This window comes from Kribbella sp. VKM Ac-2568, assembly GCF_004345365.1.
In the GTDB taxonomy this organism is placed as follows: Bacteria; Actinomycetota; Actinomycetes; order Propionibacteriales; family Kribbellaceae; genus Kribbella; species Kribbella orskensis.
The window spans coordinates 57672-171690 of the sequence record NZ_SLVF01000003.1 but is presented as its reverse complement, the minus strand read 5'-3'; the positions used below and the strand labels follow the sequence as shown (position 1 = coordinate 171690).

108 protein-coding genes and 4 pseudogenes (2 of these 112 only partly in view) are annotated in these 114019 nt (G+C 67.8%); 54 read left to right on the top strand and 58 right to left on the bottom strand.

The genetic code is table 11. The features are described 5' to 3' along the window. The 8 genes and pseudogenes from EV648_RS45115 to EV648_RS08180 form a co-directional block, all read left to right on the top strand. A pseudogene (locus EV648_RS45115) lies at positions 1-224 on the top strand (SWIM zinc finger family protein) (its annotated part extends 22 nt beyond the left edge of the window); the annotation flags it as partial. A 45-nt stretch (positions 225-269) separates the two neighbouring features. Further along, positions 270-1289 (top strand): SWIM zinc finger family protein, encoded by a 1020-nt coding sequence (locus EV648_RS08210; protein ID WP_241995045.1) that lies wholly within the window; start codon positions 270-272, stop codon positions 1287-1289. Next, positions 1286-2686: a DUF5691 domain-containing protein gene (locus EV648_RS08205; protein WP_132287168.1), complete on the top strand. Its 1401-nt coding sequence runs from the start codon at positions 1286-1288 to the stop codon at positions 2684-2686. The genes EV648_RS08210 and EV648_RS08205 overlap by 4 nt, the downstream gene beginning before the upstream one ends. Continuing rightward, positions 2683-3771 (top strand): AAA family ATPase, encoded by a 1089-nt coding sequence (locus tag EV648_RS08200; RefSeq protein WP_132287165.1) that lies wholly within the window; start codon positions 2683-2685, stop codon positions 3769-3771. The genes EV648_RS08205 and EV648_RS08200 overlap by 4 nt, the downstream gene beginning before the upstream one ends. Next, positions 3768-5945, top strand: a complete 2178-nt coding sequence (locus EV648_RS08195; RefSeq protein WP_132287162.1) for a DUF5682 family protein — start codon at positions 3768-3770, stop codon at positions 5943-5945. Before EV648_RS08200 ends, EV648_RS08195 begins: the two co-directional genes overlap by 4 nt. Continuing rightward, positions 5942-7102 carry a VWA domain-containing protein gene (locus EV648_RS08190; RefSeq protein WP_132287159.1) on the top strand — a complete coding sequence of 387 codons (1161 nt, stop codon included), beginning with the start codon at positions 5942-5944 and terminating at the stop codon, positions 7100-7102. The genes EV648_RS08195 and EV648_RS08190 overlap by 4 nt, the downstream gene beginning before the upstream one ends. 62 nt (positions 7103-7164) lie before the next feature. Continuing rightward, entirely contained in the window at positions 7165-7605 is a 441-nt protein-coding gene (locus EV648_RS08185; RefSeq protein WP_132287156.1) for a GNAT family N-acetyltransferase, read from the top strand. Between the two features lie 63 nt (positions 7606-7668). Further along, positions 7669-7959 carry an antibiotic biosynthesis monooxygenase gene (locus EV648_RS08180; RefSeq protein WP_132287153.1) on the top strand — a complete coding sequence of 97 codons (291 nt, stop codon included), beginning with the start codon at positions 7669-7671 and terminating at the stop codon, positions 7957-7959. Here EV648_RS08180 and EV648_RS08175 read toward each other — a convergent pair. Beyond that, entirely contained in the window at positions 7943-8350 is a 408-nt protein-coding gene (locus tag EV648_RS08175; RefSeq protein WP_132287150.1) for a helix-turn-helix transcriptional regulator, read from the bottom strand. The two genes, EV648_RS08180 and EV648_RS08175, sit on opposite strands and share 17 nt — an antisense overlap. Positions 8351-8404: 54 nt before the next feature. On the opposite strand from EV648_RS08175, the gene EV648_RS08170 reads away from it, so the two are divergent. Beyond that, on the top strand, positions 8405-9913 hold the full coding sequence (locus EV648_RS08170) for an FAD-dependent oxidoreductase (protein ID WP_241994965.1): 1509 nt from the start codon (positions 8405-8407) through the stop codon (positions 9911-9913). Next, positions 9913-11145 (top strand): MFS transporter, encoded by a 1233-nt coding sequence (locus EV648_RS08165; RefSeq protein ID WP_132287147.1) that lies wholly within the window; start codon positions 9913-9915, stop codon positions 11143-11145. Before EV648_RS08170 ends, EV648_RS08165 begins: the two co-directional genes overlap by 1 nt. Before the next feature lie 52 nt (positions 11146-11197). On the opposite strand, the gene EV648_RS08160 is transcribed toward EV648_RS08165, so the two are convergent. Both EV648_RS08160 and EV648_RS08155 read right to left on the bottom strand, forming a co-directional pair. Continuing rightward, on the bottom strand, positions 11198-11542 hold the full coding sequence (locus EV648_RS08160) for a YciI family protein (RefSeq protein ID WP_132287144.1): 345 nt from the start codon (positions 11540-11542) through the stop codon (positions 11198-11200). A 51-nt stretch (positions 11543-11593) separates the two neighbouring features. Continuing rightward, positions 11594-12130 (bottom strand): aldo/keto reductase, encoded by a 537-nt coding sequence (locus EV648_RS08155; RefSeq protein ID WP_132287141.1) that lies wholly within the window; start codon positions 12128-12130, stop codon positions 11594-11596. Positions 12131-12246: 116 nt separating this feature from the next. Between EV648_RS08155 and EV648_RS08150 the strand changes: the two genes are divergently transcribed. Then, on the top strand, positions 12247-12828 hold the full coding sequence (locus EV648_RS08150; RefSeq protein ID WP_132287138.1) for a TIGR03086 family metal-binding protein: 582 nt from the start codon (positions 12247-12249) through the stop codon (positions 12826-12828). A 61-nt stretch (positions 12829-12889) separates the two neighbouring features. On the opposite strand, the gene EV648_RS08145 is transcribed toward EV648_RS08150, so the two are convergent. Together EV648_RS08145 and EV648_RS08140 are read right to left on the bottom strand one after the other, a co-directional pair. Continuing rightward, positions 12890-14167, bottom strand: a complete 1278-nt coding sequence (locus tag EV648_RS08145; RefSeq protein WP_241994964.1) for a hypothetical protein — start codon at positions 14165-14167, stop codon at positions 12890-12892. Further along, the gene (locus tag EV648_RS08140) at positions 14055-15104 is read right to left on the bottom strand and encodes a glycosyltransferase family 2 protein (protein WP_132287135.1); all 1050 of its coding nucleotides are present in this window, start codon (positions 15102-15104) and stop codon (positions 14055-14057) included. The genes EV648_RS08145 and EV648_RS08140 overlap by 113 nt, the downstream gene beginning before the upstream one ends. A gap of 170 nt (positions 15105-15274) precedes the next feature. On the opposite strand from EV648_RS08140, the gene EV648_RS08135 reads away from it, so the two are divergent. Together EV648_RS08135 and EV648_RS08130 are read left to right on the top strand one after the other, a co-directional pair. Further along, entirely contained in the window at positions 15275-15838 is a 564-nt protein-coding gene (locus EV648_RS08135) for a TetR/AcrR family transcriptional regulator (protein WP_132287132.1), read from the top strand. Then, on the top strand, positions 15835-16701 hold the full coding sequence (locus EV648_RS08130; protein WP_132287129.1) for an LLM class F420-dependent oxidoreductase: 867 nt from the start codon (positions 15835-15837) through the stop codon (positions 16699-16701). The genes EV648_RS08135 and EV648_RS08130 overlap by 4 nt, the downstream gene beginning before the upstream one ends. Positions 16702-16831: 130 nt before the next feature. Here the strand turns inward: EV648_RS08130 and EV648_RS08125 are convergent, their stop codons facing one another. Continuing rightward, the gene (locus EV648_RS08125; RefSeq protein ID WP_132287126.1) at positions 16832-17347 is read right to left on the bottom strand and encodes a substrate-binding domain-containing protein; all 516 of its coding nucleotides are present in this window, start codon (positions 17345-17347) and stop codon (positions 16832-16834) included. A gap of 86 nt (positions 17348-17433) precedes the next feature. On the opposite strand from EV648_RS08125, the gene aceB reads away from it, so the two are divergent. Further along, positions 17434-19002: a malate synthase A gene (aceB, locus tag EV648_RS08120; RefSeq protein ID WP_132287123.1), complete on the top strand. Its 1569-nt coding sequence runs from the start codon at positions 17434-17436 to the stop codon at positions 19000-19002. On the opposite strand, the gene EV648_RS08115 is transcribed toward aceB, so the two are convergent. Beyond that, positions 19003-19383, bottom strand: coding sequence for a cupin domain-containing protein (locus tag EV648_RS08115; protein ID WP_132287120.1), 381 nt, complete (start codon positions 19381-19383; stop codon positions 19003-19005). A gap of 4 nt (positions 19384-19387) precedes the next feature. After that, positions 19388-20269: an LLM class flavin-dependent oxidoreductase gene (locus EV648_RS08110; protein ID WP_132287117.1), complete on the bottom strand. Its 882-nt coding sequence runs from the start codon at positions 20267-20269 to the stop codon at positions 19388-19390. Between the two features lie 399 nt (positions 20270-20668). On the opposite strand from EV648_RS08110, the gene EV648_RS08105 reads away from it, so the two are divergent. Together EV648_RS08105 and EV648_RS08100 are read left to right on the top strand one after the other, a co-directional pair. Next, positions 20669-21106, top strand: a complete 438-nt coding sequence (locus EV648_RS08105; RefSeq protein WP_132287114.1) for a hypothetical protein — start codon at positions 20669-20671, stop codon at positions 21104-21106. Between the two features lie 135 nt (positions 21107-21241). Continuing rightward, on the top strand, positions 21242-22558 hold the full coding sequence (locus EV648_RS08100) for an ADP-ribosylglycohydrolase family protein (RefSeq protein ID WP_199234494.1): 1317 nt from the start codon (positions 21242-21244) through the stop codon (positions 22556-22558). A gap of 245 nt (positions 22559-22803) precedes the next feature. On the opposite strand, the gene EV648_RS08095 is transcribed toward EV648_RS08100, so the two are convergent. From EV648_RS08095 to EV648_RS08085, 3 genes are all read right to left on the bottom strand, one after another. Beyond that, the gene (locus EV648_RS08095) at positions 22804-25200 is read right to left on the bottom strand and encodes a VIT domain-containing protein (protein WP_132287111.1); all 2397 of its coding nucleotides are present in this window, start codon (positions 25198-25200) and stop codon (positions 22804-22806) included. Continuing rightward, positions 25197-25763 carry a MerR family transcriptional regulator gene (locus tag EV648_RS08090; protein ID WP_199234493.1) on the bottom strand — a complete coding sequence of 189 codons (567 nt, stop codon included), beginning with the start codon at positions 25761-25763 and terminating at the stop codon, positions 25197-25199. Before EV648_RS08090 ends, EV648_RS08095 begins: the two co-directional genes overlap by 4 nt. Positions 25764-25851: 88 nt before the next feature. Further along, positions 25852-26247 carry a nuclear transport factor 2 family protein gene (locus EV648_RS08085; protein WP_132287108.1) on the bottom strand — a complete coding sequence of 132 codons (396 nt, stop codon included), beginning with the start codon at positions 26245-26247 and terminating at the stop codon, positions 25852-25854. Between the two features lie 194 nt (positions 26248-26441). Here EV648_RS08085 and EV648_RS08080 point away from each other — a divergent pair, with 194 nt between their 5' ends. Together EV648_RS08080 and EV648_RS08075 are read left to right on the top strand one after the other, a co-directional pair. Then, positions 26442-27332 (top strand): alpha/beta fold hydrolase, encoded by an 891-nt coding sequence (locus EV648_RS08080; protein WP_132287105.1) that lies wholly within the window; start codon positions 26442-26444, stop codon positions 27330-27332. A 46-nt stretch (positions 27333-27378) separates the two neighbouring features. Beyond that, the gene (locus EV648_RS08075) at positions 27379-27603 is read left to right on the top strand and encodes a hypothetical protein (RefSeq protein WP_132189305.1); all 225 of its coding nucleotides are present in this window, start codon (positions 27379-27381) and stop codon (positions 27601-27603) included. A gap of 33 nt (positions 27604-27636) precedes the next feature. Here EV648_RS08075 and EV648_RS08070 read toward each other — a convergent pair whose 3' ends face one another. The 5 genes from EV648_RS08070 to EV648_RS08050 form a co-directional block, all read right to left on the bottom strand. Continuing rightward, entirely contained in the window at positions 27637-28299 is a 663-nt protein-coding gene (locus EV648_RS08070; protein WP_132287102.1) for a Rid family hydrolase, read from the bottom strand. Then, entirely contained in the window at positions 28296-29876 is a 1581-nt protein-coding gene (locus EV648_RS08065) for a flavin monoamine oxidase family protein (protein WP_132287099.1), read from the bottom strand. The genes EV648_RS08070 and EV648_RS08065 overlap by 4 nt, the downstream gene beginning before the upstream one ends. 155 nt (positions 29877-30031) lie before the next feature. Continuing rightward, positions 30032-30496, bottom strand: coding sequence for a zinc metalloprotease (locus EV648_RS08060; protein ID WP_132287096.1), 465 nt, complete (start codon positions 30494-30496; stop codon positions 30032-30034). Further along, on the bottom strand, positions 30493-30954 hold the full coding sequence (locus EV648_RS08055; protein WP_132287093.1) for a hypothetical protein: 462 nt from the start codon (positions 30952-30954) through the stop codon (positions 30493-30495). Before EV648_RS08055 ends, EV648_RS08060 begins: the two co-directional genes overlap by 4 nt. A 177-nt stretch (positions 30955-31131) precedes the next feature. Further along, positions 31132-32106, bottom strand: a complete 975-nt coding sequence (locus tag EV648_RS08050) for an iron-containing redox enzyme family protein (protein WP_132287090.1) — start codon at positions 32104-32106, stop codon at positions 31132-31134. 80 nt (positions 32107-32186) lie between these two features. Here EV648_RS08050 and EV648_RS08045 point away from each other — a divergent pair, with 80 nt between their 5' ends. Together EV648_RS08045 and EV648_RS08040 are read left to right on the top strand one after the other, a co-directional pair. Continuing rightward, positions 32187-32408 (top strand): CDGSH iron-sulfur domain-containing protein, encoded by a 222-nt coding sequence (locus EV648_RS08045; protein WP_132287087.1) that lies wholly within the window; start codon positions 32187-32189, stop codon positions 32406-32408. 232 nt (positions 32409-32640) lie between these two features. Continuing rightward, positions 32641-33345, top strand: a complete 705-nt coding sequence (locus EV648_RS08040; RefSeq protein WP_132287084.1) for a GAF and ANTAR domain-containing protein — start codon at positions 32641-32643, stop codon at positions 33343-33345. 2 nt (positions 33346-33347) lie between these two features. Here the strand turns inward: EV648_RS08040 and EV648_RS08035 are convergent, their stop codons facing one another. Further along, positions 33348-34370 carry a hypothetical protein gene (locus EV648_RS08035; protein ID WP_132287082.1) on the bottom strand — a complete coding sequence of 341 codons (1023 nt, stop codon included), beginning with the start codon at positions 34368-34370 and terminating at the stop codon, positions 33348-33350. Between the two features lie 110 nt (positions 34371-34480). Here EV648_RS08035 and EV648_RS08030 point away from each other — a divergent pair, with 110 nt between their 5' ends. Both EV648_RS08030 and EV648_RS08025 read left to right on the top strand, forming a co-directional pair. Next, a complete protein-coding gene (locus EV648_RS08030) occupies positions 34481-35449 on the top strand; it encodes a TIGR03885 family FMN-dependent LLM class oxidoreductase (protein WP_132287079.1) in 969 nt (322 codons plus the stop codon). Beyond that, positions 35446-37119, top strand: coding sequence for an alpha-amylase family protein (locus EV648_RS08025; protein ID WP_132287076.1), 1674 nt, complete (start codon positions 35446-35448; stop codon positions 37117-37119). Before EV648_RS08030 ends, EV648_RS08025 begins: the two co-directional genes overlap by 4 nt. A gap of 54 nt (positions 37120-37173) precedes the next feature. On the opposite strand, the gene EV648_RS08020 is transcribed toward EV648_RS08025, so the two are convergent. The 3 genes from EV648_RS08020 to EV648_RS08010 all read right to left on the bottom strand — a co-directional run bounded on the left by EV648_RS08020 (position 37174) and on the right by EV648_RS08010 (position 40932). Beyond that, positions 37174-38118, bottom strand: a complete 945-nt coding sequence (locus EV648_RS08020; protein ID WP_132287073.1) for a zinc metalloprotease — start codon at positions 38116-38118, stop codon at positions 37174-37176. 166 nt (positions 38119-38284) lie between these two features. Next, complete coding sequence (locus EV648_RS08015; protein WP_132287070.1) at positions 38285-40363, bottom strand: bifunctional polysaccharide deacetylase/glycosyltransferase family 2 protein; 2079 nt, start codon at positions 40361-40363, stop codon at positions 38285-38287. Positions 40364-40410: 47 nt separating this feature from the next. Next, positions 40411-40932 (bottom strand): hypothetical protein, encoded by a 522-nt coding sequence (locus EV648_RS08010; protein ID WP_132287067.1) that lies wholly within the window; start codon positions 40930-40932, stop codon positions 40411-40413. Between the two features lie 354 nt (positions 40933-41286). Between EV648_RS08010 and EV648_RS08005 the strand changes: the two genes are divergently transcribed. The 4 genes from EV648_RS08005 to EV648_RS07990 all read left to right on the top strand — a co-directional run bounded on the left by EV648_RS08005 (position 41287) and on the right by EV648_RS07990 (position 53324). Next, a complete protein-coding gene (locus EV648_RS08005) occupies positions 41287-49911 on the top strand; it encodes a DNRLRE domain-containing protein (RefSeq protein ID WP_241994963.1) in 8625 nt (2874 codons plus the stop codon). After that, a complete protein-coding gene (locus EV648_RS08000) occupies positions 49908-50132 on the top strand; it encodes a DUF4926 domain-containing protein (protein ID WP_132287064.1) in 225 nt (74 codons plus the stop codon). The genes EV648_RS08005 and EV648_RS08000 overlap by 4 nt, the downstream gene beginning before the upstream one ends. A gap of 287 nt (positions 50133-50419) precedes the next feature. Then, positions 50420-52963: an RHS repeat-associated core domain-containing protein gene (locus tag EV648_RS07995; protein ID WP_241994962.1), complete on the top strand. Its 2544-nt coding sequence runs from the start codon at positions 50420-50422 to the stop codon at positions 52961-52963. Between the two features lie 16 nt (positions 52964-52979). Beyond that, entirely contained in the window at positions 52980-53324 is a 345-nt protein-coding gene (locus EV648_RS07990) for a hypothetical protein (protein WP_132287061.1), read from the top strand. 442 nt (positions 53325-53766) lie between these two features. Here the strand turns inward: EV648_RS07990 and EV648_RS07985 are convergent. The 3 genes and pseudogenes from EV648_RS07985 to EV648_RS43080 form a co-directional block, all read right to left on the bottom strand. Next, positions 53767-54060, bottom strand: a pseudogene (locus EV648_RS07985) (IS1634 family transposase); the annotation flags it as partial. Between the two features lie 123 nt (positions 54061-54183). Then, positions 54184-54537, bottom strand: a complete 354-nt coding sequence (locus tag EV648_RS43085) for a group II intron maturase-specific domain-containing protein (protein ID WP_199234491.1) — start codon at positions 54535-54537, stop codon at positions 54184-54186. Then, positions 54513-54842 carry a reverse transcriptase domain-containing protein gene (locus EV648_RS43080; RefSeq protein ID WP_199234490.1) on the bottom strand — a complete coding sequence of 110 codons (330 nt, stop codon included), beginning with the start codon at positions 54840-54842 and terminating at the stop codon, positions 54513-54515. The genes EV648_RS43085 and EV648_RS43080 overlap by 25 nt, the downstream gene beginning before the upstream one ends. 93 nt (positions 54843-54935) lie before the next feature. On the opposite strand from EV648_RS43080, the gene EV648_RS07975 reads away from it, so the two are divergent. The 6 genes and pseudogenes from EV648_RS07975 (at position 54936) to EV648_RS07955 (ending at position 59118) form a co-directional block, all read left to right on the top strand. Continuing rightward, the gene (locus EV648_RS07975) at positions 54936-55370 is read left to right on the top strand and encodes a hypothetical protein (RefSeq protein WP_132287058.1); all 435 of its coding nucleotides are present in this window, start codon (positions 54936-54938) and stop codon (positions 55368-55370) included. A gap of 92 nt (positions 55371-55462) precedes the next feature. Further along, a pseudogene (locus EV648_RS45110) lies at positions 55463-55570 on the top strand (hypothetical protein); the annotation flags it as partial. A gap of 298 nt (positions 55571-55868) precedes the next feature. Then, on the top strand, positions 55869-56645 hold the full coding sequence (locus EV648_RS43880; RefSeq protein ID WP_241994960.1) for an RHS repeat-associated core domain-containing protein: 777 nt from the start codon (positions 55869-55871) through the stop codon (positions 56643-56645). Between the two features lie 592 nt (positions 56646-57237). After that, on the top strand, positions 57238-58095 hold the full coding sequence (locus EV648_RS07965; protein WP_132287055.1) for a hypothetical protein: 858 nt from the start codon (positions 57238-57240) through the stop codon (positions 58093-58095). A gap of 46 nt (positions 58096-58141) precedes the next feature. After that, the gene (locus tag EV648_RS07960) at positions 58142-58765 is read left to right on the top strand and encodes a hypothetical protein (protein ID WP_132287052.1); all 624 of its coding nucleotides are present in this window, start codon (positions 58142-58144) and stop codon (positions 58763-58765) included. Continuing rightward, positions 58762-59118: a hypothetical protein gene (locus EV648_RS07955; protein ID WP_132287049.1), complete on the top strand. Its 357-nt coding sequence runs from the start codon at positions 58762-58764 to the stop codon at positions 59116-59118. Before EV648_RS07960 ends, EV648_RS07955 begins: the two co-directional genes overlap by 4 nt. A 92-nt stretch (positions 59119-59210) precedes the next feature. Here EV648_RS07955 and EV648_RS07950 read toward each other — a convergent pair whose 3' ends face one another. Continuing rightward, complete coding sequence (locus EV648_RS07950; protein ID WP_132287046.1) at positions 59211-59390, bottom strand: hypothetical protein; 180 nt, start codon at positions 59388-59390, stop codon at positions 59211-59213. Between the two features lie 293 nt (positions 59391-59683). Between EV648_RS07950 and EV648_RS07945 the strand changes: the two genes are divergently transcribed. From EV648_RS07945 to EV648_RS07925, 5 genes are all read left to right on the top strand, one after another. Further along, complete coding sequence (locus EV648_RS07945; RefSeq protein ID WP_199234489.1) at positions 59684-60406, top strand: hypothetical protein; 723 nt, start codon at positions 59684-59686, stop codon at positions 60404-60406. A gap of 411 nt (positions 60407-60817) precedes the next feature. Beyond that, positions 60818-61186: a hypothetical protein gene (locus tag EV648_RS07940; protein ID WP_132287040.1), complete on the top strand. Its 369-nt coding sequence runs from the start codon at positions 60818-60820 to the stop codon at positions 61184-61186. Between the two features lie 169 nt (positions 61187-61355). After that, positions 61356-61709 carry a hypothetical protein gene (locus tag EV648_RS07935; protein WP_132287037.1) on the top strand — a complete coding sequence of 118 codons (354 nt, stop codon included), beginning with the start codon at positions 61356-61358 and terminating at the stop codon, positions 61707-61709. An 899-nt stretch (positions 61710-62608) separates the two neighbouring features. Then, positions 62609-62995 (top strand): hypothetical protein, encoded by a 387-nt coding sequence (locus tag EV648_RS07930; protein ID WP_132287034.1) that lies wholly within the window; start codon positions 62609-62611, stop codon positions 62993-62995. Positions 62996-63948: 953 nt separating this feature from the next. After that, positions 63949-64287, top strand: a complete 339-nt coding sequence (locus tag EV648_RS07925) for a hypothetical protein (protein WP_132287031.1) — start codon at positions 63949-63951, stop codon at positions 64285-64287. A gap of 21 nt (positions 64288-64308) precedes the next feature. On the opposite strand, the gene EV648_RS07920 is transcribed toward EV648_RS07925, so the two are convergent. Beyond that, positions 64309-64794, bottom strand: coding sequence for a hypothetical protein (locus EV648_RS07920; protein ID WP_132287028.1), 486 nt, complete (start codon positions 64792-64794; stop codon positions 64309-64311). Between the two features lie 136 nt (positions 64795-64930). Here EV648_RS07920 and glgX point away from each other — a divergent pair, with 136 nt between their 5' ends. From glgX to EV648_RS07900, 4 genes are all read left to right on the top strand, one after another. Next, the gene (gene glgX / locus EV648_RS07915; RefSeq protein WP_132287025.1) at positions 64931-67048 is read left to right on the top strand and encodes a glycogen debranching protein GlgX; all 2118 of its coding nucleotides are present in this window, start codon (positions 64931-64933) and stop codon (positions 67046-67048) included. Continuing rightward, positions 67045-69450 (top strand): malto-oligosyltrehalose synthase, encoded by a 2406-nt coding sequence (treY, locus tag EV648_RS07910; RefSeq protein ID WP_132287022.1) that lies wholly within the window; start codon positions 67045-67047, stop codon positions 69448-69450. The genes glgX and treY overlap by 4 nt, the downstream gene beginning before the upstream one ends. Before the next feature lie 3 nt (positions 69451-69453). Then, the gene (gene treZ / locus EV648_RS07905; protein ID WP_132287019.1) at positions 69454-71184 is read left to right on the top strand and encodes a malto-oligosyltrehalose trehalohydrolase; all 1731 of its coding nucleotides are present in this window, start codon (positions 69454-69456) and stop codon (positions 71182-71184) included. A gap of 205 nt (positions 71185-71389) precedes the next feature. Next, complete coding sequence (locus EV648_RS07900; RefSeq protein WP_132189278.1) at positions 71390-71581, top strand: hypothetical protein; 192 nt, start codon at positions 71390-71392, stop codon at positions 71579-71581. Positions 71582-71830: 249 nt separating this feature from the next. Here the strand turns inward: EV648_RS07900 and EV648_RS07895 are convergent, their stop codons facing one another. Further along, a complete protein-coding gene (locus tag EV648_RS07895; RefSeq protein WP_241994959.1) occupies positions 71831-74476 on the bottom strand; it encodes a GNAT family N-acetyltransferase in 2646 nt (881 codons plus the stop codon). 85 nt (positions 74477-74561) lie between these two features. Here EV648_RS07895 and EV648_RS07890 point away from each other — a divergent pair, with 85 nt between their 5' ends. Further along, on the top strand, positions 74562-74960 hold the full coding sequence (locus tag EV648_RS07890; protein WP_132287016.1) for an SIP domain-containing protein: 399 nt from the start codon (positions 74562-74564) through the stop codon (positions 74958-74960). A 105-nt stretch (positions 74961-75065) separates the two neighbouring features. Further along, complete coding sequence (locus tag EV648_RS07885) at positions 75066-75518, top strand: GNAT family N-acetyltransferase (RefSeq protein ID WP_132287013.1); 453 nt, start codon at positions 75066-75068, stop codon at positions 75516-75518. Here EV648_RS07885 and sthA read toward each other — a convergent pair. The 9 genes from sthA to EV648_RS07840 form a co-directional block, all read right to left on the bottom strand. Continuing rightward, positions 75515-76921: a Si-specific NAD(P)(+) transhydrogenase gene (sthA, locus tag EV648_RS07880; protein WP_132287010.1), complete on the bottom strand. Its 1407-nt coding sequence runs from the start codon at positions 76919-76921 to the stop codon at positions 75515-75517. The two genes, EV648_RS07885 and sthA, sit on opposite strands and share 4 nt — an antisense overlap. 148 nt (positions 76922-77069) lie before the next feature. Beyond that, positions 77070-77702, bottom strand: a complete 633-nt coding sequence (locus EV648_RS07875; protein WP_158293936.1) for a TMEM175 family protein — start codon at positions 77700-77702, stop codon at positions 77070-77072. Positions 77703-77791: 89 nt separating this feature from the next. After that, complete coding sequence (locus EV648_RS07870) at positions 77792-79291, bottom strand: alpha-N-arabinofuranosidase (RefSeq protein ID WP_132287004.1); 1500 nt, start codon at positions 79289-79291, stop codon at positions 77792-77794. A gap of 34 nt (positions 79292-79325) precedes the next feature. Next, positions 79326-80207 carry a carbohydrate ABC transporter permease gene (locus tag EV648_RS07865; protein WP_132287001.1) on the bottom strand — a complete coding sequence of 294 codons (882 nt, stop codon included), beginning with the start codon at positions 80205-80207 and terminating at the stop codon, positions 79326-79328. Then, complete coding sequence (locus EV648_RS07860) at positions 80204-81157, bottom strand: carbohydrate ABC transporter permease (RefSeq protein WP_132286998.1); 954 nt, start codon at positions 81155-81157, stop codon at positions 80204-80206. Before EV648_RS07860 ends, EV648_RS07865 begins: the two co-directional genes overlap by 4 nt. 13 nt (positions 81158-81170) lie before the next feature. Next, on the bottom strand, positions 81171-82457 hold the full coding sequence (locus EV648_RS07855; protein ID WP_132286995.1) for an extracellular solute-binding protein: 1287 nt from the start codon (positions 82455-82457) through the stop codon (positions 81171-81173). Between the two features lie 284 nt (positions 82458-82741). Continuing rightward, positions 82742-83746, bottom strand: coding sequence for a LacI family DNA-binding transcriptional regulator (locus EV648_RS07850; protein ID WP_199234488.1), 1005 nt, complete (start codon positions 83744-83746; stop codon positions 82742-82744). Between the two features lie 124 nt (positions 83747-83870). After that, positions 83871-84077 carry a hypothetical protein gene (locus tag EV648_RS07845; RefSeq protein WP_132286992.1) on the bottom strand — a complete coding sequence of 69 codons (207 nt, stop codon included), beginning with the start codon at positions 84075-84077 and terminating at the stop codon, positions 83871-83873. A gap of 112 nt (positions 84078-84189) precedes the next feature. After that, positions 84190-84393, bottom strand: a complete 204-nt coding sequence (locus tag EV648_RS07840) for a hypothetical protein (RefSeq protein ID WP_132286989.1) — start codon at positions 84391-84393, stop codon at positions 84190-84192. 186 nt (positions 84394-84579) lie between these two features. Here EV648_RS07840 and EV648_RS07835 point away from each other — a divergent pair, with 186 nt between their 5' ends. After that, positions 84580-85284 carry a GAF and ANTAR domain-containing protein gene (locus EV648_RS07835; RefSeq protein WP_132286986.1) on the top strand — a complete coding sequence of 235 codons (705 nt, stop codon included), beginning with the start codon at positions 84580-84582 and terminating at the stop codon, positions 85282-85284. Here EV648_RS07835 and EV648_RS07830 read toward each other — a convergent pair. Next, a complete protein-coding gene (locus EV648_RS07830; RefSeq protein ID WP_132286983.1) occupies positions 85278-85682 on the bottom strand; it encodes a VOC family protein in 405 nt (134 codons plus the stop codon). The two genes, EV648_RS07835 and EV648_RS07830, sit on opposite strands and share 7 nt — an antisense overlap. 60 nt (positions 85683-85742) lie before the next feature. Between EV648_RS07830 and EV648_RS07825 the strand changes: the two genes are divergently transcribed. Next, on the top strand, positions 85743-86174 hold the full coding sequence (locus tag EV648_RS07825; protein ID WP_132286980.1) for a MarR family winged helix-turn-helix transcriptional regulator: 432 nt from the start codon (positions 85743-85745) through the stop codon (positions 86172-86174). Positions 86175-86351: 177 nt separating this feature from the next. Here EV648_RS07825 and EV648_RS07820 read toward each other — a convergent pair whose 3' ends face one another. The 6 genes from EV648_RS07820 to EV648_RS07795 form a co-directional block, all read right to left on the bottom strand. Further along, on the bottom strand, positions 86352-87404 hold the full coding sequence (locus EV648_RS07820) for an aldo/keto reductase (protein WP_132286977.1): 1053 nt from the start codon (positions 87402-87404) through the stop codon (positions 86352-86354). A gap of 62 nt (positions 87405-87466) precedes the next feature. Next, the gene (locus EV648_RS07815) at positions 87467-88072 is read right to left on the bottom strand and encodes a hypothetical protein (RefSeq protein ID WP_132286974.1); all 606 of its coding nucleotides are present in this window, start codon (positions 88070-88072) and stop codon (positions 87467-87469) included. After that, complete coding sequence (locus EV648_RS07810; protein ID WP_132286971.1) at positions 88069-88956, bottom strand: hypothetical protein; 888 nt, start codon at positions 88954-88956, stop codon at positions 88069-88071. The genes EV648_RS07815 and EV648_RS07810 overlap by 4 nt, the downstream gene beginning before the upstream one ends. Beyond that, positions 88953-89867 carry an ATP-binding cassette domain-containing protein gene (locus EV648_RS07805; protein WP_132286968.1) on the bottom strand — a complete coding sequence of 305 codons (915 nt, stop codon included), beginning with the start codon at positions 89865-89867 and terminating at the stop codon, positions 88953-88955. Before EV648_RS07805 ends, EV648_RS07810 begins: the two co-directional genes overlap by 4 nt. Next, positions 89864-90685, bottom strand: a complete 822-nt coding sequence (locus EV648_RS07800; protein ID WP_132286965.1) for a zf-HC2 domain-containing protein — start codon at positions 90683-90685, stop codon at positions 89864-89866. Before EV648_RS07800 ends, EV648_RS07805 begins: the two co-directional genes overlap by 4 nt. Beyond that, positions 90685-91242 carry an RNA polymerase sigma factor gene (locus EV648_RS07795; RefSeq protein ID WP_132286962.1) on the bottom strand — a complete coding sequence of 186 codons (558 nt, stop codon included), beginning with the start codon at positions 91240-91242 and terminating at the stop codon, positions 90685-90687. The genes EV648_RS07800 and EV648_RS07795 overlap by 1 nt, the downstream gene beginning before the upstream one ends. 272 nt (positions 91243-91514) lie before the next feature. On the opposite strand from EV648_RS07795, the gene EV648_RS07790 reads away from it, so the two are divergent. From EV648_RS07790 to EV648_RS43075, 3 genes are read left to right on the top strand one after another with little or no spacing between them, the layout of a single operon-like run. Further along, a complete protein-coding gene (locus tag EV648_RS07790) occupies positions 91515-92159 on the top strand; it encodes a DUF6529 family protein (protein ID WP_132286959.1) in 645 nt (214 codons plus the stop codon). A gap of 33 nt (positions 92160-92192) precedes the next feature. Further along, the gene (locus EV648_RS07785; protein ID WP_132286956.1) at positions 92193-92696 is read left to right on the top strand and encodes a Rieske (2Fe-2S) protein; all 504 of its coding nucleotides are present in this window, start codon (positions 92193-92195) and stop codon (positions 92694-92696) included. A gap of 9 nt (positions 92697-92705) precedes the next feature. After that, on the top strand, positions 92706-93296 hold the full coding sequence (locus EV648_RS43075; protein WP_199234487.1) for a hypothetical protein: 591 nt from the start codon (positions 92706-92708) through the stop codon (positions 93294-93296). Positions 93297-93329: 33 nt separating this feature from the next. Here the strand turns inward: EV648_RS43075 and EV648_RS07775 are convergent, their stop codons facing one another. Further along, positions 93330-94451 (bottom strand): GNAT family N-acetyltransferase, encoded by a 1122-nt coding sequence (locus tag EV648_RS07775; protein ID WP_132286953.1) that lies wholly within the window; start codon positions 94449-94451, stop codon positions 93330-93332. Positions 94452-94509: 58 nt separating this feature from the next. Here EV648_RS07775 and EV648_RS07770 point away from each other — a divergent pair, with 58 nt between their 5' ends. Together EV648_RS07770 and EV648_RS07765 are read left to right on the top strand one after the other, a co-directional pair. After that, complete coding sequence (locus EV648_RS07770) at positions 94510-95556, top strand: aminotransferase class V-fold PLP-dependent enzyme (RefSeq protein ID WP_132286950.1); 1047 nt, start codon at positions 94510-94512, stop codon at positions 95554-95556. A 34-nt stretch (positions 95557-95590) separates the two neighbouring features. Then, positions 95591-96046, top strand: coding sequence for a MerR family transcriptional regulator (locus EV648_RS07765; protein ID WP_132286947.1), 456 nt, complete (start codon positions 95591-95593; stop codon positions 96044-96046). 37 nt (positions 96047-96083) lie between these two features. On the opposite strand, the gene EV648_RS07760 is transcribed toward EV648_RS07765, so the two are convergent. Further along, positions 96084-96788 carry a DUF4386 family protein gene (locus tag EV648_RS07760; RefSeq protein WP_158293935.1) on the bottom strand — a complete coding sequence of 235 codons (705 nt, stop codon included), beginning with the start codon at positions 96786-96788 and terminating at the stop codon, positions 96084-96086. Positions 96789-96946: 158 nt separating this feature from the next. Between EV648_RS07760 and EV648_RS07755 the strand changes: the two genes are divergently transcribed. Next, a complete protein-coding gene (locus EV648_RS07755) occupies positions 96947-99055 on the top strand; it encodes a sensor histidine kinase (RefSeq protein ID WP_132286941.1) in 2109 nt (702 codons plus the stop codon). Next, positions 99052-99693: a response regulator transcription factor gene (locus EV648_RS07750; protein WP_132286938.1), complete on the top strand. Its 642-nt coding sequence runs from the start codon at positions 99052-99054 to the stop codon at positions 99691-99693. Before EV648_RS07755 ends, EV648_RS07750 begins: the two co-directional genes overlap by 4 nt. A 12-nt stretch (positions 99694-99705) precedes the next feature. Here the strand turns inward: EV648_RS07750 and fdhD are convergent, their stop codons facing one another. The 10 genes and pseudogenes from fdhD to alr all read right to left on the bottom strand — a co-directional run bounded on the left by fdhD (position 99706) and on the right by alr (position 109828). Next, positions 99706-100542 (bottom strand): formate dehydrogenase accessory sulfurtransferase FdhD, encoded by an 837-nt coding sequence (fdhD, locus tag EV648_RS07745; RefSeq protein ID WP_132286935.1) that lies wholly within the window; start codon positions 100540-100542, stop codon positions 99706-99708. Beyond that, positions 100530-101726, bottom strand: a complete 1197-nt coding sequence (locus EV648_RS07740; RefSeq protein WP_132286932.1) for a molybdopterin molybdotransferase MoeA — start codon at positions 101724-101726, stop codon at positions 100530-100532. Before EV648_RS07740 ends, fdhD begins: the two co-directional genes overlap by 13 nt. Positions 101727-101740: 14 nt before the next feature. Further along, complete coding sequence (locus tag EV648_RS07735) at positions 101741-101980, bottom strand: formate dehydrogenase subunit delta (RefSeq protein WP_132286929.1); 240 nt, start codon at positions 101978-101980, stop codon at positions 101741-101743. After that, complete coding sequence (fdhF, locus tag EV648_RS07730; protein ID WP_132286926.1) at positions 101980-104802, bottom strand: formate dehydrogenase subunit alpha; 2823 nt, start codon at positions 104800-104802, stop codon at positions 101980-101982. The genes EV648_RS07735 and fdhF overlap by 1 nt, the downstream gene beginning before the upstream one ends. 76 nt (positions 104803-104878) lie before the next feature. Beyond that, complete coding sequence (locus EV648_RS07725) at positions 104879-106444, bottom strand: NADH-quinone oxidoreductase subunit NuoF (RefSeq protein ID WP_132286923.1); 1566 nt, start codon at positions 106442-106444, stop codon at positions 104879-104881. Next, positions 106441-106935, bottom strand: coding sequence for an NAD(P)H-dependent oxidoreductase subunit E (locus tag EV648_RS07720; protein ID WP_132286920.1), 495 nt, complete (start codon positions 106933-106935; stop codon positions 106441-106443). Before EV648_RS07720 ends, EV648_RS07725 begins: the two co-directional genes overlap by 4 nt. A gap of 170 nt (positions 106936-107105) precedes the next feature. Next, a complete protein-coding gene (locus EV648_RS07715; protein WP_132286917.1) occupies positions 107106-107741 on the bottom strand; it encodes a M15 family metallopeptidase in 636 nt (211 codons plus the stop codon). Next, positions 107738-108085, bottom strand: coding sequence for an ATP-grasp domain-containing protein (locus EV648_RS44680; protein ID WP_132286914.1), 348 nt, complete (start codon positions 108083-108085; stop codon positions 107738-107740). Before EV648_RS44680 ends, EV648_RS07715 begins: the two co-directional genes overlap by 4 nt. Positions 108086-108122: 37 nt before the next feature. Continuing rightward, positions 108123-108692: pseudogene (locus EV648_RS44675) on the bottom strand (hypothetical protein); the annotation flags it as partial. A gap of 8 nt (positions 108693-108700) precedes the next feature. Beyond that, positions 108701-109828, bottom strand: coding sequence for an alanine racemase (gene alr / locus EV648_RS07700; RefSeq protein WP_132286908.1), 1128 nt, complete (start codon positions 109826-109828; stop codon positions 108701-108703). Positions 109829-110041: 213 nt separating this feature from the next. Here alr and EV648_RS43875 point away from each other — a divergent pair, with 213 nt between their 5' ends. After that, complete coding sequence (locus tag EV648_RS43875) at positions 110042-110599, top strand: CGNR zinc finger domain-containing protein (protein ID WP_241994958.1); 558 nt, start codon at positions 110042-110044, stop codon at positions 110597-110599. Positions 110600-110604: 5 nt separating this feature from the next. On the opposite strand, the gene EV648_RS07690 is transcribed toward EV648_RS43875, so the two are convergent. From EV648_RS07690 to EV648_RS07675, 4 genes are all read right to left on the bottom strand, one after another. Further along, the gene (locus tag EV648_RS07690; protein WP_132286905.1) at positions 110605-111294 is read right to left on the bottom strand and encodes a GNAT family N-acetyltransferase; all 690 of its coding nucleotides are present in this window, start codon (positions 111292-111294) and stop codon (positions 110605-110607) included. 45 nt (positions 111295-111339) lie between these two features. After that, the gene (locus EV648_RS07685) at positions 111340-112479 is read right to left on the bottom strand and encodes an ROK family transcriptional regulator (RefSeq protein ID WP_132286902.1); all 1140 of its coding nucleotides are present in this window, start codon (positions 112477-112479) and stop codon (positions 111340-111342) included. An 82-nt stretch (positions 112480-112561) separates the two neighbouring features. Next, positions 112562-113266: a GAF and ANTAR domain-containing protein gene (locus EV648_RS07680; protein ID WP_132286899.1), complete on the bottom strand. Its 705-nt coding sequence runs from the start codon at positions 113264-113266 to the stop codon at positions 112562-112564. A 237-nt stretch (positions 113267-113503) separates the two neighbouring features. Next, entirely contained in the window at positions 113504-113830 is a 327-nt protein-coding gene (locus tag EV648_RS07675; RefSeq protein ID WP_132286896.1) for a hypothetical protein, read from the bottom strand. 63 nt (positions 113831-113893) lie between these two features. On the opposite strand from EV648_RS07675, the gene EV648_RS07670 reads away from it, so the two are divergent. Beyond that, on the top strand, positions 113894-114019 hold the 5' portion of the coding sequence (locus EV648_RS07670) for a TetR/AcrR family transcriptional regulator (protein WP_132286893.1). 687 nt of this gene lie beyond the right edge of the window; the window shows 126 of its 813 coding nt (coding positions 1-126); the start codon lies at positions 113894-113896; its stop codon lies off the right edge, out of view.

The window sequence follows — 114019 nt, the reverse complement described above, 5'->3', positions numbered from 1 at the left end:
TGTTGGGGCTGGCGCCCGATGCTGCTTCCGTCAAGGCTGGGGAGGGGCAGGCTCGGGGCGCCAAGTGGGCTGGGGCCGGGGCTTCGGCGCAGGCGGTCTGGGGGTTGTGCCAGGGGAGCGGGAAGCAGCCGTATCAGACGGTGGTGGAACTGGCCGGCCCTGCTTTCAAGTGCTCGTGTCCCAGTCGGAAGTTTCCCTGCAAGCACGCTCTTGGTTTGCTGTTGCTGTGGGCGACTGGCGAGGTACGGCCGGCTGAAGAGCCTGACTGGGTGTCCAGCTGGCTGGCCGAGCGAGCCGATCGGTCCGAGCGGTCCGCGGAGCGGGCTGAGAAGAAGCCGGGTGAGGTCGCCGATCCGTTGGCGGCCCAGCAGCGGGCATCCCGGCGAGCTGATCGGGTCTCCGCGGGCATGTCCGAGCTGCAGAGCTGGCTGGACGACCAAGTACACCGAGGGCTGAGCGGATTCGAGCAGCGTGGGTACTCCGAGCTGAGCCGGCTGGCTGCGCGCATGGTCGATGCGCAGGCGCCTGGCGTGGCAGGAGCCGTACGCCGAGCCGCCGGGGTGGTCGGGCGCGGCCACGGCTGGCCCGGCGAACTGCTGGAGGAGCTGTCCCTCATCCACCTGGTGGTGTCCGCCCACGGCAGGCTCGGCGAGCTGCCACCCACCTTGGCCGACACTGTGCAGTCGAGGATCGGCTGGACCGTCGAGACCGCCCGGGTACTCGCCGAAGGGGAGAAGGTCGAGGACGACTGGCTCGTCCTCGGCCGGGTGATCGAGCCGGACGACCGCCTGACCGTACGGCGCTTGTGGTTGCGCGGGGTCACCACCGGCAGGCTCGCGCTGATCCTCAACTTCGCGCCGGCCGGGCGGCAACTGGATCCCCTTCCGGCCCGACCGGGCGAGCTCGTCCCCGGCGTGCTGTCGTTCTACCCGGGCGCACTGCCGATGCGGGCACTTCTCACTCAGACGGCACCCCGCCTGCCGTCCCCGAGGCCGGGTGGCCTGAACGCGAAGCAGGCGCTGGCGTCGTACGTCGAGTCGCTGGCGGCGGATCCGTGGAACGAGCGCTGGCCACTCGTCCTGGCAGCTGTGCGTCCGGCGAAGAACGGCGAGAACTGGGCGCTCGTGGACCAGGCGGGTGACGCGCTGGAGGTTCTGCCGGGGGTGGATCTGTGGAAGCTGCTCGCGGTCTCGGCTGGTGATCCGGTGACGGTGGCCGGCGAGTGGAACCGCGCCGGGTTCAAGCCGATGACGTGCTGGGACGGCGATCGGCCGGTGATCCTGTCATGAGGGGCTGGGATGGCTTGGTCAGTTCGGCGTTGCTCGGGACCGAGCGGCGGCCGCCGCGGTTCGAGGAGTTGCCGGAGAAGATCCAGGAGCAGTTGGGCGAAGGTGGGCTACTCGATGCCGCCGCGCTGGCGACCCTCTACAAGAGAGCCGGCCGCACGCCGCTCGAAGGCCTCACGCCGCTCGAGCCTGCGGTGGGGGAAGACCGTCCCCTCCCCAGACCCGTGGCGATCCGCAGACTCGCCGCGATGCTCACCGGTTTCCAGACCGCCGCACTCGGTGAGTGGTTGCGTGCGGCAAACGAGCGAGGTTGGGGTGTCCCGCCCGAGCAGCTTCCCGCACTGGCCGACTACGCGCGCAACCGCGCGGAGTACCGGCCGTTGGTGATCGCGGCGGCCGGGCGGCGGGCGAGCTGGCTCGCGGATCTGAACCCAGATTGGCGATTCCTGCACGATGCGGTTGTCGAGGGCAACGCTATCGCGATCTGGACGCATGGCAACGCCCTGCAGCGGCGGAGCTGGTTGCGCTCGTTGCGTCGCCGCGATCCCGCTGCTGCGCTCGAGGCGCTCCAGGAGGTCTGGCCGACCGAACCCGCGGCTACCCGGCTGGACTTCCTCGGGCTGCTGGCAGAGCAGTTGTCGCCGGCCGACGAGGAGTTCTGCGAGGCCGCCCTCGACGACCGCTCGAAGGAGGTACGCCGGGCCGCGGCGACGCTACTTGCGCGGATCCCCGGTTCGCAGTACGGCGAGCGCATGGCGCAGCGGGTGTGGTCCCACTTGACGGTCAGCCAGGGGGTCATCGCGGTCAGCTTGCCGACCAAGGTGGACCCGTCGATGTTGCGTGACGGAATCGACCCGCAACCGCATGAAGGGCTTGGCAAACGGGCCTGGTGGTTCCGGCAGATCCTTGCCGCCGCGCCGTTGTCCGCCTCCAAGCTCGAGCAGCTCGGGATGCCGGTCGAGGGGTGTGCCCCGGAGGTCCTTCAGATCGCCTGGGCGGAGGCGGCCGTGCGCGAGCGATCAGCCGACTGGGCGCGCGCCTTGCTCACCACGAACGCCGCGACGGACAACCGGACCGCCGAGCTGCTGCGGATCCTGCCACCGCAGGAGTGGGTGTCCGCCATCGAGTTGCTGCGGGCAAGGATCGACCTCGCGGACCTGGTCGGCGGACTGCCTGTGCCGTGGCCGGCGCCGCTGGCGATCTTCGTCCTCGACCACCTGGCGAAGGTGGGGCCGGCCCGCAGTTGGGCCCGGCTGGCGAGCATCGCCGCGCGCGCGGTACCGGCCGACGTGCTGAACCATCCGATCACTCGTGAGCCGACCGGTGACGAAGACACCTGGCGGCGGCGCCTTGTCGAGACCCTGATCTTCCGTCGTGAGATGTACGAGGAGCTGTCATGACCGTGAGCCCTGCAGTCCTGCGCCCGCATGCCGAGGACGAGTACGCGGCGGAGCTGGCCGCGCTGATCGCCGCGGACGACCGGCCGCGGCCGCCTGCCTGGCGGATGTCCCCGGCCGCGGTGGTGACGTATCTCCTGGGTGGCAAGGCGGGAGACATGGAGATCACGCCGAAGTACGTGGGACCGCGGCGCCTCGTGGAGGTCGCCGTCGCGACGTTGGCGACGGATCGCGCACTGCTGCTGCTCGGTGTACCGGGTACTGCGAAGACGTGGGTCAGCGAGCACCTCGCGGCGGCCATCAGCGGGGATTCCACCTTGCTGGTGCAGGGGACCGCGGGCACCGCCGAGGAGGCGATTCGCTACGGCTGGAACTACGCGCAGTTGATAGCCCAGGGTCCCAGTGAGGCGGCGCTGGTGCCGAGTCCGGTGTTCCGGGCGATGGCGGACGCGAAGATCGCCCGGATCGAGGAGCTGACCCGGATGCCGTCCGACGTCCAGGACGCGCTGATCACGATCCTGTCCGAGAAGGCGCTGCCGATCTCCGAGCTGGGCACGGAGGTCCAGGCCCGCAAGGGATTCAATGTCATTGCCACCAGCAATGACCGCGACAAGGGTGTGAACGAACTGTCGAGCGCGCTCCGGCGTCGCTTCAACACCGTGGTGCTGCCGTTGCCGGACTCTGCCGAGGACGAGGTGGAGATCGTGTCGCGCCGGGTCGCGCAGCTCGGGTCGTCGCTCGAACTGCCGCGGCAGGACGACGCGCTGGACGAGATCCGCCGCGTGGTCACGGTGTTCCGCGAGCTCCGCGCCGGGCGGACCGAGGATGGCCGGACCGCGGTGAAGTCGCCGTCCGGCACGTTGTCCACCGCGGAGGCGATCAGCGTGGTGACCGGCGGTCTCGCCCTCGCCGCGCACTTCGGCGACGGCGTACTGCGCTCGAACGACGTGGCAGGCGGCATCCTCGGAGCCGTGGTCAAGGATCCCTCGGCGGATCGCGTGGTCTGGTCGGAGTACCTGGAGACGGTGGTCCGCGAGCGCGACGGCTGGGCCGACTTCTACCGGGCCTGCAGGGACATCACCGGATGACCGTTCACCTCTTCGGGATCAGGCACCACGGACCGGGTTCGGCCCGGGCGCTGGCGGCTGCCCTGACGGAGTTGCAGCCTGACGTCGTACTGATCGAGGGACCGCCCGAGGCCGACAAGGTGGTGGAGCTCGCAGCGTCGGAGGAGATGGTGCCGCCGGTGGCGCTGCTCGCTTATGCGGTGGACGATTCGACCCGCGCCGCCTTCTGGCCGTTCGCGGTGTTCAGCCCCGAATGGCAGGCGATCCGGCACGCGCTGGCGGCCGGAGTACCGGTGCGGTTCTGCGATCTGCCGGCGGCGTACCAGTTCGGCAGCCTGGATCGCTCGGAGCGGCGGGGGCTGTCGGCGGATCCGCTGGCGACGCTGGCCGCGGCCGGTGGGTACGACGATCCCGAGCGCTGGTGGGACGACGTGATCGAGCATCGGCGCGACGGGGCTGAGCCGTTCACGGTGATCGCGGAGGCGATGGGGGAGCTGCGCCGGGACGAGACGGCGACCGGTCGCGAGGCGCAGCGCGAGGCCTACATGCGCACGGTTCTGCGCAAGGCACTGCGGGAGGGGTTCGAGCGGATCGCCGTGGTGTGCGGCGCCTGGCATGTGCCCGCTCTGCAAGCACCGTTGCCCCCGGCAACTCATGACGCGCGCATTCTCAAGGGACTGCCCAAGCGCAAGGTCGCCTGCACCTGGGTGCCGTGGACGCACGGCCGGCTCGCGAGCGCCAGCGGGTACGGCGCCGGCGTCACCTCGCCCGGCTGGTACCACCATCTGTTCACGGCGCCCGACCAGATCACCGCGCGCTGGCTCGGCAAGGTCGCGCGCGTACTGCGGGCCGAGGACCTCCCGGTGTCGAGTGCTCACGTGATCGAGGCGGTCCGGTTGGCGGAAACCCTGGCTGCTCTGCGGGAGCGACCACTCGCCGGGTTGAGCGAGGTCACGGAGGCCACCCGGGCGGTGATGTGCGGCGGCAACGACGTCCTGCTCGACCTGGTCACTCGTGAGGCTGTGGTGGGCGAGTTGCTCGGCGCAGTACCGGGTGATACTCCGCAAGCGCCGGTGGCGGCGGACCTTGCCGCGCAGGCCAGGCGGTTGCGATTGAAGCGGGACGCCGCCGAACGCGTGGTGGAGCTCGACCTGCGGAAGCCGAACGACCTGGAGAAGTCGAGGTTGCTGCACCGGTTACGGATTCTCGGCATCGACTGGGGCGTGCCGACCGCGGACGAACGGCGCAACCAGGGCACGTTCCGGGAGACCTGGACGCTCAGCTGGGATCCCGGTCTGGAGGTCGATCTCGTGGCCGCCGGCGCCCATGGGACAACCGTGCTCGGTGCTGCGACGACGGTGATGCTGCGCGTCGCCGACGAGTCGTCGACGTTGGCCGAGGTGACGTCTGCGCTGGAGCGGTCGCTGCTCGCTGACCTGGCCGAGGCGTTGCCGGCTCTGCTGCAGGGCGTCGACACCAGGGCGGCGAAGGATGCCGATGTCGGTCACCTGATGGCGGCGCTGCCCGCGTTGGCGCGATCCGCTCGGTATGGCGACGTGCGTGGAAGCTCTACCGAAGGACTGGGGTTGGTCGCCGGCCGGATGGTCTCCCGGGTGTGCGCCGGGCTCGGGCGGACCGTGCACGGGTTGGATCCCGAGGCCGCGGCGTCGGTGCTCGAACTGATCGACGGGGTGCAGGATGCGACCGCCTTGCTCGATGAGGCCGTCCGCCTCGAGTGGTTGGCGACGCTGGAAGGACTGAGCGGGCGGTCGTCCGTTCCGCCGTTGATCGCCGGACGGCTGACCCGGTTGATGCTCGACACCTCGCGACTGGATGCTGCCGAGGTCGCGCTCCGGTTGGGCCGGGCGCTCTCTCCTGGTACTCCGACCGCCGATGCCGCCGGCTATGTCGAGGGATTCCTGGCCGGTGGTGGCCTGTTGCTGGTGCACGACGAACGCCTGCTGGCGTTGGTGGACTCCTGGCTGACCGCGATCCCCGACGACGCGTTCCTGGAGGCGTTGCCGCTGCTCCGGCGTACCTTCGGGACCTTCGCCTCGCCGGAGCGCCGGTCGATCGGAGACCGAGCCCGCGCCCTAGCTGATCCGGCCGCCATGGTGGTTGCTGATGACAACGAACTGGATTCGTTGCTGGCAGCATCCGTCTTACCCGTCGTGGCGCGATTGCTGGGGGTGTGACCGTGTCCGACGACGAACGCATGCGCCGCTGGCGGATGGTGCTCGGCAGCGAGGCCGACCCGGAGACCGGTACAACGTTGTCCGCCGCCGACAGATCCGTCGACGCCGCCCTGGCTGCTTTGTACGACGCGGAGCGGGGCGAGCCGGGGACCAAGCGATCGGCCGGACTGGGTTCGTCGGCGCCGCGGGTGGCTCGTTGGCTGGGCGACATCCGGACCTACTTCCCGAGCACGGTCGTTCAGGTGATGCAGCGTGACGCGGTCGAGCGGCTCGGCATCACCCGGATGCTGATGGAGCCCGAGCTCCTCAACGCTGTCGAGCCCGATGTCCATCTCGTCAGCACCTTGCTGGCCCTGAACGAGGTGATGCCGGAGGAGACCAAGCACACCGCCCGCGACGTCGTCCGCCGAGTGGTGGTCGAGCTCGAGGAACGCCTGGCCGAGCGGACCCGGGCAGCCGTGACCGGTGCGCTCGACCGAGCCGGCCGGACCGGGCGGCCGCGTCACTCCGACATCGACTGGGACCGGACGATCCGCGCCAACCTGAAGCACTTCTCGCCCTCGCTCGGCACGATCGTGCCGGACCGGCTGGTTGGCTATGCCCGCCGCAACCACAGCGTGCAACGCGATGTGGTGCTGGCGATCGACCAGTCGGGGTCGATGGCGGAGTCGGTCGTGTACGCGAGCCTGTTCGGCGCAGTACTGGGGTCGATGCGGGCACTGCGGACCAGCCTGGTCGTCTTCGACACCGCGGTGGTGGATCTGACCGAGGAACTGGACGACCCGGTCGACGTCCTCTTCGGCACCCAGCTCGGCGGCGGTACCGACATCAACCGCGCCCTGGCGTACTGCGAGGGTCTGGTCAGTCGCCCGGCGGAGACGGTGATGGTGCTGGTGAGCGACCTGTACGAAGGTGGCTCGCGGGAGGAGTTGCTCCGCCGGGCTCGTTCCCTGGTGGATTCCGGGGTCCAGCTGATCGCGTTGCTCGCCCTCGCCGACTCGGGCACCCCGTCCTACGATGCCGACAACGCGGCCGCCTTCGCCGACCTGGGCATCCCGACCTTCGCCTGCACCCCCGATCTCTTTCCCGACCTGATGGCCGCCGCGATCCGCCGCGACGACATCGCCGGCTGGGCCGCCACCAACCTGGAGAGCTAATCCGGTCGCGCGACCCGGGCTGCCGTTCTACCGTCGCGGGGAGGGCTGATCAGGGGGTTGTGGTGAGGGTTACGCAGATCCGGGACGACGAGCACGACCGGGCGACGCTGGTGTGGGAGGCGTCGGTCCGGGCGACGCACGATTTCGTCACCGATGCGGATATCGCGCTGTTCCGTCCGTTGGTGCACGCCTCCTTCGGCGAGATCCAGCACCTCGCCGTACTGCGGGACGACGACGATCTGCTGGTCGGCTTCGTCGGGGTGGAGGGGGACAAGGTCGAGATGCTGTTCCTCGATCCGGCCGTCCGCGGTCAGGGCGGCGGGAGGCTGCTGCTCCAGCACGCTGTCTCCGTCTTCGGCGCGACCACCGTCGACGTCAACGAGCAGAACCCGCAGGCGGTCGGCTTCTACCTGCACGAGGGCTTCCACCAGGTCGGGCGCTCAGCCCTGGACGGCCTCGGCAAGCCCTACCCACTGCTGCACCTCGCCCTTCCCAACTCCTGATCACTGGTGCAGGATATAGTCATCAATAGTGACTATCAGGATCGATGACTAGTGGAGATGGCGATGAGCACGATCGAACTGACCCGGTTCAAGGTGGCGGCCGAGAAGACCGACGAACTGCTCGCCTCGCGGCCGGGCATGCTGCAGGACTTCGAGGCCGACCGGACCGGGTTCATCCGCGCGCAGTTGGTGCGCCTGCCGGACGGCGAGTGGCTGGACATCGTCGAGTGGGCGACGCCCGAGGACTTCGCCGCCTCTCGTGCCAAGGGCGGCAACCTCCCCGGCATCGCTCGCTTCTTCGCCGCGATCGATGCTCTCGTCACCGCAGAAGAAGGTGTCAGCGAGACCTTCTGATCACTCTGGACTCTTCCGGGGTGTTCACGGGGGTGGCCAGAAGGCTGGAGAGCCACTGGAGGCGGTCGGGGATCGGCCAGTAGTAGACCCAGGTGCCACGGCGCTCGCAGTCGACCAGGCCGGCCTCGCGCAGTACGCGCAGGTGGTGGGAGATCGTCGGGCCGCTGACGTCGAATCGCGGGGTGATGTCGCAGACGCAGAGCTCGTCGCCGGCCGAGGCGATGATCGACATCAGCCGAAGCCGGATCGGGTCGGAGAGCGCCTTGAAGACGGTCGCGCCCTCGATCGCCTGGGCCGGGTCGAGCGCGGATTCGCTGATCGGCGTACAGCAACCGCCGGCATCGTCCACGAGGTCGGCCACGAGCCCGCTGGGCGCCGGTTGTTTAGACATGCGTCTATCTTGACAGCTGTCTATTCAAGAGGCAAGGTTGGTCTCGTTGTTTCGATGACCATCTATTTCAGGGCGCCGAATCTGCTGCCGCCGACGCCCCAGCTTGGAGACGAACTCATGAGTGTCACCCACCCGGAATCACACGGGACGCAGGTGCCGGCCGACCTCCACGGCCTGCCTGTTGTCGTCATCGGCGCGGGCCCGATCGGCCTGGCCGCGGCGTCTCACCTGGTCGAACGCGGCCTCGACTTCGTGGTGCTGGAGTCCGGTCCGGGCGTCGCCGCCGCGATCGACGAGTGGCGGCACGTCAAGCTCTTCAGTCCTTGGCGCTACGACATCGACTCGGCCGCTCGGCGGCTGCTCGAACAGGCGGGTGGCTGGAACGCGCCCGATCCCGACACCCTGCCAACGGGCGGCGACCTGATCGACTCCTACCTCGCGCCGTTGGCGAAGACCGCGCCGCTGACCGACAAGATCCGCTACAACGCGCCCGTGGTCGCCGTGACCCGCCTCGGCTTCGACCGCATCCGTACTGCGGGCCGCGAGGAGGCGCCGTTCCTAGTCCGGCTGGCGGATGGCGCCGAACTCCTCGCCTCGGCGGTGGTCGACGCAGCCGGCACCTGGCGCCGCCCGAACGTGCTCGGCGGCTCAGGCATTCCCGCGCGCGGCGAGGATGACGCTGCGGGGTCGATCTCCCGCGCGCTTCCCGACGTGCTGGGCCGTGACCGCGAGCGCTTCGCCGGCCGCCGTACTGCGGTCGTCGGCGCGGGGCACTCGGCCGCGACGACGCTGCTGGATCTCGGCGAACTGGCCGAACAGGTCCCCGGTACCGAAGTGGTCTGGGTGGTCCGCGGCGCCGACCAAGCGCGCACCTACGGCGGCGGCGACGCCGACGAACTCCCGGCTCGAGGCGCCCTCGGCTCCCGCCTCCACAAGCTCGTCCGCTCGGGCCGGGTCGAACTGGTCAGCAGCTTCCGGATCGAGGCCGTCGCGAAGACCGCCGACGGCCGGGTCGAACTTGCCGCGGGCGACCGGAGAGTCGTCGCTGACACAGTCGTGAACTCGACCGGGTTCCGTCCTGATCACGGGGTCGTCGGGGAGTTGCGGCTCGACCTGGATCCGATCCTCGGGTCTACGCGGGCGCTGGCGCCGCTGATCGACCCGAATCAGCACTCCTGCGGCACGGTCCCGCCGCACGGTGCCGACGAGCTCGCCCACCCGGAGCCGGGCTACTACGCGATCGGCGCGAAGTCGTACGGCCGCGCCCCGACGTTCCTCCTCGCCACCGGCTACGAGCAAGCCCGCTCAGTGGTAGCTGCCCTCGCCGGCGACTGGGCCGCCGCGCGCGACGTCCAACTAGCCCTCCCCGAAACCGGCGTCTGCTCCTCGAACCTCGCCTACGGCGACAGCGACTCCGCGTCCACCGGAGGCTGCTGCGGTCCCGCGCCGCAGGCAGTTGACCTGGCCGTCCCAGCCAACCGAGGCCTTGCCACCGGCATCGCTGGCGGCCTCCTCACAATCGTCGACTCCGAGCCCACCAACCAAAAGGGCTGCTGCAACTGATGCTCCGCACCGCCGCGACGGTCACCGACACCGGTTCTGCCGGGACAGGTGGTCGCCGCGGCGGTTCGCGGTCTGACGTGGTTGCCGCGCTGGCCGTCAGCACCACCATCGGCTACGGCGTCCTGTACTACGCGTTCAGCGTGCTGCTCGAGCCGATGAGCACTGACCTCGGGATCTCCGCGCCGACGGTCACGGGCGCGCTGACCCTCGCAGTACTGGTGAGCGCGGCACTGGCGATACCCGTCGGCCGCTGGCTGGATCGTCACGGTGGACATGCTCTGATGACCGCGGGTTCACTGCTCGGTGCCGCGGCGGTGCTGGGGTGGTCGCAGGTTCAGACGGCTGTCGCGCTCTATGGGGTGTTCGTCGCTGTCGGCGCCGCATCGGCCATGGTGTTGTACCAGCCGGCGTTCGCCGTGATCGTCGCGGTCACCGCTGCGGGGAAGCGGACCAACGCGTTGCTGGGCGTCACCCTGGTCGCCGGCTTCGCCAGTTCGATCTTCATCCCGCTGACCGGACTGCTCGTCCACGCCTACGGCTGGCGTGGCGCGTTGGTCGTGCTCGCGCTGATCGTTGCCGTGGTCACCGTTCCGCTGCACGCGGTCGCGTTGCGCGGTACGCGGCCGGTTGCCGGACGAGAGCGCCGGAGTGGTTCGCCGGGCCGGGTGCTCCGCGACGTCGGCTTCTGGCTGCTCGCGTTCGCCTTCGTCCTGCACGGTGCGGCGCTCGCGATCGTGGCGGTTCACCTGGTCGTGTTTCTCACCAGGCTCGGACATTCGGCCACGGTCGCCGCGAGCCTCACGGGCCTGCTCGGGCTGTTGTCGGTCACCGGCCGGGTGCTTACGACGGTGTTGCAGCGGTGGTTGCGCATAGCGTCGATCACGGCGGTCATCATCGCCTTGCAAGCTGCTGCGATCGGGCTGCTGCCGTTCATCGGCCGGACCGTCGCCGGTGCGGCCGGCTGTCTGGTGCTGTTCGGTCTGGGCTTCGGCGTTGCCTCGATCGCGATCCCTGCGATCCTGCTCGACCGGTACGGCGACCAGAACTACGCGACCATCGCGGGCATCCTCAGCACGCCCACCACCATCGCCCGAGCGACCGCCCCTCTCGGCGCCGCCGTCATCGCCACCACCGTCGGCTACCGCTCGCTGATCCTCGCCACCGCCGCCATCTGTCTGACCGCCGCGGCTGCTCTGGCCCTGACGCTCCGCCTGGGACGTCCGCCGGGGTGACCTCCACCGGCCGCAGACCCGGCTTCCCGGGCTGGTCGCATCGGCGGGCCGGTCAGTCGGCTATTTCGAAGATGTTTATTTCGGTGCCGGGGTCGGCGGCGGCGAAGCGGAGGGCCCAGCGGACGGCTTCGTCCTTGGAGTCGACGCGGATGATCGAGACGCCGGCGACGAGTTCCTTCGTCTCGGTGAAGGGGCCGTCGATGACTCGGGCCTCCTTGCCCTCCGGGAAGGCGACTCTGGCGCCGCGGGAGCTCGGGAGCAGGCCCTCGGCGGTGAGCAGGACGCCGGCCTGGCGCATCTCCTCGAGGACCGCGTCGGCGCGCGCCAGCATGTCGGGGTCAGGTGGCTGGCCCGCCTCGAGCCCCTCGTTGGACTTGTGCATCAACATGAACCGCATCGGTCCACCCTCCGGTCGCCAGACCCTGACCGTAACCAGTCCGGCCGGTCATCAGCCAGCCCACCCGCCGACCGACCGTACCGAGACCGGGCTCGGTACACCGGCCCACGCGCTCGCGGCGATCAAGCCTTCCCGCTCGAGCGCCGACCAGAAATCGGCCGGGATCTCCTCGTCGAGCAGGGACGCCACCTCGGAGATCTCGGCCGGGCTCCGGGCGCCGACGACCACGGCTGGGACGGATGGGTGTGCGAGCGGGAACTGCATCGCGGCGGCCAGCAGCGGTACGTCGTACTGGCGGCAGAGCGTGCGTAGTCCGCTGATGCGCGCAGCAAGTGCGCTGGGGACCGTGCTATAGCCGTGCGGGGCTCCGTCGGAGGAGTCGGCGAGCACGCCACCCTGGAAGACGCCGGCGGCCAGTACTGCGACGCCGAGGTCGTGGCAGAGCGGGAGGAGTTCGTCGGCGCCGGTCTGGTCGAGCAGGGTGTAGCGACCGGCGAGCAGGATGCAGTCCGGGCCGGACGGGCCCGTCTCGCGGAGGAAGCGGGCCGCGACGTCCGCGTGGTTCACGCCGAGGGAGATCGCCCGGATCGTGCCGCGGCCACTCCGGCCCTCGCGGTGCCTTCAGACTGTCCGAGCGGAGGTGCATACTCGTCGCCACGGCGGCCGACCGAGCGCCGGGTGCCGAGTGCAAGGGGGAGGGCGAGATGGAAGAGATCGCGGAGCGCTATCGCCGCCGGGCGGAGGCGTTCGAGCAGAAGGTCGCCGCGGTGCGGCCGGAGCAGTGGGGCGACCAGTCACCGTGCGAGAAGTGGACGGCGCGTGATGTGGTCGACCACATCGTCGGGATGCACGGCTACATGCTGATGCCGGCCGGCCGATCCCTCGACCGAGCCACCACCGTGCAGGAGGACCCGCTGGCGGCGTTCCAGGCGGCGCGGGCCGCGGTCGAGGCGGTGCTGGACGATCCGGCGCTCGCGAAGCAGGAGTCCGACACCCCGGCCGGCCGGATGACGACCGAGGCGCACATCGATCAGGTGATCAGCGACGACCTGGTCCTGCACGGCTGGGACCTGGCCCGGGCGACCGGCCAGGACGAGACCATGGACCCCGGCGACGTCGAGCGGTTGTGGTCGAGCAACTCCTCGATCCCATCCGAGGTGATCGAGATGTACCGCACCCCGGACGCCTTCGGCCCAGGCATCGAGGTCTTCGGCCCGGAGGTCGTGGTACCGGCCGACGCCCCGCTGCAGGACCGCCTCCTGGGCTTCATCGGCCGTACGCCCTAACCCGCCGCACCAGCCCGTACTGCGCAGCCCTGCCCGTACTGCGGGCCCCGAACGGCTGACGTCAGAGCGGCAGCGCGAAGGGCGCGTAGTACGCCGTGGGGTGCGCGGTACGGGGCAAGGTGGCCAGCCCGGTCACCAGGGCCTCGGGGCTCGGCACCAGCACGGCGTCACCGCGCCCGATCGCCGGGTCGAGGTATTCGTGCCCCGGCAGATCCGCCACGCCGGTCCGGCACCCGAGCACCATGCCCTCGAAGAGCGCGGTGGTCGCCACCCCGACCTGGTAGGTGGCCGACGCCAACAGGTCGAGGATGTCCTCCGACGAGACCCGCACCGACGAGGGCGCAGGGTAGTCGCCGGAGCGCTCGCTCGGATGGAGGTGGAAGATCACCTCGAGCTCGGGCCGGGCCTCCGCCACCGCGACGGCGTACTCGAGCAGCAGCGGCCCGATCGTCCCTTGCGACAGGAACACCACCCGCTGGGGATCCTTCGCCGCCAGTTGCTCCTCCGAGAGCGGCTGGATGAACGACGCCCCGACCACCTCGGTCCGCATCCCGGCCGGCAGTTCGGCCACCTCGGACCAGTACGAGCCGAAGGTCCACAGCTCGTCCGGCTGGTCCGCCACCACCGGCCGGCCCGGGTAGCTGTAGCCGAGGTGGAACGGGCTGATCGCGCCGTGCTGGAGTTCGACCACCCGAATCCCGAGATCACGCGCGGCACCGACGATGTGCTGGTGGAAGTAGGCGACCACGACGTACACGGTCTTGATCCGCCGGCGCCTGAGCAGCGACCGGTAGAGCGCGCGGAGCCGGGTGTGCTTCGGGAGCTCGCGGGCGACGAGCGCCCCGATCGGCACCTTGACCCCGGTCAGGCCCTCAAGGGCGTCGGCGATCTCGCGGCACCGCGCGTCGACCGAGCGGCTGGGGATCGCCCCCGACGCCGAGGTGAAGAAGTCGAGGTTGCGGCTGCCGGCCAGCGGGGTCCCGTTGATGCCGGAGTCGATCACCAGCGCCGAGTCCCCGAGGGCGGCGCGCAGCTGGTCGGTGTAGATCTCGACACCGCCCGGTTTCCGCGGGTGCGGGACCACCAGGGCGTCGAACGGCCCGCGGGCGAGGAACGGGTTGCGGGTGACCGTGCCCGCGACGTGCCGGCCGACGAGTCGTGCCTGGTCGGCCCGGGTACGGCGGACCGGGTGCGGGTTGCCGTGCAGCCCACTGCGCCTGGTCAGCTCATGGAAGACGCGCATCCGGATGATCGGCCACGGGTGCGCGCCGTTGATCTGCCAGGTCAGCAGGTCCAGTTCCCGCTCCAGCTTCCAGATCGCCTGGCACAGCGTCGTCACCGTCAGGATGGTGCCGCTCCCGGTACTCGTCGTGGTTGATCCCTACTATCCCCGCAAGGCTGCCGATCCCCGAGAAGAACCGGCGGAGAGCCTTCAGCAGGTACGCCTTGCGGAGCAGCACCAGACCGGCGAGGCCGAAACCGGCGGCCGACACGATCCGGGCCAAAGAATAGGCCAGCACCAGCGCGTAGCCACCGGCGCCCGGCCGGATCAGCAGCCGGCTGATGGTGTCGCCGCTACCGGAGCGGAAGGCGCGGCGAATCAGCCAGCGCAGGGTGGTGCGTGCGGGCGGCACGTTCTCCTCGATCCGGGCCTGCTCGCACCAGACGATCCGGAACCCGGCCCGGTGCACCCGGAGGAAGAAGTGCAGGTCGCTCGACCCGGTGTAGCGGAAGGCGGGGTGGAAGCTCGGCGTCACCGAGTGGTAGACGTGCCGCGCGACCAGGGTGTTGTTCGTGTACGCCTTGTTCAGCGCCTCGCCGGTCTGGTGCCGCCCGGTCGAGTCGTGCACGTCGCTGTACCGGTTCCAGGACGGCGCGCCCTCGGGCAGGATGCCCTTCACCGGGCCGGTGACCACATCGGCGCCGGTCGTCTCCCACGCGTCCAGCAGGGCGGCCAGCCAGCCGGGCGGGGCCTCCTCGTCGTCGTCCACGAAGATCAGCGCGTCGTCGTCCCAGGCGAGCTGGACCGACTTCTCCCGGGCGAACGGGATGCCGGGCTCGGGTTCGGCGGCCGCCTGGACCGGGAAACGGCCGTCCTTGGCGGCGAGTGCGATCACCTCGCCCGCCGAGCCCTCGTCGTCGTTGTCGACCACGATGATGCGCACCTGGTAGCCGGAGTCCTCCGGAAGTTCCTGGGCCAGCAGGCTGTCGAGCAGGCACTTGAGCAGGTCGGGTCGCCGAAAGGTGATGACGGCGATAGCGACCCTGGTGTTCATGGTGGCCGAGACTATCTGTTGGGACCAGCCGGGGTCAGGTCCGGCCGGGTCGCGAGCCCCGCCACCCCGGTGGCAGGTCACCCGATCGCCCCCTGCTGGACAACAGACCGAAATCAGCCGGTAACAAAAATCGCGAATTTGCTGTACCTACGAGTGGGTACAGTAGCGGCGTGGAGACAGCGGAAAGGTTGATCCGGAGCACCCAGGAACTGCTCTGGGAACGGGGTTACGTCGGCACCAGCCCGAAGGCGATCCAGCTCGCCGCGGAGGCCGGCCAGGGCAGCATGTACCACCACTTCAGCGGCAAGGCCGACCTCGCCAGGGCGGCGATCGAGCGGTCCGGCGCCGAGTTGCGCGCGGCCGCCGAGGAGCAGTTCAGCAGCGGCGGTACGGCGACCGACCGGATCACCCGGTACCTCGAGCGCGACCGGGCGGTGCTCAGGGGCTGCCGGATGGGCCGGCTGACCTCCGACCCCGACGTGATCGCCGATCCAGCCCTCCGCGCCCCGATCGACGAGACCTTCCAGTGGCTCCGCACCCGGCTCGCCGAGATCATTGCCGAGGGCAAGAAGACGGGCGAGTACCCGGCCGCGCTGGACGCCACCAGGACGGCGGCGACCATTGCCGCCGTACTCCAGGGAGGTTACGTGCTGGCGCGGGCCGCGGACTCCGAGCAACCGTTCGAGCAGGCAGTGGAAGGGTTGATCACGTTGCTGACAGGAGTGAGCGCATGAGGATCGGTGCCGTCTTCCCGCAGTTGGAGATCGGTCCGGATCCGGCGGTGGTCCGCGACTGGGCCCTGACCGTCGAGAGCGCCGGTTACACCCATGCCCTCGCCTACGACCACGTGCTCGGTGCCAGCCCGGCGAACCGCCCGGGCTGGAAGGGATACACCGACAAGTCCTTGTTCCATGAGGTTTTCGTCCTGTTCGGGTACTTCGCCGCCATCACCACCTCGCTCGAGCTCGTCACCGGTGTGCTCGTGCTGCCGCAACGGCAGACCGCGCTCGTCGCGAAGCAGGCCGCCGAGGTCGATGTGCTCAGCGGTGGCCGCCTCCGGCTCGGCGTCGGCATCGGCTGGAACGAGGTCGAGTACCAGTCGCTCGGCGTCCCCTTCGAGCAGCGCGGCGCTCGCCTCACCGAGCAGGTCGACGTACTGCGCAAGCTCTGGGCCGAGCCGGTGATCAGCTACGAGGGTCGCTTCCACCAGGTCGTCGAGGCCGGGCTCAACCCGCTGCCGCCGCGCCGGAACATCCCGGTCTGGTTCGGCGGAAGTGCCGAGGCCGTACTCCGGCGTACCGGGCGGATCGGTGACGGGTGGATGCCGCAGAGCCCGCCGGATGGGAAAGCCCGTGCCCAGGTCGAGTTGATCCGCGCATCCGCGGTCGAGGCCGGGCGGGACCCCGCTGAGGTCGGGATCGAGGCCCGCCTGAGTCTCGGCGCGGTGCCCGAGAAGGAGTGGCCGGCGTTCGTCGACGGCTGGCGCGAGCTCGGCGCCACCCACCTGTGCGTGAACACGATGAACATGGGCCTGGCCAAGCCCGAGGAGCACGCGGCCGTGCTACGCGAGGTCCTGCCACTGCTGCAGGATCGCTGAGCAGCCGATCACGGTGATGCCTTCCTCCTCGACGATCTCCCGGGCCTGCGCCGAAACAAGAAATTCATAATCCGTACCCCGGGACGCGGGTGCCGCCGTCCCTTGCCGGGCGCGTTACCGCCACGGAGTTTCAGCCGATGACGGTGTTGGCCGTCGAGCCACGGACCACCAGCGGGCACGGCAGATTGATGATGGTGGCCTCTGCCGCCGGATCGCCGATCCGGCGGCGGAGTAGGTCGATGCCCTGCTCGACGATCGCGTGGATCGGCTGGTTCACGGACGTGAGGTCGAACGCCTCCCAGGAGGCCAGGTCGGTGTTGTCGAACCCGATCACCCAGACGTCCTCGGGGACCTTGACGCCCAGGGCGCGGCCGCCGTCGAGCAGCCCGAACGCGAGCAGGTCGGTCACCGTGTAGATCGCAGTCGGCGGCTGCTCCGCCGAGAGCAATTGCACCGCCGCGGCATGACCGTGGTCGTGCGAGACCCCGGTGCTGATCACGTTTCGCTCCTTGATCGACACCCCGGCCTCCGCGAGCGCGGCGCGGAAGCCGAGGTCGCGGTCGCGGGAGGTGCCGTTCGAGCGCGAGTGTGCCGAACTCCTGGTCGCCGGCGGGGAGGCCGAGGTGAGCGTCGAGGACGGCTGGATTACGGTCGAAGTAGCGCGCGTGACCGATCACGAAGTCGTGGTTCTGAGCTGAGCAGGTGGGACACCACCCGAGACAGGAGCTGTCTGTGTCAGTCGACATCCTTGGACCGATGCACGAGCGGTACGACGAGATCCTGAGCGAGCGGGCTCTGGAACTGATCGGGTTGCTGCACCGGGAGCTGAACGGCCGGAGGCTGGAGCTGCTCGACAAGCGGCGGGAGCGGGTCGCCGAGATCGCCGCGGGTGGTTCGCTCGGCTTCCTGCCGGAGACCGCGAGCGTCCGGGACGACCCGTCCTGGCGGGTGGCCGACCCGGCGCCGGGGCTGGTGGACCGGCGGGTGGAGATCACCGGGCCGACCGACCGGAAGATGACGATCAACGCGCTGAACTCCGGCGCCAAGGTGTGGCTCGCGGACCAGGAGGACGCGAACACGCCGACCTGGGACAACGTGGTCGGCGGTCAGCTGAACCTGCTCGACGCGATCACCCGGAAGATCGACTTCACCAGCGAGGCGGGCAAGTCGTACCAGCTGAAGCCGGACGAGGAGCTCGCGACCATCGTGGTCCGGCCGCGCGGCTGGCACCTACCGGAGAAGCACCTGCTCGTGGACGGCGAGGTGACGTCGGGTTCGCTCGTCGACTTCGCGCTCTACCTGGCGGCGAGCGGGCAGTTGCAGCTCGGCCGCGGGCAGGGGCCGTACTTCTACCTGCCGAAGCTGGAGTCGCACCTCGAGGCGCGGCTCTGGAACGACGCGTTCGTGCTGGCGCAGGAGTTCCTCGGCATCCCGCGCGGCACGATCCGGGCGACCGTGCTGATCGAGACGTACCCGGCAGCCTTCGAGATGGAGGAGATCCTGTACGAGCTGCACGAGCACTCGGCCGGGCTGAACGCGGGGCGCTGGGACTTCATGTTCAGCGTGATCAAGACGTACCGGACCCGGGGTACGGACTTCCAGTTGCCGGACCGGAACTCGGTGACGATGACGGTGCCGTTCATGCGGGCCTACACCGAACTGCTGGTCCGTACGTGCCACAAGCGCGGGGCGCACGCGATCGGTGGGATGGCGGCGTTCATCCCGAGCAAGGACCCGGCGGTGAACGAGCAGGCGTTCACGAAGGTGGAGGCGGACAAGACGCGCGAGGCCGGTGACGGGTTCGACGGTTCCTGGGTCGCGCACCCGGGCATGGTCGACATCTGCAAGACGGTCTTCACCTCGGTGCTGGGCTCCGAGGCCAACCAGCTCGGCAAGCTCCGCGAAGACGTCGACGTCACCGCGGAGCAGTTGCTGGACGTGGCGTCGACGCCGGGCGAGGTGACCGAGGCGGGGCTGCGGAACAACGTCAGCGTCGCGATCCAGTACCTCGCCGCCTGGCTCGAGGGCACCGGCGCGGTCGGCATCTTCAACCTGATGGAGGACGCCGCGACCGCCGAGATCTCCCGCTCGCAGATCTGGCAGTGGCGCCACAACAAGGTCGTCCTCGACACCGGCACCACCGTCACCGGCGACCTCGTCACCCGGATCGCCGACGAGGAGATCGCCAAACTGGACGACCCGGGCAGCTACGCCGAGGCCCGCAAGACCTTCCTCGAGGTAGCCCTGGCCGACGACTACATCGACTTCCTCACCCTCCCGGCCTACGAGCAGATGCCCTGATCAGCTGAAGCGGGTCGGCGGCGGGTCCACGTTCACGGTGGGGATGCCGCCGCCGGCCCGGGCGATGATGGCGATGGAGGGCTCGTCGGTGGGGTTGCTCTCGCGGTGCACGGTGTAGGCGGGGACGTGGACGAAGTCGCCGGCGACCGCGTCGAGGTAGTCGTCGCTGCCTTCGAACTCGAGCCGGAGGACGCCCGACACGACGTACAGGCTCGATTCGTTGAGGTCGTGGTGGTGCCATCCGGAGATCGCGCCCGGAGCGGTCTCGACGCGGCCGGCCCACAGGATCGGAAGTTCGAACGCCCGGCTCCGCAGCATCCCCGAGGTCGGGTCTGCCGCCACCAGATCACCCGGCCTGAACACGCGAATCGGCTCACTCATACGGTCAGTCTGAACCTGCCGGTCCCACCCCGCCACCAGGCGGTCCGGCGAGAATGCGGGCCCTGGCATCGGCAACGGTCAGCGCCTGCACGAGGAGCCAGGTGACGCCTGATCGCTCGTACTGCGGGACCGTGGCGGGCGTCGGCTCGGTCGCGTCGGCGTTCCCGATCAGCACCAGGTCGTACTGCGACGTGGGTGCTCCGGCGGCTCGGAGATCTTCGGCGATCTCCGCATACGTCTCGGGTGGGATCACCTCGACAGGCCATTGCTCACTCGCAGGCGCGAACCCGTCCCAGCGAGCCGCCCGCCTCCTGGGTGCGCGGTACGAGCCGCCGGCGCCGATCCAGATCGGGATCCGTGGACGTTGCACCGATGCCGGTGCCATCGCGACGCCGTGACAGGCGTAGTACTTGCCGTTGAACTCCACCGCTTCACCACTCCACAGCCGGTTCACCAGATCGAGGAACTCGTCCACCATCGCCGCGCGGGTGCGGAGATCCCCTTCCATCCCGAACGCGGTGAACTGATCGTCCGGGTGGCCCAGGCCAACCCCGACCACCAGCCGACCGCCCGACAACCGGTCGAGCGTCACCGCCTGTCGCGCAAAAGCCTCCGGCCTCAGGCGAGCCACCGCAGTCACGAGAGCGCCAAGCCGAATCCGCTCGGTCGCGGCCGCCACCGCGGTCAGCGCCACCATCGCGTCAGCCGCATCATCGGATTCGCCGAGCACGGCCCGTACCGCGTCGTTGTGGGCATGCAACGGCAACAGTTCGTCCCAGATGAAGACCCCGTCCCACCCAGCCTCCTCAGCCGCCCGCGCCAACTCCACGAGCACGCCCACCTCGGCAAACGCCCCCTGGTTAGGCAGATAGACCCCGTACCGCATGCCGCCTCCCCTCAGCCTGACACCGCCTCCTGCAGCGTGCGACCCGTCGGGGATGCTGTCAATCGGTGCTGGGTAGGCCGCCCGTCCGAGCCGTAGCCACAACAACCCGACGGCCGCCCAGATTGGGCGGCCGTCGGTAGCAGAGAGCGCGCGTCGTTGGGTCCATCCCAGTCAGGGGAGGAGACGGTCTGGTAACGGTGGTCCGAGAATGGGTTCAGAGGGACGGCGTCGGCCATAGGTTGTGCGCCGTGATTCAGTCGATGTTGGCGCCGCGGGCGAGGCGAGCCGTGCCTCGCTTCCCACTGCGTCCCGTCCTGCTGTGCACGGTCGCGCCTTCACTGTTCGCCGCACAGGCCGGGTGTGCGTCGACGCCGGCAGACCCCAGGTGAAGGAGTTGCCATGGACCAAGCACCCGCACGTTTCACGATCGTTCCTGACGACTATCACGTGCCCTACGCCGGAACCGCCGAGGACGGACGTAAGTTCTTCCTGAGCGATGAACTGTTCGATCCAAGGTCGGCCTATGTCGGGCTGTTCCTGTGGAAGGCCGACGGCACGTTCGACGAGGTGAGAGTCGACAAGGTTGCTCGTCCTGCAGGGCTTCCCCCAGGTCAGGCAGGTCCGGCCAGTGCGGACGGGCTCGTCGCTTCTCGGCTGGCCGAGCTCGGCGAGTACGTCCTGGAGCCGATCGAGGTCGAGCCGTTCGCCGCGGAGGTCGAGGGTGTGACCTTTGGCTGGCTGGGCGATCAGTTTGACGGCGTGTACTCCATCAACATCGAGCCGGGGGACTTCATCGCGTACTACGAACCCTGGGACGGACTGGAGTACGACACGTAGCGCGTCGTTCCGCGTTCGCCTCAGCGACGCGAACTCGTCGACCGTGAAGCCAGCTACGGCGCGAACCTCGTCCTGGTCCCAGACGTTGTCCGCGTAGTGCTCGATCGTGAAGAGCTTGGTCCACGATGGTCTTTGGTGAGCAGGTGGGAGGGTGCGGTGCTGGTCGAACTGGCTGTCGGTGACGCCTATGGGGCTGGGTTCGAGTATGCGGATCCGGGATTCGTGGCAACCCACAACACCTTGGAGGGATACGTCCAGCATCCAGCCCACTCAAGTGTTCGTCCGGGCGCGTACACCGACGACACGCAGATGACCATCGCCATCACCGAACTGCTGATTTCGGGTGGCCCGTGGACCGCACAGCGGCTGGCCGACCAGTTCGTCCGCGTCTTCAAACGAGATCAGCGCGAGGGGTACGCCGACGGCTTCTACCGGCTGCTGCGCGAGGTGGGTGATGGCGAGGAGTTGTTGTTCCGGATCAATCCGGACAGCGACAAGAGCGGTGCGGCCATGCGGGCCGGCCCTATTGGCCTGCTGCCGACGGTGTCCGACGTGCTGCACCACGCCGCCGTACAGGCTCGCGTAACGCACGATACGCCGGCCGGCATCGAGGCCGCGCAGGCCGCCGCGCTGGCAGTGCACTATTGCCACTTCGAACTGGGGCCGGTGGCAGAGGTGGCACGTTGGGTCGACCACCAGTTGCTATCGAGTGGTGGTGCCGGCGGCTGGTCGCGACCCTGGCGCGGCAAGGTAGGCGCACGCGGCTGGATGAGCGTTCGAGCGGCCCTCACCGCGATCACAACGCCTACCAGCGGCAGTCTGAGCGAGATCCTGCGCACCTGCGTCGCCTTCACCGGCGATGTCGACACCGTCGCCACCATGGCGATGGCCGCGGCGTCACGCTCGCAAGAAATAGCCCACGATCTGCCTCGTGTGCTGGAACGCGACCTGGAGAACGGCCCCTACGGGCGGGGTTACCTCTGGCGCCTGGACGCCCGCCTGCTCTCCTGGGGGTCCGCCACCGTGACATCCGGCCCCACCGACGCAAACGATTCGTCCCTGCTCGGTCTGTGGGCCGACGATGTGCTCTACATGGGGGCGATGGAAGGACTTCGCGTCGCCTTCCTGGCCCGAGGGACCGGCTGGTTCGAACACGCCAACGCGCTGGCCACCGAAACGGAACGCTTCACCTGGGAACAACACCCTGCCGGCGCCATCCACATCCGCGTCACCCACTATCTGTTCCGGCAGAACCGCCAGCCCGCGAAGGTCGAGGAGTACGGGCAAGGCGAGCCGCTCGTCATGACCGCACGGGTGGGACGGGGCACCGACGCGCTCAGCCGCGAGGTGACGGTGCTGACCCTGGAAGACTCCACCGGACAGGCACGCCGATACGCGCTTGTCCGCCGCGACGTCCGGGACACCGAGGATCCCGCCAACAACCTCGGCTGAGTTCCTGCCAGCACCACTCGCACCCAAGGGCTTCCCGTCCGAGTTCCACTACAGCGGTGAAGTGATTCAGCGGCTGACAGGGCACGAGCTGGAACACTTCTACGCCGAGCACAAGGATTGGGTTGAATACAGCGGGCTTGTTGACGCATTGCAGGACGAACTCTCAGAAGAGCCGTAGCAAGACGTCGACATGCCGGGTGTCACGGGGGTCGTTGCTGCTGGCAACCACTGACCGTTGGGGTGGTTCAACGGCGCTTCCAGAAGGTGCGCGAGGTCGACCGTGTACCGGCGAACGTGTCCAGGACGTCCAGGGCCTGCTGCCACAGGGCGTCCAGTTCGGCGCCGCGGGGTGGGGTCGGGCCTTCGCAGGCCGCGAGGGCGGTGACGAGTTCGCGCAGCGGGTCGGCCTGCGGTCCGACGTACTTGATCAGGGCGTCGAGGCGGCTGGCCAGGTCGGACAGGATGGTCAGCCGTTCCGGTGTCGGCGGTGTACCGGCGTTCCGGAGCAGTTGCGCCTCGGCGGCAGCCTGCGCCTGTGCGGCGGCCAACAGGTCCTTGTCGAGATCCCGTCCCCCCTGGGCTGCCATTCCGAGGCGGACTCCGCCGGCCCGCGCCCTACGTGCCCCGAGCGCGTGGCCCGCTGGCGCCGCGTACGAAGGCGGTGCGGACGACAGCGGCGCGGACGACAGCGACCTGGACAACGGCATCGCCGCGTCACCCGCCGGGCGGGCGGCGGCAGGGCCGGCGAACTGGAGGCCCGAGAACTGTTGGGCGTCCCAGCCAGAAGGCAGTTCGACGGGCTGGACCACGCGGTGTTGCGGACCACCTTCCGCGACGACCCGGGAGTCCACGGCCACGAGTGCGGTGAACCGGCACAGCACGTGGTGCCGCAGAGACACCGCGACGATCCTGTGTTCCAGCGCCTGTGAGTCGCCGGCTCCGGCGGCGTACCGGTCCTCGAGGTCGCGCAGATGGCTGCGCGCCCACACCGCGGCGAGAGCGCCCTCCGCTCGGACCGCCGGCACCGTCACCTGCCACTTCTCGCCCGCGGCGGTGATGCCGTGCAACTGAGCGACGGCGTTCTCGGTCGAACCGCGATACCGCCCGCGCAGTACCAGTGGGACACCGGCGAAGGCGTCGGGCATCCGCGCCGGGCTGATGGAGTCGTCCAGCAACGTGAACCCGTCGACCGACAGCGCGAGGTTGGTGAGCAACGGAGTACCGATCCGGCGGTGGATCCGGTCCAGTGCCTCGTCCAGGCGTTCCTCGCTCTCGACGAGTTCGCAGCGGCCGCCGCCGAGACCGGCCAGCCGGCCGAGGAAGCCCGCGTTCACGGCCCGGTCGATGCCGACCGTGTGGATCCGCAGGCCGCCCAGTGTCGCGCCAAGCTCCGACAGGATCTGGTCCTCGTTGCCGACCTGTCCGTCGGTCACGAGGACGAGGACGCGGTCCTGCTCGCCGTCGGTGCTCAGCAACGCGGCCGCCTCCCGGAGCGGCGCGAGCAGTTCGGTGCCGCCCCGGGCGGTCACTCCGGCCAGGTGCTCGACGGCGCGGAACCGGTGCCGGTCGGTGCCGTCGGACAAACCTTCCGGCAGCCCGGCCGGCCGTTCGACCACAGTGTCGAAGGTCAGCACGGCGAATCGGTCGGCAGCCGTCAACGTGTCCACGATCCGCGCGGCCGCCCGCCGGGCCGCGACCATCTTCCAGCCGCTCATGCTGCCGGAACGATCCAGGACCAGTACGACGTCCCGGGGTCGCGGCACGGTGGCCTCGAGCGGTGGCAGCACGGTCAGCTCGAACGTTCCCTCATCGTCCTGGTCCGGCTCGACCGTGAAGGTGGTGGCGGTCACCTCGGCCTCGCCGTACGCCAGCCTCAGGATGAAGTCCCGGTCCACGCGCTCGCCCGGGTTGATCGCGACACTGGTCATCCGGTCGCCGGTCTCCGTGCCGATCGCGTGCAGGCTGGACCGGATGCCGTGCAATGGCAACCCGGCCGGGTCCACGTCGGCCCGGATGCTCAACCGGACCGGATTGGGGAAGCCGGGCAACAAGATCGGCGGGGTGATCCGGGAGGCGTCCGGTACCGCGTCGGTATCCGGTACCACCCCGTCGCCGACACTGCGCGCGGGCAGCAGTGCTCCCGGGATGTAGCGCGGCGCGACCACCAGCGGCAGCCGGTACGTCGCCTCGCCGTCCTCGTACGGGAGCGGGCCGACCAGTGTCAGCCGCACTGTCACCCGCTCGCCGGGCACGATGTTCCCTACCCGGAGGGTGAATACATCGGGCCGCTCCTCCTCGGCGATCGACGCCCGCTGGCCCGCCGCCAGCGCCGCGTCGTACGTCGCACGGGCCTCGGCACGCTCCTGTAGCTCAGCATCGACGGTTCTGTCGTCGGCTGTCATCCGCAGACCGGTCACCGCGGCCCGGTCGGGCAGCGGGAAGATGTACGTCGCCTCCAGCGGAACGTCATGCGGGTTGTGGAAGTCCTGGGTCAGCACCGTCCGGGCGACCAGACCGGTGATGGTGGCGTGGACGTCGATCCGCTCCAGCGGCAGGTTTCCTCGCTCGGTCTGCAGCGCGCCCAGGCCGGCGTCGGCGTCGTCCCGCAGTTCAGCCGGGCCGACAGTGGGTAGAACGGTCATGTCTCGTCTCCTGACGGTCGGGTGAGCAGCCGCTGCCGGGCCAGTTCGGCGAGCAGCGGAGCGGCGGCAGCGGCCAGTCGTGTGATATCCGGGGTGGTGGTGGCCGCATGATCGAGCACCACGGTGACGCCGTCGGCAATCCGGATCGCGGTGACCAACTCGGCTGCCGCCGGCTCCGGGGTTGGCGTCGGTCGATCGGTCCAGAAGCGGGATCGGGAGGGTCGGAGAGCGTCGGCAGTGGGCTGGGGCGGGTCGGCGATGAGAGCGGCGATCGGCTGCAAGGACTCGTCGGTCGCGCCGGCCAGCTCGGCCTGGATCTGCGCCAGCGTGTGTCCCTGCGCCTGCCGTCGTTTGATCGCGACCAACTGCAGCAGATGGCGGCGGCTGTAGAGAGCGGTGCGGCCGCGCATCTCGGCCGGCCGGTCGACCAGGCCGATGGTGGTGTACCAGCGGATCGCCCGCCCGTCCGGAACGGCACGCACCCGGCCATTGACCTGGCCCGGGTAGTCGGCCAGCGCCGCTTCCACCCGTTCCGCCAATTCCGCAAGCGTCCACAGTTCCATCTGCGGATCATGACACTGTCATATGACACTGTCAACGTTCTACCCGGACGGGTCCGACCATCCTGAGGTGGTTGATGCCGCGGATCGTTCAGGGGCGGCGGAGGAAGTACTCGGTGAACTCACGGCAGCGTCCTGCGCCGTCGAAGCGCATCACGAAGCAGTTCTCGTAGGCCTTGACGACCGGCCCGCCAGGCACCCCGCGGTACTGCGAAACGCCGGTGGCCACCACGGCATCACCGTCAACCGCGACCGGGGAGTACTCCGCCTCGTAGGTGCCGGGTGCGTCGCGCGTGGAGGCGTTGTCCGACTCGCCCTCCCCGAGCCAGGATGCGACGACGGCGGCTCGGCCGACGATCGGCTCGTCATACGGGTGGTAGCGGTACTGGACGTCCTCGCTGAACAGTCCGGAGATGTCGCCCGGATCGTAGGACAGCCACGCCTCGACGTACCGGTCGAGCCAGCCCTGAGCGGTCTTGTGGTCCATCGGCCCACCACCTCAATCCGCTCACGACTCTCCCCGGGAACGCAAGCACGGTCAACCGCCCGCAGGCTGCAGCATCAGGCTCTACACAGGCTTACCCATCCGGGTCTGGCTGAAATGGGCATTCCTTCGGATGCGCTCACGTCGCGGCTCGGCCTAGCGTCGGGGCCTGGACGTTCTGCTGGGAGGCCATCGCCATGAGCAAACCCGAGGTAGAGAAGAGAGATCGCGCAGGTGACGGCGACCGGGCCCGGGACCAGTTGCTGGCGGCGACCCCGGTGACAGCGCGACGACTGATGCTGGCCGGTATCTCGACCGCGGTGCTGACCGGGGGTGATGGGCCGCCGATCGTCCTGCTGCATGGACCTGGGGAGTTCGCCTTCACCTGGCTTCGGGTGGTTCCGGAGCTTGTGAAGACCAATCGAGTGATCGTTCCCGACCTGCCGGGCCATGGCGCTTCTCGGGTGGGGGACGCGCCACTCGACGTAGACCGGGTGCTCGCGTGGCTTGGAGAACTGATCGAGCAGACGTGCCCATCGCCTCCTGACCTGGCGGGTCACCTGCTCGGTGGTGCCATCGGTGCGCGATTCGCCGTCGCTCACGGCGAGAAGCTCCGTGGGCTTGTCCTGGTCGACACGTTCGGCCTGCGTCGACTCCGGCCATCGCCGCTGTTCACGCTCACGTTGATCAACTTCCTCGCGCGACCGACGGCCGGCAGCCGTGACCGGTTCTTCCGGCACTGCTTCGTCGACATGAACAGTCTGCGGGACCAGCTTGGTCCGCTCTGGCAGCCGCTCATGACGTGTGCCCTCGAGGGCGCCAACTCACCCGACCAGAAGGCCGCGCTCCGAGGCATGATGCCCGGGCTGGCGTGGCGCGCCATACCGGAGGAGCAGTTGGCGAGGATCTCGGTGCCCACGACCCTCATCTGGGGGCGCCATGACCGCCAGACTCCGTTGGACGTGGCCCAGCGGGCAAGCCTCCGCTACGGATGGCCCTTGCACGTCATCGAAGACGCCGCGGACGACCCCGCCTTCGAGCAGCCCGAGGCCGTGTTAGCTGCCTTCTCCGCCGCCCGTGCTGCCTAGCGGCGTGTGGATGGCGGTTGGTGACCGACACGCCTACGCTGCGGGCATGAAAGGCATCGTGTTGCGTGTCCGGCTCATCAGCGGCGATCACCTGGATGTCACCTACGAGGAATCCGGCTCCTCGGATGATGACGAGGTCGTCGAGCATGCTGTTGCAGCGCTTGCCGACAACGACGGTCTGCTCCGGTGCAGACATGGCGACCGGCTCATGGTGCTCTATGCGCGGGGCGTCTCCGCCGTCGAGGTTGCACCACGTGGGGCGGTCCTGTAACCGCTCCACGTGGTGCGTATGACGCCGGAGTGGTCAGCGCTTGGGGTAGGCGGCGTCTACTTCTACCTCTACGAGCCAGCCGTTGACGGGGAGGTTCTCGATCTCGAGGGCGAAGCGGGACGGGCGGGATTTGTTGACGTAGAAGGGCTTGGCGGGCGCCGCCGTGCCCAGAGGGACGGGAACGAACTTGCCGGTGGTGAGGTCGGTGTTGGCGAAGTACTGGCGGTAGGCGCGGTTCCAGCCGGCGAAGTCCGCGGTGGCGGCGCCTGCGGGGTTCTGCAGGAAGACGCGCATCGTGTAGACGTCCTCGTACGACAGGCCGGCCGCTTCGAGGTTCTCGCCGATGCGACGCAACGCGTTGATGCCTTGCGCCTCGGTGATGGTGACGCCGGCCGGCAGAGTGCCGCCAGGGAAGACGACTGTGTCGATGTACGCCGCCTCGCTGCCGGCGGGCGCTCCGGCGTTCAGGGCGCTCGGGCCGAGGCCGCTGGTCTTGTAGATGGGCGTGCTTGCGCCGATGCCGACCCCGTTGGCGATCATCGGATTAGCCTGCCCAGCAGGCAGAGCCGGTACTACGGTGCCGGGCTGCGGGGGCTTCGGCCGGTCCCACCAGCCGGCGGCTGTGGTCGCTCCGGCCGCTCCAGTGGTGAACGAGAGGGCGATGACCGCGATGCCGGTCAGGAGTTTCCGCTTCATCGGGTCATCACCCGGCTGTGCAGGGAGGTCACGGTCGCCCGGGCGGAGACGATCGCGCCGTGTTGCCAGGCGATGGTGTGGCTGAGGTGGTCGCCTGCGAAGTAGATGTTGCCGGTGGCATCGAGGAGCTTCGCGTACCTGCCGTCGGTCTGCGAGGGCCAGCCGACCCACGAACCGCGAGAGTACTCCGTGTTGGCCCAGTCCACCGAGAACGAGGCCGCGATGTCCTCGGAGTACACGTCGCCGTGGATCTTGGTGCCCTGGGCAATGGCTCGCTCGAACCGGGCGGCCGGGCTGAGAGCGCCGTACGCGGTAGCGTTGGCGCCGGTGTTGTAGTAGCCGATGAGGGTGCCGCGGTCACCGTGGAACCCGGTGGACGGGTACCAGGTGTTCACCAGGTCGAGGTTGCTGTTGGTGATGCCGCCGTAGATCCGGTGGTCGAGCTCCCACCAGCGGCGGGAGTACTCGATGCCGAGCTTGCCGGCGTTCGTCGGCCGGGCGTACTGCAGCGCGGCGATGATGTCGGTGGGCAGGTTGGACGGCACCGTGGCGGCGATGTGCGGCGGCAGCGCGCAGATCGCGTAGTCGGCCTTGAGTTCCCGCGGCCGGGATCCCGTGCTGTAGACCACCTCGACACCGTCGGAGGTGTTGCGCAGCCCGAGCACCTTGGCGCCGTACACGAACTTCTCCCGGCCGATCGCCTTCTCGAACGCGTACGGGATCCGGTCCATCCCGCCGACCGGCTGGAACATCATCATCGCCTGGTCCCGGCCGAACTCGAACGAGAAGTAGTTGCCGACGCCGCTGGCGAACACGTCGCTGAGCGCGTACGGCGAGGCCGTGGTGCCGCCCTCGAGCCCGGCGCCGGGCTCGACCTGGTAGCCGCGGCGGCCGTCGGTGCCGGTGTAGGCGAAGCCGTCGGTCTTGGTGCCGATGGCCCCGAAGCTGCGCAGGAAGCCGATCACCGCGTCCTTGTCGGCGGCGGTCAGGGTGCTGTCGAGGGCGCCCTGGTCCGTGGCCTTGGCGAGCAGCTCGGACACGTAGCCGTAGACGTCGGCCTTGGCCGTGCGATGCCGGATCGCCTTGTTGGAAAGGGATGTGGTGCCTTCGCGGTACAGGTACGCGTCGGCGTTCTGGTTCACGAACGGCTCGATCGCGACGCCGAGCTCGCGGCAGTAGTCGAGCGTGACGTGGTGTTGCGGGATCCGGCCGGGGCCGGCGTTCATGTACTGGCCGGGCGAGAACTTCGCGCGCTGGGTGGTGCCCTTCAGGTCCGTCTCCTGGGTGCCGCCGCGGACCGTCCAGTTCCGGCCGCCCGGGCGCTGACGGGCCTCCAGGAGGGTCACCTTGTACCCGGCCTTGCCCAGCTCGTACGCCGAGGTCAGGCCGGCGATCCCGGCGCCGAGGATCACCACATGCTTCTTGCTGCGACCGTTCAGGTCGTTGCGGGTCGGCGCGGCGAACGCGGGCGTCTCGGCCGCGGCGCTGAGCCCGAGGGCTCCCATCGTCGAATACAGCACACCGGCACCACCGGCGATACCGACCTGCTGCAGAAATTGCCGTCGGGTCTGGGCCATTTGCACTCCTCACTAGGCGGGTGGGGTAGCTGCCTAGAAAGGTAAGAACAAAGTGTTTCCTGGCTGTATCCGTGCGGTGAGGGATTGACGCCGATCTGTAGAGGATTGTTTCCGGTTAACGAACCTCCGCCGCCCGGGTGTCGGCGATGGTTCGCCTAGACCGCGCGGTACAGGAGCCAGGCGTCGCCCATGCGCTGGGCCTGGCCCGGGGTGAACTGGGTGTAGCAGGTGTCGTAGGAGTAGTCCATGTAGTTGTGGATCGGGTCGAGTCCGGGCTGGCGGCAGGTGTCCTTGCCCTCCGGACAGCCGTTGGTCGGCACCTTCTGGGCCGGGGTGTCGTCGACGAAGTCGCCCTTGGCGTTGCAGCCGCCGAAGAAGGTGTGCTCGAGGTTGAGCCAGTGACCCACCTCGTGGGTCGCGGTCTCGCCCTGGTCGTAGCGGCCCGCGTAGGTGGTCGACACACCCGGGAGCGACTCCCAGTCGATGACGACGCCGTCGAGGAAGGCCCTGCCGGGTTTCGTCACGATGTCGGGCAGATAGGCCCAGCCGAGGTAGTCGCCGGCGGTGGTCGTGTAAAGGTTCAGCGCGTTCGGGCCGCCTTGATGCAGCGCACGCTTCATGCTGTTCTCGTGCCGCCGGGATTCGTGGCGAACCAGGCTGCGTTGTCGGTGCGGGTGACGCCGGCCAGCGTGAAGCTGAAGCCGGTCCGCGCACCACCCTCGGCGCCCGCGAAGGTCGCGTTGAGTACTGCGATCTGTGCCGCGATCTGGGCGGCCGTCAGGGAACCGGCGGCGCCGTCGGTGATGACGTGGAAGTAGACCGGCACGGTCGCACTGAACTTCTTCGAGGCCTTGTTGACCGCGCTCGCCGGCAGGTCTTCGTGCACCTCGCCCAGGTCGGGTTCACGCTGACCACCGCGGCCGAGAAGCGTGGTACTCGTGGCGTCGGTGTGGCCGCAGTCCTCGACCGGGGCGGCCGGCGAAGGGGGAGGGGAGGAAACCGCGGCGGGTGTGGCGCCCACGGTTATGACCAGCATCAGTGCGACAATGGCGGCTCGAACTGCCGTGATTCGCTTCATGTCCTGCCCCTTGGATCTGCAGCGGCGTGGTCCCCAGGCAGTCCGACTCTAGGACGGTCGATGGCCGTCCACTAGGCATCAGCGCAGTTGCGCGGTCAGAGTTTTCGCGGCGGCAGCAGCACGACTGAGTATGTCGAGAACCTACTCCACGGTGCTCACCCGAACGCGGTAAGTGACTCAGCTGGCGGCCCTCTGGTGGGTCTCGGTCACACCCCAGCTCTTGAGCAGATGGTCGGCGAAGAGGTTGTCGAGAGTCAGCGAGCACTGAGCCCCGAAGAGGATGTCGGCAGTGCTTCCCGGGTGGTCCAGGACGTAGCTGTCACACAGGTCGTGGGCCGCGATCTGCTCGTGCACAGCGTCCGCCTCGACGTGCTCGGTGAAGTACGCCGCCTGCTCCTCGGTGGCGCCGAGCCGTGCGGCGCCCGCGGCGTACCGGCGGTTGGGCAGGGTGGAGGTCATCTCGAGCGCCGCGAGGTGCCCGAGCAGGGCGCCGGTCCAGCGGCTGTGCAGGGCGAAGAGCGACATCACGTTCGAGATCGCCAGCGTCACCGCCGGTACTTCGGGGACGTAGCGGCCGTAGCTGTCGTCGAGCCCCAGCCAGCGCATCGTCGTACGGAACAGTTCGGCGTGCATTCGCGCGGGCCGACCGCCGCCGTACTCGTCGGCCTGGATCTCCACCAGTGCCGCCTTGGTCGCGCCGTCCAGGCGGGGGATGCCGAAGCTGTGCGGGTCGGCCTCCTTCAGCTGATACACCGATCGGTTCCGGACGAACTCGCGGAACTGGCCGAGCTCGGCATGCCGATGCAGGTACGCCGCCAGCGCGGGGCCGGTGTCGGCGTCGATCAACTCGCGCAGTTGCCGGGATGCCGGGGCGGTGGTCACCGACGGGGTGCAGGTCGCGCGCAACCACTGGGTCCAGGGCTCTTCGAGCCGGGCGCGGAACTCGAGCACGCGCAGATCCCACTCCGCGTCCGGAGGGGTGTCGTCGAAGCCGCGGTAGCTCAGCTCGTAGCAGCACCACAGGGCGAGTTGGAGGTCCTCGTCCGACCAGGGCTCGGCCGTGGTGATCGGTTGCGGCACGGGCTCACGCCGGCCGGTGAGGTGGCCGATCAGCCAGGCGCTCAAGGGGCCTCGAGCCGGGGGTAAAAGCATGGTTACTGCTCCTTCGAGGGGTCGGGCCGTCCGGTACCCGGATCAAAACCGGCGATTCCCTGCTGGGTACCAGTCGGCCCATGACAGATCCGACGGTGATCCGGGCCTATCCGGACGGGCCGCTGCTGGTCCGCGGCGACTTCGAACTGCAGGACGAGAACGGCGAACAGATCGATCCGCGGCGCGGCACGATCGCCCTGTGCCGCTGCGACCGGTCCGCACTGAAGCCCTTCTGTGACGGGACTCACGCCTTGTTGAGGCGTGGCCGGGCGGCTCGTGCGACCTCGCGCGGCGAGGCGTGAATAGGACTGGTCGGTAAGGGCACCTGGGAGGCACGAGGTTGTCGGCACTCGAGGGTCTGCAAGCTCCAGGCCCCGGCGTTGAGTTTCACAGCGCCGGGGTCGCCCTCTGTCCGGGGTCCTGGCTGTGCAGCACTTTCCTTCGGCGTCTGATGCACACTGGTGGCGGGTACCACGGTGGGCCCAAGGCGTGCCGAGACCCCGGGGGGATCGGCTTCTCCCGAGGAGCTGCGTTATGACGGAATCGAAGTCTCTGCATCTCGAGGTCGCTGAGGTGATGTCCGAGGTGGCAGCGGCACTACAGTCGCCGATGGACCTGGACGAGACCCTGGAACTGATCACCCGCAGTGTGGCGGACACGATCCCCGGCATCGTCGAGGCGAGCATCTCGATCACCACCAAGGACCGGGAGATCAAGACCCTGGCCCCGACCGGCCTGCTGGTCACCCGCGCCGACCACCTGCAGTACGAGCTCGGCGAGGGTCCCTGCCTGGACGCGGCGCTGGACGACCCGATCGTCGCGGTGAACGACCTGGCGGCCGACCCGCGCTGGCCGGACTTCGGCCCGAAGGCGGCGGCGCTCGGCTTCGGCTCGCAGGTCGCCTTCCAGTTCCGCGCCGAACCGCACGTCCGCGGCGCGCTCAACCTCTACGCCCTCGAACCGAACTCGATCGACCAGGACTCGATCCAGCTGGGCAGCATGTTCGCCGGCCAGATCGCGGTCGCGATGGGCTGGGCCCGGCAGGACCAGACCATGACCGAGGCGCTCGCCACCCGCAACGTGATCGGCCAGGCCGTCGGCATCGTGATGGAGCGCTACCAGGTCGACTCCGACCGAGCCTTCGCCTTCCTCGTCCGCCTCTCCCAAACCCGCAACACCAAACTCCGCACCGTAGCCACAGCCCTGGTAGACCAGTCCAACACCAACTCCCAGCGCTGACCTCAGACGCAGGTGGGTTGGGTTCTGCGGTGGTAGGAGCGGGCTGCGAGGGTTAGGGATGTGCCCAGGGTGGTGAAGGCTAGGCCGCCGAAGAGGATCATCCAGGCTAGGCCGGTTTGTGTGAATGGGCCCGGGGTGGCTGAGGGTGGAGTCACCCCCACTAATGTCAGAGAGCCCCAGACGGTTAGCGGGACGCCGTACAGGGTGAGGCTTACTCCGCCGACCCACGCGGGCAGCAGGAGGAGCCAGCGCGGGAGGTGGAGGCCCCAGCGGTGGAGGAGGGTGTGGACCAGGAGAACGCCTACGAGGGCGGCCATGACGGTGATGTCGAGGCCGAGGCGTTCCAGTAGGCGGCTGAGGGCGGACAGGTCGCTATCGTCCATCGAGGTGCGCCACTCCGAGGACGTCACGCCGAGGGCGTCGCCGCCGAATCCCCAGACCACCTTCACGGTTGCCCATGGCAACAAGCCGAGCAGGAGCAGGTACGCCGTACGCAGGGTGCGGGTGGGTGCGCGGCCCGAGCGGGCCCGGACGAGTGGTGCGGCGGGGCGTAGGGCCAGAGGGTGACAGCCACCGCAGCGCGGGCAGCGTGATCGTCGGCGGCGCGACTGCACCCGAGTCGTCGCGAAGAGCAACAGGGCTCCGATGAGCGCGGCGAGTTGGGCGACCAGCGCGAGTGGTCGTTCGACCTTGCCGGACGCGATGATTCCAACGCCACTGAGAGCCAGTCCGAAGGTGCCGACGGCGGCTGTGCCGGTCGCGATGACCTGGGCGGCAGTCGCACCAGGTGACGAGGACTGAGCCGAGAGGATTCCTGCGACGCAGCCGAGCAGTAACACAGCGGCCACCACAGCCGCGGTGATGGAGCCGCCAGGCGGATCGCCCTGGACGTTGGCTATGGGGAAGCCGGCGCGTCCGCCGAGCAACCAGTGCAGCGCGAGGGCGCCGTAGAGGACTGACCAGAGTTGGGCCGCTCGCGGCGCCCAGTCAGGCCAGCGACGGGCCGTTCCGACCAGTGAGTTCATGGAGACCAGCGTCAGCGAGCAACTCGACGGAGGGCTCCCTCCGGCGGGTGAAACGGCTCCCTCGCAAGAAGGCAGCGTGTAGCTGGGCGCTGGGAGGGGCACGGGGAGGTATGACTGTCTACGGCTTCCATGCCTCGCACGAACAGGTCCCACCCGCCGACCTGCTACAAGCGGTGGTGCGGGCCGAGCAAGCAGGTTTCACGGCGGCGATGTGTTCGGATCACTTCAGCCCGTGGAGCGTGAGACAGGGCGAGTCCGGCTTCGCCTGGTCGTGGCTCGGCGCCGCCCTGCAGGCGACCGGGTTGTCCTTCGGCGTCGTGAACGCGCCTGGCCAGCGGTACCACCCGGCGATCATCGCGCAGGCGATCGGCACGCTGGGGTCGATGTACCCGGGCCGCTTCTGGGCTGCGCTCGGCACCGGCGAGGCGAGCAACGAGCACATCACCGGTGGCGGCTGGCCGCGCAAGGAGAAGCGCAACCAGCGCCTCGAGGAGTGCGTCGAGGTGATGCGAAAACTCCTGCAGGGCGAGGAAGTGAGCCACGACGGCCTGGTCACGGTCGATCGCGCACGCCTCTGGACAAGGCCGGCGGAACCACCCCCGCTGTTCGCCGCTGCGGTCTCCACCAAGACGGCCGAGTGGTGCGCCGGCTGGGCCGATGGGCTGATCACGGTGGCTGCCGAGGAAGATCACCTGCGCAAGGTGATCGCGGCGTACAAGGACAACGGCGGACGCGGCAAGGTGAACCTGCAGGTGCACGTCAGTTACGCCGCCGACGAGGACGAGGCGCTGCGAATCGCGCACGACCAGTGGCGGACCAACGTCTTCGCGCCACCGTTCTGCTGGGACACCGAGACCGCCGAGACGTTCGACCAGGCGGGAGAGCACGTCCGCCCCGAGGCGATGCACCAGGCCGTCCGGATCTCGTCCGACCCCGGCCGCCACGCGGAGTGGCTCAACTCGTACGCCGCGCTCGGGTTCGACGGGGTCTACGTGCACCACGTCGGCCAGGAGCAGTCGGAGTTCATCGACATGTTCGGCGCGAAAGTGCTGCCCCAGTTGGAGGTGACCCGCCCGTGAGGCTGACCGAGACCGCCGACGTCTGGTGGAAGAACGCGATCATCTACTGCCTCGACATCGAGACCTTCTTCGACACCGACGGGGACGGCCGGGGTGACATCCGCGGGTTGTCGCAGCGGATCGACCACCTGGCCGAGCTAGGCGTCACCTGCCTTTGGCTGATGCCGTTCTACCCGACGCCGGATCGCGACGACGGCTACGACATCACCGACTTCTACGGGGTCGACTCGCGGCTCGGCACGCACGGCGACCTGGTCGAGCTGGTCACGCTCGCGCAGGACCGCGGCATCCGGGTGATCGCGGACCTGGTGGTGAACCACACGTCCGACCAGCACCCGTGGTTCCAGAGCGCCCGGGCGTCGCGGCAGTCGCCGTACCGGGACTGGTACGTCTGGCGGGACGAGCCGCCGGCGGACGCCGACCAGGGGATCGTGTTCCCGGACCAGGAGACCAGCCTGTGGCAGTACGACGAGCAGGCCGGGCAGTACTACCTGCACCAGTTCTACAAGCACCAGCCGGATCTCGACATCGCCAACCCCGAGGTCCGCGAAGAGATCATGCGGATCATCGGGTTCTGGCTGCAGCTCGGGCTGTCCGGGTTCCGGGTCGACGCGGTGCCGTTCCTGCTGGAGACCAAGGGCGCGATGGACGCGGCGAACCTGCCCGACCCGCACGACTACCTGCGCGACTTGCGCGCCTTCATGAACCGGCGCGACGGCCAGGCGGTGCTGCTCGGTGAGGTGAACCTACCGTACAAGGACACCCGCCAGTTCTTCGGTGACGAGGACGGCGACGAGCTGACGATGTGCTTCGACTTCATCGGCATGCAGAAGCTGTACCTGTCGCTGGCGCGCTCCGAGCCGGCCGAGCTGATCAAGTCGCTGCGTGAGCGGCCCGATCCGCCGGAGGAGGCGCAGTGGGGCACCTTCGTGCGGAACCACGATGAGCTGACGCTGGACAAGCTCAGCGACGAGGAGCGGCAGGAGGTGTTCGCCGCCTTCGGACCGGACGAGGACATGCAGCTCTACGGCCGCGGGTTGCGCCGCCGCCTGCCGCCGATGCTCGGCAACGACCTGAACCGGATCAAGATGGTCTACAGCCTGCTGTTCTCCCTGCCCGGTACGCCGGTGCTCTTCTACGGCGAGGAGATCGGCATGGGGGAGAACCTGGCGGCGGAGGGCCGCAACGCGGTACGGACTCCGATGCAGTGGACCAGGGATGCCAACGGCGGGTTCTCGACGGCCGATCCGGACAAGCTGGCCGGTCCGGTGGTCGAGGGCGACCTGTCGCCGGAGCACGTGAACGTGGCGGACCAGCGGCGCGACCCGGACTCGCTGCTGAACTGGATCAAGCTGCTGGCTCAGCGGTACCGCGAGTGCCCGGAGCTGTCCTGGGGGAAGTACACGATCCTGGACCACGAGTCGCCGTCGGTCTTCGCGCAGCGGTCGGACTACGAGGGCGGCACGGTGATCGCGCTGCACAACTTCTCGGACCAGCAAGCCGAGGTCACCCTCGCGGTGTCGGGCACCGGCGTCGGCGTACAGGTCGCGGACCTGCTGACCGGCAAGACCACTCCGATCGACAACGACGGCACCCTCCGCCACCCGGTCGCGCCGTACGGCTGCTGCTGGCTCCGGGTCGTGCATCCGGGCGACCGCTACATCCTCTGACGGCTGGTATCTGGTACCGCCCCGCGACGCGGTCCGGGGCGGTACCAGAGTTCGTCAGGCGCGGTACGCCGTCCACATGCTGCTGATCCGGGTGCTCTGGTTCGGAGTGAACTGGTTGTAGCAGGAGTCGTAGGAGTAGTCCATGTAGTTGTGGATCGGGTCCAGACCCGGCAGTGAGCACGAGTCACGACCGGTGGGGCAGCCGTTGGTCGGGCTGCTCTGGGCCGGGGTGTCGGCGACCTCGTCGTTCGTGGCCGTGCAACCGCCCTGGAACGTGTGGTAGAGCCCGAACCAGTGGCCGGCCTCGTGCGTGGCGGTCTCACCGAGGTTGTAGTTCGTCGCCGAACCGCCGGGCAGCGAGGTGTACTGCACCCGGATCCCGTCGATGCCGGGCTGCCGCGCGTAGTCCCACGGGAAGGTCGCGATGCCCAGGTAGGCGAAGTCGACCAGCCAGATGTTGAGAGCGTTCTTGCCGCCCTTGCGGGTCTGCTTGCGGTAGGTCGAGCTCTGCTTGTCCTGGTGCCACTGGTTGTTGTTGTAACGGAAGGTGCCGGCCAGCGAGAAGGTGAAGCCGGTGTTGGCCGCCGCCGACGACTCCTGGCCGCCGAACGTCGTGTTCAGCACCGCGATCTGCTGGGCGATCTGCGTGTCCGTGACGTCGCCGTTGCCGGCCGCGTCGCGCATCACGTGGATGTAGACGGGCACGGTCGCGGCAGCGAGAGCACCCTTCGGTACTCCGACGCCGCGCGCCGCCTTGGCCTTGAGCAGCTGGGCGGTGCGGGCCTCGATCGCCTTCTGCTCGGCGGCGGAGATGTCGCGGGTGTCAGGTCCATGACCGCCCTTGGCGGAGGCTCCGCTCGGAGTGAAGCAGTCGGCTACGCCGGCCGGTTGGTCGACGGGCAGTTTGGCAGTCGCTGACCCACCGAGTGGGCTGAAGGCGAGCGCGGTGCCGGCCAGCAGCACCGCCAGCGCGCGGGGACGGGGAGTGAAAGATCGCATGGGACGCGCTCCTGAGGTCGGGCCGCAGGGCGGGCGGCCGGTTGCCCGGAATCATGCGAGCGGATCCCCTGATCCGGAAGCGATCAGCCGGTAAAAGCCCCGGAACCAGGGAAATCCTTCGGCCGCCGCCCTGCCGCAGCCGTCCCGCCGCCTGCGGTCGCCGCCCTCAGCGGGTGGCGTCAGCGGACGCAGGTGGGACGGCGAGGCTCCCGTAGCGCTCCATCCGCTGCCAGCGCAGGCGCGAGCCTGCCAGTGCGGTGAAGACCGACTGGATGACCACCAGGTACATCAGTTGCCGGTAGACGAACTGCTGCAGCGGCAGACTCCACAGCGGGCCGGGCTTCTCGCCGTCCAGGCGGAAGGCGTACAGACCCATTCCGAGCTGCAGAGCCATGAAGCCGGCCCAGACCAGACCTACCCGCAGCGGGTTGAGGAAGACGAGTCCGTAGAGCGCGAACACGTCCACGACCGGCGCGAGCAGCGGGAGCAGTACCTGGAAGAGCAGGAGGTAGGTCAGTCCTCGCCGACCGAGCTTGCCGGCCTGTCCTCGCTGGACCCAGGCGCCACGGTGCTTCCACATCGCCTGCAGCGTGCCGTAGCACCATCGGTACCGCTGCCGCCACAGTGCGCCCAGGCTGGCCGGCGCCTCGGTCCAGGCACGAGCCCGCTCTTCGTAGACGACCCTCCAGCCGTCACGGCACAACGCCATGGTCAGGTCGGTGTCCTCCGCCAGCGTCACGTCGCTCAGCCCGCCGATGCGCTGCAGCGCGCTCCGCCGGAACCCGCCGACCGCACCAGGCACGGTCGGCATGCACTCGGCGAGGTCGAACAACCGGCGGTCCAGGTTGAAGCCGACCACGTACTCGATGTGCTGCCAGCGGCCCAGCAGGCCCTTGCGGTTGCCGACCTTCGCGTTACCGGAGACTGCCCCGACGGACGGGTCGGCAAACGGCTGGACCAGCATCCGGACCGCGTCCTCCTCGAAGACGGTGTCGCCGTCGACCATCACCACGAGTTCGTACGACGCCGCCTGCAGGCCGGTGTTCAACGCGGCCGGTTTCCCCGCGTTCTGCTGCCTGATCACCTGGACGCCGGGGAGACGAAGCGACTCGACCACGTCCGCGGTTCCGTCGCTCGAGCCGTCGTCCACGACGATCACCTCGACCGGATGATCCGAGGCGACCAGTGACCGCACGGCCGCCTCGATCCCGGCTGACTCGTTGTAGGCCGGCACGATCACCGTGACCGGTTCAGTGACCGGCTCGCCCCACGACCAGTACCGCTCGCGCGCGTGCCGCTTCGCGGCGATCACGGTAGTCACCGCACGCAACACGCTCAACGCGCCCGCGGCGTACAGGAGCCAGCCGAGCACACCGAGTGTGCCATCGCTCAGCCGCATCGCGCCGATCACGGCGATCCCGCGGCCGCGTTCCACCGCACCGACCGAATGGACGGGCTGCGGCAGAGCCACGGTGTCGCTCACGGTGGCGAACCGGAAGCCACGGGCCTTGAGGGTGGGGATCAGCTTCTGCAGGGCGGCCAGCGTCTGGGTGCGGTCACCGCCCGCGTCGTGCATCAGCAGCACCTGGCCGGCCGTGCCCTTGGGCGTGGAGTTCGCGATCACCTGTGCCGTGCCGGGGCGACGCCAGTCCTCGCTGTCCTGCGTGCTCAGCACCGTCAGGTACCCGGCGTCCCGCGACCACTCGATCGACGACCAGTCGGCGTTGGTGAGAGCGCTCGGCTCGGACGAGTACGGCGGCCGCAGCAGCGGCGTACTGACTCCGGTCGCGCCTGCCAGGATCAACTGGCTCTGCCGCAGTTCGAGGGACCGCCGCCAGGCCGGGATGGTGCTGAGGTTCGCGTGGGTGAAGGTGTGCAGGCCGATTTGGTGGCCTTCGGCAATAATGCGGCGGGTCAGCTCGGGATGCGCGGCGACCTGGGTGCCGATCACGAAGAAGGTCGCCTTGACCTTCTGGGCTTTCAGTAGGTCGAGCACCTTCGGGGTCCAGACCGGATCCGGGCCGTCGTCGAAGGTGATCGCGATCGTCCGCGGCTTGGGCCGTGCCGAGCGCGCCGTCGCGGTACCGGCATCGATCACCGGACCGCCCTTCGCGATGGCAGCCGGTACTGCGTCGTGCGGTCCCGTGGCGGCCGTCTCGCCGTCAGGTGCTGTGCCGTAGAGGTGATTTGTGTACCCGTGCAACATCAGCGCGCCTGACAGGCAGACCAGGAGCACCGTGAGCATGACCCAGTGGGTCCGAAGTGGTACCTGCCGTGCTCTGCGGGCGCGGCTCACGGCTTGCCGGGGGTCTTGGTGCGTCCGGGCGGCGGCTCGGTGGGCTTACCATGCGCGGGTGTTCCGCTCGGCGTCACAGGTGTGACCGTCGGGGTGGTGCTCGGGCTGGTGCTGGTGCTGGTGCTGGTGGTCGGCGTCGTGCTGGTGCCGGTTGTCGGGGTGGCAGTGGGAGCCGAGGACGTAGGCCCGCTCGACGGCAGGTCACCAGGTGAGGGAGTGGTCGACTCTTCGGTGACCGGGCGCAGGGTCGTGTCCGAAGTACTGACCGGATCGCCGGGCTCGGGGGTTTCCGCCGGTTGCTGGGTGGTCTTGACCTTGGGAGCGGGCTGCTGCTTGCCGGCCTCCGGCAGCGGGATCAACGGCGTATCGACCTGTGGTCCGCCCAGCACGCTGCTGGCCAGCAGCACCAGATACCCGACCGCCGGGATGGCGACTACGAGCCCGAGTCGACGAATCTTGCGATGACGATGCCCGGACGAGTCCACGAAAACCGGCTTCCGGGCGGGGAAGGGCTTCACAAGCGCGGGATCCTACTCGCCCCAGAGCCCACCTCGCAGTCCGTTACACACAGTCAAAGCTCTTGCACCGAACGTGTTCCGGCCCCATGGCCACCACACCTCCTGCCGCCAGCTTCTCTGGCGCACCGTCCGATCTGCCATCGATTGCAGGGATCCGGCGCGCGCGATCGGGAAAACGCTTGGAACGTTACAAAGTTGCAGGTTGTGACATGACCGCGGAGTAGGTCTGGCGCATCCCCGATCCATGAACCACGCTCCTCTGCGCTCGGCCGCCCCCGAGTCGAAATGCCTTGGATCCGGGGTTCGGTGACTCACCGTGAGGCGCCCCGGGTAGCACGAAGGAGCCCCCCGCCCATGTCGCGCGTCCGCCGTGTTCTCGTCCCTCTGTCCGTCACCACCGCGCTGCTCTTGTCAGGCCTGCAGGTCCAGGCCTTCGCGGTCCCGGCGAAGCCGCCGAAACCATCGGCCGCCGCTGACCTGCAGGGCTGGCGCAGCCAGTCGAATCAACCGAACCCCGAGCTGAACTCCGTCCTGCCCGCCGGGGTCGCCAGCAACGAGCAGGCTCCGTCGCCCGTCAAGAGGGACGGCCGACGGGTGAAGGAGCTCACCGCCCGCAGGACGCCGACCAGCAAGGTGTTCCAGCTGGCAGACGGCCGGACGGAAGCGGAGCTGTCCAGCGAGCCGGTCAACTTCCAGGCCGCGGACGGCACGCTGCAGCCGATCGACACCACGGTGAAGGCCAGCCGGGCGGCAGGGTTCGGCCTCGCCAACGAGACCAACAGCTTCCGCAGCTTCTTCGGCAATCGGGCCGACCAGCTCGTCCGGTTCGACCTCGACGGCCGTGGACTGACCCTGGGCGCTCCGGACGGCTCGAAGGCTTTGTCGCCGAAGGTCTCCGGCGACACGGTCACCTACCCGGACGTGTTCGGCGATGCCGATCTGGTCTACCAGGTCGGGCCGGACCAGCTGAAGGAGAGCATCGTCCTGGCGTCGGCGCCGGCCGATCCGACGTACCGGTTCAGTCTGAAGCTGGCCGGCGTGAAGGCCGCGCAGCAGCCGGACGGCTCGATCGTGTTCTCCCCGCAGAGCGGGGTCGGCCGGCCGCTGTTCACGATGCCGCGGCCGTTCATGACCGATGCCCGCGACGACGCGGCGTCGCCGTACGGGAAGGCTTTCAGCGACAAGGTGACGCAGACCGTCACCCAGCGCGGAGCGAACATCGACATCACCGTGCGCGCGGACGCGGGCTGGCTGAACAGCGCCGACCGGCAGTTCCCGGTGGTGATCGACCCGACGATCGCGGTGGAGCCGGCGCCGGACCAGGCGCAGGACGCGATGGTCGACTCCGGCGCGCCGACCACCAACTACGGCGGCATCACCGGTCTGTACGCCGGTACGACCGCCTCGGCCAAGCGCCGGAGCCTGCTGAAGTTCGACATCTCGAGCGTGCCGCCGGGGACCACGGTCGACTCCGCGCAGCTCAAGCTCTACTTTGACCAGTCGTTCGAGACCAACGCGAACGCTGTCCAGTTGGAGGCCCGCCTGGGTGCTTCGGCCTGGACCGAGTCGACGGTGAACTGGAACTCGACCGTCAACACCACCCTGGGCAGCCTGAGCTACAACATGGCGTACGTCGACGACAGCCACACCACCAAGACCTCGATGGTCGGCGCCTGGCTCTCCGGCACGTCGGCCCTCGCGGACGGCGGCGGGTACAAGTACCAGAACGACGCGGCCACCGGTTCGTCGTTCACCTGGATGCCCGACGTCACCGAGACCGGCTCCTACGACGTCTATGCGGGATATCTGCAGGGCGCCGATCGCGCGACAAACACGCCGTACAGCGTCCTGCACGGCGGGGGAACGTCGAACTACACGGTCGATCAGACGCAAGGAACTGGGAATGTTCTGAAGGCCCTCGGCTCGCTGCCGTTCAACGTGGGCGGCGGCTACCGGATCACGATGGGCGACGTCGCGGGCAAGGTCACGACCGCCGACACGATGCGGCTGATCAAGCGCGCCTACGACACGAAGGATGCCGGCGAGAGCAGCGTGTGGCACGCGTTCAGCGTCCGCAACGCGGTGCAGTACTGGCTCGACGGCAACCCGAACAACGGCCTCGTGGTCAAGGCGACGGACGAGACCCTCGGACGGGGCGGACCGGTCTATCAGGCCAGCGAGTACGCGTACAACGGCTCGGACGTGCATCGGCACGCCAACCGTCCCAAGCTCGTCATCACCTACGGACGGCCCGGAGTCACCCTCAGCACGCCGACGACGATCGCCGCGACCGGCGCCACGCTGAACTGGAGCGCGTACGCAGACCCGAGCACCAGCACGGCCGACGACATCGTCGAGTACCAGGTACACCGCAGCATCTTCCAGAACTTCACGCCGACCGCCGACACCCTGGTCGCGCCGGTCGCGACCGGAACGACGACCTTCGTCGACACCAGTGCGGAGCCGACTCCGGCCGACGACACGTCGGACGAAGGCGACGGGTACTACTACCAGGTCGCGGTCAAGACGAAGGACGGCGGGCTGACACCGTCGGCGACGCAACTCGCGCGCCTGCCGAAGGCCGGCCAGGTGGTGAAGTACTTCCAGAACGCGACCGACTCGACGTTGTCGAGCGTCCAGTTCGCGACGAATCTGGACAAGATCGAGGGCAAGGCCTGGCTCGAGGTCGGCAACAACGCGACGTACGGCAAGACCCGGGCCGTGGTGAACTTCGGGACGGTCAGCTCCTCCATCCCGGCAGGCTCCACGATCCTCGACGCCAAGCTCGGACTGTGGAAGGCGCACTACGAAGGAGGCGCGGCCCAGCTCAACGCCCACGCGTTGAACCAGACCTTCACCGAGTCATCGACGACGTGGCAGAAGATCAACTCGACCACCGCGTGGACCACTGCCGGCGGCTCCTTCGGCGCATCCCTGGACTACGTGCCGTCCGCGAACATGGGACCGGACCCGACCTGGCACTGGTGGCAGGCCAAGACGGCCGTGCAGAACTGGGTGAACACTCCCGGCAGTGAGCATGGCTTCCTGGTCAAGCAGGCCACGGAGACCACCACCGGACACGGGCTGTTCCTCAGCGCCGAGGCTGCCGAGCCGCTGCTCCGGCCGCTGCTGAAGGTCACCTACCTGACGAAGACCCCGGAGTCGGCGTACCACGCGCCGAAGACGCCGCAGCGGCAGCAGCCCGCGGCGCAGTACCCGGTCGACGTGACGGTCACGAACACGCAGGCGTTCGCGCTGAAATCGTCGGACTACGCGCTGTCGTACCACTGGACGCTCCCGGACGGCACCGAGGTGACCTCCGCGGCGAACCGTCTGGACACCGCGCTGCCGGCCGACCTCGCGCCCGGTGCTGCGGTCAAGGTGAGCGCCCAGGTGAAGAGCCCGGTCGCCGGTGATCCGAGCAACAAGCGGGAGGACTTCGTCCTCGAGTGGGACCTGCGCAACAAGGTGACAGGTGCCTGGCTATCGAAGACCACCGGCGGGGTCGGCACGCTCGACCAGAACGCCGCCGTCGAGGACCCGACGTCGGACCAGTTGGGGCTGGAGAAGTTCTACCAGTACGCCGGGAAGAACACCGGCGCCGGCTCGTCGGCGATGGTGAACCTGGCCACCGGAAACGTTGCCTTCGGCTACAACGCGCTGTCGAACCCGAGTCGTGGCGCGTCCACGTTCGTGCGGATGACCTACAACAGCCTGGACACGTCGGCGTCCTCGATGGGCTTCGGCTGGTCGTTGTCGACCTCCACGTTGAACCGCCTCGGGTCGGCGCTCGATTTCCACCCGCGGGGTCAGAAGTGGCCGACCGACATCACTCTGACCGACGGGGACGGCACCAGTCACACTTTCGCGCTGAATAAGCACGGCACGACCGATGAGACCAAGTGGGACTACGACCACCCCAAGGGCGTGCATCTGTACCTGCAGAAGGTTGCGGACCCGCCGGACAACAAGACCTCGGTGAACCGTGCCTGGGTGTTGACCCGGCCGGACCGCACCCAGTTCTTCTTCGACGACCAGGGTTTCCAGTCGGTGATCAAGGACAAGAACGGCAACGAGACGCGCTTCACCTACGAGGAGCGCAAGAGTGCCAACAAGCCGGTCAAGTTCCTGGACTACATCACCGACGCGGCCGGGCGCCGTACGCTCACGCTCGACTACTTCGAGAAGGGCCAGGCGTACAGCTACATCAACGACGCAGGCGTAAAGGCGGCCGCGACGAACCTGACGAACCCGAAGATCATCGACCAGGTCGAGTCCATCACCGACATCTCGGGCCGGAAGGTGACGTTCACCTACTCCGACAAGGGCCTGATGGCCGAGATGGTGGACGGCGCCGGAACGACCGCGGCGAAGACGTTCAAGTTCGTCTATGACGCCACCAACACCAACAAGAACACCAAGCTGGTCCGGATCACCGACCCGCGGGGCAAGTCCACCAACCTGTCGTACTTCGAGGCGACCACCGATCCCAAGGACAAGTGGAAGCTCGAGAAGCTGACCGACCGGCTCGGCAAGACGACGACGTTCGGCTACGTCCCCGCCGCCGGATCGACCGTGGAGACCACAGTCACTGATGCGACGCCGCGCGCCACGAAGTACGTGACCGACAGCTTCGGGCGGCCCGTCCAGACGACCAATGCCAAGAACGAGACCACCAAGCTCAGCTGGGACGACGACCACAACGTCACCCAGTTGGAGGAAGCCAACGGAGCCCGTAGCACTTGGACCTATGACCCGAAGACCGGCTTTCCGCTGACGATCAAGGATGCCGAGGCCAACGCCAACGGGACGCCTGGCACGGTCCTGAGTTACAACGTCGGCGGCAACGGTTTCTACGGCGAGCTGATCCGCAAGGTCAGCCCCGAGGGACGAACCTGGACCTTCGGCTACGACCCGCTCGGCAACCTCACCTCGGTGACCGACCCCAAGGGCAACGCCACCGCGACGGCCGACGACTACGTCACGAAGTACACCTACGACCCGCTCGGTCAGCTCAAGACCTCGACCGACGCCAACAACAACACGACGACGTACTCGCTGTACCACGACACGGGCTACCCGACGAAGATCACCGACCCGCTGACGAAGTCGACTGACTTCACCTATGACGTCCGCGGCAATGTACTGACTGTTACCGACGCCAAGATCAAGACGAGCACCTACACCTACGACCTGTTCGGCAGGCCGCTGACCAGCAAGGTTCCGAAGGACCAGCAGGCGAACCTCTACATCACCACGCCGGCGCCGTTGTACGACGCCAACGACAACGTCACGCAGGCGACCGCCCCGAACGGCGCGATCAGCACCAACGCCTACGACGACGCGGACCAGTTGATCTCGTCGAAGGCGCCGAAGGATCTGACGACGGACCCGGACCGCGAGACGAAGTACGAGTACGACGTCGTCGGCAACCTGCTCCGGCAGACCGAGCCCAAGGGATCGCTCACCCCGGACACGACGGACTTCGTCACCTCCTACTCCTACGACCCGGTGTACCAGCTTCTGTCGGTCACGAACGCGCAGAACGACAAGATCAGCTACTCCTACGACAACGTCGGCAACGTCGTGACGGTGGTCGACCCGCGCAAGTCCAAGTCGACCGACCCGGACGACTTCACTTCGAAGTCCACCTACGACAAGGCGCACCGCCCGAAGACGGCGACCGATGCCCTGGGCAAGAGCACCTCGACGGAGTACGACCGCGACGGCAACGTGATCAGTACGACGGATGCGGATGGCAACAAGACACTGGTCACGCTGGATGAGCGGGGCAAGGCGATCCAGGTCAAGGCTCCGCACACCAAGGATGCCTCCGGCAACGTGGTGTACCGGACCACGCAGGTGGAGTACGACCAGGTCGGCAACCAGACCAAGGTGATCAGTCCGCGCGGGGTCGAGACGACCGACGATCCGGACGACTTCGCCCAGGTCACCGTGTACGACGCGCTGAACCGGCCGAAGGAGAAGGTGTCGCCCTACGACAAGGACGACGCGCGGTACAACACGCCGGACAAGACGGTGATGACGTACGACGAGATCGGCAACGTGACCAAGGTCAGCGCCCCGGCCTCCGAGGGGCAGACGGTCCGCAACGACACGTCGTACAGCTACTTCGACAACGGCTGGGTGAAGTCCAGCACGGACCCGTGGGACATCGCCGCGACCTACGGCTACAACGATCTCGGTCAGCAGACCGCTCGGACGCTGACGAGCGCGGGCGGTTCGTCCTCTCGCACGATGGCGTGGAACTTCTTTCCCGATGGGAAGCTGAAGTCCCGCAGCGACGACGGCGTACCGGTCGGGTTGGACGTGTCGCTGGTGGACAACTCCGACACCGGTGATGTGGACGTCGCCGGCACGTGGGCGTTGTCATCGAGTGGTACTGGCTTCCAGGGGACGAATTACCGGACGCATGCTGCGGCGACCGGGAGCACGGACAAGTACACGTGGAAGTTGAACGTGCCGGCCGACGGCAAGTACACCGTCTACGTCCGGTACCCGGCCGTGGCTGGGGCGTCCACCGCGGCGCCGTACTCGGTCAGTACTGGCGGTGCTCCTGTCAGCAAGTCGGTCAACCAGACGACAGGCGCTGGTACCTGGGTGGGCCTTGGCCAATACACCTTCGCGGAGGAGACCACGGGCTCGGTGTCCCTCGCTCCGGCCACCACTGGCACGGTTGCCGCTGACGCGGTGAAGGTGGTCCGGGACAACACGGGTGAGGCGGACGCGGAGAAGAAGGACTTCACTTACACCTACGACACCAACGGCAACCTGCTGCAGATCACTGACACGCAGCCGGGCGCCAAGGTCAGCGACTACCTCGTCAGTTACAGCGGGCTGAACCAGGTGGCGAAGGTCGAGGAGAAGAAGGGCACCGCGCTGCTCAAGACCACGACGTACACCTACAACGAGAACGGCGCGCCGGTCACCCGGTCCTTTGACGATGCGGCGAACAAGGACGACCAGTTCTCGTCGTACACCTACGATGTCCGGGACCTGGTCGACGAGGTGAAGAACGGCAAGTCGTCCACGGACACCGCGCCGAAGATCGCGGGCTACACCCACACGGCCCGCGGTGAGACCGATGTGGAGACCAAGGCCAACGGCAACACCGTCGACTCCGACTACTACCTCGACGGACTGGTCTCGTCCCAGATCGAGAAGAAGTCCAACGGCACGCTGGTCTCGCAGCACGCGATGGAGTATTCGCCCAACGGTGACCGGATCAAGGACACCGCGAAGGTTCAGAACGCCGACAACCACGCGGCGTATCTGGAGAACGTATTCGCCTACACCTTCGACCCACTCGACCGGATCGCGAAGGTGGAGAAGAAGGACGCGGCCGGGGCGACCGTGCTGTCGACGGAGTCGTATACGCACGACCCGGCCGGCAACGTGGTCGCGCAGACGGTGGCCGGTCAGTCGACGAGCTACTCCTACGACCGCAACCGCCTGCTGACCGCGACCACCGGAGGCTCGACGGCGTCGTACACGTATGACCCGTTCGGTCGGCTGTCGCAGGTGTCGGCCGGCGGCAAGGTGATCGAGCGCAACACCTACGACGGCTACGACCGCATTATCAAGCACCGCCAACTGCAGGACGACGGCACCACCAAGACGACCGACACCAGCTTTGACGCCCTGGACCGCACCAGTTCGAAGGTCGAAGGCACCAAGACAACTAACTATTCCTACCTCGGCCTGTCCGGTGAGGTGCTGTCGGAAGAGGTAGCCGGCCAAGTCACCGCGTCCTACCAGTACTCGCCCTGGGGTTCGCGGCTGTCGCAGGTGAAGTTCAAGACCGACGGCACCACTGAGGACTCCTACTACGGCTACAACCCGCACAGCGACGTCGAGACGCTGACCTCCGAGGGCGGCGACACCCGCTCCACCTACGGCTACACCGCCTACGGCAAGAACGACGACGACCGCTTCACCGGTGCAGACAAGCCCGAAGCCCAAAACCCGGGCAAGGAGCCTTACAACGTCTACCGCTTCAACGCCAAACGCTGGGACCAGTCCTCCGAGTCCTACGACATGGGCTTCCGCGACTACTCCCCAGGCCTGAACCGCTTCCTCACCCGCGACGCCTACACCGGCGCCACGGCCGACCTCAACCTCGGCACCGACCCCTGGACCAGCAACCGCTACGCCTTCGCCGGCGGCAACCCCATCACCGGCGTAGAAATCGACGGCCACTACGCCATCGAGAAAGCCAGCGATCGGTTCGAACCCCACGAGACGCCGACGATCACATCACCGACCACGACCGGTGGCAGCACCACTCCGGTTCCGAACAATGTTGGTCAAGAGATCAACCAATCGATGGGCCTTCCGGCAGGAGCGAGCCCACAGCAACAGGCCATCATGATGGCCCAGATGGGCATCAACCCAACCATCGTCGGGTTCAAGCTCGGAGCCGAAGAGGCCGACAGAGCCGGCGTGGACGAAGCCATCGAACTGTTCGCCGATCTCTCAGGCACCACGGATGCCGCAGACTGTGCCTACGAGCACGACGCCAGGGCCTGCGGCATGACCGGAATGATGCTTTTCCCGTTTGGCAAGCTCGGAAAACTCGCCAAGGCGCTCCAAGCCCTCAAATACGCGGACGAAGCCGCCGGGGCCCATCGGCTGATCGGCGCGAACCGCGCGCACATCGACCCGAGGAAGCTCACCGAGTACGCCCTCAACCCCAACCATCCCGTCGGTGGTAACAAGGCGCGCGTGTTCGAGTCAGCCCTGGGTTTCAATCGTTCTAACGCCGACGACCTCATGGCTCAACTTCGTCAGGGAGTCATGGAGAACACCCCCATTCCTGGAAATGTCGATAAGTGGGGTACTCGGTTCACAGTGGACATTCCTGTCACGGGACCCGCTGGGTCTGGCGTCGTTCGGACTGGCTGGATCTACACGCCGGGATCGACCACTCCAAGTCTGAATACCCTGATGGTGCGATGACCGAGCACATCGAGCAGTTCGACACGGTGAGGATCCCCGCAGGGCTTCCGGAGCATGGCGTGCCAGAAGGCGCCCTGGCGGTCGTTCTAGAGGTGCACCGCGATCCGTACTTGGCGTACGAGATTGAGGTCGTCGACGCCGGCGGCCGGACCCTCTTTGCGGGGGCTGTTGATCCGGCCTGGGTCGAGCTCGTCGAGCACTCTGGCGACGGAGAGCGTTGAATGCGCGCGGCCAACTCGAGGAGCCTGCCGTGGTTCCTCCTGATCCGCCGCTTGGTGGTGGTGGTGGTGGTGCTGGTCCAGCCTGATCGTCGGCGGGGCCAGCCCCCTGCATGGTCTGACTGCGTCCGCCGCCCCGCTCTCCGCCGCGCAGATCTACGCCTACGACAGCCAGCACCTCCCCGTCGTTATATGCGACCACTACGACCGAGCGTAAGCCGCCCGGTTACCACCACACGCGGACCGCCAACGACGCCGTCGACCACCGGCCGCGCGGCGCGTTGGCGAGCGTGGATGAAGCTGCACCATTCCTCGGCGTCTCTCCCTATAACGTGCCGGCCGACGGGAAGTACACCGTCTACGTCCGGTACCCGGCCGTGACGGGGGCGTCCACCGCGGCGCCGTACTCGGTCAGTACTGGCGGTGCTCCTGTCAGCAAGCCGGTCAACCAGACGACAGGCGCTGGTACCTGGGTGAGCGTCGGCCAATACACCTTCGCCGAGGCGACCACAGGCTCAGTCTCGCTGACACCGGCCACCACCGGGACGGTTGTCGCCGACGCGGTGAAGGTGGTCCGGGACAACACGGGTGAGGCGGACGCGGAGAAGAAGGACTTCACTTACACCTACGACACCAACGGCAACCTGCTGCAGATCACTGACACGCAGCCGGGCGCCAAGGTCAGCGACTACCTCGTCAGTTACAGCGGGCTGAACCAGGTGGCGAAGGTCGAGGAGAAGAAGGGCACCGCGCTGCTCAAGACCACGACGTACACCTACAACGAGAACGGCGCGCCGGTCACCCGGTCCTTTGACGATGCGGCGAACAAGGACGACCAGTTCTCGTCGTACACCTACGATGTCCGGGACCTGGTCGACGAGGTGAAGAACGGCAAGTCGTCCACGGACACCGCGCCGAAGATCGCGGGCTACACCCACACGGCCCGCGGTGAGACCGATGTGGAGACCAAGGCCAACGGCAACACCGTCGACTCCGACTACTACCTCGACGGACTGGTCTCGTCCCAGATCGAGAAGAAGTCCAACGGCACGCTGGTCTCGCAGCACGCGATGGAGTATTCGCCCAACGGTGACCGGATCAAGGACACCGCGAAGGTTCAGAACGCCGACAACCACGCGGCGTATCTGGAGAACGTATTCGCCTACACCTTCGACCCACTCGACCGGATCGCGAAGGTGGAGAAGAAGGACGCGGCCGGGGCGACCGTGCTGTCGACGGAGTCGTATACGCACGACCCGGCCGGCAACGTGGTCGCGCAGACGGTGGCCGGTCAGTCGACGAGCTACTCCTACGACCGCAACCGCCTGCTGACCGCGACCACCGGAGGCTCGACGGCGTCGTACACGTATGACCCGTTCGGTCGGCTGTCGCAGGTGTCGGCCGGCGGCAAGGTGATCGAGCGCAACACCTACGACGGCTACGACCGCATTATCAAGCACCGCCAACTGCAGGACGACGGCACCACCAAGACGACCGACACCAGCTTTGACGCCCTGGACCGCACCAGTTCGAAGGTCGAAGGCACCAAGACAACTAACTATTCCTACCTCGGCCTGTCCGGTGAGGTGCTGTCGGAAGAGGTAGCCGGCCAAGTCACCGCGTCCTACCAGTACTCGCCCTGGGGTTCGCGGCTGTCGCAGGTGAAGTTCAAGACCGACGGCACCACTGAGGACTCCTACTACGGCTACAACCCGCACAGCGACGTCGAGACGCTGACCTCCGAGGGCGGCGACACCCGCTCCACCTACGGCTACACCGCCTACGGCAAGAACGACGACGACCGCTTCACCGGTGCAGACAAGCCCGAAGCCCAAAACCCGGGCAAGGAGCCTTACAACGTCTACCGCTTCAACGCCAAACGCTGGGACCAGTCCTCCGAGTCCTACGACATGGGCTTCCGCGACTACTCCCCAGGCCTGAACCGCTTCCTCACCCGCGACGCCTACAACGGCGCCACGGCCGACCTCAACCTTGGTCCCGACCCCTGGACCAGCAACCGCTACGCCTTCGCCGGCGGCAACCCCATCACCGGCATCGAACTCGACGGCCACTGTTTCGTGGCCGAAGACGAGTCGAGATGCGGCATGGAAGCGCACCGAACCGCCGGCAGCGGATCGACTGCTACCACCGGTCAGACCTCGCAAACAGAGCCTGATCAGTCGCCGGCAGATTGGCTACAGGATCACCCAGACTCTGGCGGGGACATCGACATCAATCGCGAGGCGTTCGGCAATGTCTTGAAAGACATTGGCTGGATGGGGCTCGGCGCGGTGGTCGCCGCCGCGGGCGGTAGTCTCACGGGTGGTGGCGTGACCGTTTGCGGCACCGGCCTTCTGTGTCCGGCAGGGGCAGTCGCCGTGGTCGGCGGAGTCGCCATCAGCGCAGCCGGCACAGCAGTTGCCTCGACCGGCGCGAGTCGCTTCGGGAACGACTGGGGTCGACTCTTCAACGAGACCAGCGGTTCGGCCTCGTCTGGTGCCTCGATCGATCCCTCGATCGGATCGATCCGGCCCTCGGAGCAAGCAACTGTCGGCCGTCTGGCCGGACGCTCCGAGTACTCGGGGCGAACGTTCTCCGCCAGCCCGCACGAAGGTGCCGACTTCCTCGACGATCTCGGCAGAACCTATGATGCGATGGGTGATGGCACAAAGGCTGTCTACTTCAAGGAAACTGACTTCCTTCGATCGATTGATCATCACCTCCGTAAGGGAAATGACTTCACGGTGATAGATATGACTGGTTACGCGCCCCCTCAGGTTGAATTGGTTTCAAATTATGTAACCGACTTCCGACGGCGGTCCAGCAGCAAATAGTGAGGGTGGGGTTCTGATGTCGGGGGGAATCTCATTTGACTCGCGCCACAGCTGGATGGTCTCCGGGTGGATCTTCGAGGCGCTGGTGGAGGAGGCCTCTGTCCATGCCGGCCCTCGCTCTGATGTGACGTACTGGCTGCAGGTCGGGCTTGCCAACAATCTCGTGGTACTTGAGCTGCGGGAACAGCAGTTGGCTGCTGACATGCTCGAGGCGCTGAGATCCGCTGCCGAGTCCGAGGTGTCCAAGATTTCGTCAGGGGAGCCAGCGGGGACCAAGGACGATCAGCTGTATCGCGGCGCGCTCCTGCGCCTTCTGGAGATGATCGAAACCTATCGGAACGGCTCGGCCGGAGGATCGTGAATGCTGGGCGTTGTGCGGGTGTGAGGTGGCGCCGGCACGTCGCGCGACGTACGGGCCAGCGACAGGACCGATTCCCGAGGTTCACCTCCTGTTCCAGTGATCAACGAGACCTGGAACTTCAAGGTGAGGGGAACCCCCGATCCGGCAGCGTCAACCCGAACACGCGGATACAACCCGGTAGTCTTCATCACCTGGAAGGTGCTCCTCGGCTCCGCACGACATGGTCCTAGACAAACACATCGTCGATGGTCAGGAGCATCTTTCAGTTCACCAACACAGCATCAGCACCAACAGCCGTGAAAGCACCGGGCTAGGGAGATCGACACGTTCGTAGGAACTCTCCTACTCACTGGGCCTGTGTTCTACCTACTCCGGTTTGTCCTGTTAACTGATTCTTCGAACCGATTGCGAGCTTCGTCAGGCCCGAGTTGGGTCAATCGGGTTAGTGCCTTGGGATCGGGCGATCCAGTGCGTCGAGGATCGCCTGTTGGTCGGGGCTGAGGGCGGGCGGGATCGTGGTGATGACGCTATTGATCTCGACGGTGGCTGAGCGAAGTGGCTTGAGGGTGCGCAGGAACCGTCGCAGCGATAGGCCGGTTCGGTTCTGCACGGTGCGGGACACTGCCAGCGCGGTGAACACGATGGTCAGGTGGGCCTCGATCGCGTCGCGGGTGCGGGCGAACATCGGCCGTGCACGCAGGTCGGTCTTGGACATCCGGAACGACTGCTCGACGTGGTTGAGTCGGCCTGGGGCGCGGTGTCGCGATTTCTCGCGGTCCGTTTCCCCAGGCCGCTCGCCGAACCCGCCGTGCGGCTCTCACCGCAACGGGCTCTCCATGGTCTCTGCCATCGGGCTGGTTCAGGCAGCGTCGGCCCAGGGGCTGGGGATGGTGTTGCCCCGGTAGCGATACCGACGGATCGGGATCGTGGCGGGGTTGAACAGTTCGATCCCGTCCGCGCTGATTGAGCGCCACCGTCCGGTGGGGTCGGTGAGCCAGCGACGGACGTCCTTCCACCTCCAGCGGTGCCGGGTTCGCATCATCCGCGCGATCCGCCACCAGGTGAACCGGTGGAGGTGTTCGAAGGCGCGTTGCGCGATGGCGTGCTTGAAGTAGTTGGACCAGCCGCGCGTGATCTGGTTGATCCGGATCAGCAGGGCCTGTAGGTCCCACTGCGACGTTCTGGGGGTCAGGGCACGAATCTTCGCCTCCATGGACCGCAACGGGGCCGGTCGGCGATGAAGGTGTAGACGTGCCACTTGCTGGCTCCTTGTTTGCGGCGCCACTGGATGTGGAACCCGAGGAAGTCGAGCCCCTCGCCCATGTGCACTATCCGGGTCTTCTCCTCCGAGAGGTTCAGACCGATTGGTGCGAGCACATCGGCGATCTGTTCGCGCAAGCCCTCGACGTGATCACGCTCACCGTTCACCAACACGACAAAGTCATCGGCATACCGGACGACTCGCCAGTTCGGTTCGCGGTGTCGGACCCGTTTTGCGCGTTGGACTTTGGTCGACATCCCTCCACTCGACAAGGCGGGTGCTTGGGGTAGGACGACCTTCTATCGTGGGGGGAACGTCGTCCCCAACCCGTTCGGATAGGGGCACATCTGATGCTTGAGATGCCAACGATCGAAGACCGGGCGTTGCCAGCTGTTTTCGACCGCCCGTTCTTCCTGAATCAATTCGTGTCGACCCACCAGTCCCTGCTTCTCCGGAGTCCGAAGGGCGACCTATTCGCGGACCGCGTTGACGTCCTCTTCAAGGGAGTGGTGGCGGTGAAGCTTGTTTCGAAGTTGCAGAACCTCACCGTCCGCGAGGCGAGTTCCGAGGAGGCGGCTAGCGTCGCTGCTGACTGCGGTGCCGAAGTCCTTGGCGGGAACGGCCTTCGAATCTTCATGCTCGATGGGGGGCCTTCTTCGGCTTATGTCGTGGCGTTGAGCATGTTCGCTTCCCGCGATCAGCGCCACGGCAGCAACCCCAGCCCGTTGCTATTCGATGTCGACGGAGAGCCGGTCCCAGACGAGGTGTTTCTTCGGTACGGGTAGTTCCCGCTCAGCTGAAGGAACGAGCCTCGACCAGCGATCAAATCGGGCGGCTGACTCTTCTGGCACTTGAGACCGACAACCGGATCGCGAAGGTGGAGAAGAAGGACGCGGCCGGCACGGCCGTGCTGTCGACGGAGTCCTACACCCACGACCCGGCGGGCAACGTGGTCGCCCAGACGGTGGCCGGTCAGTCCACGAGCTACTCCTACGACCGCAACCGGCTGCTGACCGCGACGACGGATGGTGCGACGGCGTCGTACACGTATGACCCGTTCGGTCGCCTGTCGCAGGTGTCGGCTGGCGGCAAGGTGATCGAGCGCAACACCTACGACGGCTACGACCGGATCATCAAGCACCGCCAGTTGCAGGATGACGGCACCACCAAGACGACCGACACCAGCTTCGACGCACTCGACCGCGCCAGTTCGAAGGTCGAGGGCACGAAGACCACGGACTACTCCTATCTCGGTCTGTCGGGGCGAGGTCCTGTCCGAGGAGGTGGCCGGCGAGATCACCGCGTCGTACCAGTACTCCCCGTGGGGCTCGCGCCTGTCGCAGGTCAAGTTCAAGGCAGACGGCACCTCCGAGGACTCGTTCTACGGCTACAACCCGCACAGCGACGTAGAAACCCTGACTTCGGACGCCGGGGACACCCGCTCGACGTACGGCTACACGGCATACGGCAAGAACGACGACGACCGCTTCACCGGCGTCGACAAGCCCGAAGCCCAAAATCCGGGCAAAGACCCGTACAACGTCTACCGCTTCAACGCGAAACGCTGGGACCAGTCATCGGAGTCCTACGACATGGGCTTCCGCGACTACTCCCCAGGCCTCAACCGCTTCCTCACCCGCGACACCTACAACGGCGCCCTCGCGGACCCCAACCTCGGCACCGACCCCTGGACCAGCAACCGCTACGCCTTCGCCGGCGGCAACCCCATCACCGGCGTAGAGATCGACGGCCACTACGCCATCGACGACGACGGCAATCCTCTGAAGCCCTTGTCACCACATAACGCCGCTCTGGTCGCGAGCGCTGTCGCGGTCAAGAAATGGCAAGCTGAGAATGACTTTCAAGGTGATGTAACAATGGACCTCGGTAAAGGCGACCGCAAGGCGAACAACGTGATCGGCGGGAAGAAGGATAACAGTGGCAAGGATGGAACCGCAGATCTGATCCTGACAGGCACGGGCAAGGACGCAGGAACAATCTATGTCTGGGAGGTCAAGCCCGCAGACGAGAAGGGCAGGACGAGGGGCCACCACAACTGAAGCGCTACATTGAGCAACTTCGAAAGATGCACCCAGATGCTCAAGTTCTGTACGGCGAGTACCTCGATGCGAAGGATTTCGTGTCCGCAGGGGGGTGGCCCGGCCGGGTGTGGTCCGAGGGCAAGGACCAGGAACCCAACGGGATGCGCTATTACGGCATGGGGTCACGGCCGAAAGAGCCGGCTGGGCCGACGATCGAGCCGAACGCCGAGTCTAGTGAGAAAGAGGAGGACCAGAGCGGGAGGAACTTGATCATCCCTACCCCACCGGACCTGACTAGGGAGATCGACACGTTCGTAGGAACTCTCCTACTCACTGGGGCCTGTGTTCTACCTACTCCGGTTTGTGCTGTTAACTGATTCCTCGAACCGATTGCGAGCTTCGTCAGGCAGTGCATCACCCTGGAGGCGCGGATGAGCAGGCTGAGTGATCCTTGTGGAGAGTCGGCGACGTGCCGTGGTGTCTGCCGAGTCACTGACAGCCGGCGATGCTGACAGGGCGGTGAGTTTGATGCTGGTGCTTATGAAAGGAACATACTGTGCAGCGCGGACATGATTGGCCGCAGATTCCTCCGGATCGTGAACACTGGCAGATGCGGAAGATCAAGGCCCATGTCGATGTGAACGTCGGCGACGACGCCAAGTTTGAGGAATTGGCCCGCTGGTGGCTGGATGAGCCGCGTTCACGGCTATTCAGCGATCTCCTCCGCCGGGTGGAGGAGGGTAAGGAGTGGATGCTAGCCACGGTTGGTCGCGTTCCGCCACTTGCGCGAGCTGCTTCGACGATCGACCTGTCTGGGTCGAATTTCGAAAAACTGCTGGCGTCGCTGCGATCGCGTGGAGAGCGGGCGACATGGCTCGTGGACGATCTATCGCTTGAGATCGCGTGCGGGGATTGCACGTCTGCTCGGGTGGAAATTGAAGTGTTTGACGAGGCGCCGGAGTGGGTGGAGTTCGAGATTACAGCGTCGTATCGGGTTGCCGACGACGCAGCGATACCCATTGAAGGGCAGCAGGGGTTGGTGGAACTGGTTGCAGAGTTTTGCCATAACGCCGCACCATCGTTCGGAAACATCGCGTCCGACAACTCAGGGAGTCTGACCGCGTTGGAGGCTTTGCTTCGCAGGCAGCGTCGCGACGCACTGGCACAGAGCGAGGCGGTGTTGCGTGGTTACTCATGGGTGACCGTGTGTCCGTCTGCGCTTGTCAAGCGGCTCGGTGGATCGAGCGCACTGGAGGCTTCGGGCGCTTTTGTCGAGGTGCGCTCGCTACGGAGCGGCGCATTGTTGAAAGCGACCGAGACATTCGAAGAGTACGACGATGAGGCGGTGATGCGAGTCTTCAAGTCGTTGGCGCCAGTCCTACCTGTTGGTGTGCCGCATAAGCCCCCTGCGCCATCCACGCGTAGAAGGATACGGCTGGTATACGAAGACGCGTCTATCTACCGATAGGTGAGCGCCTGAGGGAGGACTCTCGAACAGCTACGACCGGAACCGGTTGCTGACGGCATCCAGTAGCGGTTCGACGGCGTCGTACACCTATGACCCGTTCGGTCGCCTGTCGCAGGTGTCGTCGGCGGGCAAGGTGATCGAGCGGAACACCTACGACGGCTACGACCGGATCGTCAAGCACCGCCAGCTGCAGGACAGCGGCACCACGATGACGACGGAGACCAGCTTCGACGCCCTCGACCGGACCAGCTCGAAGGTCGAAGGCTCCAAGACCACGGAGTACAACTACCTGGGCCTGTCGGGTGAGGTGCTGTCCGAGGAGGTGGCCGGCCAGGTCACGGCCTCCTACCAGTACTCGCCGTGGGGTTCGCGGCTGTCGCGAGTGAAGTTCAAGCCGGACGGTGGCTCGGAGGACTCGTATTACGGCTACAACCCGCACAGCGATGTCGAGACGCTGACCTCCGAGGCCGGCGACACCCGCTCCACCTACGGCTACACGGCGTACGGCAAGAACGACGACGACCGCTTCACCGGCGTCGACAAACCCGAAGCAATCCCCGACACCAATCCAGGCAGGGTGCTTGTTCCGTTCGGACGGGAGGCCTACGCGGTCTATCAGATCAAGGGCAATGGCAACGCAGTTCTGAAGACGGTACTTGAGGCGAGATGAACTATCGAAAACCTTTCTGGATACTTGAGTCCGCCGATGAGATTCACTTCGCGCGGCAGATACTAAAGCGTCGATTTCCAGAGATGTATTCACTGTTGACCGATTCTCTCGAGCAAGCGGATCCCTTGGAGGTGGTTTACCCGGGGAACCCAGATGAGTACGGGGATGTGGTTAGGGAGATCATCGTGATGGCTGACCACGCGAACGGTGATCTTGGCCTACTCTCGCGAGAAGAAATAGATGCTTTGGTGAAGGAGGGCCTGAGTAGGTGTTTCGGTGAGGAGCCAGACGCCGGACGAGTCGAAATCGCGGTGGATCTGGTTCATCAAAGGACGCTGCGCAGGCAGGATTGATGGCTCTTCGATCTTGACCGGGCACGACACGCGGTCTCTGCCTGCGGGGTGGGGGCTCGTGGCCTCTGAAGACTGGCTGTTGTCGAGACAGTTCAGTAGTAGAGGCCACGAGCTTGAGCGACGAGTTCGCCGATCGGTGGTCGCTGACCTTTGCGCCCGGCGAACGCGGCGTCGACTTGAGCAAGCTCTTTGCCGTGGTCCTGGCAGACGCCGCAGCGGTTCTTTGTGATGGCTTCCTTCGAGACGAAATCGGCCTGGTAGGCGGTGGCCAACGAGCCGCAAGTGACCTGATGAGGGTGTTACTGAGGCGTCCGCCGAGTAGCGAAGCGGCCGCATTGTCGGTTCTCAGAGATACGCCTGGTGTGGCCGAGGCTGATACCGGGAGTGGATGAACACGCAGGCGCCGTCGTTCGAGTGAGGTGGGAAGCAACTTGCTGGTCGAGTACGGAGGGGCTTCTGGCTTGGCTCGGGTGGCGCGCGTGGATGGTCCGAGCAGGTGAAGATTGGAAGAGATCGGCAGTCTGAGAGGCTGACCTCCATGACCGACCCATCGGATCCGTCGGCTTTGGACGAGGCGCTGGACCGCCTGACCAGCACCTTCCGTGGGATGACCGCTGATGCCGACGAGGTCCAGTGCGAATGCCACTGGGGCAGCGAGGGGGAGCTAGCCAGCCTCAAGGTTCCCGACGTCGAGCTGGACCCTGACCTGCTAAGCCGTACCATGTGGGCCCCGGACTGGGACGACCAAGCATCCGTACTGCGCCGTGTGCTGCCCCAGCTCGCCGCCGCGATGGCCGACGGTTGCGTCGACGATTACGACCTGCCGCAACTGGGCGACTCGATCGCCAGGGGCAACTGGCAGCTATGGCCTGCCGACCAAGCAGCAGCCGTTCGCACCTTTCTGGAGGCGTGGTGGGCGCACTGTCTCACCTCAGCGGTCGCTCCGCCGGCCCACGAAGCGTTTGCCCTCTGCACTGAGGCGGCGGGCAGAGTCAACCCTTGGCTCGCGATCTGGGAGACGCTCGACCACCCCTTGGCCACCCAGCGTCTCGCCGAGTTGGTCGATGAGTGGGGCCTCACCCTGCTGTCAGACGACCTGCCCTGGCCAACCATTGACCGCAAGGAAGAAAAGCTCCGCGACCTGACCACCTGGCTGCTCGCCCATGGGCCGAGGCGCTTGGCCGGTCACGATCGCCTGCTCAACATCGTCAGCCGGCTCGCAATCGCAGGCCCTGCTCGGTGGGCCGACCCCGATTGGCCATTCCCCGCTTCCGGCTGGAAGACCTGACCAGCGCGCTCGCGCCAGCGCAGTACGCCGTCATCCGATAGTTTCGCGTGGCTTCGCTGTCGACTTCGACTTCCTCGACGGCCTGGTCGCCGCACAGATCGGGAAGAAGTCCAACGGCACTCTGGTCTCCAAACCTGCGATGGAGTACTTCGCCAACGGACACCGCTGCGAACCCGAAAGACCGGGCTGTACCCTGCAGGGCTGCTGTGTGACATCGTCGGCTGTCCGACCGTGTCATGAGCTCGAGTCCTGATCACCACGACGGTCAAGGGTGGAACGGGGTGTCCGTACCGAACGAACCGCTGACCTGCGTGGCGTTTCCGGGCTACCTCGAAGAGATCTTCCCTGACTATCTGGCGTGGTGATCAATCCTGACGGATCTCTCCGTACTGCCTATCCAAGGTAATGGCGATGGATGAATTTACGCTGCGCTGGCAGATGGGCCCGCCTGGCTCGGCGACCTTTGCTTGGAGCTTCCCACAAGAAACTGTCGAGATACACACGACCTACATCGGCGATGGTCTCGGTTCCGTATTGCAGGCAGCCATTGACCTGCAGATGGGATCAAGCTCGGCAATTGCTTTCCTGCCCGCCGAACCGGGAGCCACCTGCTTGTTCTTCGCAGGTGCGGAAACGAAAGTGTATCTGCAGATCGTTCATTTTGGCGATATGGAATCCGAGCGCCATCGCTGGAGCGGCGCAGCCTGCGGTGGCACGGTCGGATCAATGTCGGCCACTTTGTTCGCCAATCATTGCTCATGGCTGAGGATGTATTGGTAGAATGCGGGAGCGGTGACGCTTATTCTAAAGCGTGGCGTGGCGTCTCCTTTCCCATGGATAAACTGGAAATCCTCCGCGGATCGCCATGACAGGTACCAGGCACGGAAGATCCATCCTTGGGTGCTGGACCTTCGGCAACATCCGCTCCGCTACGGCTACTCGAGGCGAGATGGTGAACTATCGACAACCTTTCTGGACACTTGAATCCGCCGATGAGATCCATTTCGTGCGACAGATCCTGAAGCATCGATTTCCAGAGACGTACTCGCTGTTGACGGATGCTCTCGAGCATGCCGATCCTTTGGAGGTGGTTTACCCGGGGAACTCCGATGAATACGGGGATGTCGTAAGGGAGATCATCGTAATCGCCGATCGCGTGAACGGTGATCTTGGCGTTCTCTCGCGAAAGGAAATAGAGGCGCTGGTGAAAGTGGGGCTGAGTAGGTGCTTCGGTGAGGAGCCGGACGCCGGAAGAGTCGACAAGGCGGTGGATCTGGTTCATCGAGGGATGCCGCGCAGGTAGGAGTCGATCTGAGGCGGAATCCGTCAGGATGGGTCGGTCAGTGCTACGCGGCTACTCATGGATAACAGTTTGTGGGGGGAAGTTGGTCGCCAGAAGATCCATCCCTGGGGGCTGGATCTTCGGCAACATCCGCTCCACTACGGCTACTCGCCCTCGGACGGATGGATAGGATATGTCGTTCCAGTTTCACCTTTCTTGCCCCTTCGGGTTCGATCGCTCCGCCGCTGGCATCCGAGCCACTGGAGGATGACCACGATTACGACTACCTGGTGATGCAAGCCTGTCGCATCCTGTCTGATGCAGGTTGCAGGTTTCACATCGCAGGATTTGGTAGTGCGGATTGGGGTTTCGACGTGTCCTACGACATGGCGACATTTATTGAGCAGGTGCCGGATCTCATAGCTGGTTTGGAATCGAATGGCGTGGGTGAGGTTGATTCTATTCGCAAGGGATCGAGCGGACTGTCATTTTCAGGCGAATGGGGGAGTCGTATGAATTGCGCTGTCAATCCAGGACCTCGTGGCGTCCGTCACCGGATACTGAATATGAAGATCACGCCACTATTGAATCTATGCTGAATCGATTGGCCTTCGATTTCTCGACGAACCTGCAACGTGTGTATCATCAGCTATTGGTGACTTGGAGCCGTTTTCATTCTTGGCGGACTGCGCGCGAGGGAATGTGACCAAATCTGATTCGCCGGCCATGGGGCGAGCGTGTCCAGCGACCGCGCTACAACTAAAAGACGATTTCGCGAGAATGCTAGGCGGTAATTCGTGACACTCGTCGGTGTGTACGGAACCAGGCCGGACCTTCTGCCTCGGTCTATGGTTCGAGTGGTTCGTGCGGATCAGCAGAGTGATCGACGGCTGACTTGGGTTGGGCGGCCAGGCGTAGCGTTGCTGAACCTGGATCAGCACCTCCGGTACGAGCGTGAAAGCCTCAGCCGTTACCCGCGCAACCCCGACGGCACGATCGAGTGGGGCCCGGTGCCTGATGGGTTGGTGCTCAGCTCGATGGACTCGGATTCGGTCGAGCTGAGCACCGCAATCCAGCACGCTACCCCGAATGCTGGCAGCCTGATCTTCTTCTGGGGGAGCTTGGCGGTTCCGACTGTGGAGATGGGACTCGAATTCACCGTCACTCACCTGTCGGACATCACGGAATCCGTTCCAGAATTCTGGATCTATTCTCCCAGTGACCGAGTTGTGGTGGAGCTTTCGTTCTCTGGCGTAGTGACTGCGGCCAACATGCCCGTGGACATGGATGACCGGGGTACTGCGTAACGCCGTCTGACGGCAGCGCTCGCGGGAACGTCAGCGGAGGGCGGCGGCTCCTCGGAGTCGTCGCCCTCTTCCGGTGCGTCCGCCAGAGTGCCGAGTTGCTTCAAGCCGCTGGGTGCAAGTCACGGTAGTGATGCGTCGAGTCTGCCAAGACATACACGTTGCGGCGGGACGCCGACGAGTCGATCATCAAGGTCAGGGGAGCTCAAAGCCCCTGAAACGGCCTTTCGATTCGTCGAAGGGGCCGGTTCAGGTTCTGGCAAACGTTGGGGTCAATGGAGCCGAGGTAACGTTTAGTGATATTGCAGTTTATGTGTACTCGGCGGCCGGGTGGTTGCCGATTTTGAAGGAGAGCATGGGGCGAACTACCTGGGTCCGGATCTCGCTCCATGACCGGGTGGTGTTCCTGGTCAGGTCATCAACTTCGGTCGTGACGAGGATCGGAAGGTGGTGATCTCGAGGTCGATGTCCAACCTGCTGGGCTTCATCGCGTCGGAAGCCGAGGGGGCGAGTTCGTCGTCTCCTCGGTCCAGCCCGGCGGTCAGCCGGTACTGGCCCACCGGCGCGGCCGGCTCATCTCCGTCCTGTGCGACCTCGCGGAGTCTCGCGGGCCACTGCCATAGCCGATGACGCCGACCAGCGAGTCGATCGCATTGTCGGTTCTCAAGGACATGACTGAGAGGAGTAGTGCTGACTGATGGAGTTGTCCGGGCCTGATGTTGGGGCGTTGTTCGCGGAAGGGGCTCGGCATCGGTGGGTGGGTGGTCGGATCTCGCGGCTGGATGTGGTCCGAGTTCGGGATCTGGTAGTTCCCAGCGGGAGGCTTGTTGTTCGGGACCCGGCTGACTGGGTTCAGGATGATGCGGAGGAGATATAGCCGTTCACGGTGGTCGCGCGGCCCGGGGTTTGGCGGATCTCTTTCCGTCGTGCACTGGGACGAGTCGTCGAATCAGCGGGTGCCGCCGCCGATAGGCCGGCCGACGGCGGTGAAGGCCGAGTTGGGCGATGCCGACGTCCGGAGTTGGGAGCTCGGGTTGAGAGCCGGGGAACAGGCACCGGAGGACGACGCCGACGGCTTGCCCGGGTTCGGCCTCGATAGAGGACTGGGATGTCTGCTCGACGCGTCCGACCTCGGGTTTCTTCGTCGCTTGCAGCGGGATGACCTGGAGAGGCTGGATTCGATCCTGGATGCGGTCGGTCCTGACGGAGCCGAGATCATCACCGATCCGGAGATGGTCGGTGGACTTCTGATCGATCTGGAACTGCTGTCACACGGCCTTGGTACGGCCGTTTGAGACCAGAAGCGGTGGCTGGGGTTAGCGGTTGGTGATGGATGTTGCTTGGAGTAGGAGGGTGAACAGGCGTTCGGGGGCTTTGGCGTCGGGATCGAGGGCTTGGGTGCTCAGGGGTTGGTCAGCGGGGAGGCCGGCTGCTTGGGTCCAGAGGGCGAAGGAGGCTGCGGCCGCCGATGGGGTGATGCCGTCGTCGGGCATTTCGTAGCTGTTGACGGCCATGGACTTGGCGAGGGTGGCTTGCCAGGTCGCGCCCGCGGGCGTGGCGGCGGCGACGGGGCCGCAATCGCTGTCGAGGATGAGGGCAGCGAGCACCGGGCTGCCGGTCGCCTTGGCGAGGTGGACGGCGCCAGTCAGCGGGTCGTCCTCGGCGCCGGCGATCCAAGCTACTTGCCAGCCGTCCTGCAGCGGTTCGACCCGGGCGTAGTCGTCGCCGAAGATGGACAGTTCTGGCAGCGAGTCCAGCGGTACGTCGCTCTTGGCTGCTACGAGATAACCCCAGTAACCCATCGGGGGAGGCTAGCAGCTTCGGGTTCGGGGTGACGCGGCGTTCGGGAGGCGGGAGTTGGTCTCGGCTGGGTTAACTTGCGGGGGCAGATCACCCCACCGTTCTTCGGGTGGGGGTAGGGGTGGGTACCGTCGTCGAGTGCAGAAATGGCCTGGTCGTCCCTATCCACTCGGAGCCACGTATGACGGCTCCGGTACGAACTTCGCGGTGTTCTCGGAGGTTGCTGAGCGTGTCGACCTTGCGCTGATCGGTGACGACGGTTCCGAGCAGCTCGTCCAGCTTACCGAGGTTGACGGGTTCGTGTGGCACGCGTACCTGCCGGCGGTGCAGCCCGGGCAGCGGTACGGGTATCGCGTGCACGGGCCTTACAACCCCGCCGAGGGGTACCGGTGCAACCCGTCCAAGCTGCTGCTGGACCCGTACGCGAAGGCCATCGACGGGCAGGTGGACGGCGACGAGTCGCTGTTCAGCTACCGGTTCGCCAAGCCCACTGAGCTGAACACGATGGACAACCGCGAGCACACCATGCTCTCGGTCGTCACCAACCCGTTCTTCGACTGGGGCAACGACCGCCCGCCGGGTCACGCGTACCACGAGACGGTGATCTACGAGGCGCACGTCAAGGGCCTGACCAAGACCCACCCGGCGCTGCCGGAGGAGATCCGCGGCACGTACGCCGGGATCGGGCACCCGGCGATCATCGAGCACCTCAAGGAGCTCGGGGTGACCGCGATCGAGCTGATGCCGGTGCACCAGTTCGCCCAGGACGGGCACCTGCAGGAGCGGAACCTGTCGAACTACTGGGGCTACAACACGATCGGCTTCTTCTCCCCGCACAACGCCTACTCGTCGCTGGGTGGCCGGGGCCAGCAGGTGACCGAGTTCAAGACGATGGTCCAGGCGCTGCACGAGGCCGACATCGAGGTGATCCTCGACGTCGTCTACAACCACACTGCCGAGGGCAACGAGTTCGGCCCGACGCTGTCGTTCAAGGGCATCGACAACGCGGCGTACTACCGGCTGGTGGACTCGGACAAGACGCACTACTACGACACCACCGGCACGGGGAACAGCCTGCTGATGCGGCACCCGCACGTGCTGCAGCTGATCATGGACTCGCTGCGCTACTGGGTCACCGAGATGCACGTGGACGGATTCCGGTTCGATCTGGCGTCCACACTGGCCCGCCAGTTCCATGAGGTGGACCGGCTGTCGGCGTTCTTCGACCTGGTCCAGCAGGATCCGGTGGTGAGCCAGGTGAAGCTGATCGCCGAGCCGTGGGACGTCGGCGACGGCGGCTACCAGGTGGGCAACTTCCCGCCGCTGTGGACCGAGTGGAACGGCAAGTACCGCGACACCGTGCGCGACTTCTGGCGTGGCGAGAAGTACACGCTGGCCGAGTTCGGCTCCCGGCTGACCGGCTCGTCGGACCTGTACCGCGACGACAGCCGCCGCCCGCTGGCGAGCATCAACTTCGTCACCGCCCACGACGGCTTCACCCTGCGCGACCTGGTCTCCTACAACGAGAAGCACAACGAGGCCAACGGCGAGGGCGGCAACGACGGCGAGAGCCACAACCGCTCCTGGAACTGCGGTGCCGAGGGTGAGACCGACGATCCCGCCGTGCGTGCGCTGCGGTCCAAGCAGCAGCGCAACTTCCTGGCTACCTTGCTGATCTCGCAGGGTGTCCCGATGCTCGCCCACGGCGACGAGCTCGGCCGCACGCAGAGCGGCAACAACAACGTCTACTGCCAGGACAACGAGCTCGCCTGGGTGAACTGGGACCTTACGGAGGAGCAGCAGGACCTGCTGGAGTTCACCGGCGAACTGGTCCGGTTGCGCAACGAGCACCCGGTACTGCGGCGCCGCCGGTTCTTCCACGGCGACACGGGGGTCGACGGGCTGGGCGATCTGGTCTGGTTCACCCCCGACGGCCAGGAGATGCAGGACGGCGACTGGAGCCGGGACGACGCCCGCGCGGTGGCCGTGTTCCTCAACGGTGACGCCATCTCGGAGCCGGATCCGCGCGGAGAGCCGGTGGTGGACGACTCGTTCCTGATCCTGCTGAACAGCAACTACGAGCCGCAGGACTTCCTGCTGCCCACCAAGGAGTACGGCGACGCCTGGTCCGTGGTGGTGGACACCATCAGGCCGACCGGCCGTGCCAACGAGGAGGACCACCCCGCGGCGAGCACCATCCGGATCGAGGCCCACGGCATGCTGGTCCTCACCCGCCCCCGTCAGGCGACCGGATGACCGCGGTCCCGCAGGCGACGTACCGGCTGCAGTTACATGCCGGGTTCGGGTTCGACGACGCAGCCGAGGCTGTCTCGTACCTGCACAGCCTGGGGGTCTCGCACGCCTACCTGTCCCCGATCCTGCAGGCCGCGCCCGGTTCCACCCACGGGTACGACGTGGTCGACCACAGTAGGTTGTCGCACGCGGCGGGCGGGCGTCCCGCGTTCGAGCGACTCGCCGCCAAGCTCGCGGATCACCGGATGGGCGCGATCGCGGACGTAGTACCGAACCATGTCGCGGTGCCGACGCCCGCGCGGCTCAACAAGGCGCTGTGGTCCGTACTGCGGGACGGGCCGAGCTCGCCTTATGCGGAGTGGTTCGACGTCGACTGGGGCGCGGGGAACCAGCCGCTGCTGATGGCGGTGCTCGGCCACCGCATCGGCAAGGTGCTCGCGGACGGCGAGCTGTCGGTCGACGGCGACGTGCTGCGGTACTACGACCACGAGTTCCCGCTGCGACCGGGCACGGAGAACCTGCCGATCGCGGAACTCGTCACCGAGCAGTGGTACCGCCTGGCGCACTGGCGGGTCGCCGACGAGGAGCTGAACTACCGCCGCTTCTTCGACGTGGACACGCTGGCCGCCGTCCGGGTGGAGAACCAGGAGGTCTTCGAGGCCACCCACGCATTGTTGTTCTCCTTGCTGCACGAAGGAAAGCTCAACGGGTTCCGCATCGACCACCCGGACGGTCTCGCCGATCCGCGCGGCTACCTACGCCGGCTGGCCGAGCGAACGGGTGGTGCCTGGGTCGTGGTGGAGAAGATCCTCGAGGGCGAGGAGGAGCTGCCCGCCGACTGGCCCTGCGCCGGCACCACCGGGTACGACGCCCTCCTGCGTGTCGGCGGCCTGTTCGTCGACCCGTCGGGGGCGGCGCCGCTGTCCGCGTTCCACTCGGAACTCACCGGCGAGCCGGCCGACTTCGCCCCCGCCGTGGAGCAGGCCAAGCGCGAGGTGGTGAAGCACGGCCAGTACGCCGAGGTCCACCGGCTCGTGGAGCTCCTGGCCCGGATCTGCCAGGACGACGTGCGGCTGCGCGACCACACCCGCAGGGCCTTCCACGAGGTGGTTGTCGAGCTGCTGGTGAACTTCGACCGGTACCGCGCGTACGTAGTACCGGGTGAGCAGCCGGACCACACCGCGGTGGTGGCGATGGAGCATGCCACCGAGCTCGCCCGGCGTCACCTGGACGAGGAGCTGCAGGACACGCTCGAGCTGGTCCGGGACCTCCTGCTCGGCCGCGAAGCCGGTACTGCGAGCCGGATCGACGAGGACGCGCGGCACGAGCTGATCGTGCGGTTCCAGCAGACCTGCGGCCCGGTGATGGCGAAGGGGATCGAGGACACCGCCTTCTACCGGTGGTTCCGGCTCACGGCGCTCAACGAGGTCGGCGGCGACCCGGAGCACTTCGGGGTGTCGCCGGAGGAGTTCCACGCCTACGCGGCCCGGCTGAACGATCGCTGGCCGCGCACCATGACCACGCTCTCCACGCACGACACCAAGCGCTCCGAGGACGTCCGCGCCCGGCTGGCTGTCTTGTCGGAACAGCCGGGAGCCTGGACGGAGGCCGTCCGGCACTGGCGCGCGCTGTCCGCGGACTACCGGGACACTGCGCTCGACGGCAGCACGGAGTACCTGCTGTGGCAGACGCTGTTCGGCACCTGGGACCACGGCCCGCTCGCCGAGGACCGGCTGCAGGCCTACCTGCAGAAGGCGATCCGCGAGGCGAAGCGGCACACCAGCTGGACCTCGCCGGACTCGGAGTACGAGGAGTCCGTCGCCGCCTTCGCGACCGCAGTACTGGCCGACAAGAGCCTGCTGGATTCCGTACGCCGATTCGCCGACGCGCAGGCGGAGTTCGTCCGGGCGGCGACGCTCGGGCAGAAGCTCGTCCAGCTGACGATGCCGGGGGTTCCGGACGTCTACCAGGGCAGCGAATTCGTCGACCTGTCCCTGGTGGATCCCGACAACCGGCGGACGGTCGATTACCTGCGGCGGATCGAGCGGCTGACCCGGCTGGACGACGGCGCCAAACCGGACGGACTGTCCGACGAGAAGCTGCTGGTGACCTCGAGGGCTCTGCGGTTGCGTCGGCAGCAACCCGAAGCCTTCGCCGGGAGCTATACGCCGCTGCCGACCTCCAGTGGTCACGCTATCGCCTTCGCCCGGGGAGACTCGGTGGTGACGATCGCAACGCGGCTGCCGGTGGCACTGCATCGCTTGGGCGGTTGGGGTGACAGCACGGTCGTGCTGCCCGAGGGTGATTGGCGGGACGTGTTGACCGGCCGGTCCGTGGGTAGTGGAGCGGCTCGGATCCACGACCTGCTTGCGGATCTCCCAGTCGCGCTGCTGACCAGGAGTTGATGGATGCACACCTTTACCGTCTGGGCCCCAAACGCTTCTGCCGTCTCGCTGGTGTTGCGCAGCGGGGCTCTGAAGATGGCGGAGACCGACGACGGCGGGTGGTGGGAGCTCGAGGTGCCCGAAGCCGGCCACGGGACGGACTACGCGTTCTCTGTTGACGGCAGTGAGCCGATGCCCGATCCGCGGAGCCCCTGGCAGCCGGACGGCGTGCATGGCTCCAGCAGGGTCTTCGATACCGGGCTGCATGACTGGAGTGACGGCGGCTGGGCCGGCCGGGATGCGCGGGGCTCGGTGTTCTATGAGCTGCACATCGGCACGTTCACTCCCGAAGGCACGCTTGAAGCCGCCGCCGGTCACCTGGACTACCTGGTCGCGCTGGGCGTCGAGATGGTGTCGCTGATGCCGGTCGCTGCGTTCCCCGGTCGCCACGGCTGGGGGTACGACGGCGTCGACCTCTACGCGGTGCACGAGCCCTACGGCGGGCCGGAAGCGCTGCAGGGGTTTGTGGATCGTTGCCACTCGGTGGGGCTGGCGGTGTGCCTGGACGTGGTCTACAACCACCTCGGCCCGAGCGGGAACTACCTGGGCTCGTTCGGCCCGTACTTCACCTCCCGGCACACCACGCCTTGGGGCCCGGCGGTGAACCTCGACGACACTGGCAGCTTTGAGGTGCGCCGGTGGATCTGCAACAACGCTCTGCGCTGGTTCCGGGAGTTCCACCTCGACGCGTTGCGCCTGGACGCAGTACACGCGTTGGCTGATGACAGCCCGAAGCACCTGCTGGCTCAGCTGTCCGAGGAGACGGCTGCACTGTCGGCTTCACTCGGGCGCCCGTTGGGGTTGGTGGCCGAGTCGGATCTGAACGACCCGCGCATGGTCGAGCCGGTGGCCGAGGGCGGGCTCGGGATGACCGCGCAGTGGAGCGACGACTTCCACCACGCGCTGCACACCCTGCTGACCGGGGAGCGAGCCGGGTACTACGTGGACTTCGGCGAGCCGGCGGTCTTCGCGAAGACGCTGCGCGAGGTGTTCCTGCACGACGGGTCGTACTCGACCTTCCGCGGCAAGGACTGGGGCCGGCCGGTGGATCCCGGGCGGCATCGCGGCGGGGAATTCCTCGTCTACACCTCGAACCACGACCAGGTCGGCAACCGCGCGCTCGGCGACCGGCCGCACCTCACCCCCGGCCAGTTGGCGATCGGCGCCGCGCTGGTGCTCACCTCGCCGTACACGCCGATGCTGTTCATGGGCGAGGAGTGGGGAGCCTCCACGCCGTGGCGGTACTTCACGGATCACGGCGAGCCCGAACTGGCCGAGGCCGTCCGGACCGGCCGTCGCCGCGAGTTCGCGGCGTACGGATGGGACGCCGAGGACATCCCCGACCCGCAGGACCCGGCGACCTGGCGGAGCTCGGTGCTGGACTGGGCCGAGGTCGACGAGCCGCCGCATCGCGAACTGCTTGCCTGGTACCGCGATCTGCTGGCGCTGCGGGCCCGGAGCGAGGACCTGCGCGAGGATCGTTTGGCGTCGGCGGAGATCTCGTACGACGGGGACGGCTCGTGGTTGGTGGTCCGCCGAGGGGCGCTGCGAGTGGTGGTGAACCTCGATCCGGCCGAGCTGGTGGTGCCGCTGGACGGCGTACCGGCGTACCAGGTGATGGCGTTCGGCGCGGCCGAGATCGTCACCGAGGGTGTCCGGATTGCCGGGCACGGGGTGGGCGTTTTCGCCTCCTGAGTTCTTCCGCGTTGTGAAGAAAGTCCGCCGTAATCTGGCCGGAATGCCTTTGCCATCAAAAAGCCTGGACAAAGCGGACGAATACCGGTCGAAGAGTCCGTTTGTCGGAGGGTAGTTGAAGAATCGCTTGTGCGAGTGGCCCCCAGTGACGGACTGTTGAGAGCCAGCAGGGGTAGTAGCCGGGGGGAAGACCGGGAGGAGATCGATGACAGTCGGAGGCGTCGACACCTACTACGACTACGAAGAGAAGCAGTGGAAGAGCAGGAGGCTGGGTGGCGGCCCGATCCGTCGTGGCCCGGTCTGCCCAGCGCCACGGACCACGGACCACCAGCAGACCGAGCGGCGAGCCGCCGGCCGCGATCACACCACCAGCAAGGACGACAAGGTCCTCAGCTGACCAGCCGCCAAGCCCGCGACCCCCGAGCCGGCCAGTCCCGCCAGACCTGACCGCCGACGGAACTCGCACCCGACGACTCCTATTCGTAGCCAGAGCCGCGCCCGGGTAGCCACCCGCACCCGGGCGCAGCGCTGCGCGCTTCACAAGCCTCAGTCGCCGACGGCGGCCACTATGGTGGCGATCTCCCGCTCCCGCAGTGATCCGTGTCCGCGATGACATTTTGATGACATCAGAGGACCGGGCGTGCGGTTACTCCCTCGCCATGAAGCGGTTGAAGACCTCCCTGGTCATGAAGCCGAGTTGCGCCTGCTTCGTCGATCCGTCGTGCTGGGCGATGGCGACCTGCGCGCCGAGGGTGAAGCCGGTTCGCTTCAGCCGGGCAACGGCCTTGTCGTTGCGCGCATCGGGTTCGGCCACCAGCCGCGGATGTCCGAGGTGGTTCAACAGGAAGGACCCGAGGACTCCCAGCAGATCCTCGGTGAAGCCCCGACGCCAGTCGCCCGGGGCAATGAGCAGGTGCGAGCCGATGTCGCCCACCCGTACGTCGTACACCTCGCCGACAGGATCCGCCTGCGGGTCATAGGTCTGGAACAACGCGACCGGCTGATCATCCAGGTGGACCAGGTAGACGTGGTGGGTGGGTAACGAGTCGAGGAACTCGTAGATGCCGAGCACCTCGTCGCGCGACTTGCCGGTCATTCCCCAGAAACGGGCGCGTTCGGCGGAGACCCAGCTGTGAATCAGGTCGAGGTCCCGCTGCGGTTCAACCGGTACGACGCGGACCGTGCCGAAGCCGTCCACCACCTGCTCGAACGTATCGTCCTCGGCGGTGAGCTTGTCCCAGTCGGTCTCGATCGCTGCGAGTTCGCCGCGCAACCAGAGCGGCAACTGGTCGTGATGGTGCGGATCCCCCAGTACTCCGGACGCGCCGAGCGGCACGATCCACTGACTGGCGGAGCGGTCGCCGAGGTCCCACGCATAACGGGCGGCAGCCGCTCTGATGCAGACGTCGGTGAACCCCGGCATGCTCGAGGTGGACATCACGCAGTGGTGGTCGCCGGACAACGCCAGCTCGAAGCTCTCCTCGTCCGCGGCGAACACCGGCCCTCTCAGCGCATGCAGCGGAGCGAGGTGGTGAGTGTCTCCCCAAGGTCCTCGGAGTTTGCGGGATGCCACCTCCTCGAGCGCCTCCTTGATCAGCCAGATGACGTTGACGTCCGGCAGCAGGTCGGTGGTGAGCAGATTCTCCAGCGCGAACGACGTGTGGGTCAGCGTGTCGAGCCACGGCAGGAAGAGCTCGGAGCAGTCGACATCCTCGTCGAGGACGGCAAGTCTGGGGTGCTCGGCCAGCCGGCGGATGAGCGCCTTCCGGACTGCCGCGTAGCTGGAGGCAACGTTGCTGGAGGCATCCATCCGGCGATCCCAGGCGAGCAACTGCTCGCGCAAGGCGGTTGCCTCCGGCGACAGTTCTTCCAACGCTGCCAGGAGATCCAGGATCAGTCCCGCCGATCCGAGCCAGGTGTCGCTGTGGATCGAAGGCATCTCGGCAACGGTCCAGTCGGACCTTTCGTCGAGTAGTTGCCTGATCCGCCGAGATCGGAACGGTGCGGCGAAGTCCACGCCCAGCGGCTCGGCCAACTCGCGCGCGTTCGCCATCACCGCGACACCGTCGACCTCGGCGCGCGGCATGGGCTCGTGCCAGCCCTGCCACTGGTGATCCGCTTCCCAGGCCGGTACGACGCGTTGCCAGTTGTCCGGGTGGCGTCGTGGCACCACCCCGGCGGTCCGGTGCAGGAGTCCGCCGGAGGTGTCGGCCGCCATCACGACGTTGACGGGCTCCATCCAGGGATCGAAGGCCGCGTCCACGTCGGCGACAGTGGTTGCCTTGAGCAACGCGGGGAGCGTCTCGAAACCGATGCGTCCGGTCACCCGCGGCGGATACCGCAGACTGATCGCCTGGCTCTGGCCGGGTCCGCCGATGATCACCGGGCCGCGGTCGGTCTCGATCACCTCGATCTCCACGGACTCGGCCCCCGAGACCTCGACCACCTCGGTGTGCCGCGTCGCCCGCTGCCAGCCATCCGGCCCGAGCGCCTCGACCCCGGACTCGCTGCCCGATCCGGTCCGCCGGAGTTGCTCGTTGAACAGGTCCTGGTAGTCCGCCATCGCGTTGGTGATCGCCCAGGCCACGCCGCCGGTGTGCCCGAAGTGCGCCATCCCGGGGATGCCCGGAACCGCCAGACCGACGACGTCGTACTCCGGGCAGGCCAGCCGGAGTTGCTGGTAGACGCCCGGGCTCTCGATGTAGCGATGCGGGTCGCCCGCGACGATCGGAGTACCGGTCGCGGTGCGGTCGCCGGAGATGAGCCAGCCGTTGCTGCCCGCAGTACGCGGGCCTTCGGAGTTGAAGAGGTCGATCGCCGCATCGCCGAGGTGGCGGACGACGTGCTCGCGCCAGAGCTTGGTCGGGAACCCGGCGAACAGCACGTGCACGGCCAGCCAGATCCCGACCGGCGCCCACGGCTCCCACTCCTGCAGGGTGAGCCCCGTGGCGGCGAACTCGGGCGCCCGCCGAGCGCCGCCTGGCAGACCGTGGTTCACGCCTGCCACGTACGCCGAGATCCACTCGCGGGTGTCGTCGTCGAGGTTCTGGTAGCAGCGTTGCGCCGTGTCGTCGAGGCGGGCCTGACGCGCGAACACGTCCCAGCCGAGCGCTTCGGGTCCGAGGAAGGTGGCACTGGTGCCGAGGAAGCGGCGTCGCTCCAGCTCGATCTGCCAGGCACGGTCGGCCGCCGCGTTGCGGCCCTGGAGATAGGCGAGTGCGAGCGGGTCGCCGGCCCTCAAGTGCGGTACACCCCAGGCGTCCCTGAAGACCTTGGCGTTCACTCTCGTCATCCTGCTTTCAGTTAGGTTAGGCTGCGCTAACTTCTAGGTCGGATACTTCCGCCGCAACGAGGCAATCATCCAGGAGGAGGCAGCAGTGGGGCGTGGTTGGGAGGGTGTGGTTCTCAAGCTGTTCGGCGGCAAGGACTTCGTGTTCACCGTGACGGGCGCCGAGCAGGTCACCGAGCGCTACCGGCGGGTGCACATCACCGACGGCGGCATGCTGGAGTCGACCGGCGTACACGACTCCGACCACGAACTGCCGCTGCGCCTGGACCCGGAGCATGACGACCTCCGCACGGTCTCGCGCAAGGACGGCCAACTGGTCACCGAGGTCAAGGCGACCCTGCCCGACCTGATCGAAGACGCCGCCAACACCTTCGTCTGGATCGCCTGCGACACCGCCAATACCCGCGCCCTCACCTCCTACGCCCTCAAAGAACTGGCGATCCCCAAAACCCGAATCCACTCCCTCGGCTACTGGCGAGCCGCCTGACCCGTACCGCGCATCGGCCCGAGCTGTACTGCGGTTGCCGGCGCGGTCCGACTGTGCGGAGGTAATTGGTGGGCGGTGGGTGGGAGTGGGCGTTAGCGTGGCGGGATGATTCGTGTGCTCGACCTGGCCGATCCCGAGACCGCCAAGCGGGTGCTCGTCGTGCAGCACCTGGCGTACGCGGTCGAGGCGGAACTGATCGGCTTCGACGGCATCCCGCCGCTGCAGGAGGACCTGGACGGGCTGATGGCGTCCACCGAGCACTGGCTCGGCCGCTACGACGGCGACACCCTGGTCGCGGCCGTCGCCTACGAGTTCCCCGACGAGTCGACGGTCGAGATCAGCCGTCTCGTGGTCGACCCGGCCCACGCCCGCCGAGGTCACGGCCGCGCCCTCCTCGACCACCTGGACGAGCTCGAACCCCGTCCCACCTCCCTCGTCTCCACAGGCAGCGCCAACCACCCAGCCACCACCCTCTACCTCTCCCGCGGCTACACCGAGACCGGCCGGACCACCATCGCCCCCGGAGTACAGGTCACCCACTTCAGCCGGACGCGCTAAGAACCAAAGGCCTCCAGGGCTCGGATTTTGTTGGTTACGTCCAGGGCGGCGACCTTGTAGGCCTCGGAGAGGGTGGGGTAGTTGAGGACGGTGTCGACGAGGTAGTCGACGGTGCCGCCGCAGCCCATGATGGCCTGGCCGATGTGGACCAGGTCGGTGGCGTTGGTGCCGAAGACGTGGACGCCGAGCAGGGTGCGGTCCTCGGTGGAGACCAGGAGCTTGAGCATGCCGTACGTGTCGCCCAGGATCTGGCCGCGGGCGAGTTCGCGGTAGCGGGAGACGCCGACCTCGTACGGGACCGAGGAGCGAGTCAGCTCCTCCTCGGTGGCGCCGCAGTAGGAGACTTCGGGGATCGTGTAGATGCCGATCGGCTGCAGCCCGGCCAGCTCGCGCGCCGGTTCGCCGAAGGCGTGGTACGCCGCGAGGCGGCCCTGGTCCATGCTGTTCGCGGCGAGCGCGGGGAATCCGATTACATCGCCGACCGCGTAGATGTGCTCGACGGTGGTCCGGTAGTGCTCGTCCACCTTGATCCGGCCGCGGGAATCCGCCTCGAGGCCGGCGGCGGTCAGGTTCAGCTCGTCGGTGACGCCCTGGCGGCCGGCGGAGTACATCACCATCTCCGCGGGGATCCGTTTGCCGCTGGCGAGTGATGTCACTGTGCCGCGCGCGGAGACCTCGACCCGCTCGACCTCCTCGCCGAACCGGAAGGTGACCGCCTGGTCGCGCAGGTGGAACTTGAGCGACTCGACCACCTCGGGGTCGCAGAACTCCAGCATCCGGTCGCGCTTCTCCACCACCGTCACCCGGGTGCCGAGCGCGGCGAACATCGACGCGTACTCGATCCCGATCACGCCGGCGCCGACCACCACCATCGAGGTCGGCACCTTCTCCAGCTTGAGGATGGCGTCGGAGTCGAGCACGTACTGGTCGTCGAACTCGATCTCCGGCGGCCGCGCGGGCCTGGTCCCGGTCGCGATCACCACCTTGTCCGCGGTGATCGTGCTGGACTCGCCGCGGCCGGTCCCGATCACCCTGACCGTGTGCGGATCGAGGAAACTCGCCGTGCCCTGCAGGAGCTCGACATGGTTGCGCAGGAGTTGCGCACGCACCACCTCGACCTCCCGGCCCACGACGTGCTGGGTCCGGGCCATCAGGTCGGCGATGGTGATGTCGGACTTCACCCGGTAGCTCGCGCCGTACAGGTCGCGCAGGGCCATGCCGGTCAGGTATAGCACGGCCTCGCGCAGGGTCTTCGACGGAATGGTCCCGGTGTTCACGCAGACGCCGCCGAGCATCGAGCCGCGCTCGACCACCGCGACCTTGCGCCCCAGTTTGGCCCCCGCGATCGCAGCCTTCTGCCCACCGGGACCCGAACCGATCACCACCAGGTCGTAGTCGAACATGACGTCTCCCCACCGCAGGCACTGGAACCAGCCCCCTCAGGCTCCCCGGGCGGGGAGCCCACTGGCAAGGCACTCAGAAGGAATCCTCAAGGAACTCCTGCTGACCCGGCGTAGCGATCCCGGCGAGGCCCGGGCCACGGTGACGAGGTCAACCGCGAGCGCGGAGCTGCTCGAAGCCGTAGTACACGGCGAGCAGGAACTGCACCAGCAAGGTCAACGGCGCGGAGATGAAGGACAACCCGATCGCGGCGGCGTAGAGGACCGTGCCCACCGAGTACCGCAGTACGGACCGGCGCAGCTGCGAACGGTTCAGGTCGTGGTCGACGAGATGGTTTCGCAGCACGTACCACCACATGCTGCTGAAGGCGATCGCGGCCAGCGTGAGGTTGGTGCTGTAGACGGCCGCCGCGACGTGCGCGTTGAACGAGTCGTCCTGCAGGTACTCGGCGAACAGGCTGGTCGGGAAGGGCAGCAGCGCAGTCCAGAGCAACAACCCCAGATTCAGGAACATCAACCCGCGGTCGGCCCGCTGGATCTGCCGGAACATCGAGTGGTGGTTGACCCACATGATGCCGATGATCGCGAAGCTGGTCAGGTAGGCGGCGAACTGCGGCCACTCGTGCAGCAGCGCGGGCCAGAGCTCCTCACCGGGCTCCAGCTCGGGAACGTGCAGCTCGAGCACGAGCAAGGTGATCGCGATCGCGAAGACGCCGTCGCTGAACGCCTCGATCCGTGACGTGTCGGTGAGGTCGGACTGGGTGGCGCCGGACTGGGTGGTCACGCCGCGAGTGTCGCACCGCGGGGGCCGCCCCGCGATCCTCGTTCGCCACTGGCTGAACGTGGAGTCCGGCGGGGCGGCCCGGACTCAGGTCACCCCAGGCTCAGCGCGGTCCACGAGATCGGTGGCAGGGTGACGGTCAAGGTCCCGTCTTCCAGCTTCACCGACTCGTTCGGCCGCGGGGTCACCCGGTCGGGGTGTTCGGCGGAGTTCACGGCCAGCCGGTCGTCGCCGTACATGCTCAGCGCTTCCAGTACCTCGGTGACCGGCGTTCGGCTGGTGTCCACGGTGACCTCGACTGCTTCGTCCACCGAGCGGTTGACCAGGAAGACCGCGAGCTTGCCCTCGTCGTACGTCGCGACCGCGTCGACGGCCGGGACCTCCCCGAACTTCTCGGTGGAGACGAGCGGCGAGGACGTCTCGACCCGCAGTACGGAGCCGGCGGCGAGGCGGGACGTGATCGCGAAGGGGTGGAAGGTGGGCTGGCGCCAGGCCGGGCCGTCGGGCTCGGTCATGATCGGGGCGATCACGTTCGCCAGTTGCGCGAGGCAAGCAACAGTCACCCGGTCGCTGTGCCGGAGCAACGAGATCAGCAGGTTGCCGACGACAACCGCATCAGTGAGGTTGTACTCGTCCTCGATCCGCCGCGGCGCCACCTCCCACTGGTCGCCCGGGCCGTCGGTCAGCCGCGAGCGGTCCTTGTACCAGACGTTCCACTCGTCGAAGGAGATGTCGATCCGCTTGCGGCTCTTCAGCTCCGCGCCGACGTGGTCCGCGCTCGCGACCACCGAGTCGATGAAGCGATCCATGTCCACGGCCGACGCCAGGAACGACGCCACGTCACCGCCGTCGTCGCCGTAGTACGCGTGGCAGGAGATGTGGTCGACCAGGTCGTAGCACTCGCGGAGCACCTCACGCTCCCAGCTGCCGAAGGTCGGCATCCCGGAGCCGGAGGAGCCGCAGGCCACGAGTTCCAGGTCGGGCTCGACCATCCGCATCGCCCGGGCGGTCTCTGCCGCGAGCCGCCCGTACTCGGCCGCGGTCTTGTGCCCGATCTGCCACGGCCCGTCCAGCTCGTTGCCCAGGCACCACATCTTGATCCCGTACGGCGAACCGGCGCCATGTTCGGCGCGCAGGTCGGACCACGCGGTGCCACCCGGGTGGTTCGCGTACTCCTGCAGGTCGAGCGCCTCCTGTACGCCGCGCGTGCCGAGGTTGATCGCCATCATCGGCTCGACCCCGGCCTTGGCGCACCAGCGGACGAACCCGTCGAGGCCGAACTGGTTCGTCTCGATGCTGTGCCAGGCGAGCTCGAGCCGCCGGGGCCGGTCCTCCCGTGGTCCGACGCCGTCCTCCCAGCGATAACCGGAGACGAAGTTGCCGCCGGGGTACCGGACCAGGGAGACGCCGAGCTCGCGGGTCAGCTCCAGCACGTCATTGCGGAAGCCGTCCTCGTCGGCGGTCGCGTGGCCGGGCTCGTAGATCCCGGTGTAGACGCAGCGGCCCATGTGTTCCACGAAGGTGCCGAAGGTCCGGCGGTTGACCGGGGCGACGGTGAAGGCGGGGTCGAGGACGAGTGAGGCAGAGGTCACGAGGTGGCTCCTGTCGGTGTCTTCTGGGAAGAGTTCAGCCCTTGATGCCGGCATCGCCGACACCGCGGACCACGTGGCGTTGGAAGAGGGCATAGACGACGAGCAGCGGGAGTCCGCCCAGGACGGCCGAGGCCATGATCTGGGCGTAGCGCAGGCCGTAGGAGCCCTGCACGTTGGCGAGGCCGACCGGGATCGTCATCATCGACGGGTCGGTGGTCACGATGAACGGCCAGAGGAAGTTGTTCCAGGCGCCGATGAAGGTGAAGATGCCGACGGCGACGAGGATCGGGCGCGACATCGGCACCATCACCGACCAGACGATCCGCAGCCGGGTCGCACCGTCCACCCGGGCCGCGTCCTCGTAGTCCCGCGAGACGCCGTCGAAGAACTTCTTCAGCACGAACACCATCACCGGCGCGACCACCTGCGGCAGCACCACACCCCAGTAGGTGTCTACCAGGCCGAGGCTGGTCATCTCCTGGAACAGCGGCACGATCAGCACCTGCGGCGGCACCAGGATCCCCGCGATCAGCAGACCGAACAGCACCCGCCGCCCGGGGAACGTAGTACGGGAGAAGCCGTAGGCGGCGAGGACGGAGACCAGCAGGGTCAGGGCGGTCACCAGGACCGCCACGATCGTGCTGTTCAGGAACCAGCGCAGGATCGAGCCCTGGTCGAGCACCAGCCGGTACGCTTCGGCGCTGGGTGCCGTCGGCAACCAGGTGATCGGCGTCCGGGTCGTCTCCGGCTCCGGCTTCAGCGATGTGTCGATGGCCCACAGCAACGGGACCAGCCAGAGGATCGCCAGCAGCACCGCGCCGACGGCGATCGCGACCTTCGGGTAGGTGAACCGAGGCTCCACCGGTCCGCCGGCCTTGTTGGGTTTTGTTGCCCGGGGCAACGCGAGAGTGGTCATCGGCCGGCCTCCTTGCGGCTGGAGAACAGCTTGAACTGGGCCACCGAGACGATCACGATGACGACGAAGAACATGTACGAGATCGCGGACGCGTAGCCGATCCGGTAGCTGGTGAAGCCGCTCTCGTAGATGTACTGGATGATCGGCCGGGTCGCGTAGTTCGGACCACCGTCGGTCATCAGGTAGATCTGGTCGAAGATCTTCAGCGACGCGACCAGTTGCAGCACGACGATCAGGCCGGTGGTCCGGCTCATCAGCGGCAGGGTGATCCGGAAGAGCTTCTGCCGGCCGTTCGCGCCGTCGATCGCGGCGGCCTCGTAGACCTGGTCGGGGATCCCTTGCAGAGCGGCGAGGTAGAGCAGGAAGTTGAACCCCACGGTCCACCAGACCGTGGTGATCACAACGGCCAGCATCGCCCGGTTCTCGTCGTTCAGCCAGTCGATCTCCGCGAACCCGCCGGCGGTGAGCAGCCCGTTGACCAGGCCGAAGCCGGGCTGGTAGATCCACACCCAGATCAGCGTGACCACCGTCGCCGGCAGCACGAACGGCGCGAAGTACGAGAATCTCAGCAGCCAGCCGAGCAGCCCTTTGCGGTTGGCGAGCAGAGCCATCACCAGGGCGATGATCACCAGCGGCGGCGTGCTCATCGCGGTGAAGACGAGGGTGTTCTTCAGCGAGTCCCAGACCGCGGGATCGCCGAACATGTCGCGCCAGTTCTGCAGGCCGAGGAACTCCTGCTTCACCCCGGCGAGACTGGTGTTGAAGAAGCTGTTCCAGAGGCCGGAGAACGTCGGCCAGAGCAGGAAGAACGCGAACAGCACGCCGAACGGCGCGACGAAGAACAACCCGCCCCACTTCTCCGTGAACGGCTTCCCGTTGCCGGGTGGGCGGGCCCGGCGCTCGGCGTCCGGCGTACCGGTTTGGTCTCGGGTCGGTGTCTGCACGGCCATCGGGTCACTCCTGTCAGACCGGGGAGGGGGTGTCGAGCAGCTTCTGGGTGGCGGCCTTGAACTGGTCGAGCGCCTGGCGTGGCGTCGTCCGGCCCGAGAAGACCCCCGCGAAAGCAGCCCCCGCTTCGTTCTGCAACTGCGCACCCGAGCCGCTGAACCACGCGTCCGGGTCGAACAGCACGTCCGGCGCGACCGAGCGGTACTCGGCCTGCGGCTTGAGGTTCAGGTACTCCTGGCTCGCGACCACCGGCTGGTACGCCGGGATGTGGCCGCCCGCCGCCCATTCGGCGCTGTGCTTGAGCATCCAGGCGATGTACTCGGCCGTGGCCGCGGTGTCGTCGGAGTTCCTCGAGGCCTGGTGCGGCATCACGAACGTGTGCGCGTCGCCGGCGTACTTCGGGACTTCGTACACGACCGGGAACGGCGCCATGCTGAACGGCATCTTCGCGGTCTGGTAGGTGGTGACCTCCCACTCCCCGTTGAAGCTCAGCCCGGCGTCGCCGTTGGTGAACTGCGCGACCAGCGACGGATAGTCGGAGGACTTCGGCGTCAACCCGTCGGCGGCGAGTTTCCCCATCAACTGCAAGGCTTCCAGCGCCTTCGCGTCGTCGAGGACCAATCGCGTGCCGGTCTCGTCGAAGAACTCGCCTTCGAGTTGGCCGTACAGGGTCCACCACAGGCGCCACGGGTTGGTCGTCTCGACCGACGCGGCGAACTTGCCGGTCGTCTCCTTGACCGCCTGGAGCATCTCGAGGAACGCGTCGACACCCTTGACCGGTTTGATCCGGTTGTCCGGCCCGAGCAGTCCGGCCTTCTTGCAGATCTCCAGGTTGTAGTAGAGGACGAACGGATGCTGGTCCAGCGGTACGGCGTACAGGGTGCCGTCGACCAGGCAGCGCTTCCAGGTCTCGGGCAGAAAGTCCTGCTCGGTGATGCCGGCCTTGGCGAGCAGGTCGACCGGGATCGGGTCGAGCATCGTGGTCGGGCTGAACCCCTTCAGGCGCGACAGGTGCAGGGTCGCGACCTCCGGGGCCCGTCCACCGGCCGCGGACATCGCGAGCTTGGTGTAGAACGGCGGACCCCAGGCGAGCGTGTGCGCCTCGAACGCGATGTCCTTGTGCTCGGCAACGAACTTGTCGTGGATCTGCAGCAGCCGGGCGCCGTCACCACCGCCGAACAGGTTCCATTCCCGCACCCGGGCGTCGCGGCCGAGACTGCCGCAACCCGAGAGCGCGAGGCCGCCGGCCAGGCCGAGCGTGCCGGCGAGCAGGCTGCGACGGGACGGCTTGATCGATGTCATCTGCGTGTCCTCCTGGCGGTGGTGGATCACGGGTGGGGCGGTGATGGATCACGTGCGAGAGCAGGCTCCAGCGCCGGACCGGCTCCCTGGTCAGGAGCTCCGGTGCGTGGTTCTACATCGGTGTAGAAGGATGATGCCCGGCCGCTCGAAGACCGTCAAGACCTCGCCGGTCGGTGGGTTGCGGACCGCCACCACTCACCAACCCGCGCGTGCAACCGTTTCCCCGCGGGCGCACCCGGTGGAGCCCGACCGGGCCGGCTTGGTGAGTGGTGGCGGTCCGGGTGTCAGCCGAGGGTGGATTCGCGGCGGTGGAGCTCGTAGGGGGCGACGATTTCGCGGTGGTCGGAGTCGTCGCCGTTCATCCGGTCGACCAGGAGTTCGACCGCGGTGGTGGCGATCTGGGCGCGGCCCGGGTCGACCGTGGTCAGCGTCGGCGTGCTGTACCGGGCCTCGTCGATGTCGTCGAAGCCGACCACCGCCACGTCGTCGGGGATCCGGATCCCTTGCTTGGTCAGTACCCGGATGGCGCCGAGCGCGAGAGTGTCGTTCAATCCCAGCACGGCGTCGAACTTCTCGCCCGTGGCCAGCAGGTTCTCCATCGCCATCGCACCGTTGGCCCGATGCCAGGGACCGGCCGGTACGGCGAGCTGCGGCAGCGGTTCGAGGCCGGCCTCCGTCATCGCGCTCGCCGCCGCGTCGTACCGGATCACGGCGGTGCCGACGACCTCGCCGGGGTGGGTGCCGATCACGGCGATGCGGCGCCGGCCCAGCTCGATCAGGTGCTGGACCGCGGCGCGGGTGCCGGTGACGTTGTCGATCATCACGTGGTCCACCGGCCCGTGGAAGATCCGTTCGCCGAGCAGCACCATCGGGGTCGAGACGCGCAGGTGCTCCGCGTCGTCGTGGCCGAGGCCGAGCGGGCTGAAGAGCAACCCGTCGACCAGGTGGCCGCGCGGCCGGGCGAGCGCCGCCAGCTCGCGTTGCCGGTCGGCGCCGGTCTGCTCGATCATCACCGTCAGCCCGTGCTCCTCGGCCGCGTCGATGACGGCGTCGGCGAGCTCGGCGAAGTACGGCAGGCTCAGCTCGGGCACGGCGAGGCCGATGATGCCGGTCCGGCCGGACTTCAGGTTCCGGGCAGACAGGTTCATCTGGTAGCCGAGGGCGTCGATCGAGGCGAGCACCTTCAGCCGGGTCGCCTCGCGGATGTACGGATACCCGTTCATCACGTTCGAGACCGTCTTCGGTGACACCCCGGCATGCAGCGCGACATCCCGCATCGTCACAGCCACGCCGTGCCACCTCCGCGTCCGCCGACGACGGATCCGTCGACCAGGGATCCGCCGATGACCGACCCACCGGTGATCGGTGGATCGGTGATCAGCACACGGTAGTCCAAACCAGCGTCCCGGCAGATCAGTCTTCGGCGCTGGGCGGTTCCTCGTGGACCGGGTGACGCGGTACGTACGGTTGGGGGCCGGCCGACTTGGCGCCCGGGTGGTCCAGGCCGTCCAGGTCGCCGTCCTTGTCCAGCTCGACGCCTTCCTCCTGGAAGAGCTCGTCGATATCGGGCTCGTTCCCAGGGCGCCCGGGGTGCGGAATGCCAGGTCTGTCGAAGCTCATCGGTGGTCCTCCTCCGGCCGGCCCGGCGCCCTCGGCGGGTGCGCTCGGGTTCCTGCCCCACCAGTTAACCGCGTCCCGCCGCCAATCGCCGGATCAACGCCCTTCGACGGCGCTAGAGGCCGTACGGCGGTCTGTTGTCCGGGCTGAGGGTGATGCCGACCTGGGTGGCCTTGTACTGGATGGCCTCTTCCGGCCGGCCCAGCCGGAGGCCGATCACCGACGGCGGGATGTTCTCGGCCGCGAGTTCCTCGAGGCGGGCCAGGTCCCGGTCGGTCCACGGCTCGCCGGCATTACGGATGGACTGCGGTAATTCCATCTATCTCATCTTCTTCTCTCGATCGGGAAAGGTCGTTCGTCCGGTTCCCCGGCGATCCCGATCGAAAAGTCCGGAGTCGTGGCATCACCGAGCGTGATGCATAAGTTCGGCCGGCAGGAAGTTGTTCGCCAGAGGGGTCGCGGGGGCATCATGAGGGCCGGAGCAGGGCGAGAAAGGTACGCGGAAATGCGGGATGACAGTGCGACTGCCGAGGCCTTCGCCCGGCTGGCTCAGGAACTGCACGGTGAGCACGGGGTCACCGAAACGGTCGAGGCCGTGTTGCAGTTCGCTCTGAGGGCCGTCGGCTGCGGGTACGCCGGGCTGGTGCTGGCCGGCGACAACGGCATCCTGCGGACGGCCGCGGCGACCGACCCGCTGATCGAGCTCTCGGACCAGCTGCAACTCGACATCGGTGTCGGTCCGGCGTACGCGATGATCGCCGACGGTGCCGAGTTCCTGCTGGTGCCCGACAGCTGCCAGGAGATCCGCTGGCCGGCGTGGTCGACCGGGACCGCCCAACTGGGGCTGCGCAGCGTGCTGACCGTGCGGCTCGCCGTGAACGGCGGCACGCTCGGAGTCCTGCAGTTGTTCGACCGGCGGCCGCACGCCTTCCAGCCTGCGGACGAGGAAGTCGCGAACGTGCTGGCCCGGCACGCCTCGGTCGCTGTGGCCAGTGCGCAGGACCAGGCCTCGCTCTGGCAGGCCGCCGACGCGCACAAGCTGGTCGGCCAGGCGCAGGGAATCCTGATGGAGCGGTTCGGGATCGACGGCCGGCAGGCGTTCGGCGTACTGCGCCGCTACTCGCAGAAGCACAACGTCAGGCTTCACGAGGTCGCTCTCCTCCTCACCGAGACCCGCCGGCTCCCCGCTGACAGCCTGGTCACTCAGTAGGACTGCAGCTCGAGCAGGGTGCCTTCGGGGTCGCGGAGGTGCGCGGTGCGCAGGTTCGGTCCCCACAGCGGCCGGTCCTGCGGCTCCGTCACGAGCTTGGCGCCGAACTTCTCGAAGGTCTTCGTCGCCGCGTCGACGTCCGCGACCCTGAAGACCAGCATCGCCTTGTCCTGGGCCGGTGCCTCGGCAGGCAACGAGTCCGTCCCGACCGTGCCGGCGATCATCGACCGGCCGAAGAGGACCAGCCCTGCCTGTCCCTCGAGATCCCAGTTCGCATAGCTGGCCTCGGCGATCACCTTGACCGGCTGTACGCCGAACAGCTCGTCCAGTACGCCGCGGTAGAACTCCACGGTGGCAGGGAAATCGCGGACCAGCAGCCGCGGGTAGAGCGCGTCCATCTCCAGCTCCGAAAGATAGTGGGGGATTACCAACGATTGGTTCGAGCCTACAATAAGCCGATGAACGAGTCGACCCTCGCGGGGATCACCACCTTCGTGCTGCACAAGGTGGCCGTCGCGGGGCGCCGGGTGATCGCGGAGCGGCTGGCGCACAAGCCGGGGATCACGCTGTGGCAGTTCGCCGCGCTGGCGGAGCTCGACGACCACGGGCCCACCGCGCAGCACGCGCTCGCAGCGAGGCTGGGGATCGACCCGAGCGACATGGTCCGGCTGATGGACGAGCTGATCGAGGACCGCCTGGTGGCCCGCGACCGCGATCCAGCCGACCGCCGGCGCTACCAGATCACCTTGACCACCAAGGGCCGCCGAGCACTCGCCACCGGGCGATCCGTCGTACAGGAGGTCGAGAAGACAACCCTTGCGCCGCTATCGGCGGCCGAGCGCGCGACGTTGCACGACCTGGTCGCCAAGATCTACCGGCGGGCGGATTGACAGCCAACGGCGCAATCGACCCCGCCACCTGGTCCACCCTCCAGACAGCGAAGTAGGAGCCCACTGGCGGTTGCGCGGGGGTCGGCTGGCGGGCTGTTCGGCCGCTGGCGGCTCTGTTAGGCGCTATCGGTCGAACAACCTGCCATCGAGCGGGCGGAGCCGCGCCGGAGTACGGGGTTAGGCGGCGGAGCGGTCCGCGAGGGGGCGGCGGCGGCGGTTCGTGGGGTCTGTGAGGCTGGCGGGTTGCCAGGCGCCGTCGGGGTGGTAGAGGTCGGTGCCGGGGGGGACGATCTCGTCGATGCGGTCGAGGGTCTCGTCGTCGAGGGTGAGGTCGGCTCGCTTGAGGAGACCTTCGAGCTGCTCCATCGTGCGGGGGCCGCTGATCACCGAGGTGACCGCCGGGTGCGAGACGACGAAGGCGAGCGCGAGTTCGGGCAACGAGCAACCGATGCCGTCGGCAACTTCTACCAGTTGCTCGAGGGCGTCGAACTTGGCCGCGTTGGACGGGATGGACGGGTCGAAGCGGAACGGCGTCAGTGCGGCGCGGCCGGTGGTGAGGTCGACGGGCTGGTCCTTGCGCACCTTGCCGGACAGGAATCCCGACGCGAGCGGGCTCCAGGTCAGCACCCCCATCCCCAGCCGCCGGCAGGTCGGCAGCAGCGAGCGCTCGATGCCCCGGGAGATCAGCGAGTACGGCGGCTGCTCGGTGCGGAACTTGCCGAGGCCGCGGCGCTCGGACACGTGGTACGCCTCGACGATCTCCTCGGCCGGGAAGGTCGAGCAGCCGAAGGCGCGGATCTTGCCCTGGCTGACCAGATCCGTCAGCACCGACAGGGTTTCCTCGATGTCGGTGGTGTGGTCCGGCCGGTGCACCTGGTAGAGGTCGATCCAGTCGGTGTCCAGGCGGCGCAGGCTCTGCTCGACCTCGTGGGTGATCCAGCGCCGCGAGTTGCCGCCGCGGTTCGGGCCCTCGCCCATCGCGAAGTGCACCTTGGTGGCGAGCACGACGTCGTCACGCCGGCCCTCGAGGGCCTTGCCGACGATCTGCTCGGACTCGCCGGCGGAGTACATGTCGGCGGTGTCGACGAAGTTGATGCCCTGGTCGAGGGCGGCGTGAATGATCCGGGCGCTGTCGGTGTGGTCGGGGTTGCCGACCGCGCCGAACATCATCGTGCCGAGGCAGTGCACGCTCACCTCGATACCGGTCCCGCCGAGTGTGCGGTAGCGCATGGGTGTGGCTCCTAGGTTCAGGTCGTGGGGTCCCGAACTTAGGAGCTAGACCGCTGTCTAGGTCAAGCACCGGTACTGCGGGGTGGTGCGGGTCGGTTCGCGCGGAGGAGCAAGGGGATTCCCACCCCGGCCAGGCCGAGGCCCGTCCACAGGATCCGGCTGGTGGTCCAGTCGTCGTCGGCGGTGTAGGGGAAGAGGGGGATCTGCTCGGCGAAGGGTCTCGCCAGGGCGATGAAGAGGGCGACCGCCACGATGCCCGCGGAGGCGGCTGCGGCCGGGCCGGTGGACCCGCGCGAGCGGCGCCAAGTCATGAAGCCGGTGGCTGCGATCATGGCGGCGACCCCTTGCCAGGCGACGTCGGCGGTGTGGCCGAAGTAGCCAGTGCGAGTCTCCTTCACCGCCACCAGCCAGATCGCCAGCAGACCGACTGCTCCGGCCGAGCGCGCGGTGGTTCGCCAGGCCAGGCCGCGGGGCAGCGTGTCGACGAGCACCGCGGCCGGTTCTTGGTAGCACCAGACCGCCATCCCGGCGAGCAGGCCGACGGCGGTTCCCTGGAGCGGCCACAGCGTGTACGGGCGGTACTCGACGAGGAGAAGCAGCCCGACCATCAAGCCCGCGCCGGTGCCGAGGAGGCCCCAGGGCACGGCGCGGGCGGCGTACGAGGTCATGGCCGGCCTGAAGGCAGCGGGTTGATCATCGTTTCCTGGACGCCGGTGGTGATGGCGAGCGTGCAGGTCACCACGGCGACGACGGTGAGCACCGCCAGGGCTATCACCAGCTTCCTCCGGGGCTGCTCGCGGTCGTGCAGGAGTGCGATGACGACGCCCAGAGCGCACAAAGCGATCAGATATACGGAGTACCACTGGGGTGAGCCGGTCATGATCACGGTGCGGTCGGGGTCCTCGGGGATGCCGGTCGGGCCGCCGAAGTACACCCAGGGCGCGATCGGGCGGAGATAGCGCAGCGGCTCGAAAATGCCTTGCATGATGATGGTTTCGGCGACCAGCAGTACTGCGAACAGCGGAGCGGCACCGCGGCGCGGCACCCAGCGGCCGATGATCAGGCCGAGGATCGGGCCGCCGAGGGACGGCAGCAGGCCGAGAGCGACCAGGTTCGCGTAGGCCCAGTCGTTGCCCACGGCACCGAAAGGTGCGCCGTTCGGGGCCGGTGGCCAGTGCTGGTACGCCCAGATCGCCCAGGCCAGCCAGATCAGGCCGGCGGTGAACGGGACGATCAGAGCGGCGACCAGTCCGAGGGTGCGGGTGCGTTCGCCGACCACCACGGTGCCGGCGGACTCGGCGATCTGGTCGGAGCCGCGGGTGAGCGAGGCCATCACCAGCAACCCGATCACGCCCAGTCCGGCGGCGGGAGCGATCACGTTGCCCAGCGAGGACATGTTGCCGTCGGGTTCGCCGATCGAGGTCAGCGCGACGAGTACGACGCCGACCCCGAACAGCGGGTGTCGCAGGTACCGGCCGATCTCCTTCCGGGCGAGTTGAGCGAGCATCGATTCCCCCGCCGCGGTCCGCAGCGGAACACTGACGGCACTCATCGTCCCTCTCCGATCCTGCTCGCGCCGGCGCCGGTGCTGCCGGCGGCAGACGTGTCGGCGTCAGTGGTGTTGCGGACCAGCAGATAGGCGTCCTCCACCGCTGGATCCGCGAGGCGACTGCCGGGCGCCGGCACGCCGCCGAGTGAACGGATCTCGCCGTTGCCGGTGCGCCAGGACGACAGGGCCCCGGAGTTCGCCTCGGCGCCGACCCAGACCTGGCCGTCCGCGAGAGCGACCAGGTCGGGAACCGTTCCGTCGAAGCGGATCCGCCCCTCGTCGAGGATGATCACCCGGTCGCACAGCGCCGAGACGTCCTCGGTCTGGTGGGTCGCCAGCAGCACGGATCCGCGCTCGGAGTACGACGAGAGGATGCCGCGCAGGGAGGCGCGTTGCTCGGGGTCGAGTCCGGTGGTCGGTTCGTCCAGGATGATCAGGTCGGGATCGCCCATCAGTGCCTGCGCCAGGGCGAGCCGGCGGCGCTGACCACCGGACAGCGCTGACACCCGCTTGGTGCGGCGGTCCTCGAGGTTGACCAGGCCGAGCACTCGGATCACCTCGCGGTGCCTGGCCTCACGGTCCTTCCACTCCTTCAGTACGGCGATGTAGTCGAGGAAGGCGAAGGTGGTCATCCGGCGGGGGATGCCGACCTCCTGGGGCAGGTAGCTCAGCCTGCGGCGCGCGGCGGTGCGTTCGGAGACACTGCCGGTGACCTCGTGGCCGCCGACCACGATCCGGCCCGCGGTGGGCGGCATCGCGGTGGCCAGCAGTCGCAGCATGGTGGACTTGCCGGCGCCGTTCGGGCCGAGCAGGCCGATCACGCCGGAGCCGAACTCGAGGTCGGTTGGGTGCAGCGCCTCAGCGCTGCCGTAGGACTTGGTGACGCCGTCGAGGACGGCGATGCGGTCGCTCATGTGTAGCCTCCTGGTGCGTGGTACGAGGTGATGCGGATGGTGAGTACGGCCAGCGCCAGGAGGGCTGCGGTAGCGAAGGCCAGTTGGGCAACGGGGGTGTCGACCGCTGCGAGCTGGTCGGCCGTCCGGAGCAGGACGACGACCAGTAGCCAGACTGCGGCCACGGTCCCGGCAGCTGCGGTGGCGGTCCACCAGGTCAGCAGGGTGAGAGCGAGCAGGGTCAGAGTCAGGGCCGGCAGCAACCAGGCGAACGCCTCGGCACCCACGAAAGGCAGCACGAGCCCGCCGACCAGTACGACGGGCAGGGCGACCGCGACGGCGAAAACCGTGCGCAGCAGGGCGATCCGGAGCTTGCTGTACGGAGTCGCCACCGCGAGCTCACGGATCGGATCGGTCGAGTCGTAGGCAGCCGCCACGGTGATTGCCGGTAGCAACGGAGCGATCAACAGGTAGAAGGCTCGCTGTTCCGCGGCCGGCAGCATGCTTCCGGCCACGCCGAACACGAACGCGCCGACAACCGAGAGCAGCCACGGACGATAGAGCGAGCTGGACGCACGGAGGATCACGGCGTCCGTCTCCGCCAGCCCGAGGCGCTGCAGAAAGCGGAGCGGCCACGGCATCGTCGGCCGCGCTGTCGCGGTCACCACGCCTTGCCAGACCTGGTCGAGGGTGTCGCGCGGCGCGGCCGCCGAGGCAAGTCCGAGGCAGTCCGGGCAGACGATGATGTGGGCCTCGACCGCCGCTTGTGGACCGAGGTCGAGCGTGCCGGCGGCGTACCGGCCGAGCAGTTCAGGGCTGAGGTGCCATCCGGTGGCCATCAGATCCTCCCGTCCCGGGCCGGCATCAGACTTCGCCGTAGCCGAACCTTCGCCACCCGGAGGCGGCTCTTCACGGTGCCTTGGGGAAGTCCGAGCAACTTGGCCGCCTCCTTGGTGCTGAGACCGTCGATCACGGTCGCCTGAACTGTCGCCCGGAGCTCCGGCGGCAATGACCGCAGGGCCCGGCCGACGTCGCCGTACTCGACGCCGAGCAGTAGTTCGTCCTCGGCGCTCTGGACCAGCGGCGAGGCGGCGTCGACCACGTCGTCGCCGAGCGGATCGGCGGCCGGACGACCGCGGAGCGCGGAGACGAGGCGGCGGATCGAGATCCCCCAGAGCCACGCCGCCACCTCGCCTTCACCCCGCCAGCGACCGGCCGACTGCCACACCGCGACGAACGTGTCCTGCAGCGCGCCGGCCACCAGTTCGCTGTTGCCGCAGCGCCGGTTCAGCCGGAGCAACAGCCAGCCGGCGTGCCTTTCGTAGAGCATCCGCAGCGCGGCCTCGTCCCCTGCGGCGATGTCCCGCAGCAGTTCCGAGTCCGTCGGCGTCCCCATACCCTCACTGTCGCAGCGAATCCCCGGAACGGATCGACCTCGTCGGGGCCACTTCCAGGGGTGATCCCGCGGTCGCCGGCTGTAGATGCGCGGGCTCCGGATCTGCCCGAGGAAAGGGTGGCTGGGTGGTTGCCGGGGGTGGGTGGAGCCGCCAGAGTGGGAGCCGAGGAAGGGGACACGCGGCGGAAGCTGGACCTGGGGGCGTTGAACCGAGGGGTAATGAGCCACGTATAGGGCTCAACAAGTTGTCGCTGCGGAGGGGTGGAACCGCCATGAATGCGGACGTGGACGCGACCGGGGGCCTGGCGACAGAGCCGCCGGGTCAGGGCTCGACGGGCCAGGACCCGGCCGGTACTGCGGGCAAGGGTCCCGCACGCAAGGGGATCGCGTTGCTCCTGGTGTTCGCGGTGGTGGGTGCGTTGGTGTCCTTGTCGCTGGGGTACTACGGGCGGACGCACACTCCGACAGGGAGGCCGCTGGCCCTGCTGGTCGGCTTCACCGGGCTGACACCGATGAAGGCCTGGCTGGGTACTGCGGCCGTGGCACTGGGGATCTTCCAGGTGGTGTCGGCCATGTGGATGTACGGGCGGCTGCCGGTCAAGCGGAAGGCGCCTCCGGCGTTGTCGCAGGCGCACCGGTGGAGTGGTGCCGTGGCGTTCGTCGCGACACTGCCGGTGGCCTACCACTGCCTGTGGAGCTTGGGGTTCAGCACCTTCGACACCCGGACCACACTGCACTCCTTGTTCGGGTGTGCCTTCTACGGGGCGTTCACGACCAAGATGCTCGCGCTACGGGCCAACCGGATGCCGGGCTGGGCACTGCCGATCGCCGGCGGACTGTTGTTCGCCCTGCTGGTCGGAGCCTGGGCAACAGCCGCGCTCTGGTACTTCGCCCAACCCGGCGTTCCGCTGCGCTGACTGACACCTTCCTCGCGAACAGGAGCTAGACCTATGACCGAAAACAAGAGCGTGGTGGAACGCCGAACAGTCCTGCTGGCCGGAGGCGCCGCCACGACCGCAGTACTGACCGGGTGCATCGTGCAGCAGGCGGCTCCGCCGGCCGCGAGCACCCCGCCCAGCCAACCCGCCCAGCCCGCCACGTCTGCTCCGCCCTCGCCGGCCGGATCGGCGCCTGCCTCACAGGGGACGGCAAGCGCCGATCCGGGCAAACCTCCGCTCGCGCAGTTGGCGGACATCCCGGCGGGCGGCGGGGTCATCCTGAAGGAACAGAACGTGGTGCTGACCAAGGACGCGAGCGGCAAGGTCTCGGCGTTCTCGGCGATCTGCACGCATCAGGGCTGCGTGGTGACCGGCGTGGGCGGGGGCACGATCGACTGCCCGTGCCACGGCAGCAAGTTCGACGCCGGGACGGGTGAACGGGTGGCTGGGCCGGCCAAGGACCCGTTGCCCCCGGTCGCGGTGCAGCAGCGCGACGGCGCGGTCTTCCAGGCTTAGGGGTTCGCCATGTTGAAGAGTCTGCCCACGATGCTCTGGGTGATCGGCGCGACCGTCGCCGTGGCCGCACTGAGCCCGGCCGTCGGCAACGTCGCCACGACAGCCCCGGCACCGGCGCCTGCACCGGCTCCGGCTCCGGCTCCGGCTCCCGCAGCCAGTCAACCGCCGCCGACAGCCAAACCCTCAGCTACACCGAAGCCGTCCGTACCTGCCACTCCGGCAGACCAGCCTGCAGGTCCTGTGGTGATCAAAGCCGGTACTACGAAGCTCGGCCCGACAGCGGTCGACGCAGACGGGTTCACCCTCTATCTGTCCGTCCTCGACAGCACCGATCCACCGAGGTCCGTCTGCGTGAGCAAGACCTGCCTGGCTGCCTGGAAGCCGGTCTACGTCACCAAGGCGGGGGTGCTCGCCGGTGCCGGCGTGAGCGAGGCCAGGGTCGGCACGGTCGTCCGCCCGGACAAGGATGTGCAGGCGACACTCGGCGGCTGGCCGCTGTACCGGTTCGCCAAGGACACCAAGCCCGGTGACGTGCTGGGCGAGGGCGTCAAGGGAACCTGGCACGCGATCAGCCCACAAGGCAAACGGGTGGTGAAGTAGAAGACCGTGTCCGCGCCGAGCTCTTGCCGACCCTCAGCCGCGGTCGCTGATCAGCAGGTCGAAGACCACCAGGTCGTCGTAGCTCCCGTCTCGTCGGTGATCCGCGGCCCGGAGCACCCCCACCCGGGTGAAGCCGTTGGCCTCGGCAACTTGAATCGAGGCCGAATTCCCTTTGGCCGCACGGATTTCCAGCCGCCGTCGCCCTAGTCCGCCCTCGTCGATCGGCAGGAACGCCTGCTCGATCACCCGGCCCACGGCGGCTGTGATCAGACCGCGGCCTCTCGCCTCGGGATGCGCGCTGTAGCCGATCTCGCCGCTGGTCCGGTCGGACCTGCTGTGCATGCCGAACACGCCCACGTCGCCGAGTAGCTCGTCGGTGTCGGGATCCGCCACCACCCAGCCCACCCGTTCGCCGCTGGCCTGGCCCTCCCGACCGCGCGCGAGGTACTGCTCAGCGTCCTCCCGGCCGAACGGCTTCGGGAGGCCCGCGAGCCAGTGCAGGGTGCGCTCGTCGTTGCTCATCTCGGCCGCGCGCTCCACATCGCTGTCCCGGTACTCACGCAGCCGGAAGCGCTCGGTCTCGATCACCGGCACCTGCCACCAGTGGTTCTGCGGCTCGCGCTCGTCGTCCCGGCCGATCGACGCGATCCACTCGTCGCGGCGTTCGCCGTCGGCCGGCCCGGCGCCGTGCGTCGTGAAGAAGTCGCGGAATCCCGTCCGCCAGGCGACCTTGCGGGCTGCCCAGTTGCCGACGAAGGCGCCCCAGGTGACCCGGTGCCAGCCGAGGTCGTCGAAGGCATGGGCGAGGACCAGCCGGACCGCGCGCGTGGCGAGCCCCTTGCCGCGGTAAGCCGGGTGGCTGGTGAACCCCACCGAGCCAACGCCCTCCCCGCCGCTCAGCGTGATCGCCCCGGCGTACTGACCGCCGTACTCGATCACCCAGGTTCGGCGAGTGCTCTCCCGCCAGCCCTTCGGGATCCGCTCGGTGACACCTCGCTCGGCTTCGTCGCGGTCGTAGTCGGGCGGACTGCCCTCCCAGTACTGCGTGTCCGGGTCGCGGTACATCTCCACCATCGCCTCGACGTCTTCCAGCCGCGGCGCGCCCAGCCGGATCCCCTGGTCGGTCAGTACCGGTACGTCCCTCGGAAACCGCATCCACACTCCCGTGGTCGAATGGTCTGGTCCGACAGTACGCAAGCAAGGGAGTGCACGGATGACCGCCGTGGCCGAATCTTTCTCGCAGCTCTGGGACCCGCAGCCGGGGTGGCTGAACACCGCATCGTACGGGCTCCCGCCCAAGCCCGGCTGGGAGGCGCTGCAGACGGTGCTCAGCGACTGGCGGGTCGGAGCCACCAGCTGGGAGCCGTGGGACGAGTCGACGACCCGGTCGCGCGAATCCTTCGCCCGGCTGGTGGGCGCCGACGCGGCGGACGTCTTCGTCGGCAGCACCGTCTCCGCGGCGATCGCGCCGATCGCGGCCGCCCTGCCGGACGGGACGAAGGTGCTCGTCGACGAGGTCGAGTTCAGCTCGAACGTCTACCCGTGGATGGTGCACGGCGATCGGGGTGTCGAGGTGATCGCGGCCGCGACGGACAAGTTCGTCGAGGCGATCCGGCCGGGGATCGACCTGGTCGCCGTGAGCGCGGTCCAGTCCTCCACCGGCACCGTGCTCGACCTCGCGGCAGTGGTTGCTGCCAGCAAGGAAGTGGGCGCGATCCTGGTGGTCGACGCCAGCCAGGCGGCCGGGTGGTTGCCACTCGACGTGAGTGGTGTGGACGCGCTGATCGCCCACACGTACAAGTGGTTGATGTCGCCGCGTGGCGCCACCCTCGGGTACCTCTCGCCACGCCTGCAGGAGCGCTGCCGCCCGCTCGAAGCCGGCTGGTACGCCGGTGAGAACGTCCACACCTCGTACTACGGGACGCAGATGGACCTGGCTCGTAGCGCCCGCAGGTTCGACCAGTCGCCGGCCTGGTTCAGCTTCGTCGGGGCGGCTCCCGCTCTCGAGTTGATCGAGCAGATCGGCGTGGGCGTGATCAACCGCCACAACGTGGACCTGGCGAACGAGTTCCGCGCCGGACTCGGAATGCCGCCGGGCGACTCGGCGATCGTCAGCGCGGACATCCCCGGCGCCGAGGAAGCCTTCGCGGCCGCCGGCGTCCGGGCCGCGGTACGGGGTGGCAGGCTGCGGGCGTCGTTCCACATCTACTCGACCATCGCGGACGTCAACCTGGCGCTGAACGCCCTGAAAAACATCTAAAGCCAGCTCTAGCCTGCGGGTTAGGGTGGCCGGCATGTCACAGGTCACCGCAGGTCTGAGTATCGGACAGGTCGCCGAGCGCACTGGGTTGAGCGTGCACGCGCTGCGCTTCTACGAGCGGGAGGGCATCCTCGCGGATCCGGTCCGCCGCGAGTCCAACGGCCGCCGCGTCTACAGCGAGGACGACGTGGAGTGGCTGGACATGTGCATCAAGTTCCGCTCGTCCGGGATGCCGCTCGACACCATCCGCCGGTACACCGATCTGGTCCGGCAGGGCCCCGGCAACGAGCAGGATCGACTGGCCCTGCTGCGCAGCCACCAGGAGTCCGTCACCGCCCAGATCCAGGAACTCACCGAGTGCCTGAACGTGATCAGCCACAAGGTCGAGGTCTATACGGAGCACCTGGCCCGCGGTACCGCTGAATGCCTCTGGGTGGCACCTTCCACCCTGCCGCAGACCCCAGCCGACGAGGCCGGCCAGGCAGTCTGAGGCCAGGCCGGCCAAGGCGTCTGAGGTCTGCGGGCTTTCACTTCGCCGGCAGGTCGAAGTCGTCGTTGCGCATCCGGAGCAGCGCGTAGGTCGCACCGGTGAAGCCGACGGCCGCCACCAGCAGGCCGATCCCCGCGATCACGTGGTTGCCCAGGAACGGGTGAGTGAAGCCACCGATCGCCAGCGCGATCCCCATCCAGGCCGGCGCGACCCGGCTGCGCCACAACGCGATCCCGAGCAGCAGCAGCCCGAACGTGATCCCGAGGATGAACAGCAGCCCGGACAGTTGCATGATCGGGTGCTCCTCCAGCGCGGTGGACAGCTTCGACACCGTCCCCGGGTCCAGGCCTTCCCTGACCGTGAGGTTCGCCAACGACACGGTGCCGGGCAGGTTGCCGAAGCCCGCGCAGAAACCGGTCAGAGCGATCAGTGCGCCGGCGGTGGTGAGCCTCGGCGCGCCGCGTCGCGCCACCCAGGCCACGGCGAACGCGGCCGGGATCAGCAGGGTCACGAACGGCATCTGGATCCACTCCAGCGCCGACATCCGGTCGCCGTGGGCGATCGCCGCGGCGACGTTCTGCTCGAACGGCGCGTTGCCCTCGGTCGGGCTGAGCAGGTAGTAGATGCCGTTCGACAGCATCGGCAGCGGCGCGATGACCGCGAGCAGGATCCGCCAGAATCCGCGCACGTCTCGGAGCGGTTTCCTGGTCACGGCGGTCGCCTCGGAACGGGTGGTCGACATGAGAACTCCTCGCATCGGTGGTTGCTTGCGGCTTCAGCGTCCGGCCGGCGGTCCCCTGGTTCGCAGGCCGCTGCTTCACCGGGACTCGTGAGAATTTCCTGGCTCACCTGGGGGCAGGCCCCTATGCGGGTGTGGCCTGATGTCTTGATGATGAGGACGTGACCGCAGACCCCGGAGCGCAGTACGACCGCCGCCGCAGCGTGGTGGCCACCGTGCTGCTCGGGGTGGTGCTCGCGGAGGCTGTACTGACCGTCATCGCCTCGATGCTGTCCGGATTGCCCTGGTCACGGCTGCTGGACCTGCTGGTCGTCAGCAACACGATCAGCGGTCTGGCCCTGGCCGTGGCCGGCTGGCCGATCGCCTACTACCGTCCGCGCAACCTGATCGGGTGGAGCCTCCTGCTCGGCGGCTGCTTCTACGCGTTCACCGGGACCGGTATGGCGGTGCTCGCCTGGGCCGCCGACGACTCCTGGGACTGGCGGGTACTCGCGACGGTCGTGAACGGGTTCGGCTGGAACTGGGCGCTGGCGTTGTTCATCCCGCTGACGCTGGTGCTGTTCCCCGAAGGGCAGCTGCCGAGTCGCCGGTGGCGCTGGTTCGTCGGCCTGCTGGTGGCGAACACGCTCCTCCTGACCGCGGCCGGCATCCTCGATCGCAAGGGCGGAATGCCTGCCGAGCTGGGCATTCAGGCCTATCCGGCTAGTCCCTGGACAGGTCAGCCGATGTGGCTGCACGTCATTTGGGAGGTCGGCCTCGTCGCCAGCTACCTGGGCGCGTTCGCGGCTCTGGTAGTCACCTATCGCCGAGGCAGCGACGTGGTCCGCCGCAGGATGCTGTGGCTCCTGATGGCGATGGTCGTGGTGGTCACCGCGTTCACCCTCGAGGCCGTACTGCGGACCGAGTCCCTGCTGCTGGGAATCCTGCCGATCGTCCTGATCCCCTTGTCGATCACGATCGCCGTACTGCGCCACCAGGTTCTCGACATTCGTCTGGTGATCTCCCGGTCTCTGCTCTATCTGCTGCTCACCGGCGGGGTGATCGGTGCGTACCTGGGCTTGGTGACCCTGCTGGATCAGGCCGTACGACGCCAGGTGTCGCTCGGGTCGTCGGTGCTGGCCACCTTGCTGATCGCGCTGGCGTTCAACCCGGTCCGGCTGTGGTTGCAGCGCTTGATCCATCGGGCGTTCTACGGCGTCCGGCGCGATCCGGTGCGCGCGATCGCCGCGATCGGTGAGCGACTCGGCGAGGTCGGGACCGGTACTGCGGCCGGCGCCGGGCTGAACGGAGTACTGGCGGCGCTCTGCCGGGTGATGCACTTCCCGGCAGCGGTCCTGGTGGTCGACGAGCATCGGGTCGCCGGCTACGGGGAACTGCCGGCTGCTCGACAGGCGATCAGGTTGCACTCGGGTGAGGAGCGGATCGGCGAACTGGTGGTCGGGCTGCGGTCTGGCGAGCATCGCCTCGACCCGGCGGACGAGCGGGTGCTGTCGTTGCTGGCCGCTCCATTGACAGTTGCTGTGCAGGCAGGACGGCTCGCAGATGAGCTCCAGTTCTCGCGGCAGCGGGTCATCACCGGCCGTGAGGAGGAACGCCGCCGGATTCGCCGGGATCTGCACGACGGGCTCGGGCCGGTGCTCACCGGGGTGGTCCTCAATGCCGATGCGGCGCTGCGCCTGCTCGAGGCCGACCGAGCCCGGAGCGCCGAACTGCTGGAGACCTTGAGGGATCAGACCATCAGTGCGATCGAGGAGATCCGCCGGCTCGCCTACGACCTGCGGCCACCGGTGCTGGACGGGATGGGGCTGGTCGGTGCACTTCGCGAGCACGCCGCGGTGCTGGCCGGCGATGGGGCTCTCACGGTCAACGTGGAGGCGCCGACCGCGATCGAGGACCTTACCGCGGCGGTCGAGGTGGCCGCGTATCGCATCGTCACCGAGGCGCTCACCAACGTGATACGGCATTCCACAGCCACTCGCGCGGTCGTCACGCTCACCGTGGAGGAGACCGCTCTTCGGCTGGAGGTGCGGGACAACGGCGTCAATGCCGAGGAGAGTTGGCAGCCGGGCGTCGGACTGACCTCGATCCGCGAGCGTACGGCGGAACTCGGTGGTGCGAGCGAGATCCGCTACGACCGCACCGGCGGTCAGGTCCGGGTATCCCTGCCGCTACCGTCACCGGCGACCGCGCAACCGAGGACAGGCTCACCAGCGGCAGGGAAAGGCGAGACAGGGCGAGCGGCCGGGGTCGAGACGGGAGCAGGGTCATGACGATCCGCATCGTGGTTGCCGATGACCACGGCATCATCCGGGAAGGGCTGGGCGCGTTGCTGTCCGGCCGCGACGGGTACGAGCTGGTCGGTACCGCGGCGACCGGTGCGGAGGCGGTCCGGGCGGCGGTGACGCTGAAGCCGGATGTTCTGGTGATGGACATCCAGATGCCTGACCTGAGCGGGATCGAGGCGACTCGTGAGATCGGCCGGGTCGCGCCGGACGTCGCCGTACTGATGCTGACAATGTTCGACGACGACGAGTCGGTCTTCGCTGCGATGCGGGCAGGTGCTCGCGGGTATGTGCTGAAGGGTGCGGTCGGCGACACCGTGGTGCGCGCGATCGCGGCCGTCGCCGAGGGAGAGGCGATCTTCGGACCTGGTGTCGCCCGTCGGACGCTCGCCTACCTGTCCAGTCCACGCACGGACGAGACCCTCTTCCCCGAACTGACTCCACGCGAACGCGAGGTCCTCGGCCTGATCGCCGACGGCCTCGGCAACGCCGCCATCGCCACCCGGCTCAGCCTGGCCACCGCCACCGTCGGCAACCACATCACCAGCATCTTCGCCAAGCTCCAGGTGACCACTCGCGCCGAAGCCATCGTCCGCGCCCGCACCTCCGGCCTCAGCGGAAGCTAGATCGGCGGATGGCTAGACCCGGGCCGGAACCGTGATGCGGTCGGGGTGGGCGTAGACGTTCAGGGAGCCGTTGCGGATGAAGCCGGCCAGCGTCAGGCCGCACTCGTCGGCTAGTTCGACAGCCAGGGACGAGGGGGCGGAGACGGCGCCCAGCACCGGGATGCCTGCCATCACGGCTTTCTGGGCCAGCTCGAACGACGTGCGGCCGGAGACCACGAGCACACAGCCACGGGCGGGGATGCGCCCGTTCAGAAGGGCCCAGCCGACCACCTTGTCCACGGCGTTGTGGCGACCGACGTCTTCGCGGACCACCAGCAGTTCGCCGTCCGCCGTGAACAGGCCGGCCGCGTGCAGCCCGCCGGTGCGGTCGAACACCTGCTGCCGCTCCCGAAGCGCGTCCGGCAGCCCAGCAAGCACCTCCAGCGGGACTCGTACGGGGTCGTCTGCCGGGGAGAAGCGGGTCTTCACCCGGACGGCGTCCAGCGAGGCTTTGCCGCACACGCCGCAGGACGAGGTCGTGTAGAAGTTCCGCTCGACTCCGACCGTGGGAGAAGGCACGCCGGGTGCCAGGCCGAGGTCCAGCACGTTGTAGGTATTCCGGCCCTCGTCGTCCCGCGAATCGCAGTACCGCGCGTCGCGGATGTCGTCGGGGCTGCCGATGACGCCCTCGGTGTGCAGGAAGCCGTGGGCGAGTTCCACGTCGTGTCCGGGCGTTCGCATCGTGACGGCGAGCGGTCGTCCGTCGACCCGCAGTTCAAGCGGTTCCTCGACCGCGATCGAGTCCGGCCGCGTGCGTTCGCCGGCGGGCCCGAGCCGCAGTACCGGCTTGCGTGCGATCAGACGCCCCATGGCCGCGCTCCCGGATCGAGCGGCAACAGCCGCGCCGCGATCGCCTCGGCCGGGCCTGGATCGACCACGGCCAACGCGTCCGCTCCTGCCGCACCTCGCAGCATCGCCGACCCACCATGCCCGACCGGTACTACGCCCTGCGGGCCCACCCGGACGGGAACCAGCCGAGTGCTGTGCGGGTGACACGCCAACCCACCAGGTACCGGAGCCACCGGGAGAGTCGGCAGGCCTTGGCCCCGGAGGCGATGCAGCGCGGCTACTCCCAGAGTGAGGAACGCGGTCAACGCAGCAAGGGGATTCCCCGGCAGCCCGAGCACCAGCCGGCCGTCGTCGAAGCGGGCGAGCGCCTGCGGATGCCCCGGTCGGCAGGCGACTCCGTCGATGATCAACTCGGCTCCGAGCGCGGCCAACGCGGCCCGCAGGTGATCGGCCGGGCCGGACGCGGACGAACCAGACACCAGGATCAGGTGCGCGTCAGTGTTCCTCAGGGCGTCGACCAGTGCTGTGCGGGAGTCCGGCAGGTGCACTACCGGAGCAGCAGTGGCGCCGGCACGGCTGATGAGGCCGGGGAGCATCGGGCCGATCGCATCACGCACCCGGCCAGGCCCGGATGGACCCCGATGAACCAGCTCGTCGCCCGTGACCAGGGAAGCGACCAGGGGCTTGGGATTCACGGTCAGCCGGTCGAGCCCGAGAGTAGCCGCCAACCCGAGCACCTGCGGCTCCACCACCACGCCTGCAGGCAACAACGTCTCGCCGGCCGCACACTCCTCGCCGGCCCGCCGGATGTGCCTGCCGGGGGAAACCTGCCCCGCGACCATCCCGGCCTGCCCGGCTGCCGACACGACAGCTTCCTCGTCTGGCAGGACCGCGGTGGTGCCCGCCGGGACAGCGGCACCGGTGACGATGGTGCAGGCATGTCCGTCCTCCAGCGGCCTCACCAGACCCGAGGCCGCCTTCACCACGCCAACCACCCGCCACGGACCGGAACCACAGACGGCGTACCCGTCCATGGCGGAGCGGTCCACCGGTGGCACTGCGGACGGGGCGACCAGTGGGGTCGCGAGCACGCTGCCGACAGCATCGGCCAGTGGAAGCGAGCAGGGTGCCAATGGTGTCGCAGCAGCGTGGGCGAGTGCTCGGGCGGCATCCCAGGGGAGCGCCGACGTGGCGTGACGACGCATCCCTGCAGTCTGCACTACTGGGCTCCTCGGGCTTCGACAGGGCGGAGCTGTTCAGCCGCGAGAGCAGCGACCGGATCGAGGTCTTCGCCGCCCGAGTCCACGTGAGAGATGAGCGCCGCCTTCATCCGGGGATCCCAGACCGCCTTGATGTGGTTGGCGATCCGGGTTGCCGCGTCGGCCGGCTCCCGGTGCGCGAACTGGCGGGCGATCTCGTTGGCCAGCCGGACGTGCGGCGGGAGTCCTGTCGCGCTCATCAGTGGCCCACCACGGCAGGCTCGAGGTTCTCGGCGGCCTGCGCGTTCACCGGCTCCACTAGCAGATCCACCTGGACCGCGGTCACCTTGTACTCCGGGCAGTTCGTCGCCCAGTCCGAGTTGTCCGTGGTGATCACGTTCGCCCCGGTCACCGGGTGGTGGAACGTGGTGTAGCAGACCCCGACCGGCATCCGCTCCGACAACTTCGCCCGCAGCGTGGTCCGCCCGACCCGGCTCGACAGCGCGACGGTTGAGCCGTCCTCGATGCCGCGGACCTCCGCGTCGTGCGGATGCAGCTCGAGGATGTCCTCGGGATGCCAGGCGACGTTCGCCGTACGCCGCGTCTGCGCGCCGACGTTGTACTGCGACAGGATCCGCCCGGTGGTCAGAATCAGCGGGTACTTCCGCGTCGACCGCTCGGTCGTCGGCACGTACACGGTCTCCATGAACCGGCCCTTGCCCCGGGTGAACTCGTCGGTGTGCATGATCGGCGTCCCGTTCGGAGCCTCGAGGTTGCACGGCCACTGCACCGAGCCGACCTTGTCCAGGTGGTCGAACGACACCCCGGCGAACGTCGGCGTGGTGATGGCGATCTCGTCCATGATCTGGGCGGCCGAGTCGTAGTGCATCGGGTAGCCCATCGCCTGGGAGATCTCGCAGATGATCTCCCACTCGTGCTTGCCGGTCTGCGGCGACATCACCGGCCGGACCCGGTTGATCCGGCGTTCGGCGTTGGTGAAGGTGCCGTCCTTCTCCAGGAACGAGGTGCCGGGCAGCAGTACGTGCGCCCACTTCGCGGTCTCGTTCTCGAACAGGTCCTGGACGACGAGCAGTTCGAGCGCGCCGAGCGCGGCGAACACGTGCGCGGTGTTCGGATCGGACTGGGCGATGTCCTCACCCTGCACGAACAGCGCCCGGAAGGAGCCGTCGATCGCGGAGTCGAACATGTTCGGGATCCGCAGCCCCGGCTCGTTCAGCAGCGGCGTCCCCCACAGCTTCTCGTAGACGTCGCGGACGTCGTCGTCGGACACGTGCCGATAGCCCGGCAGCTCGTGCGGGAACGAGCCCATGTCGCAGGAGCCCTGCACGTTGTTCTGGCCGCGCAGCGGATTCACGCCGACGCCGGCACGGCCGATGTTGCCCGTGGCCATCGCGAGGTTCGCCATGCCCATCACCGTGGTCGAACCCTGGCTGTGCTCCGTGACACCGAGTCCGTAGTAGATCGCGCCGTTGCCACCCGTCGCGTAGAGCCGCGCGGCGGCCCGCACCTCCTCGGCCGGTACTCCGGTCAGCTCGGCGACTGCCTCGGGGCTGTGCTCGGGGCCCGAGATGAACGTCTCCCACTGGTCGAAGTCCTCGCACCGCTCCTCGACGAACGCGCGGTCGACCAGTCCCTCGGTCACGATCACGTGGGAGAGCGCGTTGACGATGGCGACGTTCGTGCCCGGAGCCAGCGACAGGTGGTGGGCCGCCTCGATGTGCGGTGACCGGACCAGGTCGATCTGGCGCGGGTCGATCACGATCAGCTTCGCGCCCTGACGGAGCCGCTTCTTCATCCGCGAGCCGAACACCGGGTGCGCGTCGGTCGGGTTCGCGCCGATCACCAGGATGACGTCGGCGTGGTCCACCGAGCTGAAGTCCTGGGTGCCGGCCGATTCGCCGAAGGTCTGCTTCAACCCGTACCCCGTGGGCGAGTGGCAGACCCGCGCGCAGGTGTCGACGTTGTTGTTGCCGAAGACGGCGCGCACCATCTTCTGCACGACGTAGACCTCTTCGTTCGTCGTCCGCGAGGAGGTGATCGCGCCGATCGACCCCTGCCCGTAGTTCGCCTGGATCTCCCGCAACCGGCGAGCCGTGAAGCCGATCGCCTCTTCCCAGGAGACCTTCCGCCACGGGTCGGTGATCGCGTCGCGCACCATCGGCTCCATCACCCGGTCCGGGTGGCTCGCGTACCCGAACGCGAACCGGCCCTTCACGCACGAGTGGCCTTCGTTCGCGCCGCCGTCCTTGTACGGCACCATCCGTACCAGTTCGTCGCCACGGAGTTCCGCCTTGAACGAGCAACCGACGCCGCAGTACGCGCAGGTGGTGATCACCGAGCGCGTCGGCATGCCGAGCTCGATGACCGTCTTCTCCTGCAGGGTTGCGGTCGGGCAGGCCTGGACGCAGGCGCCGCAAGAGACGCAGTCCGACTCCATGAAGGAGACACCCGCGCCTGCGGCGACCTTGGAGTCGAAGCCGCGGCCCTCGATGGTGAGAGCCAGCGTGCCCTGGACCTCGTCGCAGGCCCGGACACACCGCGAGCACGCGATGCACTTGGAGGCGTCGAAGTCGAAGTACGGATTGGAACTGTCGGTCGGGGCGTCCAGGTGGTTCGCGCCGGCCTCGACACCCGAGCCGTACCGGACCTCGCGAAGCCCGGTGACGCCGGCCATGTCCTGAAGTTCGCAGTCGCCGTTGGCGGAGCAGGTGAGGCAGTCGAGCGGGTGGTCGGAGATGTAGAGCTCCATCACGCCGCGGCGGAGCTTGCCCAGCTTCTCGTTCTGGGTGCGGACCACCATCCCGGGCGCGACGGGCGTAGTACAGGAGGCAGGCGTACCGCGGGCGCCGTCGATCTCGACGATGCACAGCCGGCAGGATCCGAACGCCTCGAGGTTGTCGGTGGCGCAGAGCTTGGGGATGTCGAGCCCTGCGTGCTTGGCGGCGCGCATCACCGAGGTACCAGGTGGAACGGTGACGCTCACCCCGTCGATGGTCAGCTCGACGGTCGCCTCGCCGTCGCGGGCCGGCGTACCGAAGTCGGGTTCCTTGAGCAAACTCATCCACGTCCTCGCTTCGCTCCGGGCGCGGATGAGGCGCGACGGGGGCTGTATTTGATGATGAACTCGCTTCGCTCGTTCAAGAGCCGAAGTCCTTTCCGAAGTGGCGGACGGCGCTGCGCACCGGCAGCGGTGTCAGCCCACCCATCGCGCAGAGCGAGCCGTCGGTCATCAGGTCGCACAGGTCGTCGAGCAGCACCAGGTTCTTCTTCCGGTCCTCGCCGTTGCGGATCCGGTCGATCGTCTCGACCCCGCGGACCGCGCCGACCCGGCACGGCGTGCACTTGCCGCAGGACTCCTCGGCGCAGAACTCGAAGGCGAACCGGGCCATCGCGGACATGTCCACGGTCTCGTCGAACACCACGATGCCGCCGTGCCCGACCATCGCGCCGACGGCCGCGAACGCCTCGTAGTCCATCGGCAGGTCGAACAGCTCGACCGGCAGATAGGCCCCCAGTGGCCCACCCACCTGGACGGCCCGGGTCGGTCTCCCGCTGGCCGTTCCGCCGCCGAGGTCGTTGACGAGTTCGCCGAGGGTGATGCCGAACGCGGTCTCGACGATCCCGCCCCGGGCCACGTTGCCGCCGAGCTGGAAGACGTTGGTGCCGAGCGACCGGCCCATCCCGTAGCCCGCGTACGTCGCCGCGCCGTTCGCCAGGATCGTCGGGATCGTTGCCAGCGACAACACGTTGTTCACTACCGTCGGGCGGCCGAAAAGCCCTTCCAGCGCGGGGATCGGGGGTTTCGCCCGGACCATGCCGCGCTTGCCTTCGAGGCTCTCCAGCATCGAGGTCTCTTCGCCGCAGATGTAGGCCCCGGCTCCGACCCGCACGTGCAGGTCGAAGTCCAGGTCTGAGCCGAGGATGTTCTTCCCGAGCCAGCCGAGGTCCCGGGCTGTCCGGATCGCCGCGTTCAGCGTCTCCACCGCATCCGGGTACTCCGACCGCAGGTACACGTAGCCTTCGCCGGCCCCGACGGCGTACGCCGCGATCGTCATGCCCTCGATCAGGGTGAACGGGTCGCCTTCGATCAGCATCCGGTCCGCGAAGGTGCCGGAGTCGCCCTCGTCCGCGTTGCAGCAGACGAACTTCAGATCGGACGCCGCGCCGAGCACCGTGCGCCACTTGATCCCGGTCGGGAACCCGGCGCCACCGCGACCGCGGAGACCGGAGTCGACCACCTCCTCGACCACCTCGGCCGGTGTCATGCTCAGCGCCTTACGCAGCCCCGCGTTGCCCTCGTACTCCGCGTGGTCGTCCGCCGAGCGCGGATCGATCACGCCGACCCGGGCGAAGGTGAGCCGCTGCTGGCGCTTCATCCAGGGCAGTTCTTCGACCACGCCGAGGTAGGCGCCGACGGTGAGCGCGGCGCCGTCGAGCATCCCGGCCGCGACGAGCCCGTCCACGTCCTCGGGTGCGACCGGGCCGTAGCCCACCCGGCCGTGCGGCGTCTCCACCTCGACGAGTGGTTCGAGCCACAGCATGCCGCGGGAGCCGTTGCGGACCACCTCGATCTGGTGACCGGTTGCCTTGGCTGCCGCCTCGATCCGCTCGGCGACCTCGTCGGCCCCAACGGATCGCGCGGCCGCGTCCCGCGGTACGAAGACCTTGATGCTGCCGTCGATCGGCGTTGCGGAGAACGTCATCGTGCCTCCCCGAGGATCGCGTCCAGCCGGGCCGGCGTGACCCGGCCATGCAGTTTGTCGCCGACCTGGACGGCCGGGCCGAGAGCACAGTTGCCGAGACAGAACACCTCGTCCACGGTCACCCGGCCGTCGTACGTGGTCTCCCCGAAGCCGACCCCGGTACGCCGCTTCGCGTGCTCGGCGAGTGCCTCGGCTCCGACGGAGCGGCAGGCCTCCGCCTGGCAGATCCGTACGGTGGTCCGGCCCGCGGGTTCGCGGCGGAAATCCTTGTAGAAGGTGACCACGCCGTGCACCTCGGCGACCGCGAGATTCAGCACGTCGGCGATCACCGGGATGTCGGTCTGGTCGACGTACCCGAGATCCTCCTGGACAGCGTGCAGGATCGGGATCAGCGCGCCGCGCAGACCGCGCAGCTCGGTGGCGAGCTCGCGGACGCGATCAGCGCGCCCGGGAGCCGGGACGGGGGCGGGGGTGATGACCTCGGACGTCATACAACGACTGTCCCGGGGCATTACCCACAGGTCAAAGCAAACCTGCCTATGACGTGATAGGCGGCTTCTATCAATTCCCGGGAATCACCGTGGGGACAATTAGTGCGCATTCTCCTTGCCGAATGCCAGAGTCTTTTCCGTGCTATTTCCTGGCCGCGTGCGGGTGAGGCTCAGGCGGAGGTTGACAGCTGTGGCGCGGTCGCCGGGCCGAACAGGGCGTGGTCGCGCTGTTCGAGGTAGGCCCAGTAGCGGTCACCGAAGGACCAGTGCCACCACTCGGTCGGGTAGTTCACCAGCCCGGAAGCCGTGAGTACGTCGGCCAGCAGCGCGCGGTTCGTCCGAGCCTCGCGGCTGATGTTGGTAGCGTCGAAGAAGCAGGCGCCGTTGCTCTGCTCGGGAGTAGCGTCGATCGGAGTCCCGAGGTCGAACGGCCCGTGCTCGCCGATCAGCATCAGGTCGACCGCGGCACCGGCCACGTGCGGCGCGACCTCGACCGGCGACACGAACCGGCTGGCGAGCACATGCGCCTCGGCATCGGAGATCCCCGGGTTCAGCCGGTGGATCTCCGCCTTGTAGCCGTCGTAGATCTCCCGCTGGATCTCGATCGCGCGCAGCCCTTCGACCACGTGCAGCCGGACTCCCACCGGCAGGAAGCTGTTCGCCACGACCAGCCGGTCCGCCAGACCTTGGCGGACCCACTGGAGGCCGTTGGCGGAGATGCCGTAGGTGCAGAGATCCACCAGGGGATCACCGGTCTCGATCGCGGGGATGCGGGTGATCCGGTCGTCGCTCAACAACACGGTCATCCCTTCCGCACCGCCGTCTCGAGCAGGTTCTGGACGACGTCGGTGTAGGAGAGCCCGGCGGCCGCCCACATCCGCGGGAACTGCGAGGTCGGGGTGAACCCGGGGAACGTGTTGATCTCGTTGACCACCGGCTCCCCGTCGGCCGGCACGAAGAAGTCCACCCGCGCGAGTCCGGAGCACCCGAGCGTCTCGAACACCTCAACCGCAGTACGCCGGAGTCGCTCGGCCAGCGTGCTCTCCAGCGGTGCCGGTACGACGAAGTGGGTGGCCGCGTTGTCGTACTTGGCGGTCGCGTTGAAGAACGGCTGGTCCGGGTCCGGGTGGATCTCCAGCGCGGGCGCCACCTCGACCCGGCCGTCGGGGAAATGCCATCACCGCCAGGTCGATCTCGCGGCCGCGCATCTCCTGCTCCACCAGGACATTCGGGTCCAGCGCCGCCGCCTCGGCCAGTGCGGTTGCGAGTGAGGGGAGGTCCGTCGCGCGGGTGACCCCGAAGCTCGAACCACCGCTGCCGGGTTTGACGAACACCGGAAAGTCGAGCCCAGCCGCCTCCAGTTGCTGCATGGCGGACTCGGGGTCACGCAGTTCCTCGCCACGGAGGGTGATTCCCGGTGTGACCTGGATGTCGTGCGCCCTGAGGACGGCCTTGGTCAGGTGTTTGTCGAGCCCGACGGCACTCGCCCCTACACCGCTTCCGACGTACCGGATGGCCAACTGCTGAAGGAATCCCTGGATGACACCGTCCTCGCCGCCTTCGCCATGCAGCGCCGGTACCACGACGTCGGCGTCCTGCATCAGCGCGATCGCCTCGTGCTGCCCGTCCTGCCAGTTGCCCTCGGCATCGATCACGAGCGGGACGACGTCGTGCCCCAGGGTGGTGGCGGCAATGGCGATCCCTTGCCCGCTGGCGAGTGACACCTCGTGCTCCGGGCTCGCGCCGCCACTGATCACGACCACCTTCACCGCTGCACTCCTTCGACGTAGCGTCGCGGCACCCGGGGTCCGAGGCCGCAGTAGATCTCGTGGGGGATGGTTCCGGCCCAGTCGGCCCAGTCCGCGGCCGTCGGCTCACCGTCCGAGCCGTCACCGAAGACGGTCACCGGTTCGCCTGGCTCGATGGGCAGCTGGCCCGCGTCCACGACGATCTGGTCCATCGTGATCCGACCGAGCACCGGCATCCGCATGCCCCGGCAGAGCACATTCGCCTGGCCCGCGGCGACCCGTGGGATCCCGTCCGCGTAGCCGAGCGGGATCAGCGCGATCGTGGTGTCGCGGGGCGCCACGTAGTCGTGACCGTAGGAAACGCCTTCGCCGGCACGGATTCGCCGTACCTGCGCGACCTTGGTCACCAGTCGCATCGGTGGGCGGACGCCGGCGTCGACCTCGTCGATGCCGAACAGGGCCGCGCCGATCCGGACCAGATTGCAGTCGGGGGCGTCCAGGGTGATCGCGCCGGAGGAGTTCGCCAGGTGCACGACCTCGGGCGCGAGGCCGGCCCGCCGGGCGAGAGAGACGCCGGTGCGCAGGAGCTCGAGCTGGCGGCGGCTGTGCGAGGCGTCGAGGTCGTCGCCGTGCGAGAGGTGGGACCAGATGCCACGCACGCGGACCGCGCCGAGCGCCTCGTAGTGCGCGGCCGCGCGCGTGAGCTCTATCCACTGGTCCGGGGTGCTGCCGCCGCGATGCAGCCCGGTGTCCAGCTTGAGCTGGACGTTGTGAACGTTCGGCGCCGAGACCACCTGATGCAGCTCGGCGACAGTGGACACGCTCACGTCGATGTCGGCGAGGAGCAGCAGCTCGGTCGCGTCGTACAGCCAGGTGAGGATCGGGACGGTCAACCCTGCTGCTCGGAGTTGGAGGGCCTCGTCAGCTCGGGCGACGCCCAGCCAGGTGGCTCCGGCCTCGACGGCTGCCCGAGCGACTTGGACGGCTCCGTGGCCGAAGGCGTCGGCCTTGACCACGGCGAGCACCTCGGTGCCCGGCCGGAGGTGTTTGTGGATGGTTTGTACGTTGTCCCTGACAACGGACAGGTCGACGACGGCCTCTGCCAACCCCACGCAGCTCCGTGCCGGACTCTGGACCAGATTCATGTCCGTCATTGTTGTTTCCGGCAACGGTCCGGCACATCGGTGCGCGGTCGGATGTTGCCCGCCACACGTGTACGACCCTGGTAGCAGGCGACCTCGTGCCGTCTGGTCCTTTCGAAGGACTCCACCCGCGCCTCCCCTCATCCCTTCGCACAGGGCACTACGCGCGCGGACCGGCGGGCGGATCGGCCAGGGGACGTCAGCGATACTGTGCGGGTGGACGCGACCGAGCACCTGGAGGCATCGCTGGCGGCCGCGATCGCGTTGGCGAACAGCTTCGGCGCCGAGTGGAGCCAGGGACGTCGGCAGCTCGCGGGTGACGCCGGGGTGGTCGAGGCGGCGCTCCGGCTGACCACGAACCGGGCGGTGGTTGTCGGCGACGCGGCGCTCGCGGAGTTCGCCGAGGGCGGGAAGCGGCTGTATCGCGCGCTGAACCTGCTGGCGGACGGTTCGGTCGACGAGAGCGCGCAGGAGTTGAACGAGCTACTACAGGCGACCAGAGCGGCACCGCAACTACTGCGGCAAAAGGGCTCGCCATGGCATTTGCATTTCTCCGCACCCGCAGTCTCGGAGGCCACCGGCTGGCTCGCCGAATTCACCACCGCTGCCGCGATGCTTCTCGGCAGCTCCGATCACCAACTCCTCCGAGCCTGCACCGCCGAGCGCTGCGACAACCTCTTCCTGGACGCCACCCGCAACCACACCCAGCGCTTCTGCTCCACGGCGTGCCAGAACCGCACCAAGGTGGCCGCCTTCCGCGCCCGCGGAGCCTGATTCCTCTAGGCGGCTGTTGACCTGCTGTTTGCTGCCGGGCGATTGGTGGCTGTCACCATCGTCGCTTCCGGCGCCCAGCCGAGGCGTCGGTACAGGTGGGCGCCGTCCACGGTCGCCATCAGCAAGCCAGTGGTAGCGCCTCGCTGGATCGCGTGACGGCCGAGCGTCCCCATCACCACACTGCCGAGCCCGCGCCGCCGATGCCCTGGATCTGTGTGGATGTCATGCATCACCGCGTCCGTCCCCACCACCGCCACCATTCCCCGCGCCGCGACGTTGCCCTGCGCGTCGAGCAGCTGCGCAGACCGAACCGCTCCGTCGCCGCTCATCTCCTGCCTGTACTCCGCGGGTGGTGCGGCCGGCGTCGCCTGGTTCCGCAGGTCGATCGACATCAGCAACTTCCGCTCGGCGAAGACCTCGAGCCCGGCCTGCTCGAGCAACGCCGCAACCTCATCGGCCCGCTGGGTGGTAACCGTCAGCCACCCCGGAGAACCCAGTACCTCCTCGGCAAGCGCCCGAACCACCCCGTCGCCTCCGTCCACCAGGAACAACTCCCACTCCCGGCCCGGCAACCCCAGGACAACCTCCAGCGCGTCATCCGCCGTTCGAGTGGTCGCCTTCGGAAGCCCCCGGCACAGACCCCAGCCCCGCTCCCACCGCCGTACCAAGTCCTTCACCAGACCAAGCTCATCCATGAGGACGATCGTAACTGTTTATTCCGAGATAGTCAGTTACAAATTTCAGCGACCGAGGACGAAGGTCTGGATGGCGATGACGGCGGCGCCGCGGGCCCACTGGGCGAAGGTGGGGTCCTGCAGGACGAGGGGCGGGATGGCGGCCTCGGGGTGGCGGTCGGACCGGATGCCGGCGAGCACCTGTTCGTGGGCGACCGAAGCGAGCCGGACTCCCTCGCCGCCGAGCATCACTGCCTCGGGCATGGTGAAGTTGGTCGCCGCCGCGATCAGCCGGCCCAACGCGTGCCCGGCGGTGCTGATCACCCGGCGCGCCTCCGGTACGCCGTCCTTGGCGAGGTCGAGGCATTCGTCGTACTCGACGCGGCGGCCCAGCGCCGTACCGACCTGACTGGTGATGGCTTCGGTGGTGAGCATCGCGCTCGCGCAGCCGCGGTGGCCGCGATCGCACAGCGGCCCGTCCGGATCGACCTGGACGTGTCCGACCAGGCCGAGTCCGACGTCGGTGGTGTCGACGAGTTTGTCGTGGACGACCAGGCCGTACCCGATCCCGGCGCCGATCGTGAGCAGACAGAAGCGGCTCACCCCGCGCCCCGCGCCGAACCAGTGGATCGCCTCGGTCACCGCGGTGACGTCGTTCGACACGACCACCTGGGCGTCGGTCCGCTCGGCGAGCAGCCGCCGGAACGGTACGTCGAACCACGCGAGGAAATCACCCCGCAGGACGTCGCCGGCACTGGTGATGTGACCGCCCAGGCTGACGCCGAGCCCGGTGATGCCGGGGACTCCGGCTGCGAGCGATCGCTCGAGCTCGACGACCACGTCCGCGACGACCTCGGGGGAATGGTCCGGCAGCGGTCGCTCCTCGGTCGCGATCACCTCGGCCCGAAGGGTTGTCACGACACCGAGCGCGGCGTCCGCGGTGAGCTTCACGCCGACGAAGTGGTGCGAGGCGGGCACGATGTCGAGCGGCTGGGAAGGGCGTCCGACGCGGGGATCGGTGGGGCCGCCGGACACCTCGACGAGCAGGCCGGACTCGAGCATCGGCTTGGTCAGCCGGGTGAGGCTTCCGGCCGACAGGTCGACCCGCCGCGCGAGCTCAGCCCGCGAGAGCGGTCCGTCGAGCAGGATCTCCAGGGCAAGTTGGTGCGACGGCCCGGTCAGCGGCTGCCAGGCGCCTGCGCCCACCCGGGTCTCCTTCCCCCGACGACATCGCGTTGAGCTTACGCCGCGCCCTCCGGCCCGATCGAGACCTCCGGCCCGGGCGGGGTCAGTGGGGGAGTTTGCGGGTGTCGACGAGTTGCTGGGCCACGTCCCGGAGTTTGGTGTTGGTGTCCTGGGAGTAGCGCTTGAGGATGGCGAAGGCGCGGTCGTCGTCCACGTCGAAGCGCTCCATCAGGATGCCCATCGCCAGTCCGACCAGCTTGCGGGCGTCGACCGCCTTCGCCATCGACTCCTCGTGCCGCGCGGACGCCACCGCGACCGAGGCGTGCCGGGCGAGGATGTGGGCGATCGCCTCGTCGTCCTCGTCGAACGCGTCCGCCTTGGGGCTGTACAACCCCAGTACGCCGATCGCGGCGCGGGAGCCGTCGCCTGTGGTCAGGGGGACGTCCAGCACGCTGCGTACGCCGAGCGAGGAGACCTTCGCGGCCCACTGCGGCCACCGGTCGTCCGTGGCGGTGTCCCTGACCAGGATCGGCGTGCGTTGCTTCATCGCGGTCACCAGCGGGCCGTTCTCGGTGCTGATCTGGAGGTGGTAGACATCGCCGACGACGGGGTCCGTGACCGCCGCGATCTCGGCCCGCGGTCCCCGGACGTTGAGGGCTATTCCCGCGTACGTACAGGTCAGGGCTTGCAGCGCGAACTGGACGACGGCATCGACCGTCTCCTCGACCGAGGGGGCGTCGTGCAATTCGATCGCGAGCCGCGCGAAGGCGTCGGCCGAGGTCGGCGCGGCAAGGTGGAAATCAGCCATACCGGGAGCTCCAGACATACGTCACCGTCAGGGCACCCCGTGGCTGGAGTGATCCTTCAGCGGACATCATGCAACCTCGCCCCGCCTTTGCGTTAGCCGATCCACCCCCACCGTGTCCGTCTCGTGATCCAACCCCCGCCGGCCTTCCCGTCGGCGAGTCCGAGGGGGAGGAGGCGGGTGCTGGTCCACGCGGGCGGTGGAGCGGGGTTCAGGCGTAGTACGAAGTCCTGCGGGATGCTAGAGCCGGCGTTGCTCCACGCGGCATTTCGGGGCGCCGGTCGAGGCGGACTCGCAGACGATGTAGGTGGTCTCGCCGGCCGGGGTCTCGCTCAGCCAGGGCATCGTCACCTCGCCCGCCAGCAGGGCGTCGAGCGTCTGCAGCTCGGGATCGCGCGGCTCCGGGTGATGGTGGTATCCGGCGCTGCCCAGGGCGAGCGCGACTGCCAGGCCGAGCAGGTTGACCTCGTTAGCCTGCCCGGGGGTGGTCGAGTCCGGAGCCGGCTCGAGCCGGATGCCGTGATCGGGCACGTCGACGATCCGCGCGATGTAGTCGCCTGCTGTCATGCCCCTGAGCGTAGCCCTGTTGTTTTGGGTTGTCGATCCCAGTTTTGCGGGTAGGCTGGCGCCATGACCGAGACTGTCGAGGCGGCGCGGCTGACCAAGAAGGGGCGCGCGACCAAGGAGCGGATCGTCAGCGCGGCCGCCGACCTGATCTTCGAGTACGGCGTGGCCGGCACCAGCATCGAGGACGTC

Coding starts and splice junctions, on each gene's coding strand:
- EV648_RS07715 (WP_132286917.1), bottom strand. CDS start 107,741: ATGACCGTGTTGTTGAGCGACGACCGGATCACCCGCATCCCCGCGATC.
- EV648_RS43080 (WP_199234490.1), bottom strand. CDS start 54,842: ATGTCGACCAAAGTCCAACGCGCAAAACGGGTCCGACACCGCGAACCG.
- EV648_RS07790 (WP_132286959.1), top strand. CDS start 91,515: ATGAATGCGGACGTGGACGCGACCGGGGGCCTGGCGACAGAGCCGCCG.
- EV648_RS08165 (WP_132287147.1), top strand. CDS start 9,913: ATGCTCCGCACCGCCGCGACGGTCACCGACACCGGTTCTGCCGGGACA.
- EV648_RS07775 (WP_132286953.1), bottom strand. CDS start 94,451: ATGCGGTTTCCGAGGGACGTACCGGTACTGACCGACCAGGGGATCCGG.
- EV648_RS08065 (WP_132287099.1), bottom strand. CDS start 29,876: ATGGCCCAGACCCGACGGCAATTTCTGCAGCAGGTCGGTATCGCCGGT.
- EV648_RS08130 (WP_132287129.1), top strand. CDS start 15,835: ATGAGGATCGGTGCCGTCTTCCCGCAGTTGGAGATCGGTCCGGATCCG.
- EV648_RS07725 (WP_132286923.1), bottom strand. CDS start 106,444: ATGACGTTCTCCGCAACGCCGATCGACGGCAGCATCAAGGTCTTCGTA.
- EV648_RS08015 (WP_132287070.1), bottom strand. CDS start 40,363: ATGCTCACGGTGCTCCTGGTCTGCCTGTCAGGCGCGCTGATGTTGCAC.
- alr (WP_132286908.1), bottom strand. CDS start 109,828: ATGAATCTGGTCCAGAGTCCGGCACGGAGCTGCGTGGGGTTGGCAGAG.
- EV648_RS07750 (WP_132286938.1), top strand. CDS start 99,052: ATGACGATCCGCATCGTGGTTGCCGATGACCACGGCATCATCCGGGAA.
- EV648_RS08115 (WP_132287120.1), bottom strand. CDS start 19,383: ATGAGTGAGCCGATTCGCGTGTTCAGGCCGGGTGATCTGGTGGCGGCA.
- EV648_RS07835 (WP_132286986.1), top strand. CDS start 84,580: ATGCGGGATGACAGTGCGACTGCCGAGGCCTTCGCCCGGCTGGCTCAG.
- EV648_RS08085 (WP_132287108.1), bottom strand. CDS start 26,247: ATGGACCACAAGACCGCTCAGGGCTGGCTCGACCGGTACGTCGAGGCG.
- EV648_RS07690 (WP_132286905.1), bottom strand. CDS start 111,294: ATGGATGAGCTTGGTCTGGTGAAGGACTTGGTACGGCGGTGGGAGCGG.
- EV648_RS07740 (WP_132286932.1), bottom strand. CDS start 101,726: ATGCGTCGTCACGCCACGTCGGCGCTCCCCTGGGATGCCGCCCGAGCA.
- EV648_RS08150 (WP_132287138.1), top strand. CDS start 12,247: ATGGAAGAGATCGCGGAGCGCTATCGCCGCCGGGCGGAGGCGTTCGAG.
- EV648_RS07795 (WP_132286962.1), bottom strand. CDS start 91,242: ATGGGGACGCCGACGGACTCGGAACTGCTGCGGGACATCGCCGCAGGG.
- EV648_RS08045 (WP_132287087.1), top strand. CDS start 32,187: ATGACAGATCCGACGGTGATCCGGGCCTATCCGGACGGGCCGCTGCTG.
- EV648_RS07770 (WP_132286950.1), top strand. CDS start 94,510: ATGACCGCCGTGGCCGAATCTTTCTCGCAGCTCTGGGACCCGCAGCCG.
- EV648_RS08095 (WP_132287111.1), bottom strand. CDS start 25,200: ATGACCGTTCTACCCACTGTCGGCCCGGCTGAACTGCGGGACGACGCC.
- EV648_RS08205 (WP_132287168.1), top strand. CDS start 1,286: ATGAGGGGCTGGGATGGCTTGGTCAGTTCGGCGTTGCTCGGGACCGAG.
- EV648_RS08005 (WP_241994963.1), top strand. CDS start 41,287: ATGTCGCGCGTCCGCCGTGTTCTCGTCCCTCTGTCCGTCACCACCGCG.
- EV648_RS07830 (WP_132286983.1), bottom strand. CDS start 85,682: ATGGACGCGCTCTACCCGCGGCTGCTGGTCCGCGATTTCCCTGCCACC.
- EV648_RS08090 (WP_199234493.1), bottom strand. CDS start 25,763: ATGGAACTGTGGACGCTTGCGGAATTGGCGGAACGGGTGGAAGCGGCG.
- EV648_RS08195 (WP_132287162.1), top strand. CDS start 3,768: ATGACCGTTCACCTCTTCGGGATCAGGCACCACGGACCGGGTTCGGCC.
- fdhF (WP_132286926.1), bottom strand. CDS start 104,802: ATGAGTTTGCTCAAGGAACCCGACTTCGGTACGCCGGCCCGCGACGGC.
- EV648_RS07815 (WP_132286974.1), bottom strand. CDS start 88,072: ATGACCTCGTACGCCGCCCGCGCCGTGCCCTGGGGCCTCCTCGGCACC.
- EV648_RS07820 (WP_132286977.1), bottom strand. CDS start 87,404: ATGCGCTACCGCACACTCGGCGGGACCGGTATCGAGGTGAGCGTGCAC.
- EV648_RS07895 (WP_241994959.1), bottom strand. CDS start 74,476: ATGACGAGAGTGAACGCCAAGGTCTTCAGGGACGCCTGGGGTGTACCG.
- EV648_RS07680 (WP_132286899.1), bottom strand. CDS start 113,266: ATGGCTGATTTCCACCTTGCCGCGCCGACCTCGGCCGACGCCTTCGCG.
- EV648_RS07720 (WP_132286920.1), bottom strand. CDS start 106,935: ATGACGTCCGAGGTCATCACCCCCGCCCCCGTCCCGGCTCCCGGGCGC.
- EV648_RS07810 (WP_132286971.1), bottom strand. CDS start 88,956: ATGAGTGCCGTCAGTGTTCCGCTGCGGACCGCGGCGGGGGAATCGATG.
- EV648_RS08160 (WP_132287144.1), bottom strand. CDS start 11,542: ATGCGGTTCATGTTGATGCACAAGTCCAACGAGGGGCTCGAGGCGGGC.
- EV648_RS08020 (WP_132287073.1), bottom strand. CDS start 38,118: ATGCGATCTTTCACTCCCCGTCCCCGCGCGCTGGCGGTGCTGCTGGCC.
- EV648_RS07965 (WP_132287055.1), top strand. CDS start 57,238: ATGCGGAAGATCAAGGCCCATGTCGATGTGAACGTCGGCGACGACGCC.
- EV648_RS08050 (WP_132287090.1), bottom strand. CDS start 32,106: ATGCTTTTACCCCCGGCTCGAGGCCCCTTGAGCGCCTGGCTGATCGGC.
- EV648_RS07765 (WP_132286947.1), top strand. CDS start 95,591: ATGTCACAGGTCACCGCAGGTCTGAGTATCGGACAGGTCGCCGAGCGC.
- EV648_RS08105 (WP_132287114.1), top strand. CDS start 20,669: ATGGACCAAGCACCCGCACGTTTCACGATCGTTCCTGACGACTATCAC.
- EV648_RS07800 (WP_132286965.1), bottom strand. CDS start 90,685: ATGGCCACCGGATGGCACCTCAGCCCTGAACTGCTCGGCCGGTACGCC.
- treZ (WP_132287019.1), top strand. CDS start 69,454: ATGCACACCTTTACCGTCTGGGCCCCAAACGCTTCTGCCGTCTCGCTG.
- fdhD (WP_132286935.1), bottom strand. CDS start 100,542: ATGGGGCGTCTGATCGCACGCAAGCCGGTACTGCGGCTCGGGCCCGCC.
- EV648_RS07845 (WP_132286992.1), bottom strand. CDS start 84,077: ATGAGCTTCGACAGACCTGGCATTCCGCACCCCGGGCGCCCTGGGAAC.
- EV648_RS07920 (WP_132287028.1), bottom strand. CDS start 64,794: ATGGGTTACTGGGGTTATCTCGTAGCAGCCAAGAGCGACGTACCGCTG.
- EV648_RS08035 (WP_132287082.1), bottom strand. CDS start 34,370: ATGAACTCACTGGTCGGAACGGCCCGTCGCTGGCCTGACTGGGCGCCG.
- EV648_RS08170 (WP_241994965.1), top strand. CDS start 8,405: ATGACCATCTATTTCAGGGCGCCGAATCTGCTGCCGCCGACGCCCCAG.
- treY (WP_132287022.1), top strand. CDS start 67,045: ATGACCGCGGTCCCGCAGGCGACGTACCGGCTGCAGTTACATGCCGGG.
- EV648_RS08030 (WP_132287079.1), top strand. CDS start 34,481: ATGACTGTCTACGGCTTCCATGCCTCGCACGAACAGGTCCCACCCGCC.
- EV648_RS08180 (WP_132287153.1), top strand. CDS start 7,669: ATGAGCACGATCGAACTGACCCGGTTCAAGGTGGCGGCCGAGAAGACC.
- EV648_RS08040 (WP_132287084.1), top strand. CDS start 32,641: ATGACGGAATCGAAGTCTCTGCATCTCGAGGTCGCTGAGGTGATGTCC.
- EV648_RS07940 (WP_132287040.1), top strand. CDS start 60,818: ATGGATGAATTTACGCTGCGCTGGCAGATGGGCCCGCCTGGCTCGGCG.
- EV648_RS08110 (WP_132287117.1), bottom strand. CDS start 20,269: ATGCGGTACGGGGTCTATCTGCCTAACCAGGGGGCGTTTGCCGAGGTG.
- EV648_RS43075 (WP_199234487.1), top strand. CDS start 92,706: ATGTTGAAGAGTCTGCCCACGATGCTCTGGGTGATCGGCGCGACCGTC.
- sthA (WP_132287010.1), bottom strand. CDS start 76,921: ATGTTCGACTACGACCTGGTGGTGATCGGTTCGGGTCCCGGTGGGCAG.
- EV648_RS07855 (WP_132286995.1), bottom strand. CDS start 82,457: ATGACATCGATCAAGCCGTCCCGTCGCAGCCTGCTCGCCGGCACGCTC.
- EV648_RS07675 (WP_132286896.1), bottom strand. CDS start 113,830: ATGACAGCAGGCGACTACATCGCGCGGATCGTCGACGTGCCCGATCAC.
- EV648_RS07805 (WP_132286968.1), bottom strand. CDS start 89,867: ATGAGCGACCGCATCGCCGTCCTCGACGGCGTCACCAAGTCCTACGGC.
- EV648_RS07760 (WP_158293935.1), bottom strand. CDS start 96,788: ATGTCGACCACCCGTTCCGAGGCGACCGCCGTGACCAGGAAACCGCTC.
- EV648_RS43085 (WP_199234491.1), bottom strand. CDS start 54,537: ATGGAGGCGAAGATTCGTGCCCTGACCCCCAGAACGTCGCAGTGGGAC.
- EV648_RS07990 (WP_132287061.1), top strand. CDS start 52,980: ATGTCGGGGGGAATCTCATTTGACTCGCGCCACAGCTGGATGGTCTCC.
- EV648_RS08055 (WP_132287093.1), bottom strand. CDS start 30,954: ATGAAGCGAATCACGGCAGTTCGAGCCGCCATTGTCGCACTGATGCTG.
- EV648_RS07935 (WP_132287037.1), top strand. CDS start 61,356: ATGGTGAACTATCGACAACCTTTCTGGACACTTGAATCCGCCGATGAG.
- EV648_RS08060 (WP_132287096.1), bottom strand. CDS start 30,496: ATGAAGCGTGCGCTGCATCAAGGCGGCCCGAACGCGCTGAACCTTTAC.
- EV648_RS07825 (WP_132286980.1), top strand. CDS start 85,743: ATGAACGAGTCGACCCTCGCGGGGATCACCACCTTCGTGCTGCACAAG.
- EV648_RS08080 (WP_132287105.1), top strand. CDS start 26,442: ATGAGCAAACCCGAGGTAGAGAAGAGAGATCGCGCAGGTGACGGCGAC.
- EV648_RS07865 (WP_132287001.1), bottom strand. CDS start 80,207: ATGACCACTCTCGCGTTGCCCCGGGCAACAAAACCCAACAAGGCCGGC.
- EV648_RS08075 (WP_132189305.1), top strand. CDS start 27,379: ATGAAAGGCATCGTGTTGCGTGTCCGGCTCATCAGCGGCGATCACCTG.
- EV648_RS07955 (WP_132287049.1), top strand. CDS start 58,762: ATGAACTATCGAAAACCTTTCTGGATACTTGAGTCCGCCGATGAGATT.
- EV648_RS07900 (WP_132189278.1), top strand. CDS start 71,390: ATGACAGTCGGAGGCGTCGACACCTACTACGACTACGAAGAGAAGCAG.
- EV648_RS07860 (WP_132286998.1), bottom strand. CDS start 81,157: ATGGCCGTGCAGACACCGACCCGAGACCAAACCGGTACGCCGGACGCC.
- EV648_RS07885 (WP_132287013.1), top strand. CDS start 75,066: ATGATTCGTGTGCTCGACCTGGCCGATCCCGAGACCGCCAAGCGGGTG.
- EV648_RS07735 (WP_132286929.1), bottom strand. CDS start 101,980: ATGAGCGCGACAGGACTCCCGCCGCACGTCCGGCTGGCCAACGAGATC.
- EV648_RS08175 (WP_132287150.1), bottom strand. CDS start 8,350: ATGTCTAAACAACCGGCGCCCAGCGGGCTCGTGGCCGACCTCGTGGAC.
- EV648_RS08200 (WP_132287165.1), top strand. CDS start 2,683: ATGACCGTGAGCCCTGCAGTCCTGCGCCCGCATGCCGAGGACGAGTAC.
- EV648_RS08140 (WP_132287135.1), bottom strand. CDS start 15,104: ATGAACACCAGGGTCGCTATCGCCGTCATCACCTTTCGGCGACCCGAC.
- EV648_RS08070 (WP_132287102.1), bottom strand. CDS start 28,299: ATGAAGCGGAAACTCCTGACCGGCATCGCGGTCATCGCCCTCTCGTTC.
- EV648_RS08000 (WP_132287064.1), top strand. CDS start 49,908: ATGACCGAGCACATCGAGCAGTTCGACACGGTGAGGATCCCCGCAGGG.
- EV648_RS07840 (WP_132286989.1), bottom strand. CDS start 84,393: ATGGAATTACCGCAGTCCATCCGTAATGCCGGCGAGCCGTGGACCGAC.
- EV648_RS07785 (WP_132286956.1), top strand. CDS start 92,193: ATGACCGAAAACAAGAGCGTGGTGGAACGCCGAACAGTCCTGCTGGCC.
- EV648_RS07975 (WP_132287058.1), top strand. CDS start 54,936: ATGCTTGAGATGCCAACGATCGAAGACCGGGCGTTGCCAGCTGTTTTC.